The sequence below is a fragment of the Sphingobacterium bovistauri genome (assembly GCF_020295405.1).
In the GTDB taxonomy this organism is placed as follows: Bacteria; Bacteroidota; Bacteroidia; order Sphingobacteriales; family Sphingobacteriaceae; genus Sphingobacterium; species Sphingobacterium bovistauri.
The window spans coordinates 1-115,343 of record NZ_JADEYP010000006.1 but is presented as its reverse complement, the minus strand read 5'-3'; the positions used below and the strand labels follow the sequence as shown (position 1 = coordinate 115,343).

Here is a 115,343-nt window from a genome sequence, read left to right as displayed (position 1 = left end):
CCGTTCGTGCACAGATGAACCCTCATTTCATTTTTAATGTATTAAACTCTATAGAAGCTTATGTCGTTGAAAATAATAAGTTGAAGGCTAGTAAGCTCATCCATAAATTTGCGTCATTGAGTAGAATTGTTTTGGAAAATTCTCAAAATTCAATGGTTAATATTGAATCTGAATTAGGATTGGTGAAATTGTATTTGGATTTGGAGCGCGAAAGATTTGACCATATGTTTGATTTTGAGATTCATGTTGAAAATGATATTAACCCATATCGCGATAAAATCCCATCAATGCTCATACAGCCTATAGTGGAAAATGCCGTCCATCACGGTGTAAGGCATTTAACTGATAGGAAAGGGTTGGTTTATATAAATATTTCAAGAAGAGATGTTTACATAGTTATTCAAGTGTTAGACAACGGTGTAGGTTTTGATCTTCAAGAGAATTCGACGTTTAAAAGGCAATCATTTGGAATTAAAGGTGTAGAAAATAGATTGCAAATGATGAATAGAGATGGGGTGAATAGTAGGACAGGTATCCATATTGACAAAACACCAAATATACTTGATTACACAACTAGAGTCACTATGATATTCCCAATCTTTTAGAGAATTGAAGATTCTAAAACCCAAACTTAAATTCCTGATTTCAGTATATAAATTTTAACTCAGATTACTCTGCTCTAAGGAGGTATTATGTAATTAATCTTGTAAAGAGTTATTCTTCCCTAACTGAAAATAGGTATTCGCATTTTTTTAACACTGGATTAACTCAGTGTTAAAAAAAATATTCAAAAAAAAACTTCTTTTTATAATAAAATTATTACGATAACAAATTTAAGTTAATACATACTTGAATGTAAATAGTAGGTTATGAAAAGATTCAGATTATTATTGTTGTGCATGTATATCATAATTATTTATGCTTGTACTAAGGAAGGTGTAGTAGGACCTCAAGGGGAAGATGGGGTTGCTGGTAGTAAAATTTATAATGGAAATACGATGCCATCTACGTCGATAGGTGTAGCTGGAGATTATTACTTTGATACATCATCTAGTGATTTTTATGGTCCTAAAAGTATTGATGGGTGGGGCAATCCAATTAATCTAAAGGGGGCAATAGGAGCAACAGGATCAACTGGTTCGGTTGGTGCTACAGGGGCAGATGGTAAAGATGGAAGTAAAATAATTGCTACAACAGGAAGTCCTTCAATGTCAGTTGGGAATGTTGGTGATTTTTATATTGATTTAAGTACATCTAATTTATATGGGCCAAAGATTACTTCGTCTTGGGGTACACCTGTCAATTTAAAAGGAGCGAATGGCGCAAATGGAACTAAAATATTGAATGGTACAACGATTCCAGATAATGAGTTGGGAGCTGTCGGAGATTATTATTTCCAAACAAATACAGCCAATTTGTATGGGCCAAAGACAGGAGCAGGCTGGGGGACACCTATTCGTTTGATTGGAGCGACTGGTGAAAACGGCAGTAATGGAAACAATGGAACAAACGGTAAAACTATCCTAAATGGAACCACTGTGCCAGTAAGTACCATAGGTACAATCGACGATTTTTATTATAGAACTAATACGGGCGATTTCTATGGGCCTAAAACAGCTTTGGGTTGGGGTGTTGCTACAAACTTAAAAGGCACAAATGGTAAAGATGGTGCTCCGGGCTCACAAATTTTGAGTGGAACTGCGGCACCAGATACGAGCTTAGGACGAATAGGGGACTTTTATTTTAGAATAGCAACAAGCGACTTTTACGGTCCAAAAACAGCAACAAGTTGGGGAAGTCCTGTTAGATTAAAGGGGGCGACAGGATCTAACGGATCAAATGGTGCGCCTGGTTCAAAGATTCTAAACGGAAGTAGATCACCAGTTGATACCGTTGGAATAGCAGGCGACTATTATATAAATATTTCTACAGGAGATCTCCATGGTCCTAAAGGAACGAATAGTTGGGGGATGCCAATTATGAATTTGAGAAGCAGTGAATCTTCTACGAAAGTATACTATAGCCCCTGGTATTCTGGAGGATTATCGGGTAATTCTCCTATTAATTATATCAGAATTCCATCTTTAGCTCTGACCTCAGGAGTATTCAATACAGGTCAAGTATTAGTTTATGAAAAATATGATAATCATGGTACGCAAGAAATAAGATTATTGGGTGCGGAGATATATACAGGCGGACGAGATGCTCAAGTTTACTTTAAATTTAGTATAGGGTATATAGATATCCAAACTAAGTATGGCGCTACTTTAAATGGAAATGAATATCGATACATAATCATTCCAGGAAATACATTAGACCCAGATATTACTCATTTACAATCGTTTCAAAGGGGGGTAAAAATTGATTACAATATTGCTAAGACTCTTTTTAATATACTTGATTAGAAACTTTTCCAATCAAAATCTAAAATCTTATGAAGAAGTTTCTTCACATATATATATGTTGCATTATTCTACTGAATACTATAGCGCTATATAGTCAGGACTTTACGAATATTGCTTCTCAAAAGCCATTCACATTCCAAGGCAATATGGAACTACGAGGTATGTTTTATCAAGCGAATGGTATAGGGAATCGAATGGAACCATTTAATTATCTGTTAAGTGGTAGCCCTGTATTTTCAATTTACGGATGGAATATACCGACTAGCTTTATGATTAGTAAAAAGCAGTCCAGTTTTCAACAGCCATTCAATCAATACGGATTGAGTCCTACATACAAGTGGATAACATTGCATGGAGGTTACCGGAATGTGACATTCTCACCATATACATTAGCCGGACATACCATGTTGGGAGGAGGTGTGGAACTGAATCCTGGGAAGTTCCGGTTTGGAGCAATGCTAGGACGCTTAAATAGAGCAACTGTTATCGATACCGCATCCATGTCGCTCGTTCCTTATTCTTTTACTAGGAAGGGAGTAGCACTAAAATTGGGTTATGGAGTAGATGCCAATCATTTTGATATCAATGTCTTGCATGCTAAGGATGATTCCGTGTCAAAACCTCAGCAAATTGGCGAATATGCGCAACGGGTCACTCCCGCAGCTAATACAGTCTTGGGGTATGGCACTAAATTCACAATATTCAAACGTTTTTTTATTGAATCAGATGGGGCTGTATCGGTATATACACGAGATTTGAATTCTCCCCTAGCATTAGATTCTATTCCGGATAAGACATTAAGAAGACTTAGTAGTATGCTCGATATCAATGGTAGTACAGAATGGTTTTTAGCATTTAGTGGGGGTATTGGATACACAGGTAGTAATTATGGGGTGAAAGTGAATTATAAACGCATTGAGCCAGATTTCAAATCCATGGGTGCATATTTTTTTAATAATGATATAGAGAATCTAACCATATCTCCAAACTATAGTCATCCATCAGGGAAATTCATCTTCAACGGAAGTTTGGGAATAGAACAAGACAATATTCGCTTAACCAAACAAGCTACATCCAAACGGATAATTGGTTCAGCAAATTTATCCACCAACTTAACAGAGAGTTTTGGTGTGGATTTTATATTTAATAACTATTCCAATAATCAAAAACCCAATACGTTGAGATTTGCTGATTCGCTGAAAATTGTCCAAAACACTGCTACTCTAGGTATTATGCCTCGATATACTATTATTGCTGAGGATAAGATTCAAGTGATGTTCCTCTCTGCAAATTTCAATACTATGAATGATTACAATTCTTATTTTGAAACAAATGCCCCAAGTCGTGATATAAAATCTCAACAATATTTATTTAATTATAATATTTCCTTTCCTCAAAAAAGACTCTCTCTCAATAGTAGTGTTAATTATATGAACTTAAAGAGTGAATTAGTAAGTACCAGTTATAAAGGAATAAATGCAGGGGGAAGCTTTGCATTAGAAAATAAAAAGCTAATGATGGGTGCAAATATGAGTTTTATGTTGGGAGAAAATAATGGAGAAAGGATCAAAATTTTTAATGGATCAACCAATCTCTCATACCAGATTAACAGACTACAAACTATTCGTGCCCTGATATATTTCACAAATAATAATCCCGGTTCTGCTATAATTTCAGGGAATCCATCTTTCTCAGAGACGCGAGGTGAAATTGCTTACCAATTAAATTTCGGATTATGAAAAAGCTAAGTTTTCTAAATTGTATCATCACTATACTAGTTTTTTGGTCATCGCAAGTATTTGCACAGATTTCGATCAATACATTGGTGATGCCTCCGTACCAAAGCCGTATTGCAGAATATGCTTCCAATCCAAATTTGATGCTGATTTCTATCACGAATACCAGTACTACAGTGCAAGAAATCCAGTTGACTGCCATTATCACAGGTGACAATGGGATTTCCGCTTGGGTAAAAAAGGGATATAGAAGTCCTTCAGCTATTCGCGTAGGGGTAGGTGAGACGATAACTATGAATGGTAATGATATTGCATTTTTATTTGATATCAATAAAATTGAATATACAGGTATAAGTAGAGGAGATATGACAAGAGGATTAGGTTTGCTTGAAGGCAATTATTCTTTGTGCATTCGTGCGTTAAACTACCGAACTCTTGAGCCAGTTAGTCTTGAGCAGACAGGTTGCGCTACTTTCCGTATATCAGATTTAGAACCTCCGCGCATATTAGCACCATTTAATGCACAAAAAGTGGGTACAAAAGGAGCTCAACTTGTACCTATTGTATGGTCTACTCCAGCCGGCTCTTCCCCCCTGACACAATATAGGGTCAAAATAGTAGAAATGATAACACCACGTAATCCAAATGATGCTATCCAATCTACTCGACCATTAGTGGAAGAAACTATACAAGGAAATACGCTGGTCTATGGACCGCAATATCCATCCTTGATTCCAGGGCGTCAATATGCTATGGAAGTACAGGCAATTGACCCGACATTGAAATCCAAATTTAGAAACAATGGAAAAAGTGAAGTTTCTACATTTATCTATAATCAAGATAATACACCTTTAGATCCATTTCTCTTTCAAGAACCTAAAAAATTGCTTATGGCACAATTGCCAGCGCCTGTCTGCGGATGTAGAAATGAAACCGCAGATAAGATGACAAGCAATGTGTCGACGAATGATGTGGTAATGATAGGTGATGGTAGTTTCGAAATGCGAATCAATTCAATTTCGGGTAATAGTAGTAATGGATATAATGGAACGGGAACGGTAGCCTTGCCGGCTATCGGAGGAGTTCCTGGTTTGAAATTGCGTGTCAATTTTGCAAATCTAAAGGTTAACTCAACCAAACGAATGTTTGTTGGCATTGTGAGAGGGGCGGTGAAAAATAATGCGCCATCTTTTATGCCTAAAACAGATAAACCAGACCTATCTGGACTTTCATTGGAATCCAACGAAATAGAGAATATTGATGATTATTTGAAAAATAACAAAAATCAAGTCATTTCTCAAGTAAATCAAGCCGCTAATGCATTAGGTTTTGAATTGCCACTTGGTATAGTTCAAGGGCCAATAACTATAGGTATTAATGAAGTGTTTTTTAATGAAAGCCAAAGCTGGTTTAATGCAAGTACGGCCATGGATCTTCCAGATGCTGGGCCAAAACAAAAATTGGCGTTGTCAGGTAGGGATTTCTGTATGACAGCAAATTCATTTTGTAAAGAAGGGATAATGAGTCTAGCGGAAGACTTTCCGATTCCTATGTTGAGTTTGACATTGTTAGCCGCTCAGGGTGAATCGGAAGGTACACATATACGTTTTGATGAAAATGGATTCAAATCTTTAGGAATACAGGCTGATTACAAATTTCCAGCCAATACACTTGTTCTTGCATCGAATCAGGCTGAACCTTTGAAAGCGAGCCTGTCGGCCACTACTACAGAAGGGTGGTCTAATTGGGTTGCATCTGTAAAAGTTGAGCCTTTTATGATGAGTGGAATCGCGGATTTCAAATTTTCACTAGCACCCGAAAAATTCATTATATATGATCATTCGGTAAAGCGCAATGCTATACAAGGAACAGAAGGCTATACTATGCCGACATCTCTATCTTTTGGAGCAAACCAACAGTTAATATTTAATGAGCAGTGGAAAGGTTTCTTTATTCCTGAAATACACGTTGAGCTACCAAAAGCTATAAAAACGAAAGAGAATGTCTCTCCGAGTTTTATAGCCAAAAACTTTGTTTTCGATACACAAAGAGGAGAATTTAGTGGCACTGCTGGGGTGGCTAATATCCTTACATTAGATGAGGGCGTCTTGGATGGTTGGTATTTTTCTATCGATGAGATAAATATCAATATTTTCAAAAATTCTTTTACAAACGGGCAGATGTTAGGGAAACTGATGTTACCTATATCGGGAGAAAAATCTGCTGAAAATCAACGTAAAGAAATAGATTATAGCTGTACTTTAAGTAAAGCTCAGGGCAGCAATTTGGCTTTCCAATTTAATGTAACCGTTCAAAAAGATTTAGATTTTTCAGCATTCTGGGCTAAAGGCGCAATAAGGGAAGGTTCTAACATCCTTATAAAAGCTGGTGGAGGAGAAGATTTCTTGGCCGAAGCTACCCTGCATGGATCTATGAGTATTGTCGCTGATATTGGTGACTTGCCGGACATAAGCTTAGGGTATATTGGATTTAGCAATATGAAAATTTCTTCCCGAGGGCAGGTGTTTTCACCTGGACAATATAGTGCTGGAATAGGTAGCCCAGATCAAAATGCTACGTTATTGACGCAAGACCAACAAGATTATTTGCTCGCTTATCACAAAGGACCAAATCTATATGGTACTTCGTCGAATACTGAATGGCTAGCGTCAGAAAATAAACAAGAATCATTGATGGGATTCAATTTCACAATACGTAACTGGAAACCATACATTTCTAACGGTAATATTGGGCTGACTTTTGATACCCATATGGAGTTGGTCAATGGCGTAAGTTTTATTCCTAAAGCTGACCTGGTATTTAGCGTATTTGCTAGACCTCAAGATGGAATTCGTAAATTTTGGAAAGGTGTAGGAGGAAAGATCGAAGCCGTAAAATTAGAAGCTGAAGCCAATTTGGCAGGTATGAAAATTTCTGGAAGCATCGCTTATTTTGATATGAATGTATCAGGTAGTATCAAAGATCGTGGTTTTGCAGGTATGTTGACTGTAGAGCTTCCTGTCGCCAAGATGCAAATGAAAGGACTTTTCGGTGCTAGGAAAGAAAATAACAAACAATCATTCCAATTTTTCTATTTGGATGGAGTTTTTGATATTACAGCAGGTATTACCATGTTTCCAGGGACCAGTCTGTATGGTTTTGCTGGTGGAGCTTACTATAATATGCAACGAGAGGTTCAGAGTGAAGAACATAGCTTAGTCAAAAAGCAAGAAAATCAAGAGTCTTTGGCTCTGAATACTATGGAGAGTTTTTCGGGAGTGAAATATACACCTATTTCGGGCAATATTAATTCTTCTGTCGGTTTTATGGCTGCGGTATATTTTGGTCTGACTTCACGTAATGTATTGGAAGTAGAAGCAAAGCTTGAAATTGGATTTGCAAATGGCTCATTAAATATGATTGAATTTGCAGGTCGTGCTGCGGGATTAAATGATGGCTCATTTCCTTTTTCCAAAAAATACAATAGTGCTATGATACAAGGTAATATGCATGCATTAGTACAATTGGAAGATGGGAATTTTAAATATTTTGATGCTGGAATAGGTATTAAATTAGAATATCCTAAACCTGTTTCCTTAGTTTCGGCACAAGGTAATTTGGTATTTCATGTGGAGAAAGATAAAGGTTGGTATTTGAAGTTGGGGTCTCCAGAAAATATACCTTCTCCAGGTCCAATTTCATTGTCTGTTGGGATTCCTGGGATAAAATTAGATGCTAAATCTTATTTTCAAGTAGGCACCATGGAAATTGATGATATACCTCCAACACCTCAATGGATTCGAGATATCATCAATGGCGCCAAATCAAGTAGTGAGGAAGAGAGTAAGATGGTGAATACAATGGCTATTCAGACTACATCTGAAAAAAGGGGCGAAGTGAGTACTGAAGGTATGATTGCAGGTATGAGTGTTGGTTTTAGGGCGGACCCTCAATTCCTCTGTTTCTATGCGCATCTTAGAGCAGGTCTGGGAGCAGATCTGAGTCTCAAATATTACGCTAATGGAGCATGTGCCAATAATCCAGTAGCAGGTTGGTACGCAGAAGGACAAGCTTTCGTAGGTGCAGAAGCCTCATGTGGAATCAAAATCAATATCTTCGGCATTAAAAAGGATATAGTATTTGTGAGCGGTGGTTTGGCGGCAGAAGTGAAGGCAGGTTTACCAGCTCCATTTTATGCCAAAGGAAGAATTGGAGGAACATTCTCTGTGCTGAATGGATTAATTTCTAAAAACTTCAGAATAGGATTGGAAGTAGGTACAGTCTGCGAATCAGGAAATGGTAATCCAGAAGAATTGGCACTAATTGCCGATGTGTTTCCCAAAAATGGAGAGACTGTGGGTGTCTTAGATAAATCAGCTGTTAGTTTTAATTATTCATTAACAAATGACTTTGTGGTACCATTAGAGTATATAGATGAAGATGGCATGCCTTATACCGTATATCAATTGTTTAGGTTTAAAAAGGATTTAGTGAAAATATCAGTCGTTGGTACTGAAAACACATTGAATACTAGTGATTTTGTATTAGCAGGTAGGGCGTCAAATAATTTATTTGATAACCGAAGAGGTGGGAGAGATATTTATAGTATTGAAGAGAGACCTGATGCTCCGATGCTCAAACCTAATTCGGATTATACGTTAAATGTTACAGCTAATGTGTTAAGTTATAGATATACTTCATTCACTGATGCAATGAATACCTCGAAAGAAGCACTTGAAGCACTTAAAAATAATACAAGCTCTTTCGAGCTTGTAGCCACTAATGGAAAAGTTTATGAAGATAAGCGGGAAGTTAAATTTAAAACGGATAAAGGACCGAAACGTATTCTAGTGGATAATGTGGTGGAGAGTATGCCTTACCATAGATCAGATGCGTTACCTTATCGGGCACTACATAATATTGCAGGTAATAAAGGATATATTCTATTAAGAAGAGCTCAGCTTGGTTTACCAACTTATTTTGACTGTCCACTCCCTGATAATCAGGCGCAAACAAAAATTCGGTTTGTACTCTTAGAATCGGGTGGAGGTGTACAGACTTTTGAACAAGACGTTCGCGTGGTAGATAATGGAACACGATGGGAATTCGATATGCCGATATTAATGCCAAATACCTTGTATGCTGCTAAAATATACTTCAAAAATGTAGCAAATTCTGCTGGATCAACTGATGGAGGTAAAACGAAATTGAATGTAGTGAAAACATTAAATTTTTCAAATGGTCAAACAGCTTTAATATCCAATCGTGACTTAGTTACCAATTCACTACGCTTGAATGGAGGAGATCATGAGTTATTTGCTTGGTATTTTAAGACAGGAGCAATTGAGAGTTATCAAAGTAAGTATAATCAGCTTCGTTTGGAGAAAGCAACTATTCGTGGTGAACAAATAAAAAGAGGTGAAAAGCAAGTAAACTTAGCTAAGTTAAATTGGGATGTTAATGAATCGACCAAAACATTGAGTAATGAAATGGTGGTGAAATATTACTATTCTTCTAAAGAATTGTTCAATATTCTGGATGTGGGAAGATATGAGACATTTATCAGTGGAGCCAAATTTTCAAATGCCTTTGTCACTAATCGTAACGAATCTTTACCTACTATTTCTAATAATAGTTTTAAAGCAAATGAAGCAGTCAGTTGGGTTTCTTTATTGAACCGGGCTGGATTCGATGTACAATCGAATAATATTAGTTTAGCAGAAGAAGAAAGAATGTGGAAAGATTTCGAAAAAGATGCCTTTGGATTAGAGAAATCATTGAATATTGAATATGTGAATTGGGGTGGTATAGATAATGGTATGTATGGAATTGCTCCAATTCGGGTATATCCTAAAGCAACATTTCTAAAAACTAGTAGTCTATTATCTGCAAATATGTACGGTATAAACTTTGATGATAATCAATATTCAACAGCGTCTGCCGAAGGAACAAACAAGAGTTCGACTAATGCTACAACTAGTGATAATACTTCGGTTTCTAATTCTCAAAGAATTTTGAATCGACTGGTAGGAAATGCATCGACTAGTGCGCATATTGGTAACGTGTCTCAAGCGCTGTTTTCAAGTCCATCTCTGGAGATTGAATACGCTATGAGTGGAGGTCAGTCTTATGGTAAAGGTGTTATAGAAACAGGAAATAACCTGTTGCAAAAACTGATCAATTTTAAAAAGGATCAAGGTTATCCAGTTGATATTTTTATGCAGCTTAACTCAATAGGTAAGGCACTAGATCAAGTAAATTCAAAAATGCAATCTAGTAGTATAATGGCCCAACCTCCATCTGGTTTGGCTGGACCAAATGTAATAGCCCAACCAAAAGCTTTAGGAAAATTTAGATAGACCAAAATATAGACACACGATGAAAAGATATATTTTAATACTGTATAGCATGCTAATTTGTGTACATATTAGTTTGTCCCAGAATGTTAATAAAACAGTAGTAGCTAAGACAGATACAATACGCAAAGAGCTTGTGGTTGGAAAGCTATCCTTACAGGCAAAAGGATACAAAGATAAAATAGCTCTTCGTTGGGGATTAGATAATGCTGCTGCATGGCCGTTTCTACAGCATATCGGCGTTCATATCGACTTAGTTGAAATGGACGAAAAGAATAATACCTTGTTAACGGATTGGATTCGTGTAACTTCTGAGCCGATCAAGCCTTGGTCGAAAGACTATTTTCAACAAGCTGGTGTAATGAATGCAGAGGATGACAATCTATTAGTTGCCGCTCAGGCTTTGTATGGTCAACTTGGAACGGGGCAAGTTAATACTAAAGACATGAATGCTGTCCAGGAAGCCGATATTGCCTATAATAACATGTTTTTATTGGCTATGATGGCTGCAGATTTTTCGCCTAAGGCTGCACAAGCCTTAGGACTTTATTACTCATACAGTACTCCTGTAAATAAAAATCATAAGTACGCATTCCGAGTTTATTCGGCACAACAACACGATGTTATAAAAATTGATACGGCTTATTATATCTATGCCGGATTTGCATTGGACGAAATTATAGCACCGGCTTTTGTTAGTGCAAAGGGTAAAGATGAGATTATTGAAATTTCTTGGCCAAAAAATAATGCTTACAATAAATTTACGTCCTATAATATAGAACGTTCCCTAGATAGTATTCATTTCGAAAAAATCAATGCTAATCCCGTTGTATTTAATTTGTCAGACGATACCAAAACTGATTTTATATACGCTGATAGTGTTTCGAATTATGTAAAATATTATTACCGAATAAATGGTACAGATGCTTTTGGGGATGTGAGTTATTATTCTGAGCCACGATCGGCTATGGCGGTAAATCAATTGTCGCCATATAGCCCATCACTGACGGCTAATCTTTCTGTTGGTAAGGATAAAGTCGAACTCAACTGGACTCAAAAGGTAGATCCGAACAGACCTCTGCGTGGTTTTATTATACGTCGAGGAGAAGATCGCAATAAATTAGATCAGGCTATTCATAGCGAAATACTAAAACCTGATTCTCGCAGCTTTGTGGATGTGCCGAAGAATTTGACCAAGGGATATTTTTACCAAGTCATGGCGATAGATACTTCGGACAATTACGTGATGAGCGATATCAAGTATATTTTCGCATTTGACACCATTCCTCCCAAAGCACCTATCGGAATGAAAGGTCTAATAGATACATTAGGTAGAGTAACATTGACTTGGGAGAATGATCGTTCAGACAACGTATATGCCTATCGGATTTTTGCGGCAAATAGTCCTAACAATACCTTTTCACCTGTGACAGCTGCTCTAGTAAGAGATACATCTTTTGTAGATAGTATCAGTTTTAATGTGTCCAATCGCAAGATTTATTACAAAATCGTAGCATTGGATGGTAGTAATAATCACAGTGAAATGAGTGAAGTGTTGGTCCTTGATAAGCCAAAAGTCATTGCTTCACCAGCTCCTGTGATTAGTGATTTTCAAGTTCTGGACAAGAAGGTATCCATAACTTTTGCTGTACTACCCGATGAGGAAACGCAAAAAATATTGATCTTTCGTAAAGTAATTCAAAATAATAGTAATGCTGCATGGCAAGAGATTGCTTCTTTAGCTCCTGAAGCTCGAGCATATATGGATTCGACAGTCAATACAGGTACTAGGTATCTATATATGGTCAGAAGTAAAGATGTTTTCAATATGTTTTCAGATGAAAGTGTTCCCCTGGAAGTATTGGTTTATCATGTTAGTTTAGTTGCACCAGATCTTAAATTTGATTATGTCAAAAATAAAGAGAATGGAATCAAACTAAAATGGAATACACCTAAAGAAAAAGTGCTTTTTTATATTTTGTACAAAGATACAGGAAACGGAATGACAGAATTTAAATCACTAGAAGCAACAGAAAATTTATTCGAAGATGATGATAAAGGGGTATTACGTTATGGTATTAAAGCTATGTATGAGAATAAAGATATAGACAATGAAATAGTTATTAAAAAAATTAAATAACTATAGAGTATTGTTTTGTAAAAAAGCGAGATTTTTTGGTCTCGCTTTTTTATTTATCCTTTATGATCGAATAGTCCAACTATATTTTTTAATGCAGGAGCGTTTTCAGGTTTTAGTTTTCCTGCCAGAATTAAGCGTAACTCACGGCGTTGCAATGCTTCCTCAAAAAGTTGTTTTTCTTTTTCTGTTTCAGGAATTAATTGTGGAACAACTTTAGGTTTTCCTTCTGGATCTAGCGCTACAAAAGTATAATAGGCCTCGTTACTTTTTTCTTTCGTTCCTTTAGGGAGATTTTGAGCAAAAATTTCCATTCTCACTTCGACCGAGGTGTTGAAAGCTCTTGTTACTTGAGCTTGAATAGTTACTACTTCACCAAGTTTGATGGAACGTTTGAAGGATACATTATCTACAGAAGCTGTCACAACTACATTACTACAGTGTTTTTGCGCGGACATAGCCGAACAAATATCCATCCAATATAAAAGTCTTCCGCCCATCAGGTTGCCAAACGTATTGGTGTCATTGGGTAATACCAATTCATTCATTTCTGTATAGGATTCGTGTGCTTTTTTTGCTTCCATTTAGCTGTTATATTTTTTTAATTGTTCTTCAATTTTATGCAAAGATACAATAAATGGGGTAGGCGTGAAGTTTAATATTTCTTCTGCTTTATCCAAAATGAATCCGGTTTTTCGTGGACGATTAGTTGCTTGGCCGATTTCTGCTGCTGTAATAGGAGATATCAACGATTTATCTAAGTTCCACGTGTCAGCCAGCTTTTCGACAGCATCCAATATGGTCATCATTTCATTTCCAGAGATATGAAAGACACCTGAAACTTTCTTTTTCATTACTGTGTAACAAGCATCAGCCAAGTCATCTACCCAAGTTGGCATACGCCACTGGTCAGACACCACATTAATAGTTTTTTCGTTTTCTAATTGTTTTTTTGCCCATAAGACTAGATTACTTCGCCCTTTATCGGGTATTGCGCCATAAACCAAAATTGTGCGTACAATAGCAGCATTTGGATTTGAAATCAAAATGGTTTTTTCTGCGTCAATTTTACTTTGTCCATATTGATTGGTAGCGCTTACACTATCAGATTCACTGTAAGGTCCATTTTCACCATCAAAAACAAAATCTGTCGAAAGAAATGTATAATGGATGGCGAGTTCATTAGATAATTCAGCCAATTTTTTGGAAAGGTCAACATTAATTTGTTGTGCCAAATCTGGATTTTGTTCACATATCTCAACACTTGTTAGCGCTGCGGTATGCAAAATATGGGTAGGTCGAAAATCTCTAATTATTTGGGTCAAACGCTGAAAATCTAATACATCCAATTGTTGAAATGTGTTTTCATCCAAATAGGGATTACGATTTTCTGATTTAGAAATACCAAGGATTGTGTTTATATCAGTGTAATTTTCGAGTTTTTCACAAAATTTTTGGCCTAAAAAACCATTAGATCCAGTTAGTAATACACGCATATTTAATTTGTCCAGATAAAATCCATTTTGTCCTGCAGCATAGAATTGTCAATGACTTTTATTTCTAATTCCAAAATAGATTTTAAGGCCTTATAATCAATTTTGTCGGCATCATCGGTTGCTTTGTGGTAATCATCATGTCCGCCAGTATGAAAAAATAACACGGGGATATTCTTTTTATAGAATGAGGTTTGGTCGGATCCACCATTACCATCTTTGCTTTTGTTGAATTTTATATCACTAGTTATATTTTCAAATATTGCAGGAAACTTTGAGCTCGTACCATAACCAATGACAGCCAATCCACTATCTGGGTTATAGCGACCAATCATATCCATATTGAGCATCCAATGAATTTTATCTAATGGCATTGTAGGGTTTTCAGTCCAATATTTAGAACCAATGAGGCCTAATTCTTCTGCCGAAAAGGCAATAAATAAGATGTTAAATTTCTCTTTAATTTTGTTGGTGCTATAATATCTTACTAATTCGAGCAGCCCGGCTACACCAGAAGCGTTATCGTCTGCACCATTGTGAATTTGTCCGATATGTGCAGGTTCTCTCGTACCCCCAAAATTACCATATCCAAGATGGTCATAGTGTGCACCAACGACAATCGTATAAGGCGCATCATTATCCAAAAAACCGATAATATTCTCCGCTGGTCTAATACTATCGGGTACAGTTACACGACGTACTTTTGCGGTAAAGTCCTGTCTGAACCCCTTTGTGCCTAATGGCACAAGTTTATGCTTTTTGAATTGATTTTCAATATAATTTGCAGATTTGGCGAGTTCTTTAGAACCAGTAGCCCTTCCTTTCATTTTGTCATCCGCCAAATAATAGATGTGTTTTTTTAATCTATTAATTTCTATTTCTTGCGCTGTAAGTTTGAAACTAATAGCTGTTAATAGTATCGAGAATATAAAAATGTATGTTTTCATCTTCTTATTTAGTGAGAAGTAAATATAAAAATAAAGGGCTAGATTATTATGTCTAGCCCTTTATTTTAGTCTTCAAGAATTTCGCTGTGCGGCGTCTCTTTTTCTTGGTGTTCTTCTTTGAAATATCTTTTTTGGAATATTAATATTAAAAATACACCTACCGAAATAGCAGAATCAGCTATGTTAAAAACAGGTCTGAAGAATAAGAAATCTTCACCTCCCCAGATTGGAAACCAAGTAGGGAACGTTCCATTGATAAGTGGAAAATATAACATATCCACTACTTTACCATGAAGTAAGGAAGCGTAGCCTCCAGCTTCTGGGAATAGCAGTGCTTTATCATAATAGGTACTCTCACTAAAAATTACACCGTAGAATACGGAATCAATAATATTACCAACTGCACCTGCGAATATTAATGCTACATTCAAAATAAATCCACGGTTGTATTTATTCTGAATCATATAATGCAAACCGTATCCAATACCACAAACAGCTATTATACGAAATAGTGTTAAGAATAATTTTCCATAATCGCCGCCAAATTCCATACCATAGGCCATTCCTGGATTCTCGATAAAGTGAATGATAAATTTATTGCCAAGAATATTGTAATCTTGACCAATCGTCATGTTCAACTTTACCCAAAATTTGGATATTTGGTCAATCAAAAGGATAATCGTTATTAGGATTAAGGGTTTAGTATAGCCTTTCATATAGTTTTCATAAAATAGCCTTTACAATAGAAGAATTGCAAAGGCTATCTCTCGCTTTTAAAATTTCGTGATTAGTATTGTTTGTTTTTAGCCTCAATACTTAATGTCGTATGAGGTACAGCTTTCAAACGCTCTTTTTGAATTAATTTTCCTGTTTCTCTACAGATTCCGTAAGTCTTGTTTTCAATACGCACAAGAGCAGCTTCTAAGTTATCAATAAACTTTTTTTGACGAGCAGCCAACTGATTTGTTTGCTCTTTCTCTAATGTAGCTGAACCATCTTCTAACGTCTTGTAAGTACCTGCGGTATCATCTGTTCCGTTGGCATTACCACCACTTAAAGTTTTGGTCAATGCATCAAGCTCCTCTCTAGCAATTCTCAATTTCTCAAGAATGATAGCTTTGAATTCTTGAAGTTCAACATCACTGTAACGTGTTTTTTCTGTGTTTTCTCCCATAATCTAATATTTTTCGATTAATACCTCAAGTTTATTTTCATTGATCTCAATGTTGTCATTAGACGTTACAACATCCACAAAATCAAATGAATCAGCTAGTATTTCGGTGCAAATATACGATAAATTATTTTGGGCAGCTTCTTCGATCTCATTATTTCTACTAAGCTGTACTTTTATTCTGTCTGTAACCTCAAAACCCTTGTCTTTACGTAGATTTTGAATGCGATTTATTAGCTCACGCGCGATACCTTCTTGTTTTAATTCTGGTGTAAGTTGAATATCCAAAGCAACAGTTAAGTTTCCTAAATTCGCTACTTGCCAACCTGCTACGTCCTCCGCGATGATTTCTACATCTTCTAAGGTTATCGTATGCCCTGTCTCTGGTAATACTAAAGAACCATTTTTCTCCAATGTCAAAATTTCTTCTGGCCCAAATGATTGGATTGCAGTGCTTACGACTTTCATATCTTTACCTACTTTAGCACCTAAAGCCTTGAAGTTAGGTTTGATTTTTTTCTTGATAATTCCCGTAGTATCCGTGATGAATTCGATGTCTTTGATGTTAGTCTCTGACAAAATCAAATCTTTTACTTTCTCCACTTTTTCTTGGAAAGCAGTATCTAGAACGGGAACCAATATTTTACTTAATGGTTGACGTACATTGATACCTACTTTTTTGCGAAGGGACAACGTCAATGAAGAAATGTTTTGTGCCAGAGCCATTCTTTCTTCTAATGCTTTATCCACTAATTCTGTGTGATAAACAGGGAAGTCAGCTAAGTGAACAGATTCAAAGTTCTCTTTGTTCGTTGCATTGTTCAAATCTAAATACAATTGATCAGCAAAGAACGGCGAAATTGGTGCCATTAATTTCGCGATAGTATCTAGACAAGTATATAATGTTTGATATGCCGAAATTTTATCTTCTGTGTATTCACCTTTCCAGAAACGACGGCGACACAAACGTACGTACCAATTACTCAAGTGTTCATCTACAAAATTTTGAATAGCACGAGCTGCTTTAGTAGGTTCGTAATCTGCGTAGAACCCATCAACTTCTTTGCTTAAACTATTTAATAGTGAAATAATCCATCTGTCGATTTCAGGACGGTTTTCTAAAGCTATTTCTGGTTCAGCATAGCTGAATTTGTCGATATTAGCGTATAAAGCAAAGAATGCGTAGGTATTATACAATGTTCCGAAGAATTTACGACGTACTTCGTCCAAACCTTCTTCGTTGAATTTCAAATTATCCCACGGTGATGCATTACTGATCATGTACCAACGTGTTGCATCAGCCGAGTATTTTTCGATAGTAGCAAATGGGTCAACACCGTTTCCAAGACGCTTAGACATTTTGTTGCCATTTTTGTCTAATACTAATCCATTAGAAACGACATTTTTGAACGCTACAGAGCCTTGAACCATTGTCGATATAGCATGAAGCGTAAAGAACCAACCACGTGTTTGGTCCACGCCTTCAGCGATGAAATCAGCAGGGAATGCTGAATTGTATTCTCCTTTGAATGGAAGTGAATCGCCAGCTGCTAATTTATCGTAATCTAATCCCCATTGTGCATATGGCATAGCCCCTGAATCAAACCAAACGTCAATTAAGTCTAACTCACGGAACATTTTTTGTCCTGATTCAGAAACGAAAACAATATGATCCACATATGGACGGTGAAGATCTAATTTATCCGATCCGAATTTATCTAAATATTCTTTGTTAACTGCTTTCTCTTCTGCCGAAAGAACATCTGATGCTAATGAAGCTTCTAATAAAGCCTTCATTTCTATCATTGAGCCGATACAAATTTCTTCGTTTTGGTCTTCTGTTCTCCAGATTGGTAGTGGTGTACCCCAATATCTAGAACGTGATAAGTTCCAATCTACTAAGTTTTCTAACCAATTACCAAAACGACCTGATCCCGTAGCTTCTGGTTTCCAGTTGATAGTTTTATTTAATTCTACCAATTGCTCTTTCACGGCAGTAGTTTTGATAAACCAGCTATCCAATGGATAGTATAATACTGGTTTATCCGTACGCCAACAGTGTGGGTAAGTGTGTTCGTATTTCTTAACGTCAAACGCTTTATTATCTTCTTTTAATTTGATAGCGATCAATACATCTGTCGGACGGAATTCTTTGTCTTCGCGTTCTTCAGTTGAATAATATTCTTCTTTCACAAAACGACCCGCAAAGTCTGTTACTTCTTGTACAAAACGACCTGTACGATCTACAGTAGGACCTTCTTTACCATTTTCGTCTTTCACCAAAATAGCGGGAACTCCTGCTTCTTTGGCTACACGAAAGTCATCCGCACCGTAAGTAGGCGCGATATGAACGATACCTGTACCGTCTTCTGTCGTAACAAAATCACCAGGGATTACACGGAAAGCTTTTTCCAATAATTCTTCCGAAGTGATGTATGGCATCAATTGGTGGTAACGGATACCAACCAATTCTGCGCCAGAAAATTCAGCTACCTGTTCCCAAGGCACAATTTTATCACCTACTTTGTAATCTTGGAAAGATGCATCTTGTCCCTCAGCTTTGAAATGTTTGCTGATTAAGTTTTTTGCTAAGACTACAGAAACTGGAGAGCCTGTATATTGATTGAAAGTTTTGATTTTTACGTATTCAATTTTTGGACCGACAGCCAAAGCCGAGTTACTTGGTAATGTCCAAGGTGTCGTTGTCCATGCGATAAAAGCGACATCCTCATCTGCTGTTTCCACCAAAGAATTGATCAACGGGTGTACTTGTGCTTTGTCAATACGGAATTCAGCTACGATAGTTGTGTCTTTTACATCTTTATACGTACCTGGTTGGTTCAATTCGTGCGAACTCAAACCTGTTCCTGCAGCAGGTGAATATGGTTGAATAGTGTATCCTTTGTACAAAAGGCCTTTTTTGTATAGGTCTTTCAACAAGAACCACAGCGTTTCAATGTATTCGTTTTGATAGGTAATGTATGGGTTTTCTAAGTCAACCCAGTATCCCATTTTTTCTGTCAAGTCATTCCACACGTCGGTGTATTTCATGACCTCTTTTCGACAAGCATTGTTGTAGTCTTCAACAGAAATTTTTGTACCGATATCTTCTTTGGTAATGCCTAAAGATTTCTCTACAGCCAATTCAATAGGAAGACCGTGTGTATCCCAACCACCTTTACGTTTTACTTGGTAGCCTTTTAAAGTTTTATAACGACAGAAAATATCCTTAATCGCACGAGCCATTACGTGGTGAATGCCTGGCATACCATTCGCCGAAGGAGGTCCCTCATAAAAAGTGTATGGTTTGCTTGCAGGACGGTTCGAAATACTTTTTTCGAAAATGTTCTCTGCTCCCCAACGATTTAAAACTTCTTTGCCGATTTCCGGTAAATTTAACTGCTTATATTCCTTGTACATCACGTATTTTATATCAATTTTTCAAAGGTCGCTAATTTAATCAAATAAGTTTGAAAATGGAAGGTGAATTTGGTAGGGCTGATTGTTAGGGTTATTATTTTAATATCCAAAAACAACAAAGCCCTTACATGTAGGGGCTTTGTTGTTTTTGGTAAGCGATCTCCTTAGGCTGAGAAGCTCGATCCGCAGCCGCAAGTACTTGATGCATTTGGGTTATTGAATGTAAAACCACGTGCATCTAAACCATTTTTGAAATCAACTTCCATTCCAGCCAAATACATGCCGTGTGCCTTATTCATAAAAACACGGATACCTTCGATTTCGTATTCCGAATCACCATCTTTCTTTGTGTCAAAGCCTAAAATATAGCTCATTCCTGAACAGCCACCACCTTCAACACCTAATCTTAGACCAAAATCAGAACCTAATTCTTGTTGATCAATTAGTTTTTTTAATTCCTCAACTGCTCCTGCTGTCAAAGTAACAGGTGCAGCAGTTGTTATATTTTCAGTACTCATAGTATTATCCTTTCTGAATTGATAGTTAAACAAAATTACATATTTTTAGGCTTTAAAATATAACCTTATAATTTTTGACAATTAATAAACACTAGATTAATATGGAATTTGTTGAGTTGCTGAAACAATTATTTATTGTAGCATTTGGAGTATTAGTCGCATTGGTATTGGCTTTTTATGTCGTGTGGCCCAAAATAGAATATCTTTTTCTAAAAGTAAATGACATCGGGCAAAACAAAGAATTGCTTAAAAATAACCAACAACTTAAGTTTGCGGCATACGAGAGATTGATTTTGTTTGCTCATCGTATTGCTCCTTATCAAGTGATGTTGCGTAACCACAATCCTAATATTACGGTAGAGCAATTCAAACAATTATTAATGGCTGATATTGAAAATGAGTATCAGCATAATTTTACACAGCAATTATATGTAACAGATGCGGCATGGTCAATCGTCAAAGATTTAAAGGATAGTACGATCGGATTGCTCAAAAACTCAAGCAAAGTGATTTCATCTGATGCTAAGGTGGATGATTATGTCAATATAGTATTAAAACATCTGTCTGAATTAGATGTAAATCCGTATGAAGCAGCACAATTAATTCTTAAAAAGGAGCTTTCTGCCTAATAATATTTTACTATTTCAAATATTTAGAGACCTTTGATGAGGATTTGATTCTATTTACTTTCTTTTTGAAAAGATGTGTTAAAGAATGTGTTGAAAAGGTAAGATAATCGTATATTTGCGTCAAAATAAAATAATACGCGTATCCAACAATAATTAAGTATAATGGAAAGAGATCAAGCCATCTTTAATCTAATCGCTGACGAGCTAAAACGCCAAGAGGAAGGTATCGAATTAATCGCTTCGGAAAACTTTGTAAGTAAACAAGTGATGGAAGCTGCAGGTTCTGTTTTGACAAACAAATATGCAGAAGGACTTCCGGGAAAACGCTATTATGGCGGTTGTGAAGTAGTTGATGAAATTGAAACTATCGCTATTGATAGAGCTAAACAACTATTCGGTGCTGAATGGGTGAATGTACAACCTCACTCTGGAGCGCAAGCTAATGCAGCCGTATTTTTAGCAACAATCAAACCTGGTGATAAGATTTTAGGTCTTGACTTGTCTCATGGTGGTCACTTGACTCACGGTTCTCCAGCTAACTTATCTGGTAAAATATACCAACCATTATTTTATGGTGTAAAAGAAGAAACTGGTCTTATTGATTACGAATCTTTAGAGGAGACTGCATTACGCGAAAAACCAAAAATGATTATTTGTGGTGCTTCTGCTTACTCTCGTGATTGGGATTATGCACGTATCCGTAAAGTAGCAGATGAAATCGGTGCCTTATTATTAGCTGATATATCTCACCCTGCTGGTCTTATTGCGAAAGGATTGTTAGCAGATCCACTTCCTCACTGTCACATCGTGACGACGACTACACACAAAACATTGCGTGGTCCTCGTGGTGGAATGATCATGGTGGGTAAAGATTTTGAAAATACTTGGGGTGCAAAAACACCTAAAGGTGAAACACGTACTATTACACAATTGTTAGATTTAGCGGTATTCCCTGGTACACAAGGTGGACCTTTGGAGCATACAATCGCTGCTAAAGCAATCGCGTATGGTGAAGCTTTGACAGATGATTATTTAGTTTACGCTAAACAAGTGCAAGCAAATGCACAAGCATTAGCGAAATATTTCGTAGATAGAGATTATAAAATTATTTCAGGTGGTACAGACAATCACTTGATGTTAGTTGATTTACGTAATAAAGATATTTCGGGTAAAGAAGCTGAAGCTGTATTAGGTTTAGCGGGAATCACTACAAATAAAAATATGGTTCCTTTCGATACACGTTCACCATTCGTGACATCAGGCGTACGTTTTGGTACAGCTGCGATTACGACTCGTGGTGTTAAAGAAGCTGAAATGTCCCAAATTGGTGAGTTAATTGACGAAGCAATCAGATTTAAGGGTGATGAAGCTAAACTAGCATCTATCCATTCTAAAGTAAAAGAAATGATGGCTAAATTCCCATTGTACAAATAATTTAATTGTCATTAAATAAGTATTAAAAGCTCCAAATTTTAATTTGGAGCTTTTTTTGTGAGAAGAATTGTGCAAACCATAATGTCAATAAATGTTAAAATCAACATAATCAGTTTGAATTTTCAGCTAATTTCAGCTATTTTGAAGAATAATTTCATTAGAATATAGTTAACATTATAAAATATTAAATACAAGCCTATCGAAACACGCTTACTCTAAAATTAATTTTGCTGAAACTTAAATAGGAAATTGTTATGAAAAATATCAATAACATGACCGATCAAGAGCTGATTCGCATCTACGAAAATGGTGATGAAAAAGGGCTTAGAATTTTGATAGATCGACATAAGAGTAAGATATACACTTCAATATATATGCGCGTGAAGGATGAGTTCATCGCTGAAGATATATTTCAAGAGACCTTTATCAAGGTTATTAACACAATAAAATCAGGTGGCTATAATGAAGAGGGCAAGTTTTTACCTTGGGTTATACGTATAGCATATAATATGGTTATTGACTATTTCCGCAAAGAGAAACGTGGCCCCACAGTCGTTAATAGTGAAGGATATGATATTTTTGAGGTTATGAATTTTACAGATGATGATGCTGAACGTAAAATGGTTCGAAAGCAAACAGATGTAGATTTGAAAAAAATAATTCAACTGTTGCCTGATGATCAGAAAGAAGTGTTGATTATGCGTCACTTTTGTGATATGAGTTTTAAGGATATCGCAGATGTTACGGATGTGAGTATCAATACTGCTTTGGGTCGTATGCGCTATGCACTAAGTAATTTAAGAAGATTAATTGAGGAACATAATTTGACTTTTCAATTTAGTTAAGCTACAATATTAGGTATTAACATTATGGTTGGCAGCGCGCATTTGATGCGCAGCCGATTCTTTTTTGTGGAATTATTGACTGATTTTTTTTATATTTGAGATTAAAGTTTGACAAGATGACAGTGTTAATTCCTGTTTTTGAACTTTGGAATTTGTTTTGATACAAGCTTTATATAACAGGATATAAAATTTAAATAAGATAAATAAGATATGGGAATTTGGGTATTACTAATAGGGATTGGAATTATCAGTATGATTGTCCAATGGAGGTTCAAGAATAAGTTTAAGAAGTATTCAGAAATGCCGCTTTCTTCAGGACTTTCTGGAGCTGAAATTGCGCAAAAAATGCTTCATGATAGTGACATATACGATGTGAAAATTATTTCTGTTGAAGGTCAATTAACAGATCACTATAATCCAGCGGATCGTACAGTCAATTTGAGTCCAGAAGTTTATCACGGTAGGAGCGTAGCTGCTGCTGCAGTTTCTGCACACGAATGTGGACATGCGATTCAACACGCTACAGCATACTCTTGGTTACAATTCCGTTCGGCAATGGTTCCTATGGTGAATGTTGCTTCGCGTGTCGTTCAATTCACTTTGATGATTGGTGTGATGCTCGCAATATTTTCCAATAATTTATTATTATTGCAAATCGGTGTAGCGGCTTTAGCAGTTACGACAGTGTTCAGTTTTGTGACTTTGCCTGTGGAGTTTGATGCGTCTAAGCGTGCTTTAGCTTGGTTAGAAACAGCTAATATCACACACGGTCGCGAAGAGCATGATGGAGCCAAAGATGCGTTAAAATGGGCTGCAATGACTTATGTAATAGCTGCATTATCTGCATTGGTTACATTATTGTACTATGCACAGATGTTATTGGGAAGAAGAGATTAATCGAATTAAAATAATAATACATGAAGGAGATAAAATATTTATCTCCTTTTTTGTTGCTTTTACATTTTGTATGGATATGCTTTCAGTTCAATTTTGTAACTTTGCGGCTTAGCATAAGAATTTCAAAAGATTAACTATGTTTTCAAATCTTCAGGATAAATTAGATAGAGCCTTTAAAGTATTAAAAGGACAAGGAAATATTACAGAAATCAACGTCGCAGAGACAATGAAGGAAATTCGCAAGGCATTATTGGATGCCGATGTGAATTATAAAACTGCCAAAAGTTTCACTGATGATGTAAAACAAAAAGCTTTAGGGGAAAACGTATTGACAAGTATTTCTCCAGGTCAGTTGTTAACTAAAATCATGAACGATGAGTTAACGGAATTGATGGGAGGAACAGTAACTGATCTTGATTTATCAAAAAATCCTACAGTTATCTTAATTGCTGGTTTGAATGGAGCTGGTAAAACAACTTTCACAGGTAAATTAGCTAATTATTTAAAAAACACTAAAGGTAAGAAACCACTATTAGTTGCGGGTGACGTGTATCGTCCTGCGGCTATTGACCAATTAGAAATTTTAGGTGGTCAAGTTGGCGTTCCTGTGTATACAGATCGTAATTCTACTGATCCAATCGCAATCGCGAAAGCAGGGGTAGAGGAAGGTAAAAGAAATGGAAATAATGTAATCATCATCGATACGGCTGGTCGTTTGGCTATTGACGAAGCGTTGATGAATGAGATCACAGCCGTAAAAGAGGTAACTCAGCCACACGAAATTCTTTTTGTAGTGGATTCTATGACAGGTCAAGATGCGGTAAATACCGCCAAAACGTTTAATGATCGTTTGGATTTTACCGGTGTAGTATTAACCAAATTAGATGGTGATACGCGTGGTGGAGCTGCTTTGTCTATTAAATCTGTCGTTAACAAACCAATTAAATTTATTGGTACGGGTGAGAAGATGGAGGCGTTGGATGTATTCTATCCAGATCGTATGGCTTCCCGTATTTTGGGTATGGGTGATGTGGTTTCCTTAGTGGAGCGTGCTCAGCAACAATTTGATGAGAAACAAGCTGCAGAACTACAAAAGAAAATTCGCAAAAATAAATTTGACTTCAACGATTTTCGCTCTCAAATCCAACAAATCAAGAAAATGGGTAACATGAAAGATTTGATTGGAATGATTCCAGGAGCTGGTAAAGCTCTTAAAGATGTTGAAATTGAGGACGATGCCTTCAAGCCTATTGAAGCAATTATTGATTCTATGACGCCATTTGAGCGTGAGAATCCTGATGCTATTGATCAACGTCGTAGAAATCGTATTGCAAAAGGGTCAGGAACAAATCTTGATGAGGTAAATAAATTATTAAAGCAATTTATGGATATGCGTAAGGTTATGAAGCAAATGTCAAATCCAGCTATGGCGGCTAAGATGATGCGTAATATGCCTAAAATGCCAGGGAAACCATTTTAATAAGATATAGAATTATTAAATATATTGAATCCGAGCTTTATGGCTTGGATTTCTTTTTATAAATGAATTTTGTTCCTTAATTTTAGAGCTAAAGAATTAATTGTTAATTTTGTAATATGGACGATCATCCCACACAGTTATCTGAGTATGGATCTATTCTCTTAATAGGAGTTGTAGGTATTCTTTTGGTCTGTGTGACGATGTTTATGTCTAAGCTTTTAGCGCCTAATAAACCTAATCCAATCAAGTTAAGTACTTATGAGTGTGGTGAAGAAACCACGGGAAGTTCTTGGGTGCAGTTCAATCCTAGATTTTACGTTATCGCATTAGTGTTCCTTTTATTTGATGTAGAGCTAATTTTTGTTTTCCCTTGGGCTACCGTCTTTGGGCAGGCTGAATTAATTGCTGCAGACAGTAGATGGGGATGGTTTACGTTGATTGAAATGGGGATATTCTTAGGTATTTTAATTCTAGGTTTAGTATATGTTTGGGTACGAGGAGATTTAGATTGGGTAAGACCAAAACATACTATACCATCAGTTGATACAGGAATTCCATTGCGTGCATATGAAGCTCTAAATAAAAAGCAGTATCACATTAAAGATTATAAATCTGTTGATGTTAGTACAGTCATTACTGAAAAAGTAGAGGTACAACCTAAAGTTTCATTAGGATTCAAGCTTAGAATAAAAAAACCAAACGCATGACAAATCTAGAACAACAACTTAAATCAGATGGTGTTATTGTCGCTAAAATAGATGATTTATTAAATTGGGCTCGTTTATCGTCGATGTGGCCTATGAGTTTTGGTATTGCATGTTGTGCGATTGAGATGATGGGAGCAATGGCTTCTACGTACGATTTAGATCGATTTGGCGTTTTCCCAAGGCCTTCACCTAGACAATCTGATGTCATGATCATTGCAGGTACAGTGACTTTTAAAATGGCAGATCGTATCAAACGCTTGTATGAACAAATGCCAGAACCACGTTACGTGATTTCAATGGGGTCATGTTCTAATTGTGGTGGACCTTATTGGCAACATGGATACCATGTCGTGAAAGGTGTTGACAAGATTATTCCAGTGGATGTGTATGTGCAAGGATGTCCTCCACGTCCAGAAGCTTTGATTGGTGCATTTTTAGAATTACAAAAGAAAATAGAAAAGGAACAAATTTTTCACGATAAGTATTTTGAAGAAACTGTTAATAGTTAAAATATAATATGGCAAAAGATTTTTATGGTGAGTTGCAGTTAGGTATTCTTGGTGGTGGTCAACTGGGCCGTATGTTTATCCAAGAAGCTATCAATTACAACGTAAATGTGCATATACTTGATCCGGATAAAAATGCTCCGTGTCGCAAGTTGTGCAATCATTTCGAATGTGGCTCATTGAGTGATTACGATACTGTTTACAATTTTGGTAAAGATTTAGATGTGATTACTATCGAAATCGAGAAAGTAAATGTGGATGCTTTGGAGAAATTAGAGGAAGAGGGAGTAATTGTGTATCCACAATCTCGCGTAATTCGTTTGATTCAAGATAAAGGATTGCAAAAGCAATTCTTTAAACAAAATGATATACCTACTTCAGCATTTCAGTTTATATCGAATGTGGATTCATTGAAAACCGCCAATTTATCTATTCCTTACGTACAGAAGTTACGTAAAGATGGTTATGATGGTAAAGGAGTGAAAATGATTCGTACGGAAGATGATTTGTCTAAAGCATTTACTGAGCCATCGATAATTGAAGAAATTGTTGATTTTGAAAAAGAAATTGCAGTTATCGTCGCTCGAAATGATAAAGGTGAAGTGAAAACTTTCCCTATGGTTGAAATGGAATTCAATCCAGAAGCTAATTTGGTAGAGTTCTTGATTTCACCCTCTACGTATAGTTTCGAAATTCAGCAACAAGCAGAAGAATTGGCGAAAAAAATCGCTAATGACTTACAGATTGTAGGTCTGTTGGCTGTGGAAATGTTCTTAACGAAACAAGGAGAAATTTTGGTTAATGAATTGGCTCCACGTCCACATAATTCAGGTCATCAAACGATTGAAGGTAACTTTACATCGCAATTTGCACAACATATGCGCGCTATATTTAATCTTCCTTTAGGTGATACTTCCGCGCGATCAAATGCAGTGATGATTAATTTATTAGGAGAAGAGGGTTACGAAGGATTGGCAAAATATGAAGGGGTAGAAGAGGTGTTGCGTATGGATGGGGTTTACATTCATCTATATGGTAAAAAATATACAAAACCTTTCCGTAAAATGGGGCATGTGTGTATTGTGAATGCTGATAGAGAATTGGCGATTAGCAATGCGCGCAAAGTACAAGAAATATTAAAAGTAATTGCTTAAAAGTATATGAATTCACAATCCGTGCAAGTAGGCATCATTATGGGAAGTAAATCAGATCTTCCTGTGATGCAAGATGCTGTAGATGTTTTAAAAGAATTAGGTGTGTCATTTGAAGTAACAATTGTGTCTGCTCACCGTACACCACATCGTATGTTTGAGTATGCTGAAACTGCTGCTGACCGTGGTTTAAAAGTGATTATTGCAGGAGCTGGTGGGGCTGCCCATTTACCAGGTATGGTAGCTTCTATTACGCATTTGCCTGTCATTGGTGTTCCTGTTAAATCATCTAATTCTATTGATGGTTGGGATTCGGTTTTGTCTATATTACAAATGCCTAATGGTATTCCTGTAGCAACTGTAGCGTTGAATGCAGCAAAAAATGCGGGTATCTTAGCTGCACAAATTATTGGTACAAATGATGAACAAGTAGCCTCTAATCTTTTAGCTTTCAAAAAAGTATTGAAAGAAAAGGTGGAAGAAACAGCCTCTGAAGTAGAGAATATGAAATTTTAGCTAAATAAAAAAGGGACTTTAAAGTCCCTTTTTTATTTAGCTATGCTAACTATTTAAGTTTGATTTCAAAGCTATCGCTTTTACATGTAGACACCTTGTCTATTAATTCCAAATAGATTGAATTTGGTGCTTCATCCATAGGGATTTCGATTTCAGCTCTCGATTGACCTCTCAAAGGTGATTTTTTACCTCCGATATCCCAAATCAACTTATACTTTTTTAATAAATCTTGGTTCACCGTTATCTTGTATTTACCATTGCTTAGAGCCACATTTATATCGGTAGGTCTCTCAATTTCTGCTAATAGTTTAATATGTATAGGTTTTTTAACGGATGATTTTTTCTTATAATGTGCCGAGACAAAATATGTATTGTCTTTTTTAAGCCTCGGTGTAACCCAATTTGATCCTGTAGCTATCGGTTTCCTGCTTTTTTCAGATTCATACCACTTGTATATAATTCCGGATTGTGGATTTTTTACAGTTAAGGCTTGATAGCCATTGAAACAAGTTTCTAAAGTATCTCCCCATGTAGAAACAACTGGATCTAGTTCAAAATCTTTTTCGGCATTAATTTGCCAGGTTTTGCTAAAGCCATCTGGTTGGTGGTTTGGATTTCGAACGAGCAATGTTGTATCTTTTACCTCTACTTTAAGTGTATTGATACCTTTTTGTAAAATACCTTTATTGAGATATATCGAGTCTTGATTGTGTGTTAATATTTTTCCATTTAAATACCATCTTACACGCATCGTGTTCGGGCTAGGTTTTAAAATGTTTACCCCAAATTTATTTGCATCTTTAACATCCACAATTTGGTCTGCTTTTGGAAATACTCTAGTTATAGGGTTTGATTTGTTGTGAATAGTTTGTACAAATACTTCTTGACAAACACTACAAAACGGAGCGACTAAGTATTGCATTTTACAAAATTCATGTGGTCTAAACCATTTTGCTCTAGAGTCTTTTGCTCCGTAAGAATATACACCAATGCCGTTTGTACCAATCCAATGGCTCCACGAAACTTTTTTGGGATCAGCTTCCTGTGTTCTGTTTGGTCCTTCAGTAGCATATTGATTTCCTGCCCAGTATTCATCGCCCAGGTGAGCAAAGGAATGCCCTATTTCATGTACGGCGATTTCATTACTTTTAAAATTTACCGTTGCTGTGGCATATTTCCCACCAGATCCACCATAATAGGGTGAGTTTACAAGAATAACAACTTGTGTATAATTTGGAATATGATTTTCAAGTACTTCTTCGATTTTATCTCCTTTTTGTGGGACTACGAGTCTATGAATTCCTGCATTATCAAAACTACTTCCAAAAATTGTATTTGGAGATATTTCTGGTACTGCTATTCGTGTGGGAAATTGGTTAAATCTTGGGTGTAGATTTTCTTCGTTGTGGTGCACTTTTGGACAGTCACTAGCAGTACAAGTATGTGTTGCGCCAGATTCCTCCGAAATGGTGTTAATAGCAAATACGTTAAAATAGTTAATGTATTGACTAAAAGGCTCTGTTTTAAAAAAATACTCTGTAAATCTTTTTGCATCTTCTTGAAAATAAACTATTTCATCAGCTGTGTATCCATCTCCTAATATGACAAGATTAACAATGTTTTCACTACTACCTTGATATTGTAAGCTGTCTATTTTAAAGCTCTGAGCAGAACCGTGAAGTGCAATTAGAAAGGATATTAAAGTTGCTATCAAATATTTCATCATTAGATATGTTATTATGGTTTAGGTATTAAATCAAAATTATATCTTAATGTGATAGCAATGTTTACATATATTGTCCTTTGATAATCATTTTTAGATAAGACTTAAAAGTTGATGAGCAATAATGATGTATAATTGAGTGTGGATTAGAAATATTTAGCCAAATAAAAAAGGGACTTTTAAGTCCCTTTTTTATTTGGCTAAATATTTCTGTACGTAATCGTAACTTTTTTTAACACTCTCAAATTTGTTTGGCATATAGATGTCATCTTGTTCGACGAAAGCGTGTACTAAGCCTGATTTTTGAGCAGCTTTTGCAATATTAACAAAATCAATATTTCCAGTTCCTAGCTCCGTATAGCGAACTTCTTTAAAAATCGAATCTAAAGGTGCATGATCGTATTTTTCGCCAATAACAGGATTCGTAAATTGTTTGTCCATGTCCTTCACATGCCACATTTCAAACCTTCCTGGATATTTGTCAATATAAGAGATAGGGTTTAATCCAGCTTTTTCAATCCAATACAAATCCAATTCAAATGCTACGAGATCTTTTTCTGTAAAAGCTAACATAATATCTAAACCTCTTGTGTTATTTGCAAATTGTCTGAATTCCCAAAAGTGATTGTGGTACCCTATTTTTAGCCCAGATTTTTTAGCGATTTCACCAGCTTTATTTAGTTGTTCAGCTGCGTATTGGTAGTCTTCTACTTTAAGATTATTTAGATCATGCATAGGATTGACAGGCGCGATGACGTAGTGTTGGCCTAATTCAGCTGCTATTTCTACGTACTTCTCAATGCTTTCTTTGTCATTATTATTGCGATCAAGATATTTACTTAGATCATAGTGTCCGCTAAAAGTTGATAGTCCGTTATCTGAAAGTATTTTTTTTAATTCAGGAACTTTTACTCCCCAAAATGTGTTATTAGACACGTCTACACCAAATGTTTCGATATTGGTATAGCCTATTTTGGCAACAGTTTCTAAAGTAAGCTTGGGGTCTTGATTTAATAAATCACGTAATGAATAAATTTGTAAACCAATGTTTTGAAGTGGCCCTGTTGCTGAAATAGCTTTGTTGGCCGTTTGACAAGCAGAAAGTAAAGAGGAACCAAAATAAGCACCTAAAGCGCCTATTCCTGCCTGTTTTAAAAAATGTCTTCTTGAGTTTTGCATGTTTATATGGTTGTATTAGTTGATTTCTAATCTAGATTATTAGTAAATATGTAGCAAAAACGAAAGCTGGTATATTAAGAATTGACCATGCTGAATGAATAAAGCTTTCCATAATTTATTTATAATGTTGTATAAATATAATAATTTTAACTTTAAATCAAAGGGCTTCCATTATACATGGAAGCCCTTTGGTTATATAAAGAAATAGTAGACTTATACTGTCATAATATCTTTTTCTTTCAATTCAGCTAATTGATCAACTTTAGCAATGTAAGCATCTGTTAATTTTTGAACTTCTGCTTCACCAACTTTGATTTCATCCTCAGATGCGCCATCATTTTTCAATTTTTTGATAGACTCATTTACATCTTTACGGATGTTGCGAACAGCTACACGACCTTTTTCCGTTTCTTCTTTGGCTTTTTTCACTAAGTCACGTCTTCTTTCTTCTGTAAGAGCAGGAATTGCTAAGCGAATTACGACACCATCATTTTGTGGATTTAGACCAATGTTGGAATCAATAATTGCTTTTTCAATTGTTCCTAACATGTTTTTTTCCCAAGGTTGAATTACCAATGTACGAGCATCAGTTGTGTTCACATTAGCGACTTGAGAAAGCGGAGTTGCAGAACCGTAGTAATCTACATGAATTCCATCTAACATAGATGGTGTAGCTTTACCAGCACGAATTTTTGTTAGTTCTGACTCGGTATGTGCGACTGCTTTAGTCATTTTTTCTTTGCAGTCGTCCAATTCTATAGAAATCAGTTCGTTCATATGTTTTTATGTTAAATACTTAACTTACAACAGTACCAATATGCTCACCATCAGCTAATTTTCTCAAATTACCAGGTTTGTTCATATCAAATACAATAATAGGAAGGTTATTTTCTTGACATAATGTAAATGCTGTCATATCCATTACATTTAATCCCTTTTGGTATACTTCATTGAATGAAATATGTTCAAATTTAGTTGCCGTTGGATCTTTTTCAGGATCAGCTGTATAGATACCATCTACACGTGTTCCTTTTAATACAGCGTCCGCATTGATTTCAATAGCACGCAAAGAAGCAGCTGTATCAGTAGTGAAGTAAGGATTACCTGTACCTGCACCGAAGATTACAATTCTTCCTTTTTCTAAATGTCTAACTGCTCTACGGCGAATGAATGGTTCACAAATTTGTTCCATTTTGATAGCCGTTAGCAATCTTGTTTTCAATCCTACTTTTTCTAATGCATCTTGCAAAGCCATGCTGTTGATTACAGTGGCTAACATGCCCATATAATCGGCTTGGACTCTATCCATACCCGCTTTTTCAGCACTAAGTCCACGGTAGATATTTCCACCTCCAATGACAATTGCTATTTCTAAACCTTGAGAATGAATTTCTTTGATATCGTTAGCGTATTGAGCTACGCGATTAATGTCGATACCATAATTTTGCTCACCCATTAGGGCTTCGCCGCTAAGTTTTAGTAGGATACGTTTATATTTCATATAGTTTTTTCTTTGGAAGACTTCCAAAAGACAAAGATATAACTTTTTTGCTGCTATCTAAGGCAGTATAAGTATTTGTTTTATTTTTTTGAATTTGTGATCGCCTGTTGATAATATTCTTCATACAACGGTAAAATCTGACTAATTTCAAATTTTCGTGCATGATCGTAAGCTGCTTGCTTGAATTCTTCTAGTCTATCGCAATCTTCTAAAATGTAAATGGCGTTTTTTGCCATCTCATCAATGTCACCTACATCACTCAGAAAACCCGTGATTCCTTGCTCATTTAATTCAGGAAGTCCGCCAATATTGGTGGAGATAACAGGAACTCGACAAGCCATTGCTTCTAATGCCGCCAGTCCAAAGCTTTCGGAAGACGATGGCATTAAGAACAAATCCGAAACAGATAAGATCTCTTCAACTGCATCTTGCTTACCCAAAAAACGGACTGAATTCGAAATACCCAATTGACGAGACAATTCTTCTGCATTACTGCGTTCTGGGCCATCACCCACCATTAATAATTTACTAGGAATGGTTTGTGAGACTTTGTGAAAAATACGTACTACATCTTGTGTGTTTTTCACTTTGCGAAAATTAGAGGTGTGTACCAATATACGTTCATTTCCTGGAGCTATCGCTTTTTTGAAATGTTCTCTATTTTTACTCACAAAACGTGTAAGATCAATGAAGTTTGGTATAACTTTAATGTCTCTCGTAATATCGAAAGACTCTAAGGTCTGGCTTTTTAAATTTTCGGAAACTGTCGTCACACCGTCTGATTCATTGATGGAGAATGTAACAACTGGTTTGAATGTTTTGTCTTTTCCGACCAGGGTAATATCTGTGCCGTGCAATGTCGTCACTACTGGAATATTAATCCCGTAGGTTTTTAAAATTTGCTTTGCTAAATATGCAGCAGAGGCATGCGGAATAGCGTAATGTACATGAAGTACATCCAGCTCAACAAAGCGCACAACATCTACCAATTTACTTGCTAAAGCGGATTCGTAAGGTGGAAAATCAAATAGGGGATATTGAGAAATGGATACTTCATGGTAATATAGGTTCTCTAAAAAGAAATCCAATCGAGCAGGTTTATTGTAGGTGATAAAATGTACTTCGTGTCCTTTAGAAGCCAAGCCTTTACCTAATTCTGTCGCTACGACACCAGATCCTCCAAACGTTGGATAACAAACAATTCCTATCTTCATGAAGATTTATTTATAATTTTATAACAAGCAAAGGTAAGGAAGGTTTTACATTCGTTTTGCAATAAAAACGTAATCTTTATGTTATGATAGTTGATTCTGAGGGTTTAAAGAAAGAAATAAAATATAAAACAGCGCGTTCATCGGGCGCTGGTGGGCAAAATGTAAATAAAGTCGAAACGAAGGTTTCTTTGCTTTGGGATTTTGAAAACTCTCAATTACTGAATGAAAATCAAAAGTTTATTTTAGGGACAAAACTTTTTAATAGACTACAATCTGAAGGAATGCTTCAAATTGATGCTTCTGAAAGCCGTAGTCAATTGGCTAATAAAGATATAGCTTTTGAGAAATTACTTAGTTTAGTTAATCAAGCTTTGAAAGTCGATAAAAAGCGTATTCCAACAAAAATACCTCGTTCGAAAATCCTTGCTCGCCTAGATCGAAAAACAAAACATGGCGAGAAAAAGTCTAACCGAAGGTGGAAAATGGATTAATATTTTTAAACTTTTTGTTACAAATAAGCTTAAGGCTTTATTACTTAGTGATGTAATGGGGCCTTTTTTTATGAAAACTAAAAAAATAGTTGTATAACTAAAAAATTAGTTATAGTTTAGTTTTAGTAATCGATTATAGGCAGACGTGCCAATTTATTTTTATAAACAGAGTTATGGACGAAATCAAAGAATTGACAAAGGCGGAAGAGCAAATCATGCACGAATTGTGGGAGATGGGAGGAGGCTTCGTAAAAGAAGTGATTGACCGATTACCCGAACCAAAGCCTGCATACAATACTGTTTCTACGATAATTCGTATTCTTGAGACCAAGGGTTTTGTGAATCACGAGGCTTATGGTAAGAGTCATAAATATATTCCAGCGATCAGCAAAGAAGACTACAAGAAGGTAGTTGCCGACAAACTGCTGAGTGGCTATTTTGAAAATTCACCCAAACAGATGCTTTCTTTCTTTTTGGAAGAAAACAAATTGGATGTCAAAGATCTGGATGATATTTTGAGCATTATCAATAAGCACAAATAAAATTATAAACTACTTATAAACTTTCGTTATGATAATCTATCTGCTATTAGTCAATATAGCTGTCATCATAAGTTATAGCTTATACTATTTCAGCTTCAGGAAATTAACTTTTTTCCAATGGAATCGAGTTTATTTGCTCAGTACTACTTTTATCGCACTATTGATTCCGATAGGAATATTTATAGATTTATCTTCTTTTTTTGAAGATGATATCATCATTCCTATGATCAATGTACATGAATTTATTGATATACCTATAGTGTATGCACAACAGACTTCTTCTTTGTATTTGGTCGATGTGTTGAAATGGCTCTATATTGTGGGATTGATTGTGAGTGTTGGAATTATACTGTGGAGACTGTGGCATGTACATAAAATGTTCAAAAGTGACGCGCCTTTTTTGGGTTTCTCTTTTTTTAATAAGATGTTTTTAGGAGGGGAAGTTAAGTCCTATCAAAGTATTGAACGTCATGAGGAAATTCACATGGAACAAGGACACAGTTATGATGTGCTATTTATGGAAGTGTTCAAAGCGTTGAATTGGTTTAATCCTGTAGTGTACAGTATGGCAAAGGAAATCAAATTCCAACATGAATGTATAGCGGATGAATTGAGTTCGGAAGATAAAGTAGCTTATGCCGAGTTATTAGTGGCTCATGCGATGAAAGTACCGCATAATGTGCTGGTGCATGAGTTTTCCAATCAATCATTTTTAAAGAAAAGAATTATGATGTTATTCAAAAATAAATCATCAAAAAATAAGCGTTTTTTGTATTTGGGGATTATTCCATCCGTGCTGGTTGTAGGCTTATCAACTATAGTATTTAATACCTCTAGGGCTAAAAGTGTCGTAGCAAAGGTTGAATCAAAGATAGAGGATGTGAAATTACCATCATCTGATATTTCATTAAATACAGTAAATCCTACTACAGTTCAGCCGAATCAATTAGACTCTGTTAACCCAGTTAGTCAAATTGTGGCTAATGATACGATTAAAGAAGGGGGGGATGAAGTTTTTGTAACAACAGAGATAAATCCAGAGCCTAAGGGAGGTTTGAATGCTTTTCGTAAGTGGATAGGTGATAATTATATATATCCTCAAGCCGCAATTGATGCAGGGGATAAAGGTACGATAAGAACTACCTTTGTAGTCGAAAAAGATGGCTCGTTGTCGGATATTAAAATTTTAGAAGATTTAGGTCATGGAACGGGAGAAGCAGCTGTAAATGTTCTAAAAAAATCTCCCAAATGGTTACCGGCTATACAGAATGGTCGTAAAGTACGTTATGCATTTGAATTACCAATTCGTTTGGATTTGACGGATATGGGTGAAGTAAAAGAGAAACTACCAAGAGCAGAACCTGCTTTAGGATATAATCAGCTTCGAAAAAGAATAAATGATAATTTTAAGCTTCCTAGAGCTCTCAATAGCAAAGATGTTGATCCATATGTTTATCTGAAATTTGAAGTAGCTCCCGATGGAATTATCAAGCCAAACGGAGGTAAATCGGATTTAGGTATTGAATTCATAACAGAATTATCTAATCATATAAAAATATCGGAATGGATTCCGGCAGTTGTTGATGGTCAAAAAGTGAAATCAGAAGGAAGTATTTGGATAAAATTTGATCGATCGGGTAAAATCATTGAAGACTATACTCGTGTAGAGATCATACCTGAACCAAAAGGAGGTGTGACTGCTTTTCATAAATATTTACAATCAAATTTAAAGTATCCATCAGGTCTAGATAAAAATAAGAAAAATAAATTTCTCCATAGATTTATTGTCGATAAAGATGGTAAACCAAGAACTGTTCAATCCAAATCATCTTATGTAACTTTTCAAATCGTTCCAGAGGTAATTTCAGATGCTACTCAGGTGATTAATGACTATGGTAAATGGGCTCCAGGAATCATTGATGGACAAAAGGTGGAAGTATCTTATGCGCTAGTTGTCGAGTTTAATAAGGGAAATATTACAACAAGTTTAAAGAGAGGAGTTTTTGATAAATCATCCCTTCTTTAATCAGTGATGTTAATTAGGTGTGGGATGATTAGACAAGTTTATCAATTCCTTTTTTACCTGTTGGTAATAGTTGTTATATCTGTTTCTTGCTCTTCTTACAAGTTTGCAAAGGAAAGTGTATTCGTGGATGATGTGGATGAATATTTTAATCCTACATTGAAGATGAATGTCTGGACGTATATGAATTTTTATCCTTATCGAGGAGGAAATGATGGTGTTCGTTTGAAAGATTTTTATCCAATGGACAAGGAAGTTTTGAAGAAATTAGGTATAAAGGCCAAGGGAATAAATATTCTATTTTCAGCAGTGCCAAATTCAAAACCCAATTATCATTTGATTGCGCTATTTCATGAAACTAACCTTCCAAATAATGTTGGATTTGAAAGGAAAGAGGTTAATAAGAAGCAATATTATTTTCAAAAGGACTTGGAAATTGGGAGATTGGATGTTCGTCATGTACTAATTCCATTTGAAAACAATAATAAAATGTTGAGTTTGGTATATTATATCAGTAGTGAACTTCATCTTGATTGTCGCTTTTGTAAATTGGATTACTTAGCCTATATTAATACGGTGAACCTGCAAGATTCAACACAACAACAGTATCGTAATAATTGGGTCATTGCTGAGAATCTAACGGATCAAGGAGTTGCTCTTGAAATTTCAGTGCCACAACCTATTCAAAAAAGGAAAGAAAAAGTATTGTTAAAGGTATTTGCGGAATATGAAACCGAGACGGGTATTAATTATTTCCATATTCTTGATGGAAAAGAAAAAACTGATAAAATAACACTTAAGCTATTACCTAACCGCTATTTTCTAGAATATCAAGATGAAAAGTTTAATACTATTTATCGCGATACGATTCAAGTAAATAAATAATAAAAAGCAAGATTCTTAGAATCTTGCTTTTTATTATTTATTTAAGTTGTAATACGAAAGGTTTCCAGTTGGATAAATATTTATTTTGGAGTTCTTCAAAGCTTGTTCTTGGTTTTCAACATAAAAGCGATTATGATTTACATTTCTAATTTTAATATTTGACTTTCCTGTTAAATTCGCATTTAGGCTATCAATGTTATTAATTTGATCAACATTAACCATACTATTATCAATATTCAGATCTAATTTATTAAGGTTACATGAAAAAATATTTATAGATGATCCATTATTAACATCTATTGGTCCTAATAAATCTTTAACATAAGCTAAAGTCAGCTCTGAACAATTATCAAAAGTTAGTTTGTAATTATTTGATACATAATTATGAACAGTTCCATTTTTAATATTTTGAAATATTATAGACCTATTAATGTCTTTAAGAAAAAATACAATTGATGTATAAAAATCTCCTTTGTCTTGTTCAATAAATAAGGTGTCTTGTACAGTTCTGATTTTTATGTTGGCAGATTCATTAATTGAAAATGTTTCTAATTGTGGGGCTGGTTTTTCAAATCTGAAATGATTATTAAAAGACATCTGGTTACTATTTCCGATTATTTTAATAACCTTAATTTCACTTGAAATTTCATGTTGTTTAGGTAATTCGGGAGCCTTTTCAGTTTTAAGAATAAGTGCAGACAACCAATCTGAAGGCTTAGCTTCTATGTGATTATTTACAAATACTCTCCCTGTGAATTGTGGGATTCCTAGTACTAGGAATGTTAATATTAATGGTATTGCTACGAAAATATAATAGGTTTTCATATTAGTCTTGATTATAGATGTTGATAATTTCTTCTTGTGTGATACCAAGCAATTTGGCTCTGTACAAATCGTTTTTTAATTCATTTTGGATGAAAGATTCTTTACGTAGATTTTTGATTAATGTTGCCGCTTCTAATACCACAAAAAAACCAATACCTCTTTTGTTATAAATGATATTATCGTTTTGCAATTTTTCATAAGCCCGCATTACTGTATTTGGATTCACTTCTAATTCAGTGGCTAGATCTCTAACTGAAATTACTTTATGATCTTCTTTCCATTCCAATTGTAGTATGCGCTCGTATACATATTCCACAATTTGAAGATAAATGGGTTTATTTGAGTTAAAATCCATATTTAACCTTCCCTTTCTTTTAGTAAAAAATAGAAGCTCAAAATCATACAACTTATCATTATAGGCAGGTAGATAAAATATACAATATCGTATGCTATGTTAATATCTATACTAGTACCGGCAGTCATTAGAATCGTTCTATGGACAAGTGCGGCTACTACAGCTACAGAAATTACTAGCAAAATTCCCTTAATTATACCAAACTTTCGAAATAGTAGATTCGATACAAGAATGAATAGGTTTGCTACTAAAGATATTAGTAGTACAGAATAAGGAGATACACGAATAGAATAATTTGTTGATAGAATATAGTCTTGACTGATAGTCTTGTATAGTTCACCTATTTTTTCTTGCATGACTATTAATTCCGGTTGATATATTTTTTGTAAACTATATACGATAATATATTGTAGTCCGTAATTGAATAAAAGACTTATAATGGTGATACCCACAATAACAACGATATAGGAGATAATCTTTTCTATAGGAGAGATCGGGAGCATCTGTAGTTGACTACTTCTTCTATAATAAACCGATGAGGAGATAATAAATGTTAAAGTACAAATGATAGGGACAAGAATCGTTAATTCGTCAATCCTTAGGTTTTCTAAAAAAGTCAGATAATCCATCTCAGATTTGAAGGTTGAAGAATTTTTAAGTCCAACTAATAATACTATTACCTCTTTACTACTTATAAATAAATAAGCTAGAAGAATGAGAAAGGTACGAAGTAATATTTGTTGTATAGAAATATTGCTAGATCCTTGACAGATTTCTCTGATTGAACGTAGCGTGTTTTTTAGTGAGATTTCCATGATTTATAATTTATTTTGTTGCACAGCATTAAATAATACTTCTAAATCGATAAGACTTTCTTCTTGAAGTACATTTTCGGTTATAGTCTTGTAGTTAGCCAAGGAAGTTTCCTGATATAAGGCTTCAGTAATGCTTTCGGTTGTATATTGGAATTTGTATTTATTTGATATGTCGATGGTGCTCATGTCAAATACAAGCTCGCAATCTTTAAGAATAAGGAGATGATCCAAAAGGTTTTCTACATCTTTTACCAAATGTGTAGATATTAGTATTATTTTATTCTCGTCAATTGATTTAGCTAATAGTTTTCGAACAATAGCTTTGCTTGGAATATCCAATCCATTTGTAGGTTCATCTAGCAATAGATATTTGGTGTTTGCAGCTAAAGCAAAGGCTAAAAATAATTTCTTTTGTTGCCCCAAAGACATTGAATTTATTGAGTTATTACGATCAATGTGTAAATCTTGTAATGATTGATAAAAAAAGTCCAATGAAAAGTTCTCGTAAAAGGAGCTGTAAATTGATACGTATTTATCAATATTTAGTGAATAGGATAGCGGCTGATCAGGTAGGAAATAGATTTGCGCGTGAAATTCTTTAGTACGTGAAGTGCTTTTTAGCTGTTCAAGTGCTATATTTCCTTCCCTTGGGAATAGTATCCCAGCAATGAGTTTAAGGAAAGTTGTTTTTCCTTCACCATTTAATCCTAGTAACCCGTATATTTTTCCAGTTTCCAAGTTTGAGGAGACATTTTGGAGAATGGGCTTGTTTTTTTTGTAATAGTAGTTAAGGTTCTTAATATGTATCATTGTTTATAACGTTTTGTAGTGTATTAGTTATCTAATACACTACAAATAAATATATACTTTTTTATATTTCCAAATATAATTGTGAATAAAATAAAAATCCCGTTTTCACATAAGTGAAAAACGGGATTTTTATTTTAAGGAAGGTGGAAGGAATTATCGACCAGTACCTTTTGCATCTTCTAATGGCATATCTACCACAGGCTTTTTATCTCTATTTGCAATTTCCCATGTAACATTGAAAATTAATTTTTCACGTTTTACCATCATAGGGAAGTCTATTTTGTCAACAGTATCTTCTGGTGTGTGGTAGTGCGGATGTAAACCTGAGAAGAAGAACAATGACGGAATACCATTTTTAGCGAAGTTATAATGATCCGAACGGTAATACAAACGCATTGGTTCTTCCGGATGATCGTAGTCATAGTCTAATTTCATTTTGATATCTGAATTCGCTTTCTCTACGATTGGTTTCAAATCCGTACTTAATTTATTAACACCAATTACGTGAATATAGTTGTGATCTCCATTCAAATGCTTGTCGTCTATACGTCCAATCATATCAATATTGATACATGCAACTGTTTTTGTCAAAGGGAAAATAGGATTCTCAACATAATATTCAGAACCTAGTAATCCCTTTTCTTCAGCTGCTAGGCCAATGAAAAGAATACTGCGACGAGATCCTTTACCGTCTTTTTTAGCTTGTGAAAACGCTTTGGCTATTTCAACTACTCCTACAGTTCCAGATCCATTGTCATCTGCACCAGGGAAAAATGTTCCATCAGGTAAAATACCGTCATGATCCCAGTGTCCACATACGACGATTACTTCATCTTTTAAATCAGTTCCTTCTAAGTATCCGATTACATTTGGATCTGTAAATTTTTCATTTTTAACACCCATTGAAGCGTTCAATGAAGATTTTATGATTTTTGCTGGAATAGGGGTAGTGGATGTTACAGATTTGAATTTAACTAAATTAGTATTAATTGATCCTAATAACTGATCAGTAATAGCGTTACCAATGTGTACGATAGGAGTCGATACACGTTGATCAAGGTTTGAATTCCCTTTGTCAAGAGCTACACGCCCCATCATACCACGGTTGTTCATACGTTTGATCATCTCTTCATTTTGAGAGCCGGCAGCTAATATTAATTTAGGATTTAGCTTAGTCAACTCTTGAAGTCTTTTAAATCTGCTTGTTGCCCAAGTAGATTTTGTACGTGTACCTGTGATAATCGAATTACCCTGTGCATCTACTGGTTCGCTTTCATTGATAATCAGAATAACTTTACCAGAGATATCAATATTTTTTAATTCATTGAACTTCTCATCTTGAATACCATAGCCAACAAATACGATATCATCTGCATTGAAAGTAGCAGAGGTATTGTCACCTTGTACATAAAAATCTTTACCATATACAAATTCTTTATTAGCAAGTTTAAACTGATCAACTTTATACGAAACCTGTACTAGTGAAACTGGTTGATAGTAGGATCCATTAGCCAAAGGTTTCAATCCGAAAGATTTAAATTGATCAGCTATATATTTAGCCGTTTTTTCCCCTCCTTCTTGATTCGTACCTCTACCCGCGAAATCTTTACTAGCAAGTATGATCAAATGATTTTTAGAAGATTCTTCTGTTATAACATTAGCGTACTTGGATGAATTTTGAGCTACCGAGCAGCTGTACCCAAGTGGAAGAATAAATAGTAATGATAAGATTCTTTTCATAATATCTTTTTAAGAACATGAAATTTTATTAACACGTGTAGCGTGTCTTCCACCTTCAAAATCTGTTGTGATGAACGTGTTCGTAATTTTTTTTGCCAATTCTATATCAATAAATCGAGCAGGAATACATAAAACATTTGCATTATTATGTTGACGCGCTAATGCTGCTATTTCATTTTGCCAAGCGATTGCAGCACGAATACCTTGATGCTTGTTCGCTGTGATAGCTACACCATTGGCACTTCCACAAACTAAAATACCTAATTCATTTTCTTTATTCTCTACCGATGAAGCTACGGGATGAGCATAATCTGGATAATCAACTGAATCACCTGTTGCTGGTCCAAAATCACTCACTTCATGACCTAGTTCTTTTAAATAATCTACTAATGTAGTTTTGTATTCAAACCCAGCGTGGTCGCTTCCAATTGCAATTTTCATAGTAATATATATTAGTTATTATAAAATTCTTTCTCTTTTAATTCTCTTTTTCGTTGCACGCTGGCTGATACTGAAATACTCAATTCGTACAAAATGAACATTGGCGCACTTACCGTCAACAAAGTAATTATGTCAGCTGTTGGTGTAATAATTGCCGCAATAATCAATATAATGACAACCGCATAACGTCTACTCGCACGCATAAATTGTGGTGTCATTAATCCCAATTTGGATAAAATGAAGATTAAGATTGGTAACAAAAAGATGATACCACAACCTAAAGTCAATGTCGCTATAGTCGATAAATAAGAATCAATTGTAATTTGATTTGTGATTTCGGCACTTAGTGATACATTGGATAGGAAGTTTACTGATAAGGGAACAACGATATAATACCCAAACAGTGCTCCTAAGACAAATAGTATAGTCGCATAAAAAACAAAGCCACTTGCAGATTTGCGTTCTATATCTGTCAGTGCTGGTTTGACAAATAACCACACCTCAAATAATAAGTACGGAAATCCTAATGCCACAGCCATCAACAAACATGAATTGATTTGTAACATAAATTGACCAGCCAATTCAGTATTGATGATGTTGAACGGTATTTTCTCTACACAAAAGCCATTCAAATTCATTAAGTCACCCACTTTACACATCATTCTATAGGTCCAAAAATCAAGATTTTTAGGTCCCATGATGATTTGATTGAATACAAAGTCATAGAAAGTGAATGATAATAGTGCAAATATGATAATGGCAATTACCGATCTGATGATATGCCATCTGAGCACTTCTAAGTGTTCGAAGAATGACATTTCTGATTCTAAAGTTTTACCCTTGTTTTTTATCGCCTCAATAAGTTTTTTATTTGACATAATCGATTTTAAGTAACTAAAACAAAAATACCATTCTTTGAGATAAGAATGGTATTAATTAGATATCAAAACAAAATTTTTACGCTTCGTCTTCTTCCGGATACTCCGAAAGGTCAAAAGTTTCCATGAATTTTGTTGTAAAATTACCTGCTCTAAAATTTGGATCACGCATTAATCTTAGATGAAGAGGAATAGTCGTTTTCACACCTTCGATTACAAATTCGCTTAATGCTCTTTCCATTGTTGCAATTGCCTCCTCGCGTGTTTGAGCGACAGTGATCAATTTAGCAATCATAGAGTCATAGTTTGGTGGAATAGTATATCCAGCATATACGTGTGTATCTACACGTACCCCATGACCTCCTGGAGAGTGAAAATTAGTGATTTTTCCTGGTGAAGGACGGAAATTGTTGAATGGATCTTCAGCATTGATACGGCATTCTATTGCATGCATTGTAGGTTCATAGCTTTTTCCTGAAATAGGAATACCTGCAGCAACTTTAATTTGTTCTTTGATTAAATCAAAATTGATAACCTCTTCCGTTACCGGATGCTCTACTTGAATACGCGTATTCATTTCCATAAAGTAGAAGTTGCGGTGTTTGTCTACTAAAAACTCAATAGTACCAGCTCCTTCATAGTTTACAGCACTTGCTCCTTTGATAGCCGCTTCCCCCATTTTAGCGCGTAATTCTGGCGTAATAAATGGAGAAGGTGCCTCTTCTATTAATTTTTGGTGACGACGTTGGATAGAACAGTCACGTTCAGATAGGTGACATACTTTGCCGTATTGATCACCAATTACTTGGATCTCAATATGACGAGGTTCTTCTACGTATTTCTCTAAATAAATACCATCGTTGCCAAAAGCAGCGGCAGATTCTTGACGTGCTGAATCCCAGTTAGGTTCAAAATCTTCGTCTTTCCAAATGATTCGCATACCACGACCACCACCACCAGCAGTAGCTTTGATAATAACAGGGTAACCAATTTCGTTAGCTAATTTTATACCTGTTTTTACATCAGGCACTAAACCATCCGAACCAGGTACAGTAGGCACTCCAGCTATTTTCATAGTGTTTTTAGCTGATGCCTTGTCTCCCATTTTCTCTATTTGCTCTGCTGTAGCACCGATAAATTTGATACCGTATTCTGCACAAATAGCTGAAAATTTAGCATTTTCAGAAAGGAAACCATATCCAGGGTGAATAGCATCTGCATTAGTAAGTTCTGCAGCTGAAATTATATTTGGAATATTTAAATAAGAATCTTTACTTGCAGGAGGACCAATACATACTGCTTCATCTGCAAATCTTACATGAAGACTGTCTTTATCTGCAGTTGAATATACCGCCACACTCTTTATACCCATCTCGCGACAAGTGCGAATGATACGTAGAGCGATCTCTCCTCTATTTGCTATTAATATTTTTTTAAACATAATGAATTATAAATACACCAATCGAACTACCTTTAATGTAGTATCTTTTTAAATTCAAAAAGCTGCACGATGGCAGCTAAAGATTTTAGTTAGGATCAACTAAGAATAATGGTTGATCGTATTCAACTGGTTGTGCGTCGTTCACTAATATTTTAACGATTTTACCAGAAACCTCAGATTCAATTTCATTGAATAATTTCATTGCCTCAATGATACATAAAACTTTACCTGAAGAAATCTCATCTCCTACATTTACAAAAGAAGCTTTATCTGGTCCTGGCGAGCGATAAAATGTACCTATCATAGGTGATTTTACTGTAATGTATTTAGAGTCATCTGAAGCCGGTGTTGCTGCTGGAGTAGCAGAAGGTACTGCTGCTGCCGGAGCTGCTTGAACGGGTGCTGCAACTGGTAGAGGTGTAGGAACACTTGCTGTTACGTACGTAGGCTCTTGATTTGTCTTTATTGTGATTTTGAAATCTTTTTCTTCAATCGATACTTCATTCACACCTGATTTAGAAACGAATCTGATCAAGTCTTGAATCTGTTTAATGTCCATACTCATGCTAGTAGGTTTTTTCAAATTGTTAATTATTTATTAAAAATTAGTCGATAAATATAGTAAAAAAATGACTTAGCTTAATAAGCCCATTTTAAATATACTGAACCCCAAGTGAATCCTCCTCCAAAAGCTGCCAATATCAAATTGTCACCTTTCTTTAGTTTACTTTCCCATTCCCATAAACACAATGGAATGGTACCACTTGTTGTATTTCCATATTTATGGATATTCACCATTACTTTATCTTCAGGCAGTCCAGCGCGTTCAGCTGTCGCATCAATGATACGTTTGTTCGCTTGATGTGGTACTAACCATGCTACGTCATCAGCGGTCAAATTATTGCGCTCCATTACTTCAGCTGCAACATTTGCCATATTAGTTACCGCAAATTTGAATACAGTACGTCCTTCTTGGTATGCGTAATGTAATCCAGCTTCGATGGTTTCGTGTGATGCTGGGTTCAAAGAACCTCCACCTTTGATGTTTAAGAATTGACCTCCTGATCCGTCAGTTTTTAAAATGGCATCTTGAATACCATTTCCTTCTTCGTTTGGCTCCAATAGCACCGCTCCACAACCATCACCAAATAGGATACATGTATTTCTGTCACTGTAGTTAACTACCGAAGACATTTTGTCTCCACCTACAACTAATACTTTTTTATGTTTACCAGATTCAATAAATTGTGAGCCTGTAGTAAGACCAAATAAAAATCCAGAACAAGCAGCTTGTAAATCGTAACCCCAAGCGTTTTTAGCGCCAATTTTGTCAGCTAAAATATTTGCTGTTGCTGGGAATAACATATCAGGTGTACTTGTGCAGAAAATAATTAAGTCGATCTCTTCTGCAGTAATACCTCTTTTTTCTAAAAGACCTTTTACCGCAGGAACGGCAAGATCTGAGGTCGCTAATCCTTCTCCTTTTAATATACGGCGTTCCTTAATACCAGTACGAGAGACAATCCATTCGTCGTTCGTATCCACCATAGTTTCTAATTCTTTGTTCGTTAGAACATAATCAGGAACGTATCCATTTACCGCCGTAATAGCTGCGTGAATTTTAGACATATAATGTTAGTTAAAAGCAGTTTTCATCTTATCGATAAATTTCGATTCGATCATACCTTTAGATAGTAATATCATGTTTTTAATAGCAGTAGGAGTAGAGATTCCATGTCCAATTAATACCGGTGCATTTACACCTAAGATTGGACTACCTCCGTATTGCTCATAGTTAAACCTATCAAAAAACTCATCTTTAAAGCCTTTTTTCAAAGTAACAACATAGAATGATTCAGCCAATTTTAAGACCACATTACCTGTGTATCCGTCACATACGTATACGTCAGCATGATCTGTAAATAAGTCGCGTCCTTCAGCGTTGCCAATAAAGTTAATTTTAGAATTTGATTTTAGCAGGGGATAGGTCGAGATTGTTAGCGTGTTTCCTTTTTCTTCTTCTTCTCCAATGTTTACTAAGCCGACTTTTGGATTTTGAATACCATATACATATTCAGCATACAAACTTCCTAACATAGCAAATTGATTAAGCATCTCTGGTTTGCAGTCTGCATTAGCACCTACGTCCAAAAGTATACCGAATCCTTCCTTAAGTTTAGGTACATTGGTTGCAATAGCTGGGCGCAATACACCTGGAATAGTTTTAACACTAAACATCGCACCGACTAACATTGCACCAGTGTTTCCTGCTGATGAAAAAGAATCTATCTCGCCATTCTTTAGTAATTCAAATCCTTTTGCGATACTTGAATTGGGCTTTTGTGTGATAGCTTTTGTAGGGTGTTCGTGCATAGAGATAACATCTGGAGCATGCACATAATCAAATAATGATGAGTTCGCTCCAGCCTCCTCTATGGCTTTTCTTGTTTCTTCCTCATGACCAAACAACACAATACGTTGCTCATTAGAAAGACTTTTTTGTGCTTCAATAGCACCTAGTATAGTTGATTTTGGGGCATAATCCCCTCCTAGAACGTCTAATCCTATCTTCATCCGTTATTATTTTTCTACTTCAATAATACGCAAAAACATCCCAAAGTAAAGCAAAAAAAACTATTTTTTTGCTCATTTTGGGATGTTTTGTATAAAGATATTTTTAGACAGCTGCTGCTCTCTCAACGATTAATTTACCGTTGTAAAATAAGTTGCCATCAACCTCGTACGCTTTGTGCGGTACGTGTACAGCACCAGTTTCTTTACATACTGTCAATGTAGGTTTTTCAGCCTTATAGTGCGTTCTTCTTTTGTCTCTTCTTGATTTCGAAGTTTTACGTTTTGGATGTGCCATCTCGTATTATGTTTTGTTAATTGTTTTTAATATTCTTTAATGCGGCCCAACGTGGGTCAATTTTTTCTTCCTCTATATCCGACTTTTCTTCTATGTTGATTTTGGCTAACATTTCAGGGTCACAAGAGATATTAATGCCTTGTTCCGTACATTTTGCATAATATGGAACTTGAACATTTATATATTCATAAAGCAAATTTGCAATATCTAATTCGTGATCAGTTTTATTTAAAATGATAACCTCATCAGTTTCGCTGTCCCATTCCTCATTTACAAATTTGACAATTAGTCTCTCTTGAAATGATACTGGAGCATCGAATTCAGTTAAGCAAACATCGCAATTTAATTTTATCGTACCATCAATCGTGAAATTGACTATCAACATCGTCTCTTGTTTTTGAAGAGAGACATTGCTTGTAAGATTTCCTTTCTTTACTAATGAATGCTCGTAGCAGTCAAAGAACTTGTCGTTTATCTCAAACTCAAAATCGTGTTTTCCTGCTGCAAGTCCCGAAAAGGGGATTCTATATTGTTTTAGATACTTCACAATCTTGTATTTGAGCCTGCAAAATTAATGTTTATTATTTTAGAATGCAATTATTTTGTGAAATAATTATTCCTCATCGCCATAGTATTTGACGCCTAATTCTATTTTTTCACGCCCATTTGCCATGCGCCATTTGTTACTATCTCGAAGTGAATACGCACAGCCACAGTACTCTTGCATGTAAAATCTCTCTCTCTTGCTAATCTCCAACATGCGTGCTCCACCACCTTTTTTACGCCAATTTAAAGTCCAATAATCCATGTCTAAATGGCGGGATGCCGCACGAACACCGCAATCATTAATTTGGTCCATGTTCTTCCATCGTGAAATACCTAATGAGCTGGATATCACATCGAATCCATTTGCAGCAGCATACTCTGCTGTTTTTTCAAAACGCATATCAAAGCACATTGTGCATCTTATTCCTTTTTCTGGCTCATTTTCCATTCCTTTTGCTAATTCAAACCAATGATCTACATCGTAGTCAGCGTCAATAAAAGGTATGTTGTGCTTCTCCGCAAACCGGATGTTTTCTTCTTTGCGAATATCATATTCTTTGCGGGGATGAATGTTTGGGTTATAGAAGTAAATTGTGAATTCAATATCTGAAGCAATTAATGCTTCCATTACTTCACCAGCACATGGCGCGCAACATGAATGCAGCAATAATTTTTTGCCTTGATTTGGTAACTGAAGCTTTTCTCGTATCAATTCTTTTTTTGTTTCCATGTATCCAATGGTATTCGACTGCAATTTTACGGAAATATACTGTATTTTGAAAATGGTTTGTTTGTGTTACGTTTAGAATACTATTTTCGTTTTAAATGTTACAGACAAAAATTTATACATTTGTAATAAAGTAATCGATATAAATTATATGCACAAATATTTATTTTTCTTCCTTATACCTTCACTACTAATTGGTGCCGTTTCTTGTCAACGTAATGATGATGAGCCGCCGGCGCGAGAAATTAAAGAAATATCTAGATTGTATGTTTCTACTTCTGATTATCAAGCAGGTGCTTCTACTAATATAAGTAATGTGACTGTGATTGATCCTGCTGATCAAGATGAGTTTCCTGCAGCAAGCACTTTTTATACGTATGTTTCTGCGGCCAAAGGGGGGAGAATGATTCATTATACACCTGAGTCTGGTTTAGTGTTTCAGGGGAGTATTAATACTCCAGGGACTTTAGATACTACAATTCAAGTAATGAGAGTTGCTATTAATGGAGTTATATCTTCAGCAGCTAAATTGTCATCAAGAAGGCTAGATAACGTTAGAGGGTTGCATTATACAGTTGTAAATGATGGTCCTGCGCTTTCAGAAGAGATGCTCATCGCATTGAATAAATCTGACTCTACACATATTAAGCCTTATTTGTTTGCATTTAGAAGACCAACTTCTACAGGTTTTTTAGCCAAACCTCGATTTGAAATGGAGTTAGATTTTATACCTTGGGGGCTAACAATTAACAACAAGGATGTCTTTATTGTCAAAACGGGTGATAATGGAGGTATAGTAGCATATAAAGATTTTACGCAGAGTTTTATCGATAAGGTGGATACTGTATTGACTAATATTCCTAAATCTTTTGAACTGACTGTAAATGGATCCAAGAATCTTAGAGGTATTTCATATTCTAAATCAAAAGATATATTAGTATTGACCGATTATGATGTGATTAGCAATGTGCCACAAAATGGCAGAATTTTAATATTTGAAAATTTTTCTACACAAAACTCAACAAAAACCATAGAGCCGACACGCGTGATAAGTGGCGCTTCATCATTGTTAAAACAGCCAATGGACGTGGCTATTGACCCGCGCGAAGCTGGTAAATATATTTATGTTGCTGACTCACAAGCAAAGCGTGTGTTTAGATTTTTAATAAGTGATGAAGGTAATGTAAAGCCCAATATTGAATTAAATCTGGGGAATAAAACGCCTGAAAGTATTTCTTTAGATGCCCGTTAGTCTTCAATAATCTTTAGTAAAAGGTCTATTTCTTCCTTTTTCTGAGGATTTCCAATATTTTCATAAGCCGTTATTAAATTGCGTAATACGCGTTTGATAATGGCTTTATTCGTGCAGGGCATTGTGTATTCCTCACTTAGTGGTAGATTTAATTGTTTCAAAAACGAATAAATATCATTTTGCTGCATTATTTGACCTCTATTAAAGGCGTTTACATAAAATAGGGGCGGTTTGTCCGTATCTTCCATGTATGCGATTATAAAGTGTTTTGGGAGGTTAATCCCGTATATAGGGATGTCTAATTGTTGTGCCACAATACTGTATATGCACGATAGCGAAATCGGATTGCCTTTTTTTGATTCTAATACGCTATGAATGAATGAATTTTGTGGGTCATGGTAATTTGTTGTGTTGCCAGATAGTCCAAATTCGCGAAATAAAACATTATTTAATAATTTGACCTTTTCCATTGGACTCATGTCGTACATTAATTGAAACCATGCGTTTCTTTTTAGTTCCGAAATGGTTAAAATAACGTTGTTTTCGTCCAAATTCGGGTATTGGTAGCGATTGATTATGAGTAAACCTTCCAACAGGTCTTCACTGTTTTTTAAATCCCACAGCTGTAATTCACTTTTTATTTGGTCAAATTGTATTTTATGAATGATGTTTTCAATACGTGATTGTGATAGCGGATCAAAAGATGACTCCCAACTTTCTTCCAATAAGGCGATTACTTCTGGACCACAAGTGATCAGTCGTTGTTCTAATTGATTGAAAATTTCGGTATCAGGATCTTCTAATAATGATATAATCGCTTTTATTTCCTTCTCATTCATATATAAATTTACAAAAATTGATTGATTTAAAAAAGCAGGAATAGTATGTTCACTTGTTGCATTATTTCTATTTTTGTGATATGTCTTATTTAATTCGAAAAATCAAACATTTTCTAACTGCAAATACTCGTCACGGTACTCATTCACCATTTGTATATGAATTGGCAGATGAATTGATTTATAATAAGCATGTAAAGAGAAGTTCATCTTTGATCCAAGATATTCAGGATTATTATAACACTAAAGGGATTGATCCAAGCTCTTTTGTGGTGACAGATTTTTTGGAGTATAAACCCGATGATCTGTTAAAATTGCAAAACGACTATTTTATGGTGTTTGTTAAAAATATTCATCTCAATCAATCTCTTGTTTACTGGGAGTGTATGCAAAAGAGTGAGGGTTTTATTGTGCTTATTGATTTATTTGAGTTTGGTATTATTTGCAAGCGAAAAGAGCAACCAAAAGAAAACTTTAGGTTGCGCTATCCATATCAGTATTATTGTCGTTAAAACGTTTCGCTTAAGCTTAGGTAAAATCCTGATTGTCTTTTTTCGCCAGTTCTTTGCTCTCCAAAAGCGTAATCAAAACGGATACTGCTGCTGTGCTCAATGCTAAAGAAGTACCTTAGTCCGCTTCCATAAGAAGGAGTCCAACGCGCTTTATGCTCATCTGAAAACGTAGTTCCTGCTCCTGCAAATCCTACTATTCCGAATCGTGGATGGAAGCGATATCTCAATTCTGCTTGAGAAGCAATGTAGTTTTTGTCTTTGTATCTCCCCAGATAATAACCGCGCATCGTCATGTCTCCTCCTAGATCCCGAAGTGTATAAAAAGGTAGGTTTTCACCATAAGTGCCCCTATATATAAGTTGTCCAGATGCTATGATTTTTTTATGTATAGGATGAAAACCTCTAACGTCAGCTTCAAAAAGTGATCCAGTGAAGTCTGTTTCTTCAAATAGGTGAGGAGCATATGCGAACTTAATTCGTGAATATATGCCTTTGTTGGTGTAGGTGGTGATGTCTCTACTATCGAACAAAGCAGAGAGTCCTATAGTTGCATATTGCCCCCCGCTCTTTCCTAATATTGAGTTATCTGTGCTAAAAATTCCGTCTTCTATTACGTCTTGAAATTTGTAATGGTCATAGCTTGTGTTTATACCTATGTAGATTTTTTTTGCGATGCGTTTTTCAATATCGGCTTTAACACGATAGAGTGTCTGTTCTAGATAGTCTTCTTGTGATATCCATGTGTCATTTCCGATTCCGTAAAAATTGAAAGGCCAATCACGAGCTCTCAGTTCTAGTAGGATATGATAATCGTTATTTTTAGACCAAAGGTCTGCATTGAGATTTATTTTCTTTTGCTTTTTGGTGGTAAGAGTGCTAATTAACGAAATATTTGATGTGCGGCTTTCTAAGTTTTCTTTGTCAAGATAAAAATTGTAGGCTGCGGCAATACCGAATTCCGCACCAGTCTCTTGTGCATAACTGAAAGCCGGTAATATGAAAAAGCTGCCTTTACGTGTGGTATCTCCTTGAGAAGAAAATGTTTTTTTTATAATTTTTTTTATAAAGTTAGTCGAGTCTTGGGCGTTAACAATGTTCGTAACAGCTAAGAATAAAAATAAAGTCGTTAGTTTTTTCATGTACTAAAGTTCGAAAAAATAGGCTCAAATATAAATCAAATGATTGGTAATGGACTTTAATAAATTTTTATTGAAAAATTATTGGTCTGCATATCAGGATTATGACTGTTTAAGGAATTATTTTTTGCATAAAAATTTTTGAAATGTGAATCCTGTGTCTATCTTTGCAACATCAAAAACAAACGGATTATATGTTTTAGGCCGTTTTTTGAAAGAGTTCTTTAAGAAATAAATAAGAAAAAGTTTTTGATAAATTCTCTTGCAAATTTGAAATGAATTTTTCTATCTTTGCACCAGCTACTCGAAAGAGTAGGTGTTCTTCGAGAGTTTGATAAAACAAAAAAAATAAAAAGCCTCCTTAGCTCAGCTGGTAGAGCAACTGACTTGTAATCAGTAGGTCATTGGTTCGATTCCGATAGGAGGCTCAAATGTGAGACATCACAGGTCTGGAGGGGTTCCAGAGCGGTCAAATGGGACGGACTGTAAATCCGTTGCTTCGGCTTCGAAGGTTCGAATCCTTCTCCCTCCACACTAAATTGTTTGATTATTGTATCAATGAATGTTTATACAGTAATCAAAAAGCGGAAGTAGCTCAGTTGGTAGAGCGATAGCCTTCCAAGCTATAGGTCGCGAGTTCGAACCTCGTCTTCCGCTCTTAATTTTCAAGGTTTTTCAGTCTCTATCTTTCATGGTTCAAATATGTAAGGTGGAGGCATAATTCCGTAAATAAGCTTTTATAAAAGAAAGCCGAAGTAGCTCAGGGGTAGAGCACTTCCTTGGTAAGGAAGAGGTCGTGGGTTCAAATCCCATCTTTGGCTCGATAAATTAAGTTTATTATTTTTGTAAAGAATTTTAACAAGAAATATTTAATAATTACTAATTCGCATAAACATGGCAAAAGAGAAATTTGACCGTAGTAAACCGCACTTAAACATTGGTACTATCGGTCACGTTGACCACGGTAAAACTACTACAACTGCAGCTATCACTAAAGTATTAGCGGATGCAGGTTTATCAGAAGCTCGTTCATTTGATTCAATTGACTCTGCTCCTGAAGAGAAAGAACGTGGTATCACGATTAATACAGCGCACGTTGAGTACTCAACAGCAAACCGTCACTATGCACACGTTGACTGTCCAGGTCACGCCGATTACGTGAAAAACATGGTTACTGGTGCAGCACAAATGGATGGCGCTATCATCGTAGTTGCTGCTACTGATGGTCCTATGCCTCAAACTCGTGAGCACATCTTATTAGCTCGTCAAGTAGGTGTACCAGCGTTAGTAGTATTCTTAAACAAAGTTGACTTAGTAGATGATCCTGAGTTATTAGAGTTAGTAGAAATGGAAGTGCGTGAGCTATTGTCATTCTACGAATTCCCAGGTGATGATATTCCAGTAATCAAAGGTTCTGCTTTGGGTGGATTGAACGGTGAGCCTGAGTGGGTTGAGAAAATCATGGAATTAATGGATGCTGTAGATAACTACATTCCAATTCCTCCACGTTTAACTGAGTTACCTTTCTTAATGCCAGTAGAGGACGTATTCTCGATCACAGGTCGTGGTACAGTTGCTACAGGTCGTATCGAAAGAGGTGTAATCAACTCTGGAGATCCAGTTGAGATCTTAGGTATGGGTGCTGCTGAAGGTTTGAAATCTACAGTAACAGGTGTTGAGATGTTCCGTAAAATTTTAGATTACGGTGAAGCTGGTGATAACGTAGGTTTATTATTACGTGGTATTGAGAAAACTGATATCAAACGTGGTATGGTTATCGTTAAACCAGGTACTGTAACTCCTCACGATCATTTCAAAGCTGAGGTTTACGTATTATCAAAAGCTGAAGGTGGTCGTCACACTCCATTCTTCAACAAATACCGTCCTCAATTCTATTTCCGTACAACAGACGTAACAGGAGAGATCATGTTGCCAGAAGGTACTGAGATGGTTATGCCAGGTGATAACGTTACAATCACAGTAAAATTAATCTCTGCGATTGCAATGGAAAAAGGTCTACGTTTCGCTATCCGTGAGGGTGGTCGTACAGTAGGTGCTGGTCAGGTAACTGAAATTATTTAATCTATAATAGATTGATAAATACATAAAATAAGCTAATTAGCTGATGCTGATTAGCTTATTTTGTTTTATCAGTTTTTTTATTCTTAAAATAATAAAAAAAAGCAAAAAATATTTGGTCTAATAGTGGTTAAACCCTATATTTGCATCATCATAAAAAAACACAGGGATATAGTATAATGGTTAGTATCGTGGTCTCCAAAACCATTGGTCTGGGTTCGAATCCTAGTATCCCTGCTAAATAACTTAAATAAATAATCAAACAATGGCTAAAGTACTTGATTTTTTTAAAGAGTCTTATCAAGAGGTGACTGAGAAGGTTACTTGGCCTACTTGGTCACAATTGCAAAATCATGCAGTTATAGTGCTTGTAGCTTCGTTGATCATAGCTTTATTGGTACTATTAATGGACAAGGCTTCAAGTAATGTATTGGAATTGTTATACGGTACTAAGTAAAGTTTTATCTAAAAGACATTATGGCTGATCAAAGTTTAAAATGGTACGTAGTACGTGCTGTGAGTGGTAAAGAGAAGAAAGTTAAGCAATACGTAGAGTCTGAAGTTAATAGATTAGGGATTCAACATTTAGTTCCTCAGGTGTTAATTCCTATGGAAAAATACTACCAAATGCGCGATGGTAAAAAAGTTGCGAAGGAACGTAATTATTATCCTGGATATGTATTAATTGAAGCGGCTTTAGATGGAGAGATTGAGCACGCTATCAAAAATTTGAACAGTGTAATAGGCTTCTTGGGTGATAAGGCTGGTGTTGCTATTCCGTTGCGTCCTTCAGAGGTTAATAGAATTTTGGGCAAGGTGGATGAGATGTCTGAGCAAGGTGAGTCTATTAATGTAACTTATTATGTTGGTGAGTCAGTTAAAGTTACAGATGGTCCATTTAACGGTTTCACTGGTGAAATCGAAGAGGTTCATGAGGATAAGAAAAAGTTGACCGTAATGGTTAAAGTGTTTGGTCGTAAGACGCCTCTTGAATTGAATTATATGCAAGTCGAAAAAGAATAATTTTCATAAAATATTAGAAGCCTTCTTATCTCAAAGTAAGAAGGCTTTTTTATGCAGGTGTGAATTATATGGAATAGTAATTGAATATTTTCAGTAATATTTTGTTATTCAAATATTCTTATTATCTTTGCACCTCGTTTGGTTGCCAAAGCTATGTTTTGGTGTCCTTCGGGAATAAATGTTACAAGTATTGCTTCCAACTTACTAACAAACATTTAACAAATTAAATTCAAAACAAAATGGCAAAAGAAGTCAGTGCGTTAGTAAAATTACAAGTGAAGGGCGGTGCAGCCAATCCATCTCCTCCAGTAGGACCTGCTTTAGGTGCTAAGGGTGTGAATATCATGGATTTCTGTAAACAGTTCAATGCTCGTACGCAAGACAAACCAGGTCAAGTATTGCCAGTAGTAATTACTGTTTATGCTGACAAGTCATTTGATTTTATCATCAAAACTCCACCGGTAGCTATTCAATTAAAAGATGCTGCTAAATTAAAAAGTGGGTCAGGTGAGCCAAATCGTAAAAAAGTTGCTGCTATCACATGGGAGCAAGTGGAGACGATTGCAAAAGACAAAATGACTGACTTAAATGCTTTTACTGTAGAATCTGCAATGAGCATGGTAGCTGGTACAGCACGTAGTATGGGTATCACTGTTACAGGTGACGCTCCTTGGAAAAATTAATTAACGAAATCAGTTTAAGAAAGTGGCTAGATTAACAAAAAATCAAAAAGCGGCACTATCCAAAATTGAAGCTGGTAAAGCGTATACTTTGGCTGAAGCTTCTGCTTTAGTGAAAGAAATTACTACAACGAAATTTGATGCTTCAGTGGATATCGACGTACGTTTGGGCGTAGATCCACGCAAAGCGAATCAAATGGTTCGTGGTATTGCGACATTACCTCATGGAACTGGTAAGACTGTTCGCGTTTTAGCATTAGTAACTCCTGACAAGGAAGAAGAAGCTAAAGCTGCAGGTGCAGACTTCGTAGGTTTGGATGAGTACATCAGCAAGATTGAAGGTGGTTGGACTGACGTTGACATTATCATCACTATGCCTTCGGTAATGGCTAAAGTAGGTAAATTGGGCCGTATTTTGGGTCCAAGAAACTTAATGCCTAATCCTAAGACTGGTACAGTAACTACAGAAGTAGGTAAAGCTGTAACAGACGTAAAAGGAGGTAAGATCGATTTTAAAGTTGACAAGACAGGTATCATCCATACTTCGGTAGGAAAAGTGTCTTTCCCTGCAGAGAAGATTTATGAGAATGCATTAGAAGTATTGCAAGTAATCTCTAAATTAAAACCTTCAGCAGCAAAGGGAACATACTTCAAGAGTATCCATATCTCATCAACGATGAGTCCGGGTATTCATGTAGAAACTAAATCAGTAGCGGGAATTTAATCATGAGAAAAGAAGAAAAACAAGAAATTGTTCAAGCTTTAGCAGAGCAGATTAAATCCTACGGTAACTTCTATATTACTGACACTGCTGATTTATCTGTTGAAAAGATCAATGGAATCCGTCGTAAATGTTTTGATGCAGGCATCATCATGCAAGTGGCTAAAAACACTTTAATTGAGAAAGCTTTAATCGAAGCAGGTATCGAATCAGAAGAATTAGTAGGTGTATTGAAAGGTGCTTCTACATTATTATTCTCTGAGACAGGTAACGCTCCAGCTAAATTGATTAAAGAATTACGTAAAGCAGGTGACAAACCATTATTAAAAGCAGCTTATATTCAAGAGACAGCTTTTGTTGGTGATGATCAATTAAATGCTTTAGTAACACTTAAATCGAAAGACGAGTTAGTTGCTGATATCATCGCGGCTCTTCAATCACCTGCGAAAAATGTTATCTCTGCTCTTTCATCAGGCGGAAATACAATTTCAGGTGTATTAAAGACTTTAGAACAAAGAGGTTAACGAACTCCTTAATACATTAAAAGTTCGACGTTTAATTAACAATATTTTTTAAAAGAACATTCAAAAATCAAAATAAAATGGCAGATTTAAAACAACTTGCTGAACAGTTAGTTAACTTAACAGTAAAAGAAGTTAAAGAATTAGCTGATATCTTAAAAGACGAGTACGGTATCGAGCCTGCTGCTGCTGCTGTTGCAGTTGCTGCTGCTCCAGCTGAAGGTGGCGCTGCTGCTGCTGAAGAGAAAACTTCATTTGACGTTATCTTGAAAGAAGCTGGTGGTCAAAAATTAGCTGTAGTTAAATTAGTAAAAGACTTAGCTGGTTTAGGATTGAAAGAAGCTAAAGATTTAGTTGACGGTGCTCCTAAAGAATTGAAAGCTGGCGTTTCTAAAGACGAAGCTGAAGCTTTGAAAAAACAATTAGAAGAAGCTGGTGCTGTAGTTGAGATTAAATAATTTCAAATACCACCAAAGCGAGATTAGACTCTGATAATTTATCAGAGTCTATTCCCGTTTTAATATATAATAAACGATTTTGTGTGTGCTGTCACATCAAAATGAGACTTATAACAGCAAAAAATTAAGTTCAGTTTTTTAAAACTAAAATCTTATTCCCTTGGCAAACAATAATATTCAAAACGAAAGAGTAAACTTTGCTACAAGTAAAAAGGTAATCGATTATCCTGATTTCTTGGATGTGCAATTGGAGTCTTTCAGGGAGTTTTTTCAATTAGAAACTACTTCTGATAACCGCCATCAGGAAGGGTTGTACAAGGTTTTCGCAGAAAACTTCCCTATTTCTGATTCAAGAAACATATTCGTGCTAGAGTTTTTGGATTATTTCATTGATCCTCCTCGCTATGATATCCAAGAATGTATCGAGCGTGGCTTAACTTATAGCGTGCCTTTGAAAGCAAAATTGAAGTTGTCTTGTAATGATGAAGAACACGAAGATTTCGAAACTATCGTACAAGATGTATACTTAGGTACAATTCCATACATGACACCCAAAGGTACTTTCGTTATCAATGGTGCAGAGCGTGTAATCGTATCTCAGTTACACCGTTCTCCTGGTGTATTCTTTGGTCAGAGTAGACACACAAATGGTACAAAACTTTATTCGGCAAGGGTAATTCCTTTTAAAGGATCTTGGATTGAGTTCGCTACAGACGTGAATAACGTGATGTATGCGTATATTGATCGTAAGAAAAAATTCCCAGTTACTACTTTATTACGTGCTATTGGTTACGATTCGGACAAAGATATCTTAGAATTGTTTGACTTAGCTGACGAAGTAAAAGTTAGTAAAACGGGTCTTAAAAAATTCGTTGGTCGTCGTTTGGCGGCTAGGGTATTGAATAAATGGACGGAGGATTTCGTAGATGAGGATACTGGTGAAGTAGTATCTATCGATCGTAATGAAATTATCCTTGAACGTGAAACTGTATTAGAAGAAGATCACATTGATTTGATCATCGATGCTGGAGTTAAGTCTATTATCTTAGCGAAAGAAGATGAATCAAACAATGCAGACTACTCTATCATATATAACACTTTACAGAAGGATACATCCAACTCAGAGAAAGAAGCGGTAGAGCATATCTATCGTCAATTACGTAACGCTGAACCACCTGATGAGGAAACTGCTCGTGGTATCATCGATCGTTTATTCTTCTCAGACAAACGTTATGATTTAGGTGATGTAGGTCGTTACCGTATCAACCGTAAGTTGAAGTTGGATACAGATCCAGAAACTAAAGTATTGACTCGTCAAGATATTATCGCTATTGTAAAGTATTTGATCAACTTGATCAATTCTAAGGCAGAGGTGGATGATATTGACCACTTGTCAAATCGTCGTGTACGTACTGTTGGTGAGCAGTTGTATGCACAATTCGGAGTTGGTTTAGCTCGTATGGCACGTACTATTCGTGAGCGTATGAATATTCGTGACAACGAAGTATTTACACCTACTGATTTGATCAATGCACGTACATTGTCATCAGTAATTAATTCGTTCTTCGGTACGAATCAGCTTTCTCAATTCATGGACCAAACGAATCCATTGGCTGAGATTACGCATAAGCGTCGTTTATCAGCTTTAGGTCCAGGTGGTCTTTCGCGTGAGCGTGCTGGTTTCGAGGTTCGTGACGTTCACTACACGCACTACGGTCGTTTGTGTACAATCGAAACTCCTGAGGGACCAAACATTGGTTTGATTTCATCTTTATCTGTTCACGCTAAGATCAACAACTTAGGATTTATCGAGACTCCTTACCGTAAAGTAAGAGACGGTAAAGTAGTCGTAGATGAGCCTGTAGTATATTTATCTGCTGAAGATGAAGACGGTAAGACAATCGCGCAAGCAAACGCTTACTATGATGATAAAGGTAATTTTGAAGATCCAAAAGTTAAGGCGAGATACGAGGGTGACTTCCCGATTATCGATCCAGAGAAATTGGATTATATGGACGTTGCTCCAAACCAAATTACTTCGATCGCGGCTTCATTGATTCCTTTCTTGGAGCATGATGATGCCAACCGTGCGTTGATGGGATCGAACATGCAGCGCCAAGCTGTACCATTATTGCGCCCACAAGCGCCAATCGTAGGTACTGGTTTGGAAGGCCGTGTTGCATCGGATTCACGTACGTTGATTAATGCGGAAGGAAATGGTGTTGTTGAATATGTAGATGCTGAAGAAATCAAAATCCGTTACGAACGTAATGAAGATGAGCGTTTAGTATCATTTGATGATGACATTAAAACTTACCGATTAATTAAATTTAAGAAAACCAACCAGAATACTTGTATCAATTTGAAGCCTATCGTTAAGAAAGGTCAAAAAGTTACAAAAGGACAAGTATTGTGTGAAGGATATGCTACAGAAGATGGTGAATTAGCATTAGGTCGTAACTTGAAAGTGGCTTTCATGCCTTGGCAAGGTTACAACTTTGAGGATGCGATCGTAATCTCTGAGCGTGTTGTTTCTCAAGATATATTCACTTCACTTCATATCGAAGAGTTTGAATTAGAAGTACGTGATACGAAACGTGGTGAAGAAGAGCTTACAGCAGATATTCCTAACGTTTCGGAGGAAGCTACTAAAGATTTGGATGAAAACGGTATAATCCGTGTAGGTGCTGAGGTTGGCGAAGGTGATATCTTAATTGGTAAAATCACACCTAAAGGTGAGTCTGACCCTTCTCCAGAAGAGAAATTATTACGTGCTATCTTTGGTGACAAAGCTGGTGATGTAAAAGATGCTTCTTTGAAAACTCCTCCTTCTATCAAAGGTGTAGTTATCGATACGAAGTTATTCTCACGTGCGAAGAAAATGTCTAAAGAAGTCGAAAGAAAAACTTTAGAAAAATTAGAAATCACGCACGACAAAAATGTAAGAGTATTAAAAGAGCGTTTGGTAGAGAAATTGTTCACTATCGTGAATGGAAAAACTAGTCAAGGTATCTATAACGTTTACAAAGAATTGTTAGTAGCTAAAGGTGCTAAATTCACTCAAAAAATCTTAACTGATCTTGACTATGCAAACATTAATCCGTTTGGATGGACTACTGACGAAGATAAAAATGAGTTGATTAAACTGTCTCTTCATTTCTACAACATTAAGTTGAACGAAGAGTTAGGTGCTTTCAAACGTGATAAATTTGCAGTTTCTGTAGGTGATGAGCTTCCTTCTGGCATCGTTCAGATGGCTAAAGTTTATGTTGCTAAGAAACGTAAATTGAAAGTGGGTGATAAGATGGCTGGTCGTCACGGTAACAAGGGTATCGTTGCACGTATTGTACGTGATGAAGACATGCCTTTCTTAGAAGATGGAACTCCAGTGGATATCGTATTGAACCCTCTAGGTGTACCTTCTCGTATGAACTTGGGGCAAATTTATGAAACAGTTCTTGGATGGGCTGGTCAAAAATTGGGCATGAAGTTCGCTACGCCAATCTTCGATGGTGCCGAAATGGGCCAAGTAGAAGAGTGGGTAGAAAAGGCAGGATTACCTAAATCTGGTCGTACCTATTTACACAATGGTTTGACAGGAGAGCGTTTTGATCAACCGACTACAGTAGGAGTTATCTACATGTTGAAATTAGGTCACATGGTTGATGATAAAATGCACGCTCGTTCTATCGGACCTTACTCATTGATTACACAACAACCATTGGGTGGTAAAGCTCAATTCGGTGGTCAGCGTTTCGGTGAGATGGAGGTTTGGGCACTTGAGGCATTCGGTGCATCTAACATCTTACAAGAGATCTTAACTGTGAAGTCAGATGATGTAGTAGGTCGTGCTAAAACTTACGAAGCTATCGTAAAAGGTAACAACTTACCAACTCCATCAGTTCCTGAATCATTCAACGTATTAGTACATGAGTTGCGTGGTCTAGGTTTAGATATCACATTAGATTAATCAAGTAATATTCAAGCATAGGAGGTGATGAGCCTCTTATGCTCTAACATACATCTTTAAGTTATACAACGTATGTCTTACAAAAAAGATAATAAAATTAAAAGTAACTTTACTTCAATCACGATTAGCTTAGCTTCTCCAGAAACTATTTTGGAGCGTTCAAGCGGTGAGGTTACTAAACCAGAAACGATCAACTATCGTACGTACAAACCAGAACGTGACGGTTTATTCTGTGAACGTATCTTCGGTCCTGTAAAGGATTACGAATGTCACTGTGGTAAATATAAGCGTATCCGTTATAAAGGTATCGTGTGTGACCGTTGTGGTGTTGAAGTGACAGAGAAAAAAGTACGTCGTGAGCGTATGGGACACATTGCATTAGTGGTTCCAGTTGCACACATATGGTATTTCCGTTCTCTCCCTAATAAGATTGGTTATTTATTAGGTCTTCCTACGAAGAAATTAGATATGATCATCTACTACGAAAGATACGTTGTTATTCAAGCGGGTATCAAAGAAGATGATGGTATTTCTTACATGGATTTCTTAACAGAAGAAGAGTATTTAGATATTTTAGATACTTTACCAAAAGAGAATCAATATTTAGACGATAACGATCCTCAAAAATTCGTTGCTAAAATGGGTGCTGAGGCGTTAGAAGAATTGTTAAAACGTCTTGATTTAGATCAATTATCATACGATTTACGTCACCAAGCTGCAAACGAAACTTCACAACAACGTAAAAATGAAGCGTTAAAACGTCTTCATGTTGTAGAAGCTTTCCGTGGTGCTAACACACGTATTGAAAATAGACCAGAATGGATGATTGTTAAGATCGTTCCAATTATTCCACCAGAGTTACGTCCTTTAGTGCCTTTGGATGGTGGTCGTTTTGCTACTTCGGATTTGAATGACTTATACCGTCGTGTGATTATCCGTAACAACCGTTTGAAACGTTTGATCGAAATTAAAGCTCCTGAAGTAATCTTACGTAATGAAAAACGTATGCTTCAAGAGGCTGTTGACTCGTTATTTGATAATTCACGTAAAGTTAACGCTGTAAAAACAGAAGGTAACCGTGCGTTGAAATCATTATCTGATATTTTGAAAGGTAAACAAGGTCGTTTCCGTCAAAACTTATTAGGTAAACGTGTTGACTATTCTGCTCGTTCGGTAATTGTTGTAGGTCCTCACTTGAAATTACATGAGTGTGGTCTTCCTAAAGATATGGCTGCAGAGCTTTACAAACCATTCATCATTCGTAAGATGATCGAACGTGGTGTTGTAAAAACTGTTAAATCGGCTAAGAAAATCGTAGATCGTAAAGATCCTATAGTATGGGATATCCTAGAAAATGTATTGAAAGGACACCCTGTATTACTAAACCGTGCTCCTACGCTTCACCGTTTGGGTATTCAAGCTTTCCAACCTACATTGGTAGAAGGTAAAGCGATTCAATTACACCCATTAGTGTGTACAGCGTTCAACGCCGATTTTGACGGTGACCAGATGGCGGTTCACTTACCATTAGGTAATGCTGCAATCTTGGAAGCTCAAATTTTGATGTTGGCTGCACATAACATCCTTAACCCGGCAAATGGTTCTCCAGTAACAGTACCTTCTCAGGATATGGTATTGGGTCTTTATTATATTACTAAAGGTCGTAAATCTGATGAGACTCGTAAAATGAAAGGGGAGGGAAGCACTTTCTATTCTCCTGAAGAGGTAATTATTGCCTTGAATGAGCAACAAATAGATCTTCACTCTTGGATTAAAGTAAGAGCAAACGATTTAAATGAGAAAGGTGAGTTGGCTCCAAAAATTATAGAGACTACTGTTGGTCGTGTAATTTTCAATCAAATCGTTCCTATAGAAGTTGGTTTTATCAACGAGATCTTAACGAAAAAATCATTACGTAATGTAATTGGTGAGATCGTGAAGAATACAGGTATGGCTCGTGCTGCAAGATTCTTGGATGATATGAAGGAATTAGGTTTCCAAACAGCATTCAAAGGTGGTCTTTCGTTCAACTTACAAGATGTTCAAATTCCAGCTGCTAAAACTGAATTGATTGCTCAAGCTACTGCTGAAGTAGATGATGTAATGAATAACTATAACATGGGTTTCATTACAAACAATGAGCGTTACAACCAAATTATCGATATCTGGACACGTATCAACAATAAGTTGACTTCACACGTAATGGATATTCTTTCGAATGATAATCAAGGTTTCAACTCTGTATACATGATGTTGGACTCAGGAGCTCGTGGTTCGAAAGAACAGATTCGTCAGCTTGCAGGTATGCGTGGTTTGATGGCTAAGCCTCAAAAATCTGGATCTTCTGGTGGTGAAATTATCGAAAACCCGATTTTATCAAACTTCAAAGAAGGTCTTTCGGTATTAGAATACTTTATCTCTACCCACGGTGCGCGTAAAGGTCTTGCCGATACAGCATTGAAAACAGCCGATGCGGGTTACTTGACTCGTCGTTTGCATGACGTAGCACAAGATATGATCGTTGTAAGTTTTGATTGTGGAGGTTTAAGAGGTATTTATACAACTGCATTAAAAGATAATGACGACGTAATTGAGCCACTATATGATCGTATCTTAGGTCGTACACCATTGAATGATGTTGTTCACCCTGAGACAAACGAACTAATCGTTGCAGCTAATGATGATATTACAGAAGAAGTAGCTACTGCTATCGACCAGGCTGGTATAGAAGGTTTAGAAATTCGTTCGGTATTGACATGTGAATCTAAGCGTGGTGTATGTGCTTGTTGTTACGGTCGTAACTTAGCGTCTGGTAAACGTGTTCAATTGGGTGAAGCTGTCGGTGTAATCGCAGCACAATCAATTGGTGAGCCAGGTACACAGTTGACACTTCGTACGTTCCACGTGGGTGGTACAGCGTCAAACATCGCTTCTGATTCAGTGATTGTTGCTAAATACGAAGGTACTGTAGAATTCGAGAATGTACGTACAGTAGAAAAAGAAGGTGAAGAAGGTCCATACCAAGTTGTATTAGGACGTTCTGGAGAGATCAAAATCGTTAACAGCGGTAAAGTTCTTTATCAACAAATTATCCCTTACGGATCGAACTTATACGTGAAAGAGGGTGAAAAAGTTGAAAAAGGTGCTAAACTTGTTGATTGGGATCCATATAATGCGGTAATCATCTCTGAGTTTGCTGGTAAGGTTGAGTTTGACGCAATCATCGAAGGTGTTACTTTCCGTGAAGAGTCAGATGATCAAACAGGTCACAAAGAGAAAGTAATTATCGAAACGCGTGATAAAACGAAAAACCCTACTATTAAAGTCCTTGACAATAAAGGTGAGGTAATTCGTTCATACAATATTCCAGTAGGAGCTCACGTTTCTGTATCTGATGGTCAGAAATTGAAAGAAGGTGCTATCTTAGTTAAGATTCCTCGTTCTACAGGTAAGACACGAGATATTACAGGAGGTCTTCCTCGTGTAACGGAATTATTCGAAGCACGTAATCCTTCAAATCCTGCTGTTGTTACCGAAATTGATGGTGTTGTAACTTTAGGTGGTGTTAAACGTGGTAACCGCGAGGTTTCAATCGAATCTCGTGATGGTCAAGTTAAAAAATACTTGGTTCCACTTTCGAAGCACATCTTAGTACAGGATAATGACTTCGTGAAGGCAGGTATGCCATTGTCAGATGGTCAGATTTCTCCTGGAGATATCTTATCTATCAAAGGTCCATCTGCTGTTCAGGAATATATTGTGAATGGTATTCAAGAGGTTTACCGTCTACAAGGTGTAAAAATTAACGATAAACACTTTGAGACTATCGTTCACCAAATGATGCAAAAAGTGAATATTGAAGATCCAGGAGATACACGTTTCTTAGAGAAAGAAGCAGTAAACAAATGGGATTTCATGTTAGAAAACGATTCATTGTTTGATAAGAAGGTAGTTGTAGAGGCTGGTGATTCAAATAAACTTCGTCCAGGTCAGATCGTTACTTTGCGTGGTTTACGAGAAGAAAATTCTAACTTGAAACGTCAAGATTTGAAATTGGTAGAAGTTCGTGATGCAATTCCTGCTACTTCAAGTCCGTTATTACAAGGTATCACAAGAGCTTCATTAGGTACTAAATCATTCATTTCAGCAGCTTCTTTCCAAGAGACTACTAAAGTATTGAATGAGGCAGCTATCGCAGGTAAACGTGATGACTTATTAGGTTTGAAAGAAAATGTAATTGTAGGTCACTTGATTCCTTCAGGTACTGGTTTACGTTCGTACAGTAATATTATCGTAGGTTCTCGTGAAGAGTACGATCAATTATTGGCATCAAAAGAAGAAGATTAATTCTCTTCTTGTATATAAAAAGAAAGGCTTTCCAAATTTGGAAAGCCTTTCTTTTTATATACAAAATCTATAGTTTATTTAGCCCATGTTAATAATTGGGAGCACCTATTTTCTAACCAATTTACCTCAGTTGAATCTGATGGTGCTGCAAATAATTTTGAACCAAGACCAACAGAATAAACTCCTGCTTGTCGCCATGTAGTTATGCTTAATTCCGTCGTATCTACTCCACCTGTAGGCATGAATTTTAAATTTGGAAATAATGGTTTTATGGCTTTTAAGAAATTAGGTCCTAATGTATCTCCAGGGAACAATTTAACTAACTTTACCTCCAATTCTTCTGCTAAAGCAATTTCAGTTGGTGTCATACAGCCTGGTATCCATTCTAGGTGATATGATTTTGCTACTTCTGCAATTTCTCTTTTTATTATTGGACTTACTAAAAATTCTGTACCAGCTTCAGCAAATTCTACAGCTTGTTGTGCAGTTTTGATAGTTCCAATACCTAATTTTAGATCCGGTAAAAACTGATTTTTATAGTCCAGTAATATTCTAAAATTTTCTAATGCTTTAGCTCCGCGATTTACAAATTCAAATACTCTTATTCCACCAGCATAACATTTTTTTACTACATCAATACACTCCTGTGGATCATCGTTATAGTATACTGGAATAACAGGGTATTTTTCAATAATATCTAGTATGTTCATTTCTTTATATTTTTCCATTTCCAAAATCACCTTCTACAAATAATTTCTCAAAACCTGCAGCCGTAGCTGTATCTATTATTTGTTGTGCTGATAAATCATGCAGTAAAGCATAAATTAGTCCTCCCATAAAAGCATCACCACTTCCAATACGATCAATTACTTCATTAGTTTCACGAGGCTGAGAGTAGGTGTGAGTATTTCTATTATGGTATGTTCCATAAAATAAATTATGTGTAGGATTATCCATAAATCGATATGTATTTGCTACATGTTTTACTTTAGGAAATTTTGTGAATAACACTTCAGCTGTTTGATTGGCAAAAGCTATATATTCATCTTTTGAAGTGCTACGTGAGAAGGATTCATCTATTGTTGTACCCAACATTTTATTTGCTGCCCATATATTACCCATTACCACATCTACGTATTGTATAAGATTTGGCATTATGTCAATAGGGTTTTTGCCATATTGCCATAATTTGCTTCTATAATTTAAATCTACCGAAATTGTAATTCCTTTTTTGGTAGCTTGCTCTAACGCAAATAATGTTAAGTCCGCTAACTGTTGATTTAAAGCAGGGCTGATAGCTGTAAAGTGAATCCAATCAATCCCATCGAAAAGGTTGTCCCAATCAATATCTGAAATTTTTAGGTTTGAAAATGCAGAGAAATTTCGATCATAAATAACTTCACCATTCGTCAAACCATTTGCTGATAGCAAATAATACGAACCAATTCTTTCACCCTGATGCAATATCTTAGTTATATCAACATAGTTGGTTTCTAAAATCTGTTCAATTTCATTTGATAATGCATTTTGTGGAATTGCTGAAAAATAGCTTGTCGGTATTCCTAATTGGCCTAAGGTAACTGCTACATTGGCTTCTGAACCTCCAGTATATATTTTTAACGTGTTTTTATCTTTCTCAAAAAATGAATCTGAAGTTGATTGAAGTCGTAGTAGTAACTCTCCAAAGCAAAGTACTCTTTTGTTAGGTTTATTCATGTTTTTATTAATTCACATCCAAATTACAAATACTTTAGATAATAGTGGAGATTGCCTATTTATAATTTTGCGGAATCGTTATCGTAAAAAGTCGTTGATATTTTTTTTATTGCAGTGTGATATTAGCACCTTTACTATAGTTATAAACCTTATAAAGAACAGTATCATAGTCATGAGTATTTTGGATCAATTTTCCTTGAATGGGAAGGTTATCGTTGTTACAGGAGGAACAGGTATACTTGGAGAGTCTTTTGTAAAAGCATTAGCCGAAGCTGGAGCTAAAGTTGCGATTCTTGGACGTAATTGGGATAAAGCAATAGAAAGAGTTCAGTTAGTAGAAGCATTAGGAGGTGAGGGATTTGCTGTTCAAGCTGATGTTTTGAATGAAGAACAAATAATTCAAGCAAAAGATCTTATCCTTGAAAAATGGGGTACCATAGATGGTTTAGTTAATGCTGCTGGTGGAAATCTTCCGAATGCAGTGATTGGACCAGATAAGAACCTGTTTGATGTATCTGTTTCCGATACATTATCTGCGATAGAATTAAATCTAAATGGATCGATAATTCCAACGCATATCTTTGGTCAAGTGATCGCAGAAAAGCGTAAGGGAGCTATTATTAACATTGCTTCTTTATCTTCTCATCAGGCAATTACACGAGTGCTGGGATATACTGTTGCTAAGGCAGGTATTGTAGGGTATACTAAATGGATGGCTACGGAATTGTCTTTACGATATGGAGATGGTGTCCGTGTCAATGCCATAGCTCCTGGTGTATTTTTGACAGAGCAAAACAAAGCTTTGGTAACTAATCCAGACGGTTCTTATACTGAAAGAGGACAGAAATTTATAAATAACACGCCTTTTGGAAGGTTAGGTAATCCTTCAGAATTGGCTGGAGCCTTAGTTTTCTTATTGAGTGATGCTTCTAGCTTTGTGAATGGAGAGATATTATATGTAGATGGCGGATTTTCGGCATGGTCAGGTGTTTAGATAAAATAAAAAATGAGTAAGCGTAAATTAGAACAAACGTGGAGATGGTATGGACCTAATGATCCAGTGAGTTTGTCAGATGTAAAGCAAGCTGGAGCTACAGGTATAGTTTCAGCATTACATTATATAAACCATGGTGATGTTTGGCCTATAGAGGATATTCTTGAACGAAAAAATATAGTTGAAAATGCTGGTTTAACTTGGTCTGTAGTAGAGAGTGTACCTATACACGAGTCGATTAAAACTAGGGCTGAGGATGCGGGTGTATATATAGAAAATTATAAACAAACATTACGGAATTTGGCATCATGTGGCATTTATACTGTTTGTTATAACTTCATGCCTGTACTAGATTGGACACGTACTGACTTAGCCTATGAAATGAAGGATGGGTCTACAGCTTTATATTTCAATTGGATAGATTTAGCACTATTTGATATTTATATTCTGAAAAGAGAAGGTGCTAAAAATGACTATAGTGAATATATATTGCAACAAGTAGAGGAGAAGAATAAATCATTGACAAGTGAAGAACTTTCGGATTTGTCTAAAACCATATTAATGGGGATTCCCACGGAGAAGGAGATACTTCTAGAAGATTTGACGAAAAGTATCAATGTGTATAATAATATGGGAGAGGAAGGCTTGAAGGATAATTTAATCTGGTTTTTGAGTGAAATTGCAGATATATGTGAAGAAGCTGGAATTAAGATGACAATTCATCCCGATGATCCTCCGTTTCCAATATTGGGATTACCGAGAGTAGTGAAAAATATAGACAACTATAGAGCTATTCTTGAAGGGGTAAATAAACCGTTTAATGGTTTTTGCTTTTGCACAGGATCTTTAGGAGCCAATCGTGATAATGATTTGTTGTCAATTTTTGAACTTATTAAAGACCGCGTTTATTTTACGCATTTGCGTAACGTAAAAATTGATGAAATAGGGAATTTTTATGAAGCAGATCATTTGGATGGGAATGTCGATATGTATAAGGTGATGAAAGCTCTTGTGGCAGAAAATCAAAATCGAGAAGTACCTATTCCTTTTCGTCCAGATCATGGGCATCAAATGTTAGACGATTTAAAAAAGGTTACAAATCCAGGTTATTCTGCTATCGGTAGGTTAAGAGGTTTAGCAGAATTAAGGGGTTTGGAATTGGGAATATTAGGAAGCTAAATAATACTTTGAGAAACAAAAGATAAAATTAAATTTAAAATTATGGGGAATATAGGAAAGTATAGGTGGACAATTTGCGCCTTACTATTTTTTGCTACTACAATCAATTATCTGGATAGACAAGTTCTAAGTTTATTGCATCCTACTTTAGAAGAGGAATTTGGATGGTCTAAATCAGATTATGCAAATATTACTGCAGCATTTCAATTTTCGTATGCAATCGCAATGCTTTTTGCAGGCAGATTTATTGATAAACTAGGTACTAAAAAGGGTTTTGCCTGGGCAATTGTAATTTGGTCATTGGCAGCTATTTTGCATGCCTATGCATTTCAAGTTGGTGAGTTTTCGGTAACAATACTAGGTGTATTAGGTATTACAGGATTGTCAGTGTCTGTTGTAGGATTTATGGTGTCTCGTGTATTGCTAGGCTTTGGTGAATCTGGTAACTTCCCTGCTGCAATTAAAACCACAGCAGAATACTTTCCTAAGAAGGAACGTGCTTTGGCTACAGGTATCTTTAATTCAGGATCAAATGTTGGTGCAATATTAGCGCCATTGACTGTGCCTTGGATGGCTGTTACTTGGGGATGGCAGTCTGCTTTTTGGGTAGTAGGGGCTGTAGGATTTATCTGGTTAATCTTTTGGTTTATATTTTATGACGTTCCATCTAAACAAAAAAGACTTTCTGCTACTGAGCTAGAATATATCAATAGTGATTCTGTTTTGCCTGTAGAGGATGCATCTGGTAATGAGATTAAACATAATATTCCTTGGTATAAATTACTTAGCTTCAACCAAACTTGGGCGTTTGTAATTGGGAAATTTATGACAGATGGAGTGTGGTGGTTTTTCCTTTTTTGGTTACCATCCTTCTTAAAGGATCAATACGCTATGACTGGAACAGAAATCATGTTGCCATTGGCAGTATTGTATAGTATGACAATGGTAGGTAGTATAGGTGGCGGTTGGTTTCCGATGTACTATATTAACAAGGGGTATAATGCTTATGATGGACGTATGAAAGCAATGATGATTATAGCACTTTTTCCGTTAGTGGTACTATTAGCACAACCATTTGGTGATATTTCATTTTGGGTTCCTGTAATATTAATAGGTATCGGAGCTTCAGCTCACCAAGCATGGTCAGCAAATATATTTACTACTGTTTCAGATATGTTTCCAAAATCTACTGTAGCATCTGTGACTGGAATTGGTGGCATGGCAGGAGGTATTGGCGGTGTTGTGATGTCAAAACTTGGTGGTTACCTTTTTGATAAATATGATACCTTAGGGAATATACAAACAGGTTATACCATTATGTTTAGTATATGTGCTGTTGCTTACATTGTAGCTTGGTTTATTATGAAAGCATTGGTGCCAAAAATGAAAGTTGTTGAATTATAATAGTTGTATAAAGTGTGAAGTATGAAGAGCTCACAAATTTGTGAGCTCTTCTCTTTTATCTTAAGTCAACAATTTCAAATCCCTTATATTTGTCTTTGTTGAATGTAAACATTTTTGAGTCAAAACGTTTACCTAAAAATAATGTGTTTATAGTATAGGTATACTTATTGCTCGATTTATCAAAAATAGTCACATCTTGAATGTGATTGTTTTTATTGATTCTGAGTTTGATTTTGAAGTAATTTGTTTTGGTGTCTTCTGGCGACAACTCAATTACTTTAGCCATTTCCGAATTCCCCTGTCTTGTTATTTTCTCATCAGGCATTAATACATACTTGTAGCCTTTTTGATAAAAATTAAATAAATTATTTGGACCAATAGTGTTACTATTGTTTTCATTTTCAGAGATTTGAACTTCTTTTATGTCTTTTGAGACATTCCAAACCGATTTACCATCAGAAATAACCTCTTGTTCAGTAAGTGATATTGCGTACTGATTTTTTGGCTTATTAAAGTACATTACACCTTTTGTGCTGTGGGTTTTCTTATCAGAATCCTGAATGTTCAAACTGAAATCAGATTGAATAGTTTTATATGCGCTGTATTTTTTTGATACATCATTTAATATTTTCTTTGCTGCCGCATCTGTTTGTGCGAAAGATAATACAGTAGTACCTACGAATGCTATTGAGAATAACAGTTTCTTCATTTTTAATTTTCCTTTCTTAACGTTTGTAAAAACTGTTCTAAAGAATACTCATCTGGATATAAAACTTCTCTTGCTTTACTTCCTTCAAATGGACCAACTATACCTGCGGATTCCAATTGATCAATGATTCTTCCTGCTCTGTTGTACCCTAATTTCAATTTACGTTGAATTAACGACGTAGAGCCTTGTTGATGCATTACAATAAGACGAGCTGCTTCTTCGAATAAAGCATCTCTGTCTGATAAATCAAAGTCCATTGAGCCTGACCCCTCTCCTGATTCATCGACATATTCAGGCAACATAAATGCTGATGGGTATCCTCGTTGACCACCAATAAAATCTGAGATACCTTCTACCTCTGGCGTATCCACAAAAGCACATTGAATACGTATTAAATCAGATCCTGAGGCAAGTAGCATATCTCCACGACCAATTAATTGATCTGCACCACCTGTATCTAGAATTGTGCGTGAATCAATTTTGGATAACACACGGAAAGCTAGACGTGCAGGGAAGTTGGCTTTTATAGTACCTGTAATGATATTCACCGAAGGTCGTTGTGTCGCTATCACCAAGTGTATACCTACAGCACGGGCCAATTGTGCAAGACGAGCAATTGGTGTTTCGACTTCTTTTCCAGCGGTCATCATCAAATCTGCAAACTCATCAACAATAAGAACAATAAATGGTAAGAATCGATGACCCTCCTCAGGGTTTAATCTGCGATTGATAAATTTTACGTTGTACTCTTTTAGATTACGTACCTGTGCATTTTTTAATAGATCATAACGTTGATCCATTTCGATACATAACGAGTTTAGCGTATTGATTACTTTCTTTGTATCTGTAATAATTGCATCTTCTTCACCGGGTAATTTAGCTAAGAAATGTCTTTCTACTTTTTTAAATAATGATAATTCTACTTTCTTTGGATCGACTAAGACAAATTTTAATTCTGCTGGATGTTTTTTGTATAATAATGAGGTTAGAATCGCATTTATTCCAACAGATTTACCCTGACCAGTAGCTCCAGCTACCAATAAGTGTGGCATTTTGGCTAAATCAGCAATATAGACTTCGTTGGAAATGGTTTTACCTAAGGCAATAGGCAAATCCATATCTGTTTTTTGAAATTTCTCTGTAGCTAATACTGAACGCATAGATACCATCTCAGGTGAACTATTCGGTACTTCAATACCTATTGTACCTTTACCAGGCATAGGTGCTATAATACGAATACCAAGTGCTGCTAAGCTTAATGCAATATCATCCTCCAAGTTCTTGATTTTGGAGATACGAACCCCTGGTTTTGGAATGATTTCGTATAATGTAACAGTTGGGCCAATAGTTGCTTTGATATGCTCGATTTCGATATTGTAGTTACGTAATGTGTCGACAATACGGTTTTTATTGGCTTCTAATTCTTGTTGGTTGATGGTAATTTTACCCGTTCCGTATTCTTTCAGCAAATCCAATGTTGGATATTGATAGCCTGATAAATCCAATTTTGGGTCATATTCACCAAACTGTGCTACCAGATCATTTGCTGTGATTTGTTTTTCTTCTTTTACTTCCTCAACAGCAAGTTCAAGGTTGTCAACCACTGTTTCTTCTACAGTCTCTTCGATATGAAGTTGTGCATGAATGGATAAATCTATAGAGTTATTATTTTCATTTACTTTTTCGGAATCTTTTGCTTCAAAAGCAATGCTAGTTGAAGTTTCTTCTTCATCTAGATTTTCCTCTTCTTCAAAAGTTTCATGAAGATGAGAGTACCTATCATTTACTGTAGAGGTTGGGATGTCAGTTTTGATATTTCGCAACGTATTTGAAACCTCAATTACAGCACCATCAATATTTTCTGACGAATCGTTCTTTTCGTTCTCTATAGGAGAAATTACAGTATTAGTTTTGTTTAAAGGTTTTTCCTCAACAACATCAAGGTCTTCTGTGTCATCGTCAACGGAAGCTGAAAGTTTGTTAGATGCAAATTTGAGATCAAGATTATAAATCAAAATTAAGGCAGTCAAATAGGCAAAAATTATTATTCCACCTACACCGTATTTTCCAATTTGTGCGTTGAGAAGCTGGTTTATCCAGTAACCAAATTTACCTTCTAATATATGCGGTGTATCCGCAATGTAATCTTGAATAAATCCAAGCGTAACGGATAAAAATATAATTCCAATTATAGAATATAAAAGTGTTTTCCATATTGGCAAAATGGACTTTTGATATAAAAATTTGTAACCAATGACAAATGATAATAGAACAAATAAGAATGAAGCTACGCCAAACCATTCAAAAATAAATTGATTTGCTAACAAAGCACCTAATTTACCAAGTTTGTTTTCAACGACAGGTGCTTCTATACTTTCGTCTGCTAATTCTTCATTTGTATTGAATAGTGTTCCCCAAGATCCATTTGTTGCTGAAATATAACTTTGATCCTCTTTCCATGTGAATAAATAGGAGGTGAAAGCAACAGCTAATAGAAAGGAACAAATAACTAAAAAGAGACCTGCTATTTTAAGGGCTTTTCGTTGTCCTTCGCTAAAATCTATACTATTAAATGGCTTTAAAATTGGCTCACGCTTCGGACTCGATGTCTTTGCTGTACTTTTTGTTTCTTTAGAAACTTTATTTTGCGTATTATTTTTAAATGAATTGCCTTTATATGCCATGTGCGTGTATTCTTTTGCAATACAAACTTATTAAAAATATCGCATAAGAGAGCTTGATTATAGGAGAAGTTTCGTTAATTCGTAGTAGGTCATCAATTGCTAATTGAAGGCACTTATCTGTTTCCTGTAAATTGATTTGTAAACTGTTAAAATTCCCTTTCTGCAAGATGTTTTAGTTCATCTAGCATGGTTTGAAATTTTGGTTTTATTTTTTCAAAAGTTGAAATTATCTCAGCGTTAGGCGCATTGCCTTTAGCTAAAGATTCCAACGATTGAAAATCATCCATCAAGTTTTGTGCACCGATATACTGCATGGTAGGTTTGATATGGTGGGCTTTCTCCCGTATCAAATTATTATCTCCACTAAGAATAGCATCATCTAATGATTGAAAATCTAATGGAGACTGTACTATATACATGCCTATTAGCTGTTTAATCAATTCATCATTACCCATCATGGATTGATTAATAGCATCCAAATCTATAATTTGAAAGACCATAATTACGAGGTTTTTACTACATTCAAGTTATCAATGCAATTTAGTAATAATTCTTCATTGCTAACATTTAATTTTGGATGTTTGTAGTTGTTTGCTATTTCACAAAGTGGCTGTAAGGTGAATTTGCGATCTTGAATATATGGATGAGGAATCGTTAGTGCTGTGCTTTCTATTATGGCATCGTTGTAATATAAAATATCTATATCAATCATTCGAGCACCCCATTTTTCTTTACGTACACGTCCTAATTCATTTTCTATTTCTTGACAAATGGTTAAGCTTTGATGTGGGGAATAGGTTGTCTGAAACAATAGCACCTGATTTAGAAAGAGAGGTTGATCTTCTACTCCCCAAGCCTCTGATTGGTAAAGTGAAGAAGCCTTAAGAAGAGTACCTATTTTCTCACTTAACAGCTCTTTAGCTTTTTGTAACTGTAACCTAGGATTTCCTAGATTTGCACCCAATAATATATAAATGTCGTTCATCCTTGGCAATATCTAATTTTATTTCTTTGTTTTACATTTTATTGCAGTAAATTTATTACTTAAATTAAATGAAATATGAATTTTTTTAAGCAAGTGCTTGCGACAATCACTGGAGTGCTCATAACAGGGGTTATTTTATTCTTTGGTTTTATTTTTATTATTGCTGTACTGGTTTCGAGTTCTACTCAAGACTCGAAAGCGCCCGCGCCAGCTAATTCGGTTTTATACCTATCTATGGATTACAATATCACTGAAAAATCAGAATCAAATCCATTTAGTGATTTAAATCTTCCGTTGGGTGTTTCTGATTCAGAAATTGGATTGAATGATATTCTGTCTCGTATCGAAGCCGCTAAAACAGATGATAATATTAAGGGAATCTATATGAATCCGACTACGGTTGGGACTGGTTTTGCTTCACTAAAAGCGATACGTGATGCATTAGAAGATTTTAAAAGTTCAAAGAAATTCATTGTTGCTTATAGTGACGGTTATTCACAAAAGGCTTATTATTTAGCTTCTGTAGCTGATAAAATTTATTTAAATCCTCAGGGATCATTAGACTTTAGAGGGCTAAGCTCAAGTACTATGTTTATGAAGGGGGCTTTAGATAAGTTGGGAGTTGATATGCAGGTTATCAAGGTTGGGACGTACAAGTCAGCTGTTGAACCTTTCATTCTAAGTTCAATGAGTGAAGCAAATAGACAGCAGGTGACTTCATATTTAACAAGTATTTATGATGCTTTCTTGGATGATTTAGCTGCTGCACGCAAGATATCAAAAGATTCTTTACATCAATATGCAGACTCATACGCTGTTCGTAATGCTGATGCTGCTTTGAAATATAAATTTATCGATGCTAAAATGTATAAGGATGAATTAATAGCAGAGATGAAGAAAAGATTAAATATTACAGATAAGGATGATATTTCGATTGTTTCGATAACAAAATATGCGGGTAAAACTACAGAAGAAACAGGCTCGGATGAAATAGCGGTACTCTATGCGTATGGTAGTATTGTAGACGGTGAGGGGAGTGTCGGAGAAATCGGTGGAGATAAAATTTCAAGAGAATTGCGCAAACTTCGTCAAGATGACAAAGTGAAAGCTGTTGTTCTACGTATTAATTCGGGCGGAGGTTCAGCTTTAGCTTCAGATGTCATTTGGCGTGAAGTAGCATTGACCAAAAAGGTAAAACCTGTTATTGTATCAATGGGTGATTACGCTGCTTCTGGCGGATATTATATTGCTGCAGCAGCAGATTCTATTTTCGCAGAGAAGACCACATTGACTGGATCTATTGGTGTATTTGGTTTGATACCGAATTTAAAAGGTTTATTAAATAACAAAATTGGTGTAACATTTGAAGATGTGAAGACTGGAAAATTTGCAAGTCTAATGTCAACACCAGATAAGCCACTGACTGAAGAAGAAAAAGCTATTATTCAAGTAGAAGTTAATAATACATACCAAACATTCATGGATAGAGTTGCTAAAGGACGTAATATTTCTATAGCACAAGTGGATAGTATTGGTCAAGGACGTGTTTGGACAGGAGATCAGGCGTTGCAAATCGGTTTGGTAGATAAAATAGGTAATTTGAATGCTGCAATCAATGCAGCAGCTACTAAAGGTAAATTAACTTCATTTTATACCAAAGAATATCCTGCTAAGGAGGATCCTTTTGCATCAATTTTATCAACGTCCAAAGAAAAAGTAAAAATGTGGATGTTTGAAGAGGAATTAGGAGAGTATCAAAAATATATCCTTGAGTTGCAAAAACTCATGAAGAATACAGGTATTCAAGCCCGTATTCCCAATGACATAGAAATTTATTAATGACAAAAAGCAAAGAAAGGTTTTTTTTTCTTTGCTTTTTTTATATTTACAGCTGTAATCAACTTAACTAAAAATATAATATAAGAGCGATTTATTGTTAAACAATAGTTCCACAATACTCTTAGATTTTGCAAAAGAAATATGAAAACAATTGACAACTTTAATTTTTCGGGTAAAAAAGCATTAATACGTGTAGATTTTAATGTGCCATTAGATGCAGACTTTAACATCACAGATGATAACCGTATTCAAGGAGCAACACCTACAATCAAAAAGATTTTGAATGACGGCGGTTCTGTTATTTTAATGTCTCATCTTGGTAGACCAAAGGAAGGACCTACAGATAAGTATTCTTTACGCCATATCGTCTCACATTTATCCCAAGTATTAGGTGTTGATGTTCAATTTGCTAATGATTGTATAGGTGAAGAGGCAACAGAAAAGGCCGCTAATCTTAAGGCAGGTGAAGTTTTATTATTAGAAAACTTGCGTTTTTATAAAGAAGAAGAAAAAGGTGATAAAGACTTTGCAGAGAAATTATCAAAATTAGGTGATGTGTATGTGAATGATGCATTTGGAACTGCACATCGTGCACACGCTTCTACAGCAGTGGTAGCACAATTTTTCGGTGATGCTAAATACTTCGGATATTTAATAGAAGCTGAATTAAAAAATGCTGAGAAAGTATTGAATAATCCAGAACGTCCTTTTACAGCTATCATGGGAGGTGCAAAAGTTTCGGATAAAATTCAGTTAATCGAAGCATTATTAGATAAAGTAGATAATTTGATCATCGGTGGAGGTATGGCTTATACCTTTGTAAAGGCACGTGGTGGAGAAATTGGTAACTCATTGTGTGAAAATGATAAATTAGATTTGGCAAATGAATTAGTAAAAAAAGCAGAAGAAAAAGGCGTAAATCTAGTATTACCTACAGATGCGCAAATAGCTGACGCATTTTCTAACGATGCTAATGTGTATAATGGTCCTAACGATCAAATTCCAGCTGGATTAGAAGGATTAGATATTGGTGCCGACTCTGCAAAACATTTTGCTGAGGTTATCTCTGCTTCTAAAACATTATTATGGAATGGTCCAATGGGAGTGTTTGAGTTTGATACCTTTGCTAAAGGTACCAAAACCGTTGCAGATGCTGTCGTGTTAGCAACGGAGCAAGGTGCATTTTCATTAATTGGAGGAGGTGATTCAGCTGCAGCTGTTGCTAAATTCGATATGACAGAACACGTAAGTTATGTAAGTACTGGTGGTGGTGCCTTATTAGAATATATGGAAGGTAAAGTATTGCCAGGTATCGCGGCTATTCAAGAGTAATAATTTTAGTTAGCTATACTATACTACAAAAGCCTGCGCTCTTTAGTGCAGGCTTTTGTAGTATTACACTTTTTAGATTTATGAATAAATAAAAAAGGTTTACAAATGAATGTAAACCTTTTTTATATCTTAGAAATGAATTTTAAATTATTTAGCGTCAACAGCTAATTTGTTTAAAATTTCATCGTTTTTAACGATTTGACTTTTTTTAGGCATTTGTGAACGAGAACCTTGTTCAATGTTACGACCTAATTTCAAAAACTGAACTTCAACACGTGAAACAGTTTTGTTTCTTCTATCTTTTCTTTTTAAACGTGTAACTCCCATTGTATTTAATATTTTTATTTTACGTTTTAAACGAGGTCGGAAGCGGATTCGAACCGCTGTAGGAGGTTTTGCAGACCTCTGCCTAGCCACTCGGCCATCCGACCCTTTTCCCTTACTGGGTGTGCAAAAGTAACTCTTAATTTTGTAAATGCCAAAAATAAATTCAAAATAAACTAAAATTTTATGAGTTTAATTTTTGGTATCAAATTTGCAAAACCTAAATAAGATAGGTTATTCTATATGGGTTTAGGGTAACTACATAAAAATGAAAACAATATAATATTAAGGTTATGAAAAAAGTTTTACTATCATTAGGTGCTGCATTATTAATGGCAGCTGGAGCACAGGCTCAAACATCATATGGAATAAAGGCTGGTGTGAATTTAAGTAAGTTTTCTAATACTGATAATGCTGAAAACAATGTAGGTTTTCACATTACAGGTTTTGCTGATATGCCAATCGCACCAAATTTTTCAATTCAGCCAGGTCTATCTTTACAAAATAAAGGATCTAAACATTCAGGTGGTATTTCAGGTGGTGGTACTACGGCATCTATAGAGGGCAAATTTTCTACGATGTCAGTAGAAATTCCAGTTAATTTTGTTTACTATGTACCAGCTGGTAATTCAGGGTCACTATTTTTAGGCGCTGGACCTTACGCGGGTTATAATATTAGTGGTAAATATAAAGTGAGTGGAAACATTGGAGAAAACGGTGGAGATATTGAAGAAGACATTGATTTTACTGGTGATGATAAAGATATGAAAGCATTCGATGCAGGGGTAAACTTCTTAGCTGGATATAAATTAGCAAATGGCTTCTTAATTAATGCGGGTTATGGTTTAGGCTTGACAAATTTGTCACCAAGCGATAAGACTGACGACAAAATTTCGAATAGAGTATTGTCATTTGGTGTTGGTTTCCAATTCTAAGTAAAAACAAGGTAAATGTTTTATTATAGAAGGTCTTCCGGTTTCGGAAGGCCTTTTTTATTGATTTTCAATATACTTTATGTATTTTTGGGAAACAATAATCTACAATATGAAAATGAAAAACTTTTTAATTGCCGCTTTGGCAATGTTCGCTTCTTCGGCGGCTGTAGCACAAGTTAGTTATGGTATTAAAACAGGAGTTAATTTAACAAAAACAAATTATGAGGATTTTTCTTCTGATTTTAAGCAAAAAAACTATTTATCTTACTTCATTACAGGATATGCTGAATTTGGTTTAGGGGGTAATTTTGGTTTACAACCAGGAGTATCCTTGCAAGGTAAAGGTGATAAGTATACTAAAGACGGCGAAACGGTTGCTACTTGGGATGTGATGTCTATTGAAGTGCCTGTAAATTTGATGTATTATATTCCAACTGGTGAGTCAGGCTCTGTGTTTATAGGTGCTGGTCCTTATGTTGGGTTTAATATTGCAGGTAAAACTAAAGTAGAAGCAATAGGTGCTCCAGATTTTGGAACAGTTGGTGAGTCTGATTTGAAATTTTCGGGAGATGATAGAGATCAAAAGCTAATTGATGCTGGTGCAAACTTTTTGTTAGGCTATAAGCTTAGAAATGGTTTCTTAATCAATGCTGAATATGGATTGGGTATTGCAGATTTGCATCCAAGAGAAAAAAATGATCATTTACACAATTATACAATTCGTTTCGGAATTGGTTATCAATTTTAAAAAATAAGTAAACATATAAATGTATTTTAAGTTAGTATTAAGTTTTGCGTTGCTAGTATTTAGCAGTAATGTTTTTGGTCAAATTAGTTATGGAGTTAAAGCAGGTGTGAATTTTCCAAAATTTACATTATTAGAGCCTGTTTTCATAATGGATGGTGATGAATTTGTTGGTTTTGATGGTGATAAGCAGGAGTCTGTTGAAACTAAAGCTGTAACCAATTTCTATATCACGGGTTTTACTAGTATTATGCTTTCTAATAGAATTGCTTTAGAACCGGGTATAACATTGGAAGGAAGAGGTGGAAAAATACCAGGCAATGATTATGAAGCAAATTATATGTTTGTTGGTGTGCCCTTAGCTGTCTCTTATTACTTACCAATGAATTTCGGCGGAGATGTTGTAATTAGTGCTGGTGGTCATTATGGTTTGAATTTCGGTGGTACTTATAAAGGTGTAGTCGATATTACAGATCCAGAGAATCCTATAATTGACGAAACTGATATATCATATGGAAGGTATGAGGATTTTAGAAAGGATGATTATGGACTTAATTTTGGATTGGGGTATAAATTCAACAATGGAATCTTGATCAATACTTCATATACTTTAGGTCTTAGAAATCTAGGAACAGTCAGAAATGAAGAACTAAAAAGCCGTGGTTTCTCCTTTGGGATAGGTTATCAATTCTAATTTAAGAATACACGTTTGATACTTGAAAAGGCCTTGATAAAATCAAGGCCTTTTCTCTTTAATATGATTTTCTGTTAACAATAATTCTTATTCAGATTAGCCAAAGTTTCATTACATTTGTGCTATGATTGAACTACCTGTTATACCTGTTAATCAGACACAGCGTAAGCCTGATTGGTTACGTGTAAAACTTCCAGTGGGAAAAGAATATCGTCATGTTCGTAATTTGGTAGACGAGCATAAACTACATACGATTTGTGAGAGTGGTAATTGTCCTAACATGGGAGAGTGTTGGGGGGCAGGTACTGCTACATTTATGATTTTGGGCAATATATGTACACGTTCATGTTCATTTTGTGCGGTAGCTACAGGAAGACCATTGGCTGTAGATTTGGATGAGCCTAATCGCGTAGCAAATTCTGTTAAGTTGATGCAAGTGAAACATTGTGTGATTACTTCTGTTGATCGTGATGATTTGAAAGATGGTGGTTCTACAATTTGGGCTGAAACCATTAATGCAATTCGTCGTGAAAGTCCTGAAACAACTTTGGAAACATTGATTCCTGATTTCAAAGGCCAATGGGAAAATTTGGAACGTGTGATTGCTGTTCGTCCTGAAGTCGTTTCGCATAATTTAGAAACAGTTCGTAGACTTACTCGTGAAGTGCGTATTCAAGCTAAATATGATCGTTCATTAGAATGCCTTCGTCGTATTTCTGAAGCAGGTCTTCGTACGAAATCTGGAATTATGTTGGGATTGGGAGAGACTGAAGAGGATGTGGTAGAAGCAATGCAAGATTTGTATAATGTAGGTGTTCATATTTTGACATTGGGTCAATACCTACAACCTACTAAGGCACACCATCCAGTCATCGATTGGATTACGCCTGCACAATTCGAAAAATACAAACAAATTGGTTTAGAAATGGGATTCAAATATGTGGAATCAGGACCTTTAGTTCGATCTTCATACCATGCCGAAAAACATTTATTCGATATGCAATAATAAAAAAGGAGCTGTAAGCTCCTTTTTTATTGTCTAATATATACAGATTCACCTGCAATTACAGTCCGTAATGTTTTGATACCTCTTAATTTTTCGTTTGATGCGGTCATGATATCATCGTCTAATATGATAAAATCAGCATCCTTGCCTTTCTCTATCGATCCTCTTTTTTTCTCTTGAAAGCAGCCGTAGGCTGCCCAAATCGTCATGCCTCGTAGAGCTTCTTCTCGAGATAATGCATTTTCCATTTGAAAACCTTCTTTTGGTTGTCCTTGTGCATTTTGCCGAGCTACAGCAGCGTGAAAACTATATAGTGGATTAAAATGTTCAATGGGAAAATCTGTGCCAATAACTACTTTTCCATATGATTTAAGTAGTTCCTTGTACGCATATGCTCCTTTGGCTCTTTCTATTCCTATGCGTTGTATTAGCCAATTCATATCAGAAGTAGCGTGTGTCGGCTGTATCGAAGGTATGATTTGATATCTTTTGAATTTTATAAAATCCGACGGATGTACCACTTGTGCATGTTCAATTCGCCATCTTCTATTTTTGATGTCTAAAGCACCGTACAAGTCTAAAAGCATTCTGTTGGTAGAATCACCTATAGCATGTATCGCTACTTGAAAATTGGAATTGGCTAATTGTGCTAACGACTCCTTAAATTCTTCTTTGGAATGCAGAAGAAATCCTTTTGTGCTATCGTCACTGTAGTTTTCTAACATACGAGCTCCACGCGATCCTAATGCCCCATCTGCCATTAATTTTATAGCTTTAATATTTAGCCTTTCAGATTCGAATGTTCCCTCATTGATATATTTTGAAATATTATGAGGCTCAGCAAATAACATGGCGTAGTTGCGAATTTTTAAGGAGTCTTGCTCATAAAATTTCTTCAATAATTCTAATTGTTCAACTTCTAAGCCTGCATCAACAATACTTGTCAAGCCAACTGATAACAAGGAATCTTGTGCCTGCCTTAGCTTTTGTAAAATATTAACTTCATTACCCGCAGGGATATATTTTGAAACTAATGCCATAGCATTATCAATTAATAATCCCGTCATACGTTGTGTGGAATCTATTTCTATTTTCCCTCCTTCAACATATACTGAAGTATCGATTTGTGCAATTCTTAATGCTTCAGAATTAACTATTGCAGCGTGATAATCGATGCGGTTAAGGAAAATAGGGATATCTGGGAAATATTTGTCTAAAGTATCTCTATGTGGGTATTGCTTAATATCCCAAAGTGACTCATCCCATCCACCTCCCAAAATCCATTTGGAATCTGGATTTTTTTTGCGGTATTCTTGTACGCGGGCAACAAAATCTTTCATCGATTTGCAGCCAACTAAATCAACTTGTTGTAAATAATCTGCAAGCATAAATGAATGTGCGTGACCATCATAAAATCCGGGGTAAATCGCTTTTTGATTGGCATCAATAATTTCTTTTGCTTTATATCGTGACAACATCTGTTTATCTGTCCCTATATCAATAAATATCCCGTTTTTGACAGCGAATGCTTGATGAATAGTGAAATTAGAGTCTACAGAATAAACTTTGGCATTGTGCACGATTAAGTCAACTTCAATATTAGTCGTACACTGTATAAATAAAATTAGTGTAAAAATTAGACCTATAAATTTCATGTAGATATGATTATTTATTAAAGTTAGTAAAATCGTAATACTAATAACAAAAAAAAGGCTTAGTAAACTTACTAAGCCTTTTTTATATGTTTTGAATTGGTATTTGTTACATTGCTTCCGCAACTACCTCTTCTACTTCGGGTACCATACGTTTTAACAAGCCTTCGATGCCAGATTTTAACGTAATAGTCGAAGATGGACAACCACTACAAGATCCTCTCAATTCCACTGTTACAGTGCCATTTTCGAAAGATTTATAAGCTATAGCTCCACCGTCTTGTTCTACAGCAGGACGCACATAGTCGTGCAATACTTGTTGAATCTTAATTTCAGTTTCAGTACCTTCGAAAGCTACATCTTCGTCTTTTACAACTTCTTGTATTTTTAATTCAGATTCTACAGCACCTTTAACAAACTCCTTAAGTAAAGCTTCAATGTCGCTCCATTCTGCATCGTCTGTTTTAGTGACCGTTACGAAATTAGAAGCAAAGAAAACGCCATTTACAAAATTGAATTTGAATAATTCGCGCGCAAACGGTGATTCTTGTGCCTTTTCTCTATCTGGAAAATCTACACTACCGTTAATTAAAAGCTTATTTACCAAAAACTTCATTGTAGAAGGATTTGGTGTAGATTCTGTATATACGTTAATTGTTGCCATGTTATTTATTAAATTATTCAAATATAATAGATAGCTTAAATATCCACGTCATTGAATCGTAAAAGCTTACAATGAAACGCCTGTGTAATTCCACGGCGTAATATTTTTAATTTCAGCCTTTACATCATCATTAATATTCAAACCTTCTACAAATTCAGCAATTGTTTCTTGTGTAATATGCGAATTTGTACGTGTTAAATCTTTTAATGCTTCATAAGGTTTTGGATATCCCTCGCGACGCAAGATGGTTTGAATTGCCTCGGCTACTACAGCCCAATTATTTTCTAAATCTTTTTGGAATGCTTCAGCATTTAAAATCAATTTGCGTAAACCGCGTAATGTTGATTTGAAAGCAATCAAAGTATGTGCAAATGGTACACCGATATTGCGAAGAACAGTAGAGTCCGTCAAGTCGCGTTGCAATCTTGAAATCGGTAATTTGGCCGCTAAATGTTCTAAAATAGCATTAGCAAGACCCAAGTTACCTTCTGCATTTTCAAAATCGATCGGATTTACTTTGTGTGGCATTGCAGATGAACCAATTTGACCAGCAGTGATTTTTTGTTTGAAATAATCCATTGAAATATACGTCCAAATGTCACGACATAAATCAATTACAATATTATTTACACGTTTCATAGCATCACAGCTAGCTGCGAAGTTGTCATAGTGCTCTATTTGTGTAGTTGTTTGTGAGCGGTCAAGTCCTAATTGTTCGTTTACGAATTTATTTCCAAAAGAAACCCAATCCATAGAAGGATATGCTACGTGATGTGCGTTAAGATTACCCGTTGCACCGCCGAACTTTGCAGAATACGGTACCGATTTTAAAGTGTTCACTTGCTTCTCGATACGCTCGATGAATACGTTTATTTCTTTCCCTAAACGGGTAGGAGATGCTGGTTGTCCATGTGTGCGAGCTAGCATGGAGATGTCTTTCCATTCCTCAGCAAGACTTTTTAATTCCGTGATTAATTCTGTAACAGTAGGAAGATATACATTATTAATAGCTTCTTTCCAAGAATAGGGGATAGCTGTATTGTTAATATCTTGAGAAGTCAATCCAAAATGGATGAATTCTAAAGAATCTTGAAGACCTAATTTTTCAAATTCATTTTTAAGGAAGTATTCTACAGCTTTTACATCGTGATTGGTTACCTTCTCTGTATCCTTAATCCATTGTGCATTTTCAAGGCTAAAGTTTTGATAAATACTTCTTAGTTTATCATTCAATGAACCGTCAAAATGTGCCAATTGTGGAATACCTGATTCAGCTAATGCAATAAAATATTCAACCTCAACTAAAACACGGTATTTGATAAGTGCAAATTCTGAAAAGTAATCAGATAATTCTTTTGTAGCATTGTAATATCTTCCGTCTACTGGAGTTACGGCTGTAAGTGATGATAATGTCATAAGTTAAAATAATATGAGTCAGAAGGACTAATTAAGTTAGCTGTAAAAATACGAAAATATTAAACTTATTCGTTTAATTAATATAAACAAAAAAGCTCGTGTTAATAAAAACACGAGCTTTTTGGAGTATTTTAACTCTTATCGGAATTATTGAGCGTTAGCTACTGAATCAACGATTGAATCAACTTTAGCAACAGCTGAATCAGCAGTAGCGTTGATAGAATCAGTTAAAGCTGTTGCTGTAGAATCGATAACGTTAGTTAAAGAATCAGCAGTTTCTTCTGTTTTAGTAGTGTTGTTACAAGAAACTACAGTTAAAGCTAAAGCTAAAAATCCGAATGCGAATAAATTTTTCATTTTTTAATTTTCTATTTTAATTGAAACAAATTTGTTTACTATACCTATTAATACGGGTATCTTTAAAAGGTAACCCAAAAAATAAAACTTTTTTATTTTTATTCTAAATGACTAATAGTCAGATGTATAAATTTAATTCCGTCTTATTTCGGATGCAAATATAGTACAGATTTCTTGAAATGCAACAATAAAAAGTTATTTTAATAAAAAAGTTTTTAAAAGCTAATGGATGTGCTATGTTAGATAAGTTTAAAAAGTTGTTAAAGTTGTATAAATCAGTCGATTTAGCACAGCTGGAGAAATTGTCTCAAAAAGTGGATTTGGCGGCTGTAATCAACTCTGTATCCAAAATGGATGAGGGACAGTTGCAAATGGCTATGAAAATGTTGACTTCTCAAAAGAAAAAAAAGGATCCTCCTCCAATCAACGCAGATTTTTATAGTGTAGCAGAAAAACTGTCTCCAGAAGATAGGGCATTGCAATTAAAGGTGAGATCTTTTCTTGAAGCAGAAATAAAACCTTTAGTAAATAAATATTGGCTGCACGATGAATTTCCTTTTGAAGTAATTCCAAAATTAGCAGAACTGAATATCTGTGGGTACGTGTACGACGGGTATGGTTGTGCAGGAGGAAGTTCTTTAATGGATGGTATAATTGCAGCTGAGTTTGGCCGAATCGATCCTTCTATCGCTACTTTTTTCGGGGTACAGAGTGGCTTAGCCATGGGGTCAATTTATATGTGTGGTTCAGAAGAACAAAAGCAAGAATGGTTACCTCAGATGCAGCAATTAAAAAAAATTGGTGCATTTGGACTTACGGAACCTGAGGTTGGTTCAGCTACCGCAGGAGGATTGACTACTACTTGTAAAAGGACAGCAGAGGGATGGGTGTTGAATGGACAAAAGAAATGGATAGGAAATTCGACTTTTTCAGATATTACTATCATTTGGGCAAGAGATGTCGCTGATAATCAAGTAAAAGGTTTTATTGTGCGTAAAGAGAATCCTGGCTTTGCTGTGGAGAAGATTAAAGGAAAGATGGCATTGCGTATTGTGCAAAATGGTTTGATCACGTTAACTGATTGCATCGTCCCTGAATCAGATAGATTGCCAAATGCTAATTCATTCAAAGATACAGCTAAAGTCTTGCAAATGACAAGGGCAGGCGTAGCCTGGATGGCGGTAGGATGCGCACGTGGTGCCTATGAAAATGCCTTAGAATATACCTTAAAGCGCGAACAGTTTGGTAAGCCTATCGCTTCCTTTCAGTTGATTCAGAATCATTTGGTAGAGATGCTTTCAAATCTGACTTCTATGCAAACTCTTGTTTTTAGACTATCAGAACTACAAGACGAGGGTAAATTGAAAGATGAACATGCGTCATTAGCAAAGGTTTTTTGTACACTAAGGACAAGAGATATCGTATCTAGGGCAAGGGAAGTAATGGGGGGTAATGGAATTTTGTTAGAATATAATGTAGCTCGATTCTTGGCAGATGCCGAAGCTATTTATTCATACGAGGGGACCAAAGAGATTAATTCTCTAATTGTCGGAAGAAGTATAACGGGGTTTAGTGCTTTTGTGTAAAAATATAAAGGGGAGCTCGCCAGCTCCCCTCTAACCTTTAACAATCCCGAGAATTAATATAGTGAGAATTCTACGCGGCGATTTTGTTGGCGTCCTTCTTCCGTATCATTTGAACTGATAGGTTGATTTTCGCCATGACCTGCAGTTACGATTTTACTTGCAGATACACCTTTAGATACTAAATATGTTTTAACAGCATCAGCACGGTCGTTTGATAATTTTTGGTTTACAGTTGAAGAACCAATGTTATCTGTATAGCCGTCCAGTTTCAAGCTATAATCTTTACTTTTCATTAATTCAGCAACTTTATCTAAATAGCCATTTGATGAAGAACGAATACTTGCGGTGTTGAAATCAAATTCTAGATTTTTTACAGCCTCAATTACAACTTGTTTTTCGTTTTCAGGTAATTTTAATTCAGGCAATGGACATCCTGAGCCATCAACTTTAGTTCCAGAAGGTGTATTTGGACATTTGTCGTAGATGTTTGCAACACCGTCTTTGTCATCATCCTTCAAGCCTTTAGTTAAGTTGTCAAGTTGATTTTTAATATCATTGTTTGATTTTAAAATAGCTTCTTGTGCAGCTTTTAGCTCATCGTATTTTTGTGATAAGTGATCACTTGTATTTGCTCGTTTTGTATTTTGGATGAACGGTTTTTCTTTAGATCCTAGAGCGAATTCTAAACCAACGTGTACATATGAAAATAAGTCATACGGAAATGAGTGATTCGATTTACCATCAAAATAATCATTTGTCCAATTAAATTGATAACCTAAGTCTAAGTTAGTACCACGTCCAATTACAAATTTCAAACCTAAATCTGCAGGAACGAATACTCTATTTAAATCTGTTTCTGTGCTTCCAGAGCTTCTGTTGACATTTAAGTAACCAATACCAGCCGCTAAATATGGTTTAACAACTTTAGAATTAAATAAATTAGAAACGTATTCTCCTGAAAGAGCTACTGACCATGGTAGTTTAGTTTCAAATTGAGTTGTAGAACTTGATGCCTCACGAATTTTTCCTCCTAAATACTGAAGTTTGAATCCGAAGTTTGGAGACAAGTGTTTTTTGATGTATGCGCTATACCCTAATTCTAAATTGCCTTCATTGAAACCAAATTTGTTCTCTTGACTTAACAAACCTGTGTTCAGGCCGAATGACCATGTTCTGTATTCTGATCTTGGTAAAGAGCTATCGTATATAGCTTCTTGTGCATAACTATTTGAAGTTGTAAACAAAGCAAGTAGCAATGCAGATACTTTAGTTAAATTATTTATTTTCATAAGATGTATATTAATTCATAATATAATTTGCAATATAAAATTGTTTATTACAACTTTATATTGCAAATATATGTATTAGTTTTTTATTTAATAAATACTCTTATGAAATTTAATTTAAATTTCGTTCTGGTTTTTGTTTTAATTTGTTGATTTTTAATAAGATGTGATTTTTATTTTGGTTTGTTGTTTGTGTATTCTTGTGGAGAATACACTACAGACCTAAATAAAAAATGGGCTTTGAAATATTTCAAAGCCCATTTTTTATGCTTAATTACTCTTAAAATATATTAATATAAAGTAAATTCAACACGACGGTTTTGCTGACGACCCTCTGCTGTAGTATTTGATGCGATAGGTTGGTTTGGCCCATAGCCAGTAGCCTCTATACGAGAAGCATTTGCACCTTTGGATACTAAGTAAGCTTTAACAGATTCAGCACGTTCTTTTGATAAACGTAAGTTTGTCTGTAAAGAACCTGTATTGTCCGTGTGACCAGCTAATTTTAAACTAAAGTTTTTCTCAATTAAAATCGCTGCCACTCTATCTAAAGATGAGTATGAAGTAGAACGTATAGTCGATTTGCCCGTTTCAAATTCTAAATTCTTAATGGCTTCATCTACTACTTTTTTGTCTTCTTCGGTAACGACTATTTTCTCAATAACCTTTGTTTCATTCTTTAATTTGATAGGACATCCTGCTCCATCTACAGGAACTCCTGCTGGTGTGTTTGGACATTTGTCAAATTTATTAGGTACACCATCATTGTCACTATCTTCCAGATCTTGATTAATTTGTGCTATTTGATCTTTCAACACATTGTTAGAAGCGATAAGTGCATCACGCTCTGCTTTGATCTGATCATACTTATTATTGACGTCAGCGGCTAAAGTTGCGGCAGGATTACTGTTAGCTAAGAATGGTTTGCCTGATCCTCCTAATGCAATTTCAAGACCTGCGTGAATATAATTATAAGTATCATGCTTTAATGAGCCTGATTGTATGCCATTAAAATCTTTATTCACGAAGTTAAGTTGATAACCTAAGTCGAAGTTAACCCCTTTAGCAATAGCGAATTTAAAACCAGCATCTACTGGTATGAATAATTTAGTTTTTGCATCGTGCGTATTACCTGCGTATGTAGTCTCAAAGTTTAAAGCACCAACACCAACAGAAACGAATGGTTTGATAAAACTATTGATAAATCTCCAATTAGCGTTTCCTAAAGTTAATTCTCCTGATAAAGCTGCTGACCAAGGTGTCTTTGTTTCAAAAGAAGTTCCTGTTGTTGGATTACTGCCTCCTACTTTACCTCCTAAATATTGAGCTTTAATTCCGAATGAAGGTGAAAAGTGTTTTTTAATATATGCGCTGTATCCTGCATTATTGTCCATTTTTTTAAAACCTTCTTGATTGAAGTCAAAAAAATTCCATTGGTTTAAAAGTCCCGCATTTAGTCCGAATGACCAGGTTTTGTATTCTGATCTAGGTGAAAATGGCGTAGTGCCTTCAATTGTTGGGTGTGAAATTTGGGCAAATGAAGCTGTAGTAAATAAGCCTGTAGCTAATGCTAATGTGAATTTTTTGTAATTGCAGATCATTAAATTAATAATTTTAATTTTTAAGATTTTTATTCTTGCAAAAATAAAAATCAATGATCTTAAATCGATAAAAGATTATATGTTTGATAATTTATGTAGGTTAAAAGCTACATAAATTACGTGTAATTTAATTTTTTGTTAAATACATGAAGCTCAGGTGCTTGTTTTCATGATTTCGAACCTCATTAATAAGTTGTTGTTTTTTTGTTAAAATATTTTTTAAACTGTAATCGCTGTTTTTTGGTGGTGAAAGGTAATAAAGACTAGTTGACTCGAAATATCATGATTTAATTAATTTTTACTAAGTACTTTTTAAATTTTCTGTTAGAATTTTAAAAAAAGAATCACCAGATATCAAATAAATGTGATACCTGGTGATTCATATATGTAATTGCTTATTGTTAGTTAATTGTTATGCTTCTGTTCGTTTAGCAAAAAATTTGGGTATTTGAATTTGATATGCCATTCTGCGAACAATATTCTCTTCAATAATTTTTCTTAAAAATGATTTTTTACTTTTAGTCACTAATAAAACATCTAATAGCTCATCCGAAATAACGGTGTCTATTGCCGAAGATATATCTTCTTTGTATTGAACAAAGAAGGTTTGAGATTTAATCACATAAGAAATATCTTCAATCCCTGTTTCCTCAATGATCTTTTCAATAAATACATCAAAACTTTTGTCAATATTGTGAATCGATTCGTTTGATGTGTTGATGTGTATTAAGACTAATTCGAAATCTTTGCCATAAACTTTGATTGCCTGTTTCAACACATCTATTTCACCGTATTTAAAATTACACAATAAGCCTACTTTATCCACATTGTATTTTTTTTCACTGTATGGAACTGCAAGTACAGGCACTTTAGTGTTCAAAAAGACATCAAACATATTAGAACCAATTAATAAAGCGTCCAATCCAAATGCTCCTTTAGTTCCCATTACAATAGCATTATATGCCTCTTGTGATGCGAATTTGCTCACCTCGTCATATAAGTTGCCATCTGTGTAAAGAACATTAAATTGAATGGTTGGGGCATCATTGTGGAATTTTTCTATTAGACTATCCATCTGTTTTTTTGCTTCAGGGACACGTGGGTCAACTAAGCTTGGGTCTTCTATCGCATTTTGATATATATTGCTATGATCGGTAAACACATGTAACAAATCAATCTGAAAGTCATTTTTGTCTGCTAATTTTACTGCATATTCTACGGCTTTATCCGAATGTATGGAGAAGTCAACTGGTATTAATATTTTATTGCTCATATGATGATGATTAAATGTTATCAAAGAATGTTGGTTTTTGTAAGCTTAATGTGATTTGACGTGATACTGAAGTCGAAATAATTCTTTCAAAGAATGATTTTCTGGTTTTTGTCACCAAAATTATATCGTAATTATTGTTGTTAATAATATGATTAATCACTTCTGGAACAGTATCTAGATCTTCGTTGTCATGTTGAATAGGTTGAGCTATAATATTTATTGAACCTATATCACTCAATTGTTTGATGTTAAATGTCCAATCTTGGAGTTGTTGTTCAATATCTTTAGCTTTTTTGTTGTCTTTGTAGATGTGAATAATATCTAATTCGTTAATAGAAGAGACATTTTGTATATAAGTATTCAAGGTTTCAATTTCTTCTGCTTTGAAATTCGTAAGAATTGCTATTTTGTTTGAAGAAAATGTAATAACATTATTCGGTATTGCTATTACAGGGATTTTTGATTTACTCGTAATGTAGGATGTGTTGCTACCCCAAATGACAGATTTACCTTGCCCTGCACCAGTTGTACCCATAATAATTAATACAAAGTCTGGCTGAACAGCGTAGTCAGGTAGTACGTCTGTTAATAATCTTGATACGCACTCTGTTGTTATGACAAGAGAAGAGTATTCTTTTGTCAATTGCTCTTTTAATTCTTGGATTAGAAAATCAGCCTTAAGTTGGGAAGAATTTTCCATCTCCGTAGCAGTGCTTGTTGTATAGCAATGAAACAAGTGAATGTCGTAATCGTTTTCTTTCGCAATTTCACAAGCGTATTGGGCTGCAACTAAGGCGTTTTTAGAAAAATCGGTAGGAACTAATATCTTTTTTGTCATGTAATTTAGTAATCGCTGTAAATGATAGGATAAATTTACTAAAGATTATTTAATTAAAAGATGATTAGTGTCAGCATTTAGAAATGACTTTAGTTGCTTTTTTTAATGGATTAAAAGCCTAAACAAATAATTAATATGATTGTATTAGCCAGCAATTTTGAGTAAATTTGCGACTTTAAAAAAGTATAATTTCATGACCAGTAGAGAAATACGCGCAGCGTTTTTGGAATATTTTCAAAGCAAATCACATCACATCGTACCCTCAGCTCCAGTAGTAGTCAAAAATGACCCTACTTTAATGTTTACGAATGCCGGAATGAACCAATTCAAAGAATTGTTTTTGGGTGAAGCCGCCGTAAAATATCCAAGAGTAGCCGATACACAACGCTGTTTGCGTGTTTCTGGTAAACACAATGACTTGGAGGAAGTAGGTATTGATACCTATCACCATACCTTGTTTGAAATGTTGGGAAATTGGTCATTTGGTGATTATTTTAAGAAAGAAGCGATCGCTTGGGCTTGGGAATTGTTAACTGAGGTTTATAAGCTAGATAAAGATCGTTTGTATGTTACTATTTTTGAAGGTGATGCTTCAGAAAACTTGGAACGTGATACAGAAGCGTATGATTTATGGAAATCATTCATTGCTGAAGATAGAATCCTTTTAGGAAATAAAAAAGACAACTTTTGGGAAATGGGGGATCAAGGACCGTGTGGACCTTGTTCTGAAATCCATTTTGATATGCGTTCAGAAGAAGAACGTGCACAGGTAAAAGGTCAAGATTTGGTAAATGTAGACCATCCTCAAGTGATTGAGATTTGGAATCTGGTATTTATGCAATTTAACCGTTTGAAAAACGGAAGCTTGGAGTCTTTGCCAAATAAACATGTGGATACGGGGATGGGTTTTGAGCGTTTGGTGCGTTGTATACAAGGTAAAACCTCTAACTATGATACGGATGTATTCCAGCCATTGATTCGCTTTATCTCAGAGAAATCTGGTATTGCTTATGGTGCGGACGAGAAAACAGATATCGCCATGCGTGTTATTTCGGATCATATCCGCGCAGTGAGTTTTGCGATAGCAGATGGTCAGTTACCATCTAATAATAAGGCAGGGTATGTCATCCGTCGTATCTTACGTCGTGCAGTACGTTATGCTTATACGTTTTTGAATTTCAAAAATCCATTTTTCCACGAATTGGCTCCTGTTTTGGCAGAACAATTCAAAGGTGTTTTTGATGAGTTGTATGCTCAGCAAGATTTCGTGGAGAAAGTAATTTTAGAAGAGGAAGTTTCTTTCTTGCGTACTTTGACTACAGGCATTCAGCGTTTCGAAAATTATGCCGAAGGAAATCAAGTTATTGATGGTGAATTTGCTTTCGAATTATTTGATACTTACGGTTTTCCTATCGATTTGACAGATTTGTTGGCTCGTGAAAAAGGTTTAACGGTTAATATGGAGGCTTTTGATAAAGCTTTGCAAGCGCAAAAAGATCGTTCAAGAGCAGCTACTGTGATTGATACTGGTGATTGGGTAATTGTAAATGATATTGACGATACAGAATTTGTTGGCTACGATAGCTTAACAGCTACTACTGAAATTGTAAAATATCGTAAAGTTTCGGCTAAAGGTAAAGATCAATATCAATTGGTATTATCGGTTACACCTTTTTATGCAGAGGGTGGTGGCCAAGTTGGTGATACAGGGATTTTGATTTCAGAGTCTGGTGAAAAAATATATATCACCGATACGAAGAAAGAAAATGGTCTTTTTGTACACTTCGTGAATCAATTGCCATCTTCGTTGGAAGGATATTTTGAGGCAAAAGTAGATGTAGCTAATCGTTTGGATACAGAAAGTAATCATTCGGCTACGCACTTGTTGCACGGGGCGTTGAAGCAAGTCTTGGGAGATCACGTGAATCAAAAAGGTTCATTGGTCAATTCGGAAGTGTTGCGTTTTGATATTTCGCATTTTTCGAAAATGACCTATGATGAAATCAAAGCGGTAGAAGATATCGTAAATGCGAAAATTCGTGAGAATGTAACATTGAAGGAAGAACGTCAAGTTCCATATCAAAAAGCTATTGAGTCAGGAGTTACGGCTTTATTTGGTGAAAAATATGGTGATTATGTTCGTGTAATTACTTTTGATGATACATTTTCGAAAGAGCTTTGTGGAGGTACACATGTGAAAGCGACTGGACAGATTGGCTTTTTCAAAATCATTTCTGAGTCTGCGGTTGCAGCTGGTGTACGTCGTATAGAAGCGATCACAGGTACACATGCTGCAGCAGTAATACGCGAGCATTTTGAACTGGCGCAAAATATGAAGGAAATCTTAAACAATCCTAAAGATTTCATTTCTGCAATGACGAAAGTAGTGGAAGAGAACGGTGCGTTGAAGAAGGAGATAGAAAATACGATTCGTGAGAAATCTCTTTCTATGAAAAAGGATTTGGAGGCTAAGTTCGAAACTATTGATGGCGTGAACTTTTTGGCTACTCGTGTAGACTTGCCTAGTGCAGATGCGGTAAAAACCTTAGCATATGCATTGAAAGGTGCTTTGAATAATTTATTCCTTGTATTAGGAGCTGAATTTGATGGAAAACCAAGTTTGACCGTGGTTGTAACGGAAGATTTAGTAAAAGAGAGAGGATTAAATGCAGGCACGATTATTCGTGAGTTGGCAAAAGATATCCAAGGTGGAGGAGGAGGTCAGCCATTTTTCGCTACTGCAGGGGGGAAAGATGCAAGTGGATTGGATAAAGCGGTTGCTAGAGCTAAAGATTTTTTGACTAAATAATAAAAAAATATAAGTACATGAGAAAGCTACAATCTTTTTTGGCAGGTGCAGTATTATTTGGGGCGTTTGGATGTTCGAATAAAGACACGATTTCTATTTCTGGTGAAATCCAAAATCCAGGAAACGTGAAAGTGGTAGCTTTTTATGAAGGTGACCGTAAGTTGGATTCTGTCTTTCTTTCGGATCTAAATAAATTCCAATTTGAACGTACAGCAACACAATCTCGTTTGTTTTCTGTTCAAATTGGTAATAATAAATATCCTATCATTTTAACTCCAGGAGAGAAGGTCGTATTCAATGCTGATCTTCAAAATCCTGAGGACTATAAAGTAGAAGGTTCGGATTTATCAATCGCATTAAAGCAATTCGCTCCAATCAAAGCAAGGAAGGAATTTATTGAGGATTCTCTTCAGTCGGATTTCACGAAGAGAATTGTTGGTAAAACTGAAGGCGAGATAGATATCCTTCGTTCGGAATATTTAAGTCAGTATAAAAACTCGATAAGTTTTTATACCAGAGAGGCGATTGCATTTTCCGATAAGCATAATGATTTAGCAGGTTTTTATGCGGTAAGTACATTGGATCCCGAATTGGCAGAGAGTGAATTAATAGCTTATACGGAAAAGACCAAGGATCAATTCAAAGAAAATGCTATTGTCAACCAATTTCGGGAGGAAATAGAAAAACTTAAGAAGTTGGCAATAGGTCAGCCGGCTCCTGAATTTGAAGCGTATACTCCAAATAATAAGCTCGTTAAGTTGTCTGATTATCGTGGTAAATACGTTTTGGTTGATTTCTGGGCTTCTTGGTGTGTACCCTGTCGTAAGGAAAATCCAAATTTAGTTCGCATCTATAATACATATAAGGAAAAGAGCTTTGAAATATTGGGCGTATCTCTAGATAATAATCCAGGATCTTGGATCCGTGCGATTGATGAAGATAAACTCACGTGGACAAATATTTCTGATTTGAAAGCTTGGTCATCTAATCTTATTATTGACTACAGAATCAAGGCTATTCCCAGCTCAGTTGTACTGGATCCTGAAGGAAAAATTGTAGCTAAAAATTTGCGCAGTAAGGAGCTAGAAGAACTACTAAATTCCATTTTAGTAAAATAATATATTTATGAAATTGTTAAGTCTATTTTACGGCTTAACAATTTCATAATATTTGATTAACTTTATTTTACCATAAAGTACATATTTTAGCAAAAAAACAAGCTATGAACGCCAAGCAAAAAATACTTGTGGTAGATGATGAGCAAGATATTCTAGATCTCATTTCCTACAATTTAACACGAGAGGGGTATCAGGTATACACCGCTACCAATGGAAGACTTGCTATAGAGAAAGCCAAAGAAGTAAATCCGGATTTAATAATTCTAGATGTCATGATGCCTGTGATGGATGGTATTGAAGCTTGTCGTTTGATGCGTGCTATGCCCGAATTCAAACATACATTTATGATTTTCCTGACTGCACGTAGTGAAGAGTATTCTGAAATCGCGGGGTTCCACGTGGGAGCCGATGATTACATTGCCAAACCGATAAAGCCAAGAGCTTTGATGTCTCGTATTAATGCTATATTGCGTAGAACGAGTCAAGATATCATTGAAGCTCCATCGGATAAGGTTACTATTTCAGATTTGATAATTGATCGGGATGAATTCATCGTTTATCGTGGTGAAGATAAAATCATTTTAGCGCGTAAAGAATTTGAATTGTTGTATCTATTAGCTTCTAAGCCGAATAAAGTGTATACACGTGAACAAATCTTAAAAGCTATTTGGGAAGATTCTGTTGTGGTTACCAATCGTACGATCGATGTGCATATTCGTAAATTACGTGAAAAGATTGGCGAAACGTATGTTTCTACAGTGAAAGGAGTAGGTTATAAATTTGATTTGCAATAACTCAATTGTGCGTTAGATATTAAAGTAATTCTTAATAAAGCAGCATAAAAAATCCCGATTAGTCATTGACTAATCGGGATTTTTTTATGCTTGGATCTCGATAGAGATTATTTGTTTTTATTGTGTTGTGCAGCTTGTTGCTGTCTCATCATTTCTTCCATTTTTGCTTGGAAAGATGATTTCTTCTGCACTTTAGGATTTTTCTTATTCTCTTCCAATTTTGCTAAGATCTTGTCATCGTCAATTGATTGACGGATGATGAATTGTGTCAAGAATGTGAATACAGCACCTAAGAAGTAGTAATAGTTCAATCCTGAAGGGAAGCTATTCAACATGAAGAAGAATAATAACGGCATGATGTAACCAATGTATTTCATTTGGCTAGCCATACCTGATGTAGCTCCTGATGTCACGTTATTATACCAAGTTGTCAATAATGTAACCAATGTCATCAACACACACATCAATGAAATATGACCTATACCCATTATAGGGCTGAATGAAATGAAAGTGTCATACGTTGATAAATCTTTCATCCAAAGGAAGCTTTCACCTCTTAGTTCATATAAATTCGGGAAGAAGAAGAAGAACGCTAAGGTAAATGGCATTTGTAATAACAATGGCAAACAACCTCCAAGTGGATTTACACCAGCTTGCTTGTATAATTTCATCTGCTCTTGTTGCAACAACATCGGATTGTCATCACCTACTTTTTCTTTGATAGTATCTAATTGGGGTTTCAGTACACGCATTTTTGCCATAGACAAATACGATTTACGTGTCAATGGGAACATCGCACCTTTCAACAATAATGTTAAAATCAGAATAACGATACCATAGCTCAACGCATAACCATCTAACCAATCAAACAATGGAACAGTCAAGAATCTATTGATCCAACCAATCGGACCCCAGCCCATATTGATCAGTTTATCATAAGATTTACCTTCTGCTTTTAATGTATTGTATTTGTTAGGACCAAAGAAATAATTGAATTCATAGTGATTGTTAGCCTGCGCATTGAAAGCTAGTTCAGCAGTCGCTTTGAAAGTTTTAACTACACCATCTTGTGTAGCTAATCTTGTAACAAGATTAGTATTTTCAAATTGTTGTTTTGATGATAGGATTGAAGAAAAGAAATGTTGTTTGAATGCGATCCAGTCCAGCTTCGTGCCTTCAATTTTTTCTTCATCATCACTTGTTTCAGAAAGGTGATCAATATCACCTTCACTATCTTTAAAGAAGATAGATGATTTTTCTCGTTCTGAATTGATGTTTTGTTCTTTTTGTAATAAGGTAGTTTCCCAATCTAAAATCAACGATTTTTGTTGTATATCAACTAATTTTTGGATTCCTACTGCATTTACATTGAGTGCTAAATTATGACTGTCAGTTAGTGTATAGATATACTCTAAATATTGGTTGTTTTTATAATTAAGACGAAGTGTAGCGGAATTAGCCGTTTTATTTACTACTGAGAATACTAAATCATTGGTGTTGATATTTTCGCCAGCAGCTTTGAATAAGAAACCAAATTTGTTGTTTTCACCTTCAATTATATTAAGGGCAGATCCGTCAAAATTAGTTTCGCCTTTTAATAATACATTCTTAACTTTTGCTCCCTTTGATGTTAAGTCAATTCTAAGAATACTGTTTTCTAGTGTTACTATTTCTTCTTGCGCTAGTTGTGCAGCACCAAATGGTTTAGCTAATGCAGCTGCTGAGTCAAGTTGTACTAGTTTATTGATAGTATCCTTATTAACAACACTACCGTCTTTCGCAGCGGCTGTTGAATCTTGTCTAGCTTGTTCTAATTTGATTTCAGCTTCGCTAGGTTTTATCAAATAGAATGAAGCTCCGACGATAAGGAAGATTAATACTAATCCAATAATGTTATTTCTATCCATTTATATTATTTTGGTGAAAAATTATTTCTTTAATACTTTTTTATTTGCTAATGCAGCGGCTACAAAGCTAACAAAAAGTGGGTGAGGATTTGCTACTGTTGACTTTAATTCTGGATGAAATTGTCCAGCCACGAAGAAAGGGTGGTCTTTTAACTCTACGATTTCAACTAATCCTGTATCTGGGTTGATACCTGAAGCAATCATACCAGCTTTTTCGTATTGTGCTAAATAATCGTTGTTAAACTCATAACGATGACGGTGACGTTCCGAAATCTTAGTTTTTCCATAAATAGCAAAAGCTTTTGTGCCTTTTTTGATTTCACAATCGTAAGCACCTAGGCGCATCGTACCGCCCATATTTTTGATGGTTTTTTGTTCTTCCATCAAGTTGATAACTGGGTGAGGTGTATTTTCATTCATTTCGAATGAATTGGCATCTTTTAAGCCAAGTACGTTACGACCAAACTCAATAACCGAACATTGCATACCCAAACAGATTCCGAAGAATGGAACTTTGTTCTCACGAACATATTTGATCGTTGAAAGTTTACCTTCCAAACCTCTTTCTCCAAATCCTGGGGCTACTAATACTCCGTCAATGTTTTTAAGTTTTTCGGCAACATTCTCATCGGTTATACTTTCGGCTGCAATATATTTTACTTTTACCTTGGTTTCATTAGCAGCACCAGCATGAATAAATCCTTCTGTGATGGATTTATACGCATCTGGTAATTCAACATATTTACCTACTAAAGCGATGTTGATTTCTTCAGTTGGGTTCTTCAGACGACCTAAGAATGCTTTCCAATTTTCTAAATTAGGTTCATTTTTAGTAGACAGTTTTAATTTTGTTAATACTGTTTTGTCCAATTGCTCTTTCAACATCAATAATGGAACATCATATATTGTCGAGGCATCGATTGACTCGATTACCGCATTGATGTTTACATTACAGAATAACGCTAATTTTTTACGAATGTCTTGGTTCAGATTGTGTTCTGTACGACAAACTAAAATATCAGGTTGTACGCCATATTCTAATAAAGTTTTTACAGAGTGTTGTGTCGGTTTTGTTTTCAATTCACCAGCAGCAGCTAAATAAGGAACTAATGTCAAGTGTATAACTAGTGAATCATTATTACCTAATTCCCAACGTAATTGACGCACAGCTTCAACGAAAGGTAAGGATTCGATATCACCAACTGTACCACCTAATTCAGTAATAATGATATCGTATTCACCAGTCTGCCCCAAAAGTTGCATACGGCGTTTGATTTCATCAGTGATATGAGGTACAACTTGAACAGTTTTACCTAAATAAGCACCTTCACGTTCTTGTTCGATTACGTGTTTGTAGATACGACCTGTTGTTACATTGTTTGCTTGTGAAGTAGGAACATTCAAAAAGCGCTCATAGTGTCCTAAGTCTAGATCTGTTTCTGCACCGTCTTCCGTTACGTAACACTCTCCATGCTCATATGGATTCAGGGTTCCTGGATCAATGTTAATGTATGGATCAAACTTTTGAATGGTAACTTTAAAGCCACGTGCCTGTAGAAGCTTGGCAAGAGAGGCAGCAATAATGCCTTTCCCTAACGACGAGGTTACGCCGCCCGTAACAAAAATATATTTAGTCATAGCAATTATGGAATTTTTCAACTCTAGATGTTGGATTTTTACTCCATTACATCAGCCTTATGTACGGGATACAAAGGTAGCATTTTTTTCGATATTAGGGAAATTTTAATGACTTGTTGAAAATTTCTTTCATAGTGTAATAATATCATAATTCTATTTGTTGAAGCTACTGTTTTATTATATTTTTATTAAAAAAACGAACTATGGAATATAGAAGAATGGGTAAGTCAGGGCTCCAATTGAGTGTGTTATCTTTCGGCTCTTGGGTTACTTTTGCACGTCAAACTGACGATCAGGATAATGATCGTTTAATGTCTATTGCTTATGATGCGGGGGTCAATTTTTTTGATAATGCAGAGGTGTATTCCGCAGGAAAGTCGGAAGAAATGATGGGGCGTGTATTGAAAGGAAAGAGTTGGGACCGTACCTCATATGCTTTGTCAAGTAAAGCTTTTTTTGGTTGGAAAGGAGAGGATAAGAAACCGAATCAGCATGGCTTGAGTCGTAAGCATTTAATGGAAGCTTGTCATGAAGCATTGACGCGTATGCAAACTGATTATTTGGATTTGTATTATTGTCATCGTTCGGATCCAAATGTGCCAATGGAGGAGGTTGTGCGTACCATGAATACTCTCATTCAGCAGGGGAAAATATTATATTGGGGAACAAGCGAATGGTCTGCTGCTGAAATCTTGGAAGCACATATGGTAGCAAAAGAATTAGGCTTGGAAGGCCCAGCGGTTGAGCAACCAGAATATAATCTCTTTAATAGACGCAAAATGGAGTCTGAGTTTTTATCTATTTTTAGGAATGTTGGAATGGGGGCTACAATATGGTCGCCATTAGCTTCAGGCCTATTGAGTGGGAAATATAATAATGGTATTCCAGAAGGATCAAGGATGTCTTTAGAAGGATATGAATGGTTGAAAGACGCAGCTCTAGTGGATGATAAAATTTCTAAAGTAATTAATTTGGCCAATGTTGCTGATGAGTTAGGGGTCAGCTTGTCAACATTGTCTATAGCTTGGTGCGTTAGCAATCCTAATGTAACAACAGCTATTTTAGGGGCAACTAAAGAAAGTCAATTGAATGAAAATCTAAAAGCATTAGATGTGCTTCCGTTATTGACTCCAGAGGTGTTAATGCGTATTGATGAGATTATGGGAACGAAACCTCCCTTGTTAAGATAAAATAAAAAAGGATGTAACAATGTTACATCCTTTTTTATGCTTTGATAACGTCTTGTATACGTCTAAAACTATTTTGCAATACGTTTAGATTTGATACGAGCAGCTTTACCAGTAAGACCACGTAAATAAAATAATTTAGCGCGACGAACTTTACCTACACTGTTTACGTCAATTTTTTCAATGTTTGGAGAATTTATAGGGAAAATACGCTCAACACCTATACCGTTAGAGATTTTACGAACAGTAAAAGTAGCGTTAGTACCCTCGCTGTTTAATTGGATCACTACACCTTGGTACACCTGAACACGCTCTTTGTTTCCTTCGCGAATTTTATAATGCACGCTGATGGTATCTCCTGCTTTGAAAGCGGGAATTTCATTTCTTACGACCGCTTGTTCTTCTACAAATTTTACTAAATCCATGATTTCGAGTAATTATAAACGATTTATATCCTGTAAAAATCGGAATGCAATATTACAGCTTTTATTTTAATTTTAAAAATGTTTTTATAAAAAACCACCTCACTTCTAAGGTGAGTGCAAAGGTAGAGAATTTATATTATTTTTCCTAACATCATGATAGACTATTTTTCTAAATATACAAAAGAGATGTCGTCGGAAAAATATGTTGCAATAAATCAGCTTGTTAATCCATAAAAGTGAAAAAAGTCTTGACATGTTAATAAATCGCTGTATATTTGCATCACAATCAACAAAGGTGATACCTTTTCGGGGTGTAGCGTAGCCCGGTATCGCGCCACATTTGGGATGTGGAGGTCGTAGGTTCGAATCCTGCCACCCCGACAAAAGCCACTGAATTTCAGTGGCTTTTTCTATTTTCGGACATATTTCGGACAATTTCCATTAAAATTTTAATATTGTTAAGTTGGATAAAGTTAATGTCTACTCCATTAATGTTACTAATCTTATGAATTATTGATAATAATTGATTTTGCGGATTGGTTGGCTGATTTAATTGGTTAAATTTGCTATTTTAGAATAGCTTTTGCGGATTACAAAAATTTCCCTTGTATTGATTTTGGAAGAGATTAGTTCTTCAATTAATACGAAATCATAAGATTTTTCATTAATACCAAAACTAAAACGTTTAAGATTAACTAAGTAATGAATATAACATATAGGTTTTAAAAAGGTGTAAGTATTTTTACAATCTCAAAGAACGTATAAAAAATAGACAGAATAGAAACAATAAGATATGAGTTTAAATACACAAACCCTTCAACCGATCATCAACTTTATTTGGACTGTTGCAGACGATGTATTGATTAATAAATTTTTAGAAAATCAATACCAAGATGTAATACTTCCGATGACGGTTCTGAGACGTTTGGATTTAGCATTGGAAGCAACAAAAGATAAAGTGTTAAAAACCCACGAAGCGTTTAGAGATAAAATAGATAATTTATCGGGATTGTTAACAAGCGAACAGCATGGTACAGGCTTGGCATTTTATAATACCTCTCAGTTTACGATGAAAAAACTGTTGGCAGATCCTAAAAATATTGATGCCAATTTTTTAGATTACCTGAATGGTTTTTCTGAAAATGTACAAGACATTATTAGCAAATTCAAATTTAGAAATCAATTAGAAACATTTGAAAGTACAGGCATTACCTTCTCCTTAATTGAGAAGTTTTGTAATCCAAAAGTAGAATTAAGTCCAGATAAAATATCACCTATGGCAATGGGCTATATGTTTGAGGATTTAATTCGCAGATTCAACGAGAAAACAAATGCTGCGGCAGGTCGTCACTTTACACCTAGGGAAATCATAGAACTGATGACGCATCTGGTGTATCTTCCTGTAAAAGACAAGATTCAACAAGGCACTTTTTTAGTGTATGATCCTTGCGCAGGTTCGGGAGCGATGTTGACACAGTCAAAATTATTTGCAACCAATCCCGAAGGAGAAATAAAATCAAAAGCAACTTTTCATTTATACGGTCAAGAAAATACAGGAGAAATGTACGCCACCTGTAAATCGGATATGTTGCTGAAAAATGAAGACCCTGACAAAATAAAGTTTGGATCTACACTGAGCGAATACGGATTTGATCCCGATTTGAAATTTAATTTCATGCTGACTAACCCTCCGTATGGGACTACTTGGAAACAAGATATAGAAAACTTAAACGTAGGAACAGCAAAGAAAATAAGCATCGTTGATAAACGATTCAATCTGCCTATCAAAAACTTCAAAGGCGAATTGGAAGAAACATGTTTGACTTCAAGAAGTAATGATGGACAGTTGATGTTTATGCTGCATATGCTTTCTAAAATGAAAGACCCGAAAGACGGTGGTAGCCGTATTGCTTCCGTTCATAATGGTTCAGCATTGTTTACAGGAGATGCAGGTAGTAGCGAAAGCGGTATTCGTCAATACATACTGGAAAATGATCTCTTGGAATGCATTATTCAGTTACCAAATGACATGTTTTACAATACTGGTATTACCACCTATATCTGGTTATTGACAAATGTAAAAGAAGCACATAGAAAAGGTAAGGTACAGTTGATTAATGCTTCGTCAGAAGAGTTTTATCAAAGAATGCGAAAAAATTTGGGAGATAAACGAGTACAGTTTAACCCTGAGCATATTCAGACAATTCAGGAAATGTATTTTTCATTTGAGGAAAACGAGTATAGTAAAATTTTTGACAATGAAGACTTTGGATTTTTCCAAATAACGGTGCATCAACCAGAGAAAGATGAAAATGGAGAAAAAATAATCGATAGTAAAGGTAAATCGCGTAGTGACAGTAGTTTAAGAGATATTGAAAATGTTCCCATGAAAGATAGCATTCCCGAATATTTCAAAAAGGAGGTATTACCGTTTGCACCTGATGCTTGGTATGACAAAACCAAAATGAAAGTAGGATATGAAATCCCCTTTAGTAAATATTTTTATCAGTATGAGCCACTAAGGTCATTGGATGATATTGCTTCAGATATTTTACAGTTAGAAAGTGAAACTGACGGATTACTAAAAGAGATTGTAGAATGAGAATTAAATACAGTTATTACAGGGACAGTAGTATCTCTTGGGTTGGTAGAATCCCCAAACACTGGGAAACCAAGCGACTTAAATATATTTTTAGAATTCAAAAACGAATTGCAGGAGAATTGGGGTATAATGTTTTGTCAATCACTCAGCATGGTATAAAAGTGAAAGATATTACCTCTGGAAAAGGACAGCTTGCTATGGATTACTCTAAATACCAAAGAATTTATACAGGTGAATTTGGAATGAATCATATGGACTTACTTACTGGGTACGTTGATATTTCTAAGTACGATGGTGTTATTAGTCCTGATTATCGTGTTTTTTCTCAAATAGACAATCAGTCAGATAAAAATTATATGCTTAGACTTTTGCAAATGTGTTATAAGCAGAAAATTTTCTTTGCAGAAGGTCAAGGTGCGGCTCAATTAGGTAGATGGAGAATGCCTTCAGATAATTTTAAAAACTTTCTTTTTCCTGTCCCGCCAAAACAGGAACAAATTGCGATTGCTCAATTTTTAAATTATAAAGTAGCAAAAATCAATCGTTTTGTCCAACAGAAAAGACAAATCCTTGCTTTGTACACTGAAAGAAGAAAATCTTTAACAAGAAATATTATTAATTCTAAGGGAGTAAAATATTTAAGATTAAATTCTGTTGCAAAGCTAATTGAAAGACCGATTGAAAGATTAGATAATGATATCTATATACCTATAGGAGTGTTTAATAAAGGAAGAGGATTATTCCATAAGCCCCCAACTTTAGGGAAAGAATTAGGTGATTCTAGTTTTTATTATTTAAAAAAAGGTGATGTTATATTAAGTGGACAATTTGCTTGGGAGGGCGCTGTGGCATTAGTTGGAATAAATGATGATGGGTGTGTTGCTTCTCATAGATATCCAGTGCTTGATTGTGATTTGAGTAATATCGTTCCTGAATACCTTTTCTCATTATTTACAATATCAGAAGGTCATTTGTTATTAGATTACCATTCTAGAGGAGCAGCAGGGAGAAATCGCCCATTAAACCCTAGATTTTTAATTAAAGAAAAAATTCCTGTGCCAGAGATTAGTTTACAAAAAGAATTGATAGAGTTTGTTCGAAAAGAAAATGAGTTAAAAACATTAATAAATAGAGAAATAGCTTTAGTGGAAGAATACAAAGCGGCTTTAATTGCTGAAGTTGTAACTGGTAAAATAGATGTTAGAAACTACGCAATACCTGATATTACAGAAGGTGAAACGTATGAAGAATTAGAAGAAGAATTAAGTATAGCGGCTGAGGATGGAGAGGAATATGAAACATTAGAATATTAAGGATGAGTTTTTTAGCAGATATAGGGATTTTAAGTGCAGTAGTTGATAAACTTTTTCAATACAGCGATAAGCACAAAGTAAGAGTAAATGATGCAATTACATCAATATCTAAAGCTTGGAGTTATACCTATAATTACTTGAGAAATGAAAATGGTGAGTATGTTGCTAACCAGCAATTATCGGATTTGTGGAACGATGCAGCTTCTAAAACTCGATTAATAGATAGAGAGCTGGCACGGCAACTAAGTGATAAATCAAGATTTTGGATACATCCGGATATGCCAAGACAACAAAGAATACTATTATTAACTGAAGTTACGGATGAACTTGAACGCCTAAATAAGAAATTTGAATAATGAGTAAACAAACAGATACCACCGAAAAAGGCTTGGAAGCTCACATATCTCAATATTTGGTTGAACAAAATAAGTATGTGTTACGTGAAAATAAAGCATATGATAATGTCTCTTGTTTAGATAATGAGTTACTTTTTCAATTTTTAGAAGCGACTCAACCTAAAGCTGTTGCTAAACTTAAAACGTATCATAAAGATCTGTATAAGCAGAAAATAATAAAACGCTTAAATGACCAAATACAAGCTAAAGGTATTATAGAAGTACTTCGCAAAGGTATTATAGACGGCTTTACAGATACTAAACTTCGTTTGTTTTACGATAAACCAGTGTCGGGATATAATGCTTCTGCCAATGCTCTATATGAAGCTAACCAGTTTTCTGTTATGCGCCAGGTTTACTTTTCACCAAAGGATAAAAAGTCATTAGATCTGATGATTTTTATCAATGGTATTCCGGTGATATCATTTGAATTGAAAAATGAACTTACGAAACAAAATGTACAACATGCGATAAAGCAATACAAAAATGATCGAGACCCAAATGAGGAACTGTTCCGTTTGGGTAGATTAATGGTAAACTTCGCTGTAGATACTGAGGAAGTATGGATGTGTACACAACTCAAAAAAGAAAAATCCTATTTTTTACCCTTCAATAAAGGGTATAATAACGGCGCTGGAAATCCGCCAAATAATGGCATCAAAACCGACTATCTATGGAAAGAAATTTTAACAAAAGCGAATCTAACGAACATTATACAGAGCTTTTGTCAATTAATAGCGGAAGAAAAGGAGTATTTGGACGAAAAAGGAAAAATCAAGACCAGAAAGGAAAAAAAGATGATTTTTCCACGTTATCATCAATTACTAGCAGTACGTAATTTATTAGCCGATGCGCAAGTAAATGGTTCAGGACAAAAATATTTAATTCAACATTCGGCAGGATCTGGTAAATCAAATTCGATTTCTTGGTTGGCACATCAATTGGTTGGTTTGCATGATAAAACGGGAACTGATAATATTTTTGACACGGTAGTTGTAGTTACCGATAGAAGGGTTTTGGATGCTCAAATTCGAAACAATATTAAGCAGTTTCAACAAGTAAACGGAGTGGTTGAAGCTATTACTGAAGGAAGTAAACAACTAAAAGAAGCGTTGGAAGAAGGGAAAAGGATTATTATTACCACTATCCAAAAATTCCCTCATATCGTTGAAGAAATTGGTGACTTGCCTGGTACTAACTTCGCTATTATTATTGATGAAGCGCACAGCAGCTTGAGTGGACAAATGGCAAGAAAACTAAACGAGGCTTTGGCAAAGCCAAATGAAGATGATGAAATAGAAACAGATGATTATGACACTGTAACAGGTGAAGATTTAATAACAGATTTGATTAAGTCAAGAAAGTTATTGCCAAATGCCAGTTATTTTGCTTTTACAGCAACACCTAAAAACAAAACTTTAGAGTTGTTTGGTGTTCCATTTACAGAAGGTGATAAAACCAAGTTTAGAGCATTTCATTTGTACTCAATGAAACAAGCTATTGAAGAAGGTTTTATTATGGATGTTTTGCAGAATTATACGACCTACCAAAGCTATTATGCGTTACTCAAAAAGATTGAAGACGACCCTGAATACGACAAACTAAATGCCCAAAAGAAATTAAAAGCTTATGTAGAAAGTCACGATCACGCCATAAAGAAAAAAGCAATTCTAATCATTAGCCATTTTATAGAAAATGTAGTAAAGAAAAAGCGAATGGGTGGTTTAGCAAAAGCTATGTTGGTAACAAGCAGCAGAGCTAATGCGGTAAAATATAAACGGGCATTTGATGATTATTTAACTAAAATAAATAGTCCTTACAAAGCAATTGTTGCATTTTCAGGAGAAATAGACGGGGATACTGAAGCTAGCTTAAATGGATTTGCAAGTGCAAATATTCCTTCTGAATTTGAGAAAAATGAATATCGTTTTTTATTGGTCGCTAATAAATTCCAAACAGGTTTTGATCAACCGCTTTTGCATACAATGTATGTGGATAAAAAGTTGGGAGGTGTCAATGCAGTTCAAACACTTTCAAGGCTTAACAGAAGTCATCCATTAAAGAAAGAAACATTTGTTTTGGACTTTGCAAATACAGCAGAAGATATTGAAAAAGCATTTAAACCCTATTTTGAAAGTACAATTTTAGGAGAAGCAACTGATCCAAATAAATTATTCGATCTGCAAGATGCTTTGGATAATTTTCAAGTTTATACGAGAGAACAGGTCGTTGAATTTTCGAATAAAATATTAGAAAATGTTTCTGTAGATCAGTTACATGCAATGCTCGATAGCTCTACTGTTATTTTTAGAAATGACTTAGAAGAAGAACAACAAGCCGATTTTAGAGCAAAGGTTAAAACCTATGTTCGTTTATATATTTTTCTTTCTCAGATTGTCCCTTTTGAGAATCCATATTTAGAAAGATTGTACATTTTTCTAAATCATTTACAAAAGAAATTAGGTGGTGAAACCCCCACTGATTTAGCACAAGGGATATTAGACAATATTGACATGGATAGCTATCGTTTGCAATTGGAAGCAACCACAAATATTGCAATGGAGCAAGGTGAGGATTTAAAACCAATTCCTACAGATATGCGAGGAGGTAGGTCTGAAGCTGATATTGATCGACTTTCAAATATATTACAAACGTTCAATGATCGTTATGGAACTCAATTTGAAGATGCGGACAAGGTACGCCAAATGGCAGAAAACATTGCTAGTGATGTAGCTAAAAATAAAGAGTTGATAAGTTCTATTCAGCATTCAGATGATCAAAATGCAAGGATTACCAGCGACAAAGTTGTAGGTGAAGAATTGTTAAAGCATATAACCACCAACTTTGATCTTTATAAGCTTTATTCCGACAACAAGGATTTCAAAGAGGATTTTTCAGCAATGATGTTCGGTGTAGTGAAAGAACTGATCAATCGAGGAATTAATGCGCAGAAGTAGAATGTGTAGTTAAGTATCATATAATTGGAAATCAATGACTGAAATATCAATACCTAAAAATATCACTCCTAGCAAAATCGAAAATTTATATAGTAGATATATAAATAATCAGCAAGTGGATAATGTAATATTAAAGGTACCGAGTTCTATAGATAAATATACTTATGGATTACTAGGGGATTTATTAAAGTTCGTTATAACATTAAACACAAAATCTAACATCAAAGTTGTCATTCTTGACGATGAAGTTTCGAATATCGATAGATTCTATGACCATGAGTATGCGTATCCAATTATTTCATTATTGTGGAATAAAGTTACTTTTATTGATAAAAATACTATTAATATCAAGGCAACTCTTAGGGAAAAGCAAAATGAATATTTTATAAAAATGAATTCATTGTCAAGATTGAAAGGTAATAAATATATTTTCACAAATACCGATCATTTACCTCAAAGTAAGGGCTTAATAAAGTTGTTTGAAAATCAAAATGGATTTAACGATGACGAAAATCAGATTAAAGAAAATATTAAGAAGATTTTTGACGAGTATATCTTGACTTTTAACAAAAATAATCAAAGGGAGTTTGAAAGCATTCTTGATGATATTGGTGCGATAGTTTACGAATTGACTAAAAACACCTATGAATGGGGTAGAACAGATGAAAAAATGATTGAAATTTCTGAAAGTATTCGTGGTGTTTATTTTAGGTTTCATAAAAATAAGATAGATACTATTCTAAATGAATATGAGGGTACTGCTATTCAATCTTTTTTCAAACATCCATTTATTGAACAGGACTGTTTAAATGACCTTAAACAGGTTTATTATTTAGAAATCTTAGTGTTTGATTCTGGTGTAGGTTTTATTGATAAGTTTTATCAAAAAGAAAATTGTACAGATCTTGAAATTATTAAGAAGTGTCTTGTCAAAAATCAAACCTCTTCAAATTCAAACTTAAGATCCAAAAAAGGTATGGGGCTTGATCGAATTTTGAATATACTTAATAAGAAGGGGTTTGTAAAAATACTTACCGATAGATATTCTGTGTATAGGGATCTTATAAAAGATAATTATCAACCAATTGATATAGATAAACTAGATGATTTAAAGCTTGAAGACTGGAATAACAATAGCTTTCAGACGGATAATGTAGCGAAATCACAGGGTTCTTATATCAGTATTCTATATCCTTTTAAAAGCAATCAGTAATGGGGAAGTTTTACATTTATAACTCAACGATTGAGGATAAAAAATATAAGAATGCTACAATAATCTTTAACCCAAATATTGAATTTGATTTTGGAGCTTTAAAAAAAGAGCTAACGGAGCATTTTAGACATTTTCATCAAACTAGTGCATTAATTTTTCTTCATTGTTCAACCGATCTTTCAGCTCAAAAAGAAGTTGAGGAAAAGCTTGATGATATTTTCAGAAGTATACCTAGAGCGGAAGAAAATTCACTAAGTGAAAGTCTTTTTTACGGGGCTTACAACCGAAATGAATTTACTTTCTCTAGTAAGAACAGTTTTCTAAAAAAAAATATTAGGGAAATTGTCAATCAAGGGTTGTCGAATATTTTTATTTTAAATGGAGGATTAGTCGAAAGTAGTGGAATTTCTCATCATTATGTATTCCCTTCTGGAAAACATTCATCGAAATTTTTAAGGACAGCGAATGTATTAGTTCAAAAAAGTGAGATTGATTTCATTGGCTTGAATATTTTGCATCAATTTAAAAATCAGAAAATTAAAAATATTTATTGTGATACTTTATCAATCAATGTTATAGGGTACTCAATTAACCAATATTTGAAACGTTTTGAAGAATTAAATGATATAAATATTCAATCTTTTAAATCTTACGATGGCATTTATAGTAAAGAGACTGTATTCGATAGTGATTCTGTTTTTTTAATTTCAGCCTCTACTTCAGGGGGATTGGTGCATTATTTAAAGGAAAACCATCCAGAAATAGATTCTAAGGACATTTGTGTTCTTTACTATCTTCCAATAGAAAAAACTTCAAACCTTTCTCTTGAAAGAGTGCTTTGTAATTTAGAACGTAATGAAAAGCTCGGATATGGGTTAGATGTTTATAAACAATTCAAAGTAGGTGAAAAATGCATGTTTTGTGAGAATCAATCCACTGCAATTAAGATTGTTGGTGATTCCTTCAGTTTGGATGAACCTATCGTAAATACAAGGAATATTATTGCGAGCAAATATGTAACAAAGTCCTTAAAAGATTTTGTAGAGGTATTTAAATTTAACGAGACAACTGATACTTCCTTAAAAGTTTCTTTTAGCGAAGATACTATCAGTAGGAAGAAATACAACTTATATATTGATTACGAGAATATTATTAAAAATATTGAAAACAAACAATTTGGAAGCCATAAAGATAAGATAGATGCTTTTGTTAATCAGTATGTACCAGCCTCGTTGAAATATATAATTCATTTAAACGATAAGGGATCAGAGTTATTAGCAAAGTACATTTTAGAAAAGACAACTCCCTTCTCTAATAATTCAATTGAAGTGATTAATCAATCAGAATTAGCGGATAAAAAGATTTCTGAAGACGAATCCGGTTCCATTTTGATTGTAGCTTCTTGTATAACAAATGGTAAAAACTTACTTTATTTAAGTAGATATTTTAGAAATTACAATAATATTAGACTTGTCTATTTTGTGGGAATCAATAGGATTAGCGATTCTGACAAGCATAAAGAGCTTAAAAGTAATATTAAATATGGTTTATACGGTGCTGAAAATAGTTCATTTGTCGAGATAGAAACTATTAACTGTGATAATTCGAATATAGCAACTCCGTGGGAAGTAGAGTTAGATCATCTAAAAGGAATTCAGGAAGACATGGATGAAGCGTCTAGTTTTGTAAATGAAAGAATAAAGACTATAAATAGTTTTTCAAGTAAATCATTTAAAGGGGGATCGCAAAAAATATTTTATCCAGATATTTTAGGAAATGAATTGGAAATCCGAAAAAATTCAGCCTTTTTTAATAGTAATGATTACTTTAATCAAGTAACTCAATCAGATGTTTATTTTACTATTTCTTGTGTTTTAAATAATATGAGAAACAATAGAGTTGATGGTCTTTATCAGACTAATTTTGTCAAAAATTTACTCGATCCATTTGTTTTTAATCGTTTCAACGATGGAATCATTCAAGCAGCAATTCTAAGAGCAGCCAAGCCTGAGGAATTAAATTATTCATTTAGTCGAAAGAATTCTGAGGACATGTTGATGCTTCTAAAGACTTTTGCAAAACATAGTGATGAATATCAAGGAGAAGCATTGTTAGAATTTCTACACGCTCTGGCAATTGGAAAGTTGCGTTTATTGAAAGAACACTATCTTCTTTTGATTGATGAGCTTAAAAATATTGAACATGAACACGTCCAAAGCTTGAGTGATGCAATTCTAAATGTTCACGATAATATTATATAATACATTAATAGAGTATGTTAGCCATTGATAGTCTTGACAATGGCTAATATTTACTATAAGTACTGAAAATTATCCTTCGTAGGAATTCGAAAGTCTAAAACTCTCTTTCATCTCTGAATGAGTAATAATTATTGATAGTTAGAACAAGATGATCTAATAACTGTATATCTAAGACTTTTCCAGCTTCGATGATTTTATTTGTTAAAGCCCTATCAACAGAACTTGGAGTCATGGTTCCAGAGGGGTGATTATGAGCAACAGCAATTCGTGTAACATTCGACTAAAGAGCTGATGACATAATCATCGCATATCAACCATCACAGCATCTAATCCCCCATCAGCTATTTTTCTATACGCTACAACATCAAGTTTGGTATTGAAATATAATGCATAAAAGCCTTTTCTATTTTTTTGGAATTCTTTTAGATTAGTTTTGCGTCTCAAAATAGCCGAATAACATACAATGTTTTTTTATTTGCTTCACTAGTCGTGGATATACCATTTAAACTGTCCCCCCTTCACCACTTCAAAGTGTCCCCTCAGAGTTGAGGTCTGAAAAGAACAAAAAGTTGTTGTGCAGATCGGTTCCTTAGACGGATATTTTTTGTCCGGTTTAA

The 115,343-nt window shown here is 35.2% G+C and carries 97 protein-coding genes and 7 tRNA genes (1 of these 104 running past the window's edge); 55 read left to right on the top strand and 49 right to left on the bottom strand.

The annotated features are described in order from the left end of the window. From IPZ78_RS05155 to IPZ78_RS05135, 5 genes are all read left to right on the top strand, one after another. Positions 1 to 605, top strand: partial view of a sensor histidine kinase gene (locus IPZ78_RS05155; protein ID WP_225551926.1) — the 3' portion only. It extends 2,566 nt beyond the left edge of the window; 605 of the gene's 3,171 nt are visible here — the last part of the coding sequence; its start codon lies beyond the left edge, outside the window; the stop codon is at positions 603 to 605. A gap of 264 nt (positions 606 to 869) precedes the next feature. Further along, entirely contained in the window at positions 870 to 2,405 is a 1,536-nt protein-coding gene (locus IPZ78_RS05150) for a hypothetical protein (RefSeq protein WP_225551925.1), read from the top strand. Positions 2,406 to 2,434: 29 nt separating this feature from the next. Continuing rightward, positions 2,435 to 4,144 carry a hypothetical protein gene (locus tag IPZ78_RS05145; protein ID WP_225551924.1) on the top strand — a complete coding sequence of 570 codons (1,710 nt, stop codon included), beginning with the start codon at positions 2,435 to 2,437 and terminating at the stop codon, positions 4,142 to 4,144. Next, entirely contained in the window at positions 4,141 to 10,500 is a 6,360-nt protein-coding gene (locus tag IPZ78_RS05140) for a hypothetical protein (protein WP_225551923.1), read from the top strand. The genes IPZ78_RS05145 and IPZ78_RS05140 overlap by 4 nt, the downstream gene beginning before the upstream one ends. Positions 10,501 to 10,519: 19 nt before the next feature. Then, a complete protein-coding gene (locus tag IPZ78_RS05135; RefSeq protein WP_225551922.1) occupies positions 10,520 to 12,637 on the top strand; it encodes a fibronectin type III domain-containing protein in 2,118 nt (705 codons plus the stop codon). 53 nt (positions 12,638 to 12,690) lie between these two features. Here the strand turns inward: IPZ78_RS05135 and IPZ78_RS05130 are convergent, their stop codons facing one another. The 7 genes from IPZ78_RS05130 to IPZ78_RS05100 form a co-directional block, all read right to left on the bottom strand. Continuing rightward, positions 12,691 to 13,218, bottom strand: a complete 528-nt coding sequence (locus IPZ78_RS05130) for an acyl-CoA thioesterase (protein WP_225551921.1) — start codon at positions 13,216 to 13,218, stop codon at positions 12,691 to 12,693. Further along, positions 13,219 to 14,130, bottom strand: coding sequence for an SDR family oxidoreductase (locus IPZ78_RS05125; protein WP_225551920.1), 912 nt, complete (start codon positions 14,128 to 14,130; stop codon positions 13,219 to 13,221). It abuts the gene before it with no gap. Between the two features lie 2 nt (positions 14,131 to 14,132). Further along, positions 14,133 to 15,074 carry a M20/M25/M40 family metallo-hydrolase gene (locus IPZ78_RS05120; protein ID WP_225551919.1) on the bottom strand — a complete coding sequence of 314 codons (942 nt, stop codon included), beginning with the start codon at positions 15,072 to 15,074 and terminating at the stop codon, positions 14,133 to 14,135. 65 nt (positions 15,075 to 15,139) lie between these two features. Continuing rightward, on the bottom strand, positions 15,140 to 15,790 hold the full coding sequence (locus IPZ78_RS05115) for a lipoprotein signal peptidase (protein ID WP_225551918.1): 651 nt from the start codon (positions 15,788 to 15,790) through the stop codon (positions 15,140 to 15,142). A 71-nt stretch (positions 15,791 to 15,861) separates the two neighbouring features. Beyond that, the gene (locus tag IPZ78_RS05110; RefSeq protein ID WP_225551917.1) at positions 15,862 to 16,248 is read right to left on the bottom strand and encodes a TraR/DksA family transcriptional regulator; all 387 of its coding nucleotides are present in this window, start codon (positions 16,246 to 16,248) and stop codon (positions 15,862 to 15,864) included. Positions 16,249 to 16,251: 3 nt separating this feature from the next. Next, on the bottom strand, positions 16,252 to 19,665 hold the full coding sequence (gene ileS, locus IPZ78_RS05105; protein ID WP_225551916.1) for an isoleucine--tRNA ligase: 3,414 nt from the start codon (positions 19,663 to 19,665) through the stop codon (positions 16,252 to 16,254). 164 nt (positions 19,666 to 19,829) lie between these two features. Continuing rightward, on the bottom strand, positions 19,830 to 20,183 hold the full coding sequence (locus tag IPZ78_RS05100; RefSeq protein ID WP_225551915.1) for a HesB/IscA family protein: 354 nt from the start codon (positions 20,181 to 20,183) through the stop codon (positions 19,830 to 19,832). 101 nt (positions 20,184 to 20,284) lie between these two features. On the opposite strand from IPZ78_RS05100, the gene IPZ78_RS05095 reads away from it, so the two are divergent. The 9 genes from IPZ78_RS05095 to purE all read left to right on the top strand — a co-directional run bounded on the left by IPZ78_RS05095 (position 20,285) and on the right by purE (position 28,348). Continuing rightward, positions 20,285 to 20,812 carry a DUF7935 family protein gene (locus tag IPZ78_RS05095; protein ID WP_225551914.1) on the top strand — a complete coding sequence of 176 codons (528 nt, stop codon included), beginning with the start codon at positions 20,285 to 20,287 and terminating at the stop codon, positions 20,810 to 20,812. A 162-nt stretch (positions 20,813 to 20,974) separates the two neighbouring features. After that, positions 20,975 to 22,246 carry a serine hydroxymethyltransferase gene (locus tag IPZ78_RS05090; RefSeq protein WP_225551913.1) on the top strand — a complete coding sequence of 424 codons (1,272 nt, stop codon included), beginning with the start codon at positions 20,975 to 20,977 and terminating at the stop codon, positions 22,244 to 22,246. A gap of 254 nt (positions 22,247 to 22,500) precedes the next feature. Further along, positions 22,501 to 23,091, top strand: a complete 591-nt coding sequence (locus IPZ78_RS05085) for an RNA polymerase sigma factor (protein ID WP_225551912.1) — start codon at positions 22,501 to 22,503, stop codon at positions 23,089 to 23,091. A 210-nt stretch (positions 23,092 to 23,301) separates the two neighbouring features. Next, positions 23,302 to 23,988 carry a zinc metallopeptidase gene (locus IPZ78_RS05080; protein WP_225551911.1) on the top strand — a complete coding sequence of 229 codons (687 nt, stop codon included), beginning with the start codon at positions 23,302 to 23,304 and terminating at the stop codon, positions 23,986 to 23,988. Positions 23,989 to 24,124: 136 nt separating this feature from the next. Next, entirely contained in the window at positions 24,125 to 25,468 is a 1,344-nt protein-coding gene (gene ffh, locus IPZ78_RS05075; RefSeq protein ID WP_225551910.1) for a signal recognition particle protein, read from the top strand. A gap of 116 nt (positions 25,469 to 25,584) precedes the next feature. After that, a complete protein-coding gene (locus tag IPZ78_RS05070; protein ID WP_225551909.1) occupies positions 25,585 to 26,175 on the top strand; it encodes an NADH-quinone oxidoreductase subunit A in 591 nt (196 codons plus the stop codon). Further along, positions 26,172 to 26,684 carry an NADH-quinone oxidoreductase subunit B gene (locus IPZ78_RS05065; protein ID WP_225551908.1) on the top strand — a complete coding sequence of 171 codons (513 nt, stop codon included), beginning with the start codon at positions 26,172 to 26,174 and terminating at the stop codon, positions 26,682 to 26,684. Before IPZ78_RS05070 ends, IPZ78_RS05065 begins: the two co-directional genes overlap by 4 nt. A gap of 8 nt (positions 26,685 to 26,692) precedes the next feature. Beyond that, a complete protein-coding gene (locus IPZ78_RS05060) occupies positions 26,693 to 27,835 on the top strand; it encodes a 5-(carboxyamino)imidazole ribonucleotide synthase (protein ID WP_225551907.1) in 1,143 nt (380 codons plus the stop codon). Positions 27,836 to 27,841: 6 nt separating this feature from the next. Continuing rightward, positions 27,842 to 28,348 (top strand): 5-(carboxyamino)imidazole ribonucleotide mutase, encoded by a 507-nt coding sequence (purE, locus tag IPZ78_RS05055; protein ID WP_225551906.1) that lies wholly within the window; start codon positions 27,842 to 27,844, stop codon positions 28,346 to 28,348. Positions 28,349 to 28,397: 49 nt separating this feature from the next. On the opposite strand, the gene IPZ78_RS05050 is transcribed toward purE, so the two are convergent. The 5 genes from IPZ78_RS05050 to bshA form a co-directional block, all read right to left on the bottom strand. Beyond that, entirely contained in the window at positions 28,398 to 30,074 is a 1,677-nt protein-coding gene (locus IPZ78_RS05050) for a M64 family metallopeptidase (RefSeq protein ID WP_225551905.1), read from the bottom strand. Positions 30,075 to 30,263: 189 nt separating this feature from the next. Further along, the gene (locus IPZ78_RS05045; protein ID WP_225551904.1) at positions 30,264 to 31,250 is read right to left on the bottom strand and encodes a sugar phosphate isomerase/epimerase family protein; all 987 of its coding nucleotides are present in this window, start codon (positions 31,248 to 31,250) and stop codon (positions 30,264 to 30,266) included. Positions 31,251 to 31,463: 213 nt separating this feature from the next. Further along, positions 31,464 to 32,027: a ribosome recycling factor gene (frr, locus tag IPZ78_RS05040; protein WP_225551903.1), complete on the bottom strand. Its 564-nt coding sequence runs from the start codon at positions 32,025 to 32,027 to the stop codon at positions 31,464 to 31,466. 19 nt (positions 32,028 to 32,046) lie between these two features. Next, entirely contained in the window at positions 32,047 to 32,751 is a 705-nt protein-coding gene (pyrH, locus tag IPZ78_RS05035; protein WP_225551902.1) for a UMP kinase, read from the bottom strand. A gap of 80 nt (positions 32,752 to 32,831) precedes the next feature. After that, positions 32,832 to 33,965 (bottom strand): N-acetyl-alpha-D-glucosaminyl L-malate synthase BshA, encoded by a 1,134-nt coding sequence (gene bshA / locus IPZ78_RS05030; protein ID WP_225551901.1) that lies wholly within the window; start codon positions 33,963 to 33,965, stop codon positions 32,832 to 32,834. A gap of 83 nt (positions 33,966 to 34,048) precedes the next feature. On the opposite strand from bshA, the gene arfB reads away from it, so the two are divergent. From arfB to IPZ78_RS05010, 4 genes are all read left to right on the top strand, one after another. Continuing rightward, positions 34,049 to 34,456, top strand: coding sequence for an alternative ribosome rescue aminoacyl-tRNA hydrolase ArfB (arfB, locus tag IPZ78_RS05025; RefSeq protein WP_225551900.1), 408 nt, complete (start codon positions 34,049 to 34,051; stop codon positions 34,454 to 34,456). A 173-nt stretch (positions 34,457 to 34,629) separates the two neighbouring features. Beyond that, positions 34,630 to 34,998 carry a BlaI/MecI/CopY family transcriptional regulator gene (locus tag IPZ78_RS05020; RefSeq protein ID WP_225551899.1) on the top strand — a complete coding sequence of 123 codons (369 nt, stop codon included), beginning with the start codon at positions 34,630 to 34,632 and terminating at the stop codon, positions 34,996 to 34,998. A 28-nt stretch (positions 34,999 to 35,026) separates the two neighbouring features. Beyond that, positions 35,027 to 37,024 (top strand): energy transducer TonB, encoded by a 1,998-nt coding sequence (locus IPZ78_RS05015; protein WP_225551898.1) that lies wholly within the window; start codon positions 35,027 to 35,029, stop codon positions 37,022 to 37,024. Positions 37,025 to 37,048: 24 nt separating this feature from the next. Further along, positions 37,049 to 37,906, top strand: a complete 858-nt coding sequence (locus IPZ78_RS05010) for a hypothetical protein (protein WP_225551896.1) — start codon at positions 37,049 to 37,051, stop codon at positions 37,904 to 37,906. Between the two features lie 33 nt (positions 37,907 to 37,939). On the opposite strand, the gene IPZ78_RS05005 is transcribed toward IPZ78_RS05010, so the two are convergent. The 14 genes from IPZ78_RS05005 to IPZ78_RS04940 all read right to left on the bottom strand — a co-directional run bounded on the left by IPZ78_RS05005 (position 37,940) and on the right by IPZ78_RS04940 (position 49,380). Beyond that, the gene (locus IPZ78_RS05005; protein ID WP_225551895.1) at positions 37,940 to 38,731 is read right to left on the bottom strand and encodes a hypothetical protein; all 792 of its coding nucleotides are present in this window, start codon (positions 38,729 to 38,731) and stop codon (positions 37,940 to 37,942) included. 1 nt (position 38,732) lies between these two features. Beyond that, positions 38,733 to 39,086, bottom strand: a complete 354-nt coding sequence (locus IPZ78_RS05000; RefSeq protein WP_225551893.1) for a GntR family transcriptional regulator — start codon at positions 39,084 to 39,086, stop codon at positions 38,733 to 38,735. Positions 39,087 to 39,088: 2 nt separating this feature from the next. Beyond that, on the bottom strand, positions 39,089 to 39,901 hold the full coding sequence (locus IPZ78_RS04995; protein ID WP_225551892.1) for a hypothetical protein: 813 nt from the start codon (positions 39,899 to 39,901) through the stop codon (positions 39,089 to 39,091). 3 nt (positions 39,902 to 39,904) lie between these two features. Further along, a complete protein-coding gene (locus IPZ78_RS04990) occupies positions 39,905 to 40,711 on the bottom strand; it encodes an ATP-binding cassette domain-containing protein (RefSeq protein WP_225551890.1) in 807 nt (268 codons plus the stop codon). A gap of 153 nt (positions 40,712 to 40,864) precedes the next feature. After that, a complete protein-coding gene (locus IPZ78_RS04985; protein WP_225551888.1) occupies positions 40,865 to 42,451 on the bottom strand; it encodes a M28 family peptidase in 1,587 nt (528 codons plus the stop codon). Between the two features lie 9 nt (positions 42,452 to 42,460). Next, on the bottom strand, positions 42,461 to 42,892 hold the full coding sequence (gene rpiB / locus IPZ78_RS04980) for a ribose 5-phosphate isomerase B (RefSeq protein WP_225551886.1): 432 nt from the start codon (positions 42,890 to 42,892) through the stop codon (positions 42,461 to 42,463). An 11-nt stretch (positions 42,893 to 42,903) separates the two neighbouring features. Next, positions 42,904 to 43,770 (bottom strand): twin-arginine translocase subunit TatC, encoded by an 867-nt coding sequence (gene tatC, locus IPZ78_RS04975; RefSeq protein WP_225551884.1) that lies wholly within the window; start codon positions 43,768 to 43,770, stop codon positions 42,904 to 42,906. Positions 43,771 to 43,849: 79 nt separating this feature from the next. Further along, positions 43,850 to 45,211 carry an acetyl-CoA carboxylase biotin carboxylase subunit gene (accC, locus tag IPZ78_RS04970; RefSeq protein ID WP_225551883.1) on the bottom strand — a complete coding sequence of 454 codons (1,362 nt, stop codon included), beginning with the start codon at positions 45,209 to 45,211 and terminating at the stop codon, positions 43,850 to 43,852. Positions 45,212 to 45,296: 85 nt separating this feature from the next. Next, on the bottom strand, positions 45,297 to 45,776 hold the full coding sequence (gene accB, locus IPZ78_RS04965) for an acetyl-CoA carboxylase biotin carboxyl carrier protein (protein ID WP_225551881.1): 480 nt from the start codon (positions 45,774 to 45,776) through the stop codon (positions 45,297 to 45,299). Positions 45,777 to 45,850: 74 nt separating this feature from the next. Beyond that, positions 45,851 to 46,840, bottom strand: a complete 990-nt coding sequence (locus tag IPZ78_RS04960; protein WP_225551879.1) for a beta-ketoacyl-ACP synthase III — start codon at positions 46,838 to 46,840, stop codon at positions 45,851 to 45,853. Positions 46,841 to 46,846: 6 nt separating this feature from the next. Next, positions 46,847 to 47,785 carry a phosphate acyltransferase PlsX gene (gene plsX / locus IPZ78_RS04955; protein ID WP_225551878.1) on the bottom strand — a complete coding sequence of 313 codons (939 nt, stop codon included), beginning with the start codon at positions 47,783 to 47,785 and terminating at the stop codon, positions 46,847 to 46,849. Positions 47,786 to 47,888: 103 nt separating this feature from the next. Continuing rightward, positions 47,889 to 48,080, bottom strand: a complete 192-nt coding sequence (rpmF, locus tag IPZ78_RS04950; RefSeq protein WP_225551876.1) for a 50S ribosomal protein L32 — start codon at positions 48,078 to 48,080, stop codon at positions 47,889 to 47,891. Between the two features lie 16 nt (positions 48,081 to 48,096). After that, a complete protein-coding gene (locus IPZ78_RS04945) occupies positions 48,097 to 48,627 on the bottom strand; it encodes a YceD family protein (RefSeq protein ID WP_225551875.1) in 531 nt (176 codons plus the stop codon). 66 nt (positions 48,628 to 48,693) lie between these two features. Next, complete coding sequence (locus tag IPZ78_RS04940) at positions 48,694 to 49,380, bottom strand: epoxyqueuosine reductase QueH (RefSeq protein WP_225551873.1); 687 nt, start codon at positions 49,378 to 49,380, stop codon at positions 48,694 to 48,696. 124 nt (positions 49,381 to 49,504) lie between these two features. Between IPZ78_RS04940 and IPZ78_RS04935 the strand changes: the two genes are divergently transcribed. Then, on the top strand, positions 49,505 to 50,605 hold the full coding sequence (locus IPZ78_RS04935) for an NHL repeat-containing protein (RefSeq protein ID WP_225551871.1): 1,101 nt from the start codon (positions 49,505 to 49,507) through the stop codon (positions 50,603 to 50,605). Here IPZ78_RS04935 and IPZ78_RS04930 read toward each other — a convergent pair. Continuing rightward, positions 50,602 to 51,444 (bottom strand): transglutaminase-like domain-containing protein, encoded by an 843-nt coding sequence (locus tag IPZ78_RS04930; protein ID WP_225551870.1) that lies wholly within the window; start codon positions 51,442 to 51,444, stop codon positions 50,602 to 50,604. The two genes, IPZ78_RS04935 and IPZ78_RS04930, sit on opposite strands and share 4 nt — an antisense overlap. Positions 51,445 to 51,524: 80 nt before the next feature. Here IPZ78_RS04930 and IPZ78_RS04925 point away from each other — a divergent pair, with 80 nt between their 5' ends. After that, positions 51,525 to 51,953, top strand: a complete 429-nt coding sequence (locus IPZ78_RS04925; protein ID WP_225551868.1) for a hypothetical protein — start codon at positions 51,525 to 51,527, stop codon at positions 51,951 to 51,953. On the opposite strand, the gene IPZ78_RS04920 is transcribed toward IPZ78_RS04925, so the two are convergent. Next, entirely contained in the window at positions 51,950 to 53,092 is a 1,143-nt protein-coding gene (locus IPZ78_RS04920) for a BamA/TamA family outer membrane protein (RefSeq protein ID WP_225551864.1), read from the bottom strand. The genes IPZ78_RS04925 and IPZ78_RS04920 overlap by 4 nt on opposite strands. A 352-nt stretch (positions 53,093 to 53,444) precedes the next feature. Between IPZ78_RS04920 and IPZ78_RS04915 the strand changes: the two genes are divergently transcribed. From IPZ78_RS04915 to rpoC, 14 genes are all read left to right on the top strand, one after another. Next, positions 53,445 to 53,517: transfer RNA gene (locus IPZ78_RS04915), tRNA-Thr, on the top strand. 23 nt (positions 53,518 to 53,540) lie between these two features. After that, positions 53,541 to 53,621: transfer RNA gene (locus IPZ78_RS04910), tRNA-Tyr, on the top strand. A 52-nt stretch (positions 53,622 to 53,673) separates the two neighbouring features. Continuing rightward, positions 53,674 to 53,746: transfer RNA gene (locus IPZ78_RS04905), tRNA-Gly, on the top strand. 92 nt (positions 53,747 to 53,838) lie between these two features. Continuing rightward, positions 53,839 to 53,910, top strand: a tRNA-Thr gene (locus IPZ78_RS04900). 73 nt (positions 53,911 to 53,983) lie between these two features. Continuing rightward, entirely contained in the window at positions 53,984 to 55,171 is a 1,188-nt protein-coding gene (gene tuf, locus IPZ78_RS04895) for an elongation factor Tu (protein WP_225551863.1), read from the top strand. Positions 55,172 to 55,333: 162 nt separating this feature from the next. After that, a tRNA-Trp gene (locus IPZ78_RS04890) sits at positions 55,334 to 55,405 on the top strand. Positions 55,406 to 55,433: 28 nt separating this feature from the next. Next, positions 55,434 to 55,625, top strand: coding sequence for a preprotein translocase subunit SecE (gene secE / locus IPZ78_RS04885; RefSeq protein WP_225551861.1), 192 nt, complete (start codon positions 55,434 to 55,436; stop codon positions 55,623 to 55,625). A gap of 20 nt (positions 55,626 to 55,645) precedes the next feature. Beyond that, positions 55,646 to 56,191, top strand: coding sequence for a transcription termination/antitermination protein NusG (gene nusG, locus IPZ78_RS04880; RefSeq protein ID WP_225551860.1), 546 nt, complete (start codon positions 55,646 to 55,648; stop codon positions 56,189 to 56,191). A 239-nt stretch (positions 56,192 to 56,430) separates the two neighbouring features. Next, the gene (gene rplK / locus IPZ78_RS04875; RefSeq protein WP_225551859.1) at positions 56,431 to 56,874 is read left to right on the top strand and encodes a 50S ribosomal protein L11; all 444 of its coding nucleotides are present in this window, start codon (positions 56,431 to 56,433) and stop codon (positions 56,872 to 56,874) included. A gap of 22 nt (positions 56,875 to 56,896) precedes the next feature. Then, positions 56,897 to 57,595 (top strand): 50S ribosomal protein L1, encoded by a 699-nt coding sequence (gene rplA, locus IPZ78_RS04870; protein ID WP_225551857.1) that lies wholly within the window; start codon positions 56,897 to 56,899, stop codon positions 57,593 to 57,595. A 2-nt stretch (positions 57,596 to 57,597) separates the two neighbouring features. Next, the gene (gene rplJ / locus IPZ78_RS04865; RefSeq protein ID WP_225551856.1) at positions 57,598 to 58,116 is read left to right on the top strand and encodes a 50S ribosomal protein L10; all 519 of its coding nucleotides are present in this window, start codon (positions 57,598 to 57,600) and stop codon (positions 58,114 to 58,116) included. Positions 58,117 to 58,193: 77 nt separating this feature from the next. Then, positions 58,194 to 58,571, top strand: coding sequence for a 50S ribosomal protein L7/L12 (gene rplL / locus IPZ78_RS04860; protein WP_002992785.1), 378 nt, complete (start codon positions 58,194 to 58,196; stop codon positions 58,569 to 58,571). 160 nt (positions 58,572 to 58,731) lie between these two features. Next, positions 58,732 to 62,541, top strand: coding sequence for a DNA-directed RNA polymerase subunit beta (gene rpoB, locus IPZ78_RS04855; RefSeq protein ID WP_225551854.1), 3,810 nt, complete (start codon positions 58,732 to 58,734; stop codon positions 62,539 to 62,541). 72 nt (positions 62,542 to 62,613) lie between these two features. After that, entirely contained in the window at positions 62,614 to 66,888 is a 4,275-nt protein-coding gene (gene rpoC / locus IPZ78_RS04850; RefSeq protein ID WP_225551852.1) for a DNA-directed RNA polymerase subunit beta', read from the top strand. A 74-nt stretch (positions 66,889 to 66,962) separates the two neighbouring features. Here the strand turns inward: rpoC and IPZ78_RS04845 are convergent, their stop codons facing one another. Both IPZ78_RS04845 and IPZ78_RS04840 read right to left on the bottom strand, forming a co-directional pair. Then, positions 66,963 to 67,598, bottom strand: a complete 636-nt coding sequence (locus IPZ78_RS04845; protein ID WP_225551849.1) for a bifunctional 4-hydroxy-2-oxoglutarate aldolase/2-dehydro-3-deoxy-phosphogluconate aldolase — start codon at positions 67,596 to 67,598, stop codon at positions 66,963 to 66,965. A 4-nt stretch (positions 67,599 to 67,602) separates the two neighbouring features. Further along, a complete protein-coding gene (locus IPZ78_RS04840) occupies positions 67,603 to 68,604 on the bottom strand; it encodes a sugar kinase (RefSeq protein WP_225551847.1) in 1,002 nt (333 codons plus the stop codon). Positions 68,605 to 68,776: 172 nt separating this feature from the next. Between IPZ78_RS04840 and IPZ78_RS04835 the strand changes: the two genes are divergently transcribed. Genes IPZ78_RS04835 through IPZ78_RS04825 form a run of 3 tightly spaced genes read left to right on the top strand, consistent with a single transcriptional unit; the run spans position 68,777 to position 72,181 of the window. Beyond that, complete coding sequence (locus IPZ78_RS04835) at positions 68,777 to 69,598, top strand: SDR family oxidoreductase (RefSeq protein WP_225551845.1); 822 nt, start codon at positions 68,777 to 68,779, stop codon at positions 69,596 to 69,598. A gap of 12 nt (positions 69,599 to 69,610) precedes the next feature. Beyond that, positions 69,611 to 70,777, top strand: coding sequence for a mannonate dehydratase (gene uxuA / locus IPZ78_RS04830; RefSeq protein WP_225551843.1), 1,167 nt, complete (start codon positions 69,611 to 69,613; stop codon positions 70,775 to 70,777). A 39-nt stretch (positions 70,778 to 70,816) separates the two neighbouring features. Beyond that, positions 70,817 to 72,181, top strand: coding sequence for an MFS transporter (locus IPZ78_RS04825; RefSeq protein WP_394371237.1), 1,365 nt, complete (start codon positions 70,817 to 70,819; stop codon positions 72,179 to 72,181). 55 nt (positions 72,182 to 72,236) lie between these two features. Here the strand turns inward: IPZ78_RS04825 and IPZ78_RS04820 are convergent, their stop codons facing one another. From IPZ78_RS04820 to folK, 4 genes are all read right to left on the bottom strand, one after another. Next, positions 72,237 to 72,890, bottom strand: a complete 654-nt coding sequence (locus tag IPZ78_RS04820; protein WP_225551840.1) for a LolA family protein — start codon at positions 72,888 to 72,890, stop codon at positions 72,237 to 72,239. 2 nt (positions 72,891 to 72,892) lie between these two features. Beyond that, positions 72,893 to 75,574, bottom strand: a complete 2,682-nt coding sequence (locus IPZ78_RS04815) for an FtsK/SpoIIIE family DNA translocase (protein WP_225551839.1) — start codon at positions 75,572 to 75,574, stop codon at positions 72,893 to 72,895. Positions 75,575 to 75,720: 146 nt separating this feature from the next. Then, a complete protein-coding gene (locus IPZ78_RS04810) occupies positions 75,721 to 76,074 on the bottom strand; it encodes an Hpt domain-containing protein (protein WP_225551838.1) in 354 nt (117 codons plus the stop codon). A 2-nt stretch (positions 76,075 to 76,076) separates the two neighbouring features. After that, positions 76,077 to 76,559 (bottom strand): 2-amino-4-hydroxy-6-hydroxymethyldihydropteridine diphosphokinase, encoded by a 483-nt coding sequence (folK, locus tag IPZ78_RS04805; RefSeq protein WP_225551837.1) that lies wholly within the window; start codon positions 76,557 to 76,559, stop codon positions 76,077 to 76,079. Between the two features lie 75 nt (positions 76,560 to 76,634). Between folK and sppA the strand changes: the two genes are divergently transcribed. Further along, entirely contained in the window at positions 76,635 to 78,398 is a 1,764-nt protein-coding gene (gene sppA / locus IPZ78_RS04800) for a signal peptide peptidase SppA (RefSeq protein ID WP_225551835.1), read from the top strand. Between the two features lie 141 nt (positions 78,399 to 78,539). Further along, positions 78,540 to 79,730 carry a phosphoglycerate kinase gene (locus tag IPZ78_RS04795; RefSeq protein ID WP_225551834.1) on the top strand — a complete coding sequence of 397 codons (1,191 nt, stop codon included), beginning with the start codon at positions 78,540 to 78,542 and terminating at the stop codon, positions 79,728 to 79,730. A 147-nt stretch (positions 79,731 to 79,877) separates the two neighbouring features. On the opposite strand, the gene IPZ78_RS04790 is transcribed toward IPZ78_RS04795, so the two are convergent. Beyond that, positions 79,878 to 80,057, bottom strand: coding sequence for a spore protein (locus tag IPZ78_RS04790; protein WP_225551832.1), 180 nt, complete (start codon positions 80,055 to 80,057; stop codon positions 79,878 to 79,880). 33 nt (positions 80,058 to 80,090) lie between these two features. After that, a tRNA-Cys gene (locus tag IPZ78_RS04785) sits at positions 80,091 to 80,161 on the bottom strand. 186 nt (positions 80,162 to 80,347) lie between these two features. Between IPZ78_RS04785 and IPZ78_RS04780 the strand changes: the two genes are divergently transcribed. The 4 genes from IPZ78_RS04780 to lipA all read left to right on the top strand — a co-directional run bounded on the left by IPZ78_RS04780 (position 80,348) and on the right by lipA (position 83,434). Further along, complete coding sequence (locus tag IPZ78_RS04780; RefSeq protein ID WP_225551831.1) at positions 80,348 to 80,989, top strand: porin family protein; 642 nt, start codon at positions 80,348 to 80,350, stop codon at positions 80,987 to 80,989. A 115-nt stretch (positions 80,990 to 81,104) separates the two neighbouring features. Then, the gene (locus tag IPZ78_RS04775) at positions 81,105 to 81,737 is read left to right on the top strand and encodes a porin family protein (RefSeq protein WP_225551830.1); all 633 of its coding nucleotides are present in this window, start codon (positions 81,105 to 81,107) and stop codon (positions 81,735 to 81,737) included. A 19-nt stretch (positions 81,738 to 81,756) separates the two neighbouring features. Beyond that, positions 81,757 to 82,428, top strand: coding sequence for an outer membrane beta-barrel protein (locus tag IPZ78_RS04770; protein ID WP_225551829.1), 672 nt, complete (start codon positions 81,757 to 81,759; stop codon positions 82,426 to 82,428). Positions 82,429 to 82,552: 124 nt separating this feature from the next. Continuing rightward, positions 82,553 to 83,434, top strand: a complete 882-nt coding sequence (gene lipA / locus IPZ78_RS04765) for a lipoyl synthase (protein ID WP_225551827.1) — start codon at positions 82,553 to 82,555, stop codon at positions 83,432 to 83,434. A 26-nt stretch (positions 83,435 to 83,460) separates the two neighbouring features. On the opposite strand, the gene IPZ78_RS04760 is transcribed toward lipA, so the two are convergent. From IPZ78_RS04760 to IPZ78_RS04745, 4 genes are all read right to left on the bottom strand, one after another. Next, positions 83,461 to 85,089: an amidohydrolase gene (locus IPZ78_RS04760; protein ID WP_225551826.1), complete on the bottom strand. Its 1,629-nt coding sequence runs from the start codon at positions 85,087 to 85,089 to the stop codon at positions 83,461 to 83,463. A 106-nt stretch (positions 85,090 to 85,195) separates the two neighbouring features. Next, entirely contained in the window at positions 85,196 to 85,750 is a 555-nt protein-coding gene (locus IPZ78_RS04755) for a NifU family protein (RefSeq protein WP_225551824.1), read from the bottom strand. A 66-nt stretch (positions 85,751 to 85,816) separates the two neighbouring features. After that, complete coding sequence (gene purB / locus IPZ78_RS04750) at positions 85,817 to 87,166, bottom strand: adenylosuccinate lyase (protein ID WP_225551823.1); 1,350 nt, start codon at positions 87,164 to 87,166, stop codon at positions 85,817 to 85,819. Positions 87,167 to 87,313: 147 nt separating this feature from the next. Continuing rightward, on the bottom strand, positions 87,314 to 87,523 hold the full coding sequence (locus IPZ78_RS04745; protein WP_225551822.1) for a hypothetical protein: 210 nt from the start codon (positions 87,521 to 87,523) through the stop codon (positions 87,314 to 87,316). Positions 87,524 to 87,759: 236 nt separating this feature from the next. Here IPZ78_RS04745 and IPZ78_RS04740 point away from each other — a divergent pair, with 236 nt between their 5' ends. Continuing rightward, complete coding sequence (locus IPZ78_RS04740; RefSeq protein ID WP_225551820.1) at positions 87,760 to 89,109, top strand: acyl-CoA dehydrogenase family protein; 1,350 nt, start codon at positions 87,760 to 87,762, stop codon at positions 89,107 to 89,109. 53 nt (positions 89,110 to 89,162) lie between these two features. On the opposite strand, the gene IPZ78_RS04735 is transcribed toward IPZ78_RS04740, so the two are convergent. The 4 genes from IPZ78_RS04735 to IPZ78_RS04720 form a co-directional block, all read right to left on the bottom strand. Further along, positions 89,163 to 90,398, bottom strand: a complete 1,236-nt coding sequence (locus IPZ78_RS04735) for an OmpA family protein (protein ID WP_225551819.1) — start codon at positions 90,396 to 90,398, stop codon at positions 89,163 to 89,165. 287 nt (positions 90,399 to 90,685) lie between these two features. Then, complete coding sequence (locus IPZ78_RS04730; RefSeq protein WP_225551818.1) at positions 90,686 to 91,996, bottom strand: OmpA family protein; 1,311 nt, start codon at positions 91,994 to 91,996, stop codon at positions 90,686 to 90,688. Between the two features lie 412 nt (positions 91,997 to 92,408). Further along, positions 92,409 to 93,269 (bottom strand): universal stress protein, encoded by an 861-nt coding sequence (locus tag IPZ78_RS04725; RefSeq protein ID WP_225551816.1) that lies wholly within the window; start codon positions 93,267 to 93,269, stop codon positions 92,409 to 92,411. Positions 93,270 to 93,279: 10 nt separating this feature from the next. Continuing rightward, positions 93,280 to 94,107, bottom strand: a complete 828-nt coding sequence (locus IPZ78_RS04720) for a universal stress protein (RefSeq protein WP_225551815.1) — start codon at positions 94,105 to 94,107, stop codon at positions 93,280 to 93,282. Between the two features lie 193 nt (positions 94,108 to 94,300). Between IPZ78_RS04720 and alaS the strand changes: the two genes are divergently transcribed. The 3 genes from alaS (at position 94,301) to IPZ78_RS04705 (ending at position 98,828) form a co-directional block, all read left to right on the top strand. After that, positions 94,301 to 96,916, top strand: a complete 2,616-nt coding sequence (gene alaS, locus IPZ78_RS04715; RefSeq protein ID WP_225551814.1) for an alanine--tRNA ligase — start codon at positions 94,301 to 94,303, stop codon at positions 96,914 to 96,916. Between the two features lie 17 nt (positions 96,917 to 96,933). Beyond that, a complete protein-coding gene (locus IPZ78_RS04710) occupies positions 96,934 to 98,034 on the top strand; it encodes a TlpA family protein disulfide reductase (protein ID WP_225551813.1) in 1,101 nt (366 codons plus the stop codon). 104 nt (positions 98,035 to 98,138) lie between these two features. Beyond that, complete coding sequence (locus IPZ78_RS04705; protein WP_225551812.1) at positions 98,139 to 98,828, top strand: response regulator transcription factor; 690 nt, start codon at positions 98,139 to 98,141, stop codon at positions 98,826 to 98,828. 107 nt (positions 98,829 to 98,935) lie between these two features. On the opposite strand, the gene yidC is transcribed toward IPZ78_RS04705, so the two are convergent. Both yidC and IPZ78_RS04695 read right to left on the bottom strand, forming a co-directional pair. Next, positions 98,936 to 100,735, bottom strand: a complete 1,800-nt coding sequence (yidC, locus tag IPZ78_RS04700; protein WP_225551810.1) for a membrane protein insertase YidC — start codon at positions 100,733 to 100,735, stop codon at positions 98,936 to 98,938. A gap of 21 nt (positions 100,736 to 100,756) precedes the next feature. Next, on the bottom strand, positions 100,757 to 102,373 hold the full coding sequence (locus IPZ78_RS04695; RefSeq protein WP_225551809.1) for a CTP synthase: 1,617 nt from the start codon (positions 102,371 to 102,373) through the stop codon (positions 100,757 to 100,759). Positions 102,374 to 102,576: 203 nt separating this feature from the next. Here IPZ78_RS04695 and IPZ78_RS04690 point away from each other — a divergent pair, with 203 nt between their 5' ends. Continuing rightward, a complete protein-coding gene (locus IPZ78_RS04690; protein ID WP_225551807.1) occupies positions 102,577 to 103,563 on the top strand; it encodes a potassium channel beta subunit family protein in 987 nt (328 codons plus the stop codon). Positions 103,564 to 103,631: 68 nt separating this feature from the next. On the opposite strand, the gene rplS is transcribed toward IPZ78_RS04690, so the two are convergent. Next, the gene (rplS, locus tag IPZ78_RS04685; RefSeq protein ID WP_225551805.1) at positions 103,632 to 103,985 is read right to left on the bottom strand and encodes a 50S ribosomal protein L19; all 354 of its coding nucleotides are present in this window, start codon (positions 103,983 to 103,985) and stop codon (positions 103,632 to 103,634) included. A 307-nt stretch (positions 103,986 to 104,292) separates the two neighbouring features. On the opposite strand from rplS, the gene IPZ78_RS04680 reads away from it, so the two are divergent. From IPZ78_RS04680 to IPZ78_RS04650, 7 genes are all read left to right on the top strand, one after another. Further along, positions 104,293 to 104,366, top strand: a tRNA-Pro gene (locus IPZ78_RS04680). Between the two features lie 412 nt (positions 104,367 to 104,778). Beyond that, positions 104,779 to 106,587 (top strand): type I restriction-modification system subunit M, encoded by a 1,809-nt coding sequence (locus IPZ78_RS04675; protein ID WP_225551804.1) that lies wholly within the window; start codon positions 104,779 to 104,781, stop codon positions 106,585 to 106,587. Continuing rightward, entirely contained in the window at positions 106,584 to 107,900 is a 1,317-nt protein-coding gene (locus IPZ78_RS04670; protein WP_225551803.1) for a restriction endonuclease subunit S, read from the top strand. The genes IPZ78_RS04675 and IPZ78_RS04670 overlap by 4 nt, the downstream gene beginning before the upstream one ends. 2 nt (positions 107,901 to 107,902) lie before the next feature. Continuing rightward, positions 107,903 to 108,256 carry a hypothetical protein gene (locus tag IPZ78_RS04665; RefSeq protein WP_225551802.1) on the top strand — a complete coding sequence of 118 codons (354 nt, stop codon included), beginning with the start codon at positions 107,903 to 107,905 and terminating at the stop codon, positions 108,254 to 108,256. Then, a complete protein-coding gene (locus tag IPZ78_RS04660) occupies positions 108,256 to 111,252 on the top strand; it encodes a type I restriction endonuclease subunit R (protein ID WP_225551801.1) in 2,997 nt (998 codons plus the stop codon). Before IPZ78_RS04665 ends, IPZ78_RS04660 begins: the two co-directional genes overlap by 1 nt. A gap of 34 nt (positions 111,253 to 111,286) precedes the next feature. Then, positions 111,287 to 112,465: a hypothetical protein gene (locus tag IPZ78_RS04655; protein ID WP_225551799.1), complete on the top strand. Its 1,179-nt coding sequence runs from the start codon at positions 111,287 to 111,289 to the stop codon at positions 112,463 to 112,465. Further along, the gene (locus IPZ78_RS04650; RefSeq protein WP_225551797.1) at positions 112,465 to 114,726 is read left to right on the top strand and encodes a hypothetical protein; all 2,262 of its coding nucleotides are present in this window, start codon (positions 112,465 to 112,467) and stop codon (positions 114,724 to 114,726) included. The genes IPZ78_RS04655 and IPZ78_RS04650 overlap by 1 nt, the downstream gene beginning before the upstream one ends. A 94-nt stretch (positions 114,727 to 114,820) precedes the next feature. On the opposite strand, the gene IPZ78_RS04645 is transcribed toward IPZ78_RS04650, so the two are convergent. Further along, positions 114,821 to 114,958 carry a JAB domain-containing protein gene (locus tag IPZ78_RS04645; protein ID WP_262903836.1) on the bottom strand — a complete coding sequence of 46 codons (138 nt, stop codon included), beginning with the start codon at positions 114,956 to 114,958 and terminating at the stop codon, positions 114,821 to 114,823. A 68-nt stretch (positions 114,959 to 115,026) separates the two neighbouring features. Further along, complete coding sequence (locus tag IPZ78_RS04640) at positions 115,027 to 115,170, bottom strand: hypothetical protein (protein ID WP_225551795.1); 144 nt, start codon at positions 115,168 to 115,170, stop codon at positions 115,027 to 115,029. Positions 115,171 to 115,343 lie beyond the last annotated feature (173 nt).

Coding starts and splice junctions, on each gene's coding strand:
- ffh (WP_225551910.1), top strand. CDS start 24,125: ATGTTTTCAAATCTTCAGGATAAATTAGATAGAGCCTTTAAAGTATTA.
- IPZ78_RS05010 (WP_225551896.1), top strand. CDS start 37,049: ATGATTAGACAAGTTTATCAATTCCTTTTTTACCTGTTGGTAATAGTT.
- rplS (WP_225551805.1), bottom strand. CDS start 103,985: ATGGATTTAGTAAAATTTGTAGAAGAACAAGCGGTCGTAAGAAATGAA.
- tuf (WP_225551863.1), top strand. CDS start 53,984: ATGGCAAAAGAGAAATTTGACCGTAGTAAACCGCACTTAAACATTGGT.
- IPZ78_RS04690 (WP_225551807.1), top strand. CDS start 102,577: ATGGAATATAGAAGAATGGGTAAGTCAGGGCTCCAATTGAGTGTGTTA.
- IPZ78_RS04920 (WP_225551864.1), bottom strand. CDS start 53,092: ATGAAAAAACTAACGACTTTATTTTTATTCTTAGCTGTTACGAACATT.
- IPZ78_RS05120 (WP_225551919.1), bottom strand. CDS start 15,074: ATGAAAACATACATTTTTATATTCTCGATACTATTAACAGCTATTAGT.
- IPZ78_RS05080 (WP_225551911.1), top strand. CDS start 23,302: ATGGGAATTTGGGTATTACTAATAGGGATTGGAATTATCAGTATGATT.
- IPZ78_RS04925 (WP_225551868.1), top strand. CDS start 51,525: ATGTCTTATTTAATTCGAAAAATCAAACATTTTCTAACTGCAAATACT.
- IPZ78_RS04810 (WP_225551838.1), bottom strand. CDS start 76,074: ATGGTCTTTCAAATTATAGATTTGGATGCTATTAATCAATCCATGATG.
- rplJ (WP_225551856.1), top strand. CDS start 57,598: ATGAGAAAAGAAGAAAAACAAGAAATTGTTCAAGCTTTAGCAGAGCAG.
- IPZ78_RS04740 (WP_225551820.1), top strand. CDS start 87,760: ATGTTAGATAAGTTTAAAAAGTTGTTAAAGTTGTATAAATCAGTCGAT.
- accC (WP_225551883.1), bottom strand. CDS start 45,211: ATGTTTAAAAAAATATTAATAGCAAATAGAGGAGAGATCGCTCTACGT.
- IPZ78_RS04645 (WP_262903836.1), bottom strand. CDS start 114,958: ATGACTCCAAGTTCTGTTGATAGGGCTTTAACAAATAAAATCATCGAA.
- accB (WP_225551881.1), bottom strand. CDS start 45,776: ATGAGTATGGACATTAAACAGATTCAAGACTTGATCAGATTCGTTTCT.
- nusG (WP_225551860.1), top strand. CDS start 55,646: ATGGCTGATCAAAGTTTAAAATGGTACGTAGTACGTGCTGTGAGTGGT.
- IPZ78_RS05065 (WP_225551908.1), top strand. CDS start 26,172: ATGACAAATCTAGAACAACAACTTAAATCAGATGGTGTTATTGTCGCT.
- IPZ78_RS05050 (WP_225551905.1), bottom strand. CDS start 30,074: ATGATGAAATATTTGATAGCAACTTTAATATCCTTTCTAATTGCACTT.
- IPZ78_RS04705 (WP_225551812.1), top strand. CDS start 98,139: ATGAACGCCAAGCAAAAAATACTTGTGGTAGATGATGAGCAAGATATT.
- IPZ78_RS04650 (WP_225551797.1), top strand. CDS start 112,465: ATGGGGAAGTTTTACATTTATAACTCAACGATTGAGGATAAAAAATAT.
- IPZ78_RS04710 (WP_225551813.1), top strand. CDS start 96,934: ATGAGAAAGCTACAATCTTTTTTGGCAGGTGCAGTATTATTTGGGGCG.
- IPZ78_RS04775 (WP_225551830.1), top strand. CDS start 81,105: ATGAAAAACTTTTTAATTGCCGCTTTGGCAATGTTCGCTTCTTCGGCG.
- IPZ78_RS05015 (WP_225551898.1), top strand. CDS start 35,027: ATGATAATCTATCTGCTATTAGTCAATATAGCTGTCATCATAAGTTAT.
- alaS (WP_225551814.1), top strand. CDS start 94,301: ATGACCAGTAGAGAAATACGCGCAGCGTTTTTGGAATATTTTCAAAGC.
- IPZ78_RS04770 (WP_225551829.1), top strand. CDS start 81,757: ATGTATTTTAAGTTAGTATTAAGTTTTGCGTTGCTAGTATTTAGCAGT.
- arfB (WP_225551900.1), top strand. CDS start 34,049: ATGATAGTTGATTCTGAGGGTTTAAAGAAAGAAATAAAATATAAAACA.
- IPZ78_RS04730 (WP_225551818.1), bottom strand. CDS start 91,996: ATGATCTGCAATTACAAAAAATTCACATTAGCATTAGCTACAGGCTTA.
- IPZ78_RS04745 (WP_225551822.1), bottom strand. CDS start 87,523: ATGAAAAATTTATTCGCATTCGGATTTTTAGCTTTAGCTTTAACTGTA.
- purB (WP_225551823.1), bottom strand. CDS start 87,166: ATGACATTATCATCACTTACAGCCGTAACTCCAGTAGACGGAAGATAT.
- sppA (WP_225551835.1), top strand. CDS start 76,635: ATGAATTTTTTTAAGCAAGTGCTTGCGACAATCACTGGAGTGCTCATA.
- tatC (WP_225551884.1), bottom strand. CDS start 43,770: ATGTCAAATAAAAAACTTATTGAGGCGATAAAAAACAAGGGTAAAACT.
- IPZ78_RS05135 (WP_225551922.1), top strand. CDS start 10,520: ATGAAAAGATATATTTTAATACTGTATAGCATGCTAATTTGTGTACAT.
- purE (WP_225551906.1), top strand. CDS start 27,842: ATGAATTCACAATCCGTGCAAGTAGGCATCATTATGGGAAGTAAATCA.
- IPZ78_RS04935 (WP_225551871.1), top strand. CDS start 49,505: ATGCACAAATATTTATTTTTCTTCCTTATACCTTCACTACTAATTGGT.
- rpoC (WP_225551852.1), top strand. CDS start 62,614: ATGTCTTACAAAAAAGATAATAAAATTAAAAGTAACTTTACTTCAATC.
- folK (WP_225551837.1), bottom strand. CDS start 76,559: ATGAACGACATTTATATATTATTGGGTGCAAATCTAGGAAATCCTAGG.
- uxuA (WP_225551843.1), top strand. CDS start 69,611: ATGAGTAAGCGTAAATTAGAACAAACGTGGAGATGGTATGGACCTAAT.
- IPZ78_RS04795 (WP_225551834.1), top strand. CDS start 78,540: ATGAAAACAATTGACAACTTTAATTTTTCGGGTAAAAAAGCATTAATA.
- plsX (WP_225551878.1), bottom strand. CDS start 47,785: ATGAAGATAGGATTAGACGTTCTAGGAGGGGATTATGCCCCAAAATCA.
- IPZ78_RS04695 (WP_225551809.1), bottom strand. CDS start 102,373: ATGACTAAATATATTTTTGTTACGGGCGGCGTAACCTCGTCGTTAGGG.
- IPZ78_RS04815 (WP_225551839.1), bottom strand. CDS start 75,574: ATGGCATATAAAGGCAATTCATTTAAAAATAATACGCAAAATAAAGTT.
- IPZ78_RS05085 (WP_225551912.1), top strand. CDS start 22,501: ATGAAAAATATCAATAACATGACCGATCAAGAGCTGATTCGCATCTAC.
- IPZ78_RS05070 (WP_225551909.1), top strand. CDS start 25,585: ATGGACGATCATCCCACACAGTTATCTGAGTATGGATCTATTCTCTTA.
- IPZ78_RS05060 (WP_225551907.1), top strand. CDS start 26,693: ATGGCAAAAGATTTTTATGGTGAGTTGCAGTTAGGTATTCTTGGTGGT.
- IPZ78_RS04985 (WP_225551888.1), bottom strand. CDS start 42,451: ATGAAAAGAATCTTATCATTACTATTTATTCTTCCACTTGGGTACAGC.
- IPZ78_RS04720 (WP_225551815.1), bottom strand. CDS start 94,107: ATGACAAAAAAGATATTAGTTCCTACCGATTTTTCTAAAAACGCCTTA.
- rplK (WP_225551859.1), top strand. CDS start 56,431: ATGGCAAAAGAAGTCAGTGCGTTAGTAAAATTACAAGTGAAGGGCGGT.
- IPZ78_RS05000 (WP_225551893.1), bottom strand. CDS start 39,086: ATGGATTTTAACTCAAATAAACCCATTTATCTTCAAATTGTGGAATAT.
- IPZ78_RS04735 (WP_225551819.1), bottom strand. CDS start 90,398: ATGAAAATAAATAATTTAACTAAAGTATCTGCATTGCTACTTGCTTTG.
- IPZ78_RS05115 (WP_225551918.1), bottom strand. CDS start 15,790: ATGAAAGGCTATACTAAACCCTTAATCCTAATAACGATTATCCTTTTG.
- yidC (WP_225551810.1), bottom strand. CDS start 100,735: ATGGATAGAAATAACATTATTGGATTAGTATTAATCTTCCTTATCGTC.
- lipA (WP_225551827.1), top strand. CDS start 82,553: ATGATTGAACTACCTGTTATACCTGTTAATCAGACACAGCGTAAGCCT.
- IPZ78_RS04660 (WP_225551801.1), top strand. CDS start 108,256: ATGAGTAAACAAACAGATACCACCGAAAAAGGCTTGGAAGCTCACATA.
- ileS (WP_225551916.1), bottom strand. CDS start 19,665: ATGTACAAGGAATATAAGCAGTTAAATTTACCGGAAATCGGCAAAGAA.
- IPZ78_RS05020 (WP_225551899.1), top strand. CDS start 34,630: ATGGACGAAATCAAAGAATTGACAAAGGCGGAAGAGCAAATCATGCAC.
- IPZ78_RS04845 (WP_225551849.1), bottom strand. CDS start 67,598: ATGAACATACTAGATATTATTGAAAAATACCCTGTTATTCCAGTATAC.
- IPZ78_RS04675 (WP_225551804.1), top strand. CDS start 104,779: ATGAGTTTAAATACACAAACCCTTCAACCGATCATCAACTTTATTTGG.
- IPZ78_RS04790 (WP_225551832.1), bottom strand. CDS start 80,057: ATGGGAGTTACACGTTTAAAAAGAAAAGATAGAAGAAACAAAACTGTT.
- IPZ78_RS04930 (WP_225551870.1), bottom strand. CDS start 51,444: ATGAATGAGAAGGAAATAAAAGCGATTATATCATTATTAGAAGATCCT.
- IPZ78_RS04725 (WP_225551816.1), bottom strand. CDS start 93,269: ATGAGCAATAAAATATTAATACCAGTTGACTTCTCCATACATTCGGAT.
- IPZ78_RS04840 (WP_225551847.1), bottom strand. CDS start 68,604: ATGAATAAACCTAACAAAAGAGTACTTTGCTTTGGAGAGTTACTACTA.
- IPZ78_RS04780 (WP_225551831.1), top strand. CDS start 80,348: ATGAAAAAAGTTTTACTATCATTAGGTGCTGCATTATTAATGGCAGCT.
- IPZ78_RS04655 (WP_225551799.1), top strand. CDS start 111,287: ATGACTGAAATATCAATACCTAAAAATATCACTCCTAGCAAAATCGAA.
- IPZ78_RS04760 (WP_225551826.1), bottom strand. CDS start 85,089: ATGAAATTTATAGGTCTAATTTTTACACTAATTTTATTTATACAGTGT.
- rplL (WP_002992785.1), top strand. CDS start 58,194: ATGGCAGATTTAAAACAACTTGCTGAACAGTTAGTTAACTTAACAGTA.
- rpmF (WP_225551876.1), bottom strand. CDS start 48,080: ATGGCACATCCAAAACGTAAAACTTCGAAATCAAGAAGAGACAAAAGA.
- IPZ78_RS04820 (WP_225551840.1), bottom strand. CDS start 72,890: ATGAAGAAACTGTTATTCTCAATAGCATTCGTAGGTACTACTGTATTA.
- IPZ78_RS04670 (WP_225551803.1), top strand. CDS start 106,584: ATGAGAATTAAATACAGTTATTACAGGGACAGTAGTATCTCTTGGGTT.
- IPZ78_RS05110 (WP_225551917.1), bottom strand. CDS start 16,248: ATGGGAGAAAACACAGAAAAAACACGTTACAGTGATGTTGAACTTCAA.
- rpiB (WP_225551886.1), bottom strand. CDS start 42,892: ATGAAAATTGCAATTGGAAGCGACCACGCTGGGTTTGAATACAAAACT.
- IPZ78_RS05090 (WP_225551913.1), top strand. CDS start 20,975: ATGGAAAGAGATCAAGCCATCTTTAATCTAATCGCTGACGAGCTAAAA.
- secE (WP_225551861.1), top strand. CDS start 55,434: ATGGCTAAAGTACTTGATTTTTTTAAAGAGTCTTATCAAGAGGTGACT.
- IPZ78_RS05140 (WP_225551923.1), top strand. CDS start 4,141: ATGAAAAAGCTAAGTTTTCTAAATTGTATCATCACTATACTAGTTTTT.
- IPZ78_RS05150 (WP_225551925.1), top strand. CDS start 870: ATGAAAAGATTCAGATTATTATTGTTGTGCATGTATATCATAATTATT.
- IPZ78_RS05125 (WP_225551920.1), bottom strand. CDS start 14,130: ATGCGTGTATTACTAACTGGATCTAATGGTTTTTTAGGCCAAAAATTT.
- IPZ78_RS04960 (WP_225551879.1), bottom strand. CDS start 46,840: ATGTCTAAAATTCACGCAGCTATTACGGCGGTAAATGGATACGTTCCT.
- IPZ78_RS05145 (WP_225551924.1), top strand. CDS start 2,435: ATGAAGAAGTTTCTTCACATATATATATGTTGCATTATTCTACTGAAT.
- IPZ78_RS05095 (WP_225551914.1), top strand. CDS start 20,285: ATGGAATTTGTTGAGTTGCTGAAACAATTATTTATTGTAGCATTTGGA.
- IPZ78_RS04990 (WP_225551890.1), bottom strand. CDS start 40,711: ATGATACATATTAAGAACCTTAACTACTATTACAAAAAAAACAAGCCC.
- IPZ78_RS04665 (WP_225551802.1), top strand. CDS start 107,903: ATGAGTTTTTTAGCAGATATAGGGATTTTAAGTGCAGTAGTTGATAAA.
- bshA (WP_225551901.1), bottom strand. CDS start 33,965: ATGAAGATAGGAATTGTTTGTTATCCAACGTTTGGAGGATCTGGTGTC.
- IPZ78_RS04995 (WP_225551892.1), bottom strand. CDS start 39,901: ATGGAAATCTCACTAAAAAACACGCTACGTTCAATCAGAGAAATCTGT.
- IPZ78_RS05045 (WP_225551904.1), bottom strand. CDS start 31,250: ATGCAAAACTCAAGAAGACATTTTTTAAAACAGGCAGGAATAGGCGCT.
- IPZ78_RS05130 (WP_225551921.1), bottom strand. CDS start 13,218: ATGGAAGCAAAAAAAGCACACGAATCCTATACAGAAATGAATGAATTG.
- IPZ78_RS04835 (WP_225551845.1), top strand. CDS start 68,777: ATGAGTATTTTGGATCAATTTTCCTTGAATGGGAAGGTTATCGTTGTT.
- pyrH (WP_225551902.1), bottom strand. CDS start 32,751: ATGAAATATAAACGTATCCTACTAAAACTTAGCGGCGAAGCCCTAATG.
- frr (WP_225551903.1), bottom strand. CDS start 32,027: ATGAACGAACTGATTTCTATAGAATTGGACGACTGCAAAGAAAAAATG.
- IPZ78_RS04755 (WP_225551824.1), bottom strand. CDS start 85,750: ATGGCAACAATTAACGTATATACAGAATCTACACCAAATCCTTCTACA.
- IPZ78_RS05005 (WP_225551895.1), bottom strand. CDS start 38,731: ATGAAAACCTATTATATTTTCGTAGCAATACCATTAATATTAACATTC.
- IPZ78_RS05100 (WP_225551915.1), bottom strand. CDS start 20,183: ATGAGTACTGAAAATATAACAACTGCTGCACCTGTTACTTTGACAGCA.